This window comes from Caballeronia arvi, from assembly GCF_001544695.2.
Taxonomy (GTDB): Bacteria; Pseudomonadota; Gammaproteobacteria; order Burkholderiales; family Burkholderiaceae; genus Caballeronia; species Caballeronia arvi.
The window spans coordinates 1-115,343 of sequence record NZ_FCOM02000001.1 but is presented as its reverse complement, the minus strand read 5'-3'; the positions used below and the strand labels follow the sequence as shown (position 1 = coordinate 115,343).

General features: G+C 62.6%; 99 protein-coding genes and 2 pseudogenes (1 of these 101 running past the window's edge). 69 read left to right on the top strand and 32 right to left on the bottom strand.

Translation table 11 applies throughout. From position 1 onward, the window contains the following. The 8 genes from amaB to AWB74_RS00470 all read left to right on the top strand — a co-directional run. Positions 1-636, top strand: the final stretch of a protein-coding gene (amaB, locus tag AWB74_RS00505) for an L-piperidine-6-carboxylate dehydrogenase (protein WP_061144831.1). The gene continues 864 nt to the left of window position 1, outside the view; the window shows 636 of its 1,500 coding nt (coding positions 865-1,500); its start codon lies beyond the left edge, outside the window; it ends in the stop codon at positions 634-636. 172 nt (positions 637-808) lie between these two features. Then, on the top strand, positions 809-1,981 hold the full coding sequence (locus AWB74_RS00500) for an NAD(P)/FAD-dependent oxidoreductase (RefSeq protein WP_061144830.1): 1,173 nt from the start codon (positions 809-811) through the stop codon (positions 1,979-1,981). A gap of 260 nt (positions 1,982-2,241) precedes the next feature. Further along, entirely contained in the window at positions 2,242-2,433 is a 192-nt protein-coding gene (locus AWB74_RS00495) for a hypothetical protein (RefSeq protein WP_061144829.1), read from the top strand. 298 nt (positions 2,434-2,731) lie between these two features. After that, the gene (locus AWB74_RS00490) at positions 2,732-3,118 is read left to right on the top strand and encodes a PaaI family thioesterase (protein WP_061144828.1); all 387 of its coding nucleotides are present in this window, start codon (positions 2,732-2,734) and stop codon (positions 3,116-3,118) included. Beyond that, positions 3,118-4,035, top strand: coding sequence for a LysR family transcriptional regulator (locus AWB74_RS00485; RefSeq protein WP_061144827.1), 918 nt, complete (start codon positions 3,118-3,120; stop codon positions 4,033-4,035). The genes AWB74_RS00490 and AWB74_RS00485 overlap by 1 nt, the downstream gene beginning before the upstream one ends. 121 nt (positions 4,036-4,156) lie before the next feature. Then, a complete protein-coding gene (locus tag AWB74_RS00480; RefSeq protein ID WP_061144826.1) occupies positions 4,157-5,350 on the top strand; it encodes a CaiB/BaiF CoA transferase family protein in 1,194 nt (397 codons plus the stop codon). Beyond that, on the top strand, positions 5,347-6,291 hold the full coding sequence (locus AWB74_RS00475; protein ID WP_061144825.1) for a hydroxymethylglutaryl-CoA lyase: 945 nt from the start codon (positions 5,347-5,349) through the stop codon (positions 6,289-6,291). The genes AWB74_RS00480 and AWB74_RS00475 overlap by 4 nt, the downstream gene beginning before the upstream one ends. Before the next feature lie 34 nt (positions 6,292-6,325). Beyond that, complete coding sequence (locus AWB74_RS00470) at positions 6,326-7,663, top strand: MFS transporter (protein ID WP_061144824.1); 1,338 nt, start codon at positions 6,326-6,328, stop codon at positions 7,661-7,663. 208 nt (positions 7,664-7,871) lie between these two features. Here AWB74_RS00470 and AWB74_RS00465 read toward each other — a convergent pair whose 3' ends face one another. Then, complete coding sequence (locus tag AWB74_RS00465) at positions 7,872-9,071, bottom strand: glycosyltransferase family protein (RefSeq protein ID WP_235024449.1); 1,200 nt, start codon at positions 9,069-9,071, stop codon at positions 7,872-7,874. Between the two features lie 254 nt (positions 9,072-9,325). On the opposite strand from AWB74_RS00465, the gene AWB74_RS00460 reads away from it, so the two are divergent. Beyond that, positions 9,326-13,681: a DEAD/DEAH box helicase gene (locus tag AWB74_RS00460; RefSeq protein ID WP_061144822.1), complete on the top strand. Its 4,356-nt coding sequence runs from the start codon at positions 9,326-9,328 to the stop codon at positions 13,679-13,681. 7 nt (positions 13,682-13,688) lie between these two features. On the opposite strand, the gene AWB74_RS00455 is transcribed toward AWB74_RS00460, so the two are convergent. Together AWB74_RS00455 and AWB74_RS00450 are read right to left on the bottom strand one after the other, a co-directional pair. Then, complete coding sequence (locus AWB74_RS00455) at positions 13,689-13,910, bottom strand: hypothetical protein (protein ID WP_061144821.1); 222 nt, start codon at positions 13,908-13,910, stop codon at positions 13,689-13,691. Between the two features lie 62 nt (positions 13,911-13,972). Beyond that, a complete protein-coding gene (locus AWB74_RS00450) occupies positions 13,973-14,257 on the bottom strand; it encodes a hypothetical protein (RefSeq protein ID WP_061144820.1) in 285 nt (94 codons plus the stop codon). Between the two features lie 84 nt (positions 14,258-14,341). Here AWB74_RS00450 and AWB74_RS00445 point away from each other — a divergent pair, with 84 nt between their 5' ends. Then, positions 14,342-16,492, top strand: a complete 2,151-nt coding sequence (locus AWB74_RS00445; protein ID WP_061144819.1) for a serine/threonine protein kinase — start codon at positions 14,342-14,344, stop codon at positions 16,490-16,492. Positions 16,493-16,499: 7 nt separating this feature from the next. Here AWB74_RS00445 and AWB74_RS00440 read toward each other — a convergent pair whose 3' ends face one another. Together AWB74_RS00440 and phaP are read right to left on the bottom strand one after the other, a co-directional pair. Continuing rightward, a complete protein-coding gene (locus AWB74_RS00440; RefSeq protein WP_061144818.1) occupies positions 16,500-17,312 on the bottom strand; it encodes a class I SAM-dependent methyltransferase in 813 nt (270 codons plus the stop codon). Between the two features lie 73 nt (positions 17,313-17,385). Next, positions 17,386-17,808, bottom strand: a complete 423-nt coding sequence (gene phaP, locus AWB74_RS00435) for a phasin family protein (RefSeq protein WP_061144817.1) — start codon at positions 17,806-17,808, stop codon at positions 17,386-17,388. Positions 17,809-18,121: 313 nt separating this feature from the next. Between phaP and AWB74_RS00430 the strand changes: the two genes are divergently transcribed. Then, positions 18,122-18,313, top strand: a complete 192-nt coding sequence (locus tag AWB74_RS00430) for a DUF2964 family protein (protein WP_061123606.1) — start codon at positions 18,122-18,124, stop codon at positions 18,311-18,313. 20 nt (positions 18,314-18,333) lie between these two features. Here the strand turns inward: AWB74_RS00430 and AWB74_RS00425 are convergent, their stop codons facing one another. Continuing rightward, entirely contained in the window at positions 18,334-18,708 is a 375-nt protein-coding gene (locus tag AWB74_RS00425) for a DUF3564 family protein (RefSeq protein WP_061145225.1), read from the bottom strand. A 511-nt stretch (positions 18,709-19,219) separates the two neighbouring features. On the opposite strand from AWB74_RS00425, the gene AWB74_RS00420 reads away from it, so the two are divergent. Further along, positions 19,220-20,206 carry a zinc-dependent alcohol dehydrogenase family protein gene (locus tag AWB74_RS00420; protein ID WP_061144816.1) on the top strand — a complete coding sequence of 329 codons (987 nt, stop codon included), beginning with the start codon at positions 19,220-19,222 and terminating at the stop codon, positions 20,204-20,206. Positions 20,207-20,523: 317 nt separating this feature from the next. Here AWB74_RS00420 and AWB74_RS00415 read toward each other — a convergent pair whose 3' ends face one another. The 4 genes from AWB74_RS00415 to AWB74_RS00400 all read right to left on the bottom strand — a co-directional run bounded on the left by AWB74_RS00415 (position 20,524) and on the right by AWB74_RS00400 (position 23,733). After that, positions 20,524-21,243, bottom strand: coding sequence for a helix-turn-helix domain-containing protein (locus AWB74_RS00415; RefSeq protein WP_061144815.1), 720 nt, complete (start codon positions 21,241-21,243; stop codon positions 20,524-20,526). A gap of 88 nt (positions 21,244-21,331) precedes the next feature. Next, a complete protein-coding gene (locus AWB74_RS00410; protein WP_061144814.1) occupies positions 21,332-22,696 on the bottom strand; it encodes an ATP-binding protein in 1,365 nt (454 codons plus the stop codon). Next, positions 22,693-23,406, bottom strand: coding sequence for a response regulator (locus AWB74_RS00405; RefSeq protein WP_061144813.1), 714 nt, complete (start codon positions 23,404-23,406; stop codon positions 22,693-22,695). The genes AWB74_RS00410 and AWB74_RS00405 overlap by 4 nt, the downstream gene beginning before the upstream one ends. A 12-nt stretch (positions 23,407-23,418) precedes the next feature. After that, the gene (locus AWB74_RS00400; protein WP_061144812.1) at positions 23,419-23,733 is read right to left on the bottom strand and encodes an EF-hand domain-containing protein; all 315 of its coding nucleotides are present in this window, start codon (positions 23,731-23,733) and stop codon (positions 23,419-23,421) included. 259 nt (positions 23,734-23,992) lie between these two features. Here AWB74_RS00400 and AWB74_RS00395 point away from each other — a divergent pair, with 259 nt between their 5' ends. From AWB74_RS00395 to AWB74_RS48565, 4 genes and pseudogenes are all read left to right on the top strand, one after another. After that, positions 23,993-24,340, top strand: coding sequence for a hypothetical protein (locus AWB74_RS00395; RefSeq protein WP_087038719.1), 348 nt, complete (start codon positions 23,993-23,995; stop codon positions 24,338-24,340). Positions 24,341-24,559: 219 nt separating this feature from the next. Further along, positions 24,560-24,841: a DUF3303 domain-containing protein gene (locus AWB74_RS00390; RefSeq protein WP_061144811.1), complete on the top strand. Its 282-nt coding sequence runs from the start codon at positions 24,560-24,562 to the stop codon at positions 24,839-24,841. Between the two features lie 199 nt (positions 24,842-25,040). Beyond that, the gene (locus AWB74_RS00385; protein ID WP_061145223.1) at positions 25,041-25,877 is read left to right on the top strand and encodes a BKACE family enzyme; all 837 of its coding nucleotides are present in this window, start codon (positions 25,041-25,043) and stop codon (positions 25,875-25,877) included. 1,309 nt (positions 25,878-27,186) lie between these two features. Continuing rightward, a pseudogene (locus AWB74_RS48565) lies at positions 27,187-27,762 on the top strand (ESPR-type extended signal peptide-containing protein); the annotation flags it as partial. Here AWB74_RS48565 and AWB74_RS47135 read toward each other — a convergent pair. Further along, a complete protein-coding gene (locus tag AWB74_RS47135) occupies positions 27,750-28,940 on the bottom strand; it encodes a hypothetical protein (RefSeq protein ID WP_235024448.1) in 1,191 nt (396 codons plus the stop codon). The pseudogene AWB74_RS48565 and the gene AWB74_RS47135 overlap by 13 nt on opposite strands. On the opposite strand from AWB74_RS47135, the gene AWB74_RS47130 reads away from it, so the two are divergent. The 7 genes from AWB74_RS47130 (at position 28,894) to AWB74_RS00340 (ending at position 37,499) form a co-directional block, all read left to right on the top strand. Beyond that, positions 28,894-30,999 (top strand): YadA family autotransporter adhesin, encoded by a 2,106-nt coding sequence (locus AWB74_RS47130; RefSeq protein WP_235024447.1) that lies wholly within the window; start codon positions 28,894-28,896, stop codon positions 30,997-30,999. The two genes, AWB74_RS47135 and AWB74_RS47130, sit on opposite strands and share 47 nt — an antisense overlap. Before the next feature lie 162 nt (positions 31,000-31,161). Then, positions 31,162-31,854, top strand: coding sequence for a FadR/GntR family transcriptional regulator (locus AWB74_RS00365; RefSeq protein ID WP_061144806.1), 693 nt, complete (start codon positions 31,162-31,164; stop codon positions 31,852-31,854). A 589-nt stretch (positions 31,855-32,443) separates the two neighbouring features. Continuing rightward, positions 32,444-33,616: an ABC transporter substrate-binding protein gene (locus AWB74_RS00360; RefSeq protein ID WP_061144805.1), complete on the top strand. Its 1,173-nt coding sequence runs from the start codon at positions 32,444-32,446 to the stop codon at positions 33,614-33,616. 80 nt (positions 33,617-33,696) lie between these two features. Next, positions 33,697-34,773 carry an ABC transporter ATP-binding protein gene (locus tag AWB74_RS00355; RefSeq protein WP_061144804.1) on the top strand — a complete coding sequence of 359 codons (1,077 nt, stop codon included), beginning with the start codon at positions 33,697-33,699 and terminating at the stop codon, positions 34,771-34,773. Further along, on the top strand, positions 34,770-35,636 hold the full coding sequence (locus AWB74_RS00350) for an ABC transporter permease (protein ID WP_061144803.1): 867 nt from the start codon (positions 34,770-34,772) through the stop codon (positions 35,634-35,636). The genes AWB74_RS00355 and AWB74_RS00350 overlap by 4 nt, the downstream gene beginning before the upstream one ends. Next, a complete protein-coding gene (locus AWB74_RS00345; RefSeq protein ID WP_061144802.1) occupies positions 35,636-36,538 on the top strand; it encodes an ABC transporter permease in 903 nt (300 codons plus the stop codon). Before AWB74_RS00350 ends, AWB74_RS00345 begins: the two co-directional genes overlap by 1 nt. A 25-nt stretch (positions 36,539-36,563) precedes the next feature. Beyond that, on the top strand, positions 36,564-37,499 hold the full coding sequence (locus tag AWB74_RS00340; RefSeq protein WP_061144801.1) for an aldose epimerase family protein: 936 nt from the start codon (positions 36,564-36,566) through the stop codon (positions 37,497-37,499). Positions 37,500-37,622: 123 nt separating this feature from the next. Here AWB74_RS00340 and AWB74_RS00335 read toward each other — a convergent pair whose 3' ends face one another. Continuing rightward, the gene (locus AWB74_RS00335; protein ID WP_061145222.1) at positions 37,623-38,075 is read right to left on the bottom strand and encodes a response regulator; all 453 of its coding nucleotides are present in this window, start codon (positions 38,073-38,075) and stop codon (positions 37,623-37,625) included. 195 nt (positions 38,076-38,270) lie between these two features. Between AWB74_RS00335 and AWB74_RS00330 the strand changes: the two genes are divergently transcribed. Both AWB74_RS00330 and AWB74_RS00325 read left to right on the top strand, forming a co-directional pair. Continuing rightward, positions 38,271-38,966 carry a response regulator transcription factor gene (locus AWB74_RS00330; protein WP_061115843.1) on the top strand — a complete coding sequence of 232 codons (696 nt, stop codon included), beginning with the start codon at positions 38,271-38,273 and terminating at the stop codon, positions 38,964-38,966. Between the two features lie 159 nt (positions 38,967-39,125). Then, complete coding sequence (locus tag AWB74_RS00325) at positions 39,126-39,647, top strand: hypothetical protein (protein ID WP_061144800.1); 522 nt, start codon at positions 39,126-39,128, stop codon at positions 39,645-39,647. Between the two features lie 22 nt (positions 39,648-39,669). On the opposite strand, the gene AWB74_RS00320 is transcribed toward AWB74_RS00325, so the two are convergent. Then, entirely contained in the window at positions 39,670-40,026 is a 357-nt protein-coding gene (locus AWB74_RS00320; RefSeq protein WP_061144799.1) for a hypothetical protein, read from the bottom strand. 396 nt (positions 40,027-40,422) lie between these two features. Between AWB74_RS00320 and mprF the strand changes: the two genes are divergently transcribed. Beyond that, positions 40,423-43,017: a bifunctional lysylphosphatidylglycerol flippase/synthetase MprF gene (gene mprF, locus AWB74_RS00315; protein ID WP_096032004.1), complete on the top strand. Its 2,595-nt coding sequence runs from the start codon at positions 40,423-40,425 to the stop codon at positions 43,015-43,017. After that, positions 43,014-44,309, top strand: a complete 1,296-nt coding sequence (locus AWB74_RS00310) for a virulence factor family protein (RefSeq protein ID WP_061144797.1) — start codon at positions 43,014-43,016, stop codon at positions 44,307-44,309. The genes mprF and AWB74_RS00310 overlap by 4 nt, the downstream gene beginning before the upstream one ends. 49 nt (positions 44,310-44,358) lie before the next feature. On the opposite strand, the gene AWB74_RS00305 is transcribed toward AWB74_RS00310, so the two are convergent. Together AWB74_RS00305 and AWB74_RS00300 are read right to left on the bottom strand one after the other, a co-directional pair. Next, a complete protein-coding gene (locus AWB74_RS00305; protein WP_087038715.1) occupies positions 44,359-44,673 on the bottom strand; it encodes a helix-turn-helix domain-containing protein in 315 nt (104 codons plus the stop codon). Further along, the gene (locus tag AWB74_RS00300) at positions 44,670-45,014 is read right to left on the bottom strand and encodes a hypothetical protein (protein ID WP_061144796.1); all 345 of its coding nucleotides are present in this window, start codon (positions 45,012-45,014) and stop codon (positions 44,670-44,672) included. The genes AWB74_RS00305 and AWB74_RS00300 overlap by 4 nt, the downstream gene beginning before the upstream one ends. A 126-nt stretch (positions 45,015-45,140) precedes the next feature. On the opposite strand from AWB74_RS00300, the gene AWB74_RS00295 reads away from it, so the two are divergent. Further along, on the top strand, positions 45,141-45,524 hold the full coding sequence (locus AWB74_RS00295) for a VOC family protein (RefSeq protein ID WP_061144795.1): 384 nt from the start codon (positions 45,141-45,143) through the stop codon (positions 45,522-45,524). On the opposite strand, the gene AWB74_RS00290 is transcribed toward AWB74_RS00295, so the two are convergent. Then, positions 45,517-46,026: a DUF1993 domain-containing protein gene (locus tag AWB74_RS00290; protein WP_061144794.1), complete on the bottom strand. Its 510-nt coding sequence runs from the start codon at positions 46,024-46,026 to the stop codon at positions 45,517-45,519. The genes AWB74_RS00295 and AWB74_RS00290 overlap by 8 nt on opposite strands. Before the next feature lie 97 nt (positions 46,027-46,123). Beyond that, complete coding sequence (locus AWB74_RS00285) at positions 46,124-46,327, bottom strand: oxidoreductase-like domain-containing protein (RefSeq protein WP_407642376.1); 204 nt, start codon at positions 46,325-46,327, stop codon at positions 46,124-46,126. Positions 46,328-46,459: 132 nt separating this feature from the next. Here AWB74_RS00285 and AWB74_RS00280 point away from each other — a divergent pair, with 132 nt between their 5' ends. The 3 genes from AWB74_RS00280 (at position 46,460) to AWB74_RS00270 (ending at position 51,801) form a co-directional block, all read left to right on the top strand. After that, positions 46,460-48,946, top strand: a complete 2,487-nt coding sequence (locus AWB74_RS00280) for a penicillin acylase family protein (protein ID WP_061144792.1) — start codon at positions 46,460-46,462, stop codon at positions 48,944-48,946. Between the two features lie 98 nt (positions 48,947-49,044). Beyond that, the gene (locus AWB74_RS00275; protein ID WP_061144791.1) at positions 49,045-50,514 is read left to right on the top strand and encodes a M20 family metallopeptidase; all 1,470 of its coding nucleotides are present in this window, start codon (positions 49,045-49,047) and stop codon (positions 50,512-50,514) included. A 177-nt stretch (positions 50,515-50,691) separates the two neighbouring features. Then, positions 50,692-51,801: a malate/lactate/ureidoglycolate dehydrogenase gene (locus AWB74_RS00270; protein ID WP_061144790.1), complete on the top strand. Its 1,110-nt coding sequence runs from the start codon at positions 50,692-50,694 to the stop codon at positions 51,799-51,801. A 112-nt stretch (positions 51,802-51,913) separates the two neighbouring features. Here AWB74_RS00270 and AWB74_RS00265 read toward each other — a convergent pair whose 3' ends face one another. Both AWB74_RS00265 and AWB74_RS00260 read right to left on the bottom strand, forming a co-directional pair. After that, positions 51,914-52,906, bottom strand: coding sequence for a glycosyl hydrolase (locus AWB74_RS00265; protein ID WP_061144789.1), 993 nt, complete (start codon positions 52,904-52,906; stop codon positions 51,914-51,916). 471 nt (positions 52,907-53,377) lie between these two features. After that, on the bottom strand, positions 53,378-54,274 hold the full coding sequence (locus AWB74_RS00260; protein WP_061144788.1) for an NAD-dependent epimerase/dehydratase family protein: 897 nt from the start codon (positions 54,272-54,274) through the stop codon (positions 53,378-53,380). Positions 54,275-54,386: 112 nt separating this feature from the next. Here AWB74_RS00260 and AWB74_RS00255 point away from each other — a divergent pair, with 112 nt between their 5' ends. Then, positions 54,387-54,779: a RidA family protein gene (locus AWB74_RS00255; RefSeq protein ID WP_061144787.1), complete on the top strand. Its 393-nt coding sequence runs from the start codon at positions 54,387-54,389 to the stop codon at positions 54,777-54,779. Between the two features lie 3 nt (positions 54,780-54,782). Here AWB74_RS00255 and AWB74_RS00250 read toward each other — a convergent pair whose 3' ends face one another. Together AWB74_RS00250 and AWB74_RS00245 are read right to left on the bottom strand one after the other, a co-directional pair. After that, the gene (locus AWB74_RS00250) at positions 54,783-56,486 is read right to left on the bottom strand and encodes an acid phosphatase (protein WP_061145221.1); all 1,704 of its coding nucleotides are present in this window, start codon (positions 56,484-56,486) and stop codon (positions 54,783-54,785) included. Between the two features lie 266 nt (positions 56,487-56,752). Continuing rightward, positions 56,753-57,547, bottom strand: a complete 795-nt coding sequence (locus AWB74_RS00245; RefSeq protein WP_061144786.1) for a sulfite exporter TauE/SafE family protein — start codon at positions 57,545-57,547, stop codon at positions 56,753-56,755. A gap of 177 nt (positions 57,548-57,724) precedes the next feature. Between AWB74_RS00245 and AWB74_RS00240 the strand changes: the two genes are divergently transcribed. After that, positions 57,725-59,974: an amylo-alpha-1,6-glucosidase gene (locus AWB74_RS00240; protein WP_061144785.1), complete on the top strand. Its 2,250-nt coding sequence runs from the start codon at positions 57,725-57,727 to the stop codon at positions 59,972-59,974. A gap of 48 nt (positions 59,975-60,022) precedes the next feature. On the opposite strand, the gene AWB74_RS00235 is transcribed toward AWB74_RS00240, so the two are convergent. Next, entirely contained in the window at positions 60,023-61,204 is a 1,182-nt protein-coding gene (locus tag AWB74_RS00235; protein ID WP_061144784.1) for a 4-hydroxybenzoate 3-monooxygenase, read from the bottom strand. A 193-nt stretch (positions 61,205-61,397) separates the two neighbouring features. Then, on the bottom strand, positions 61,398-62,450 hold the full coding sequence (locus AWB74_RS00230; RefSeq protein WP_061144783.1) for an aldo/keto reductase: 1,053 nt from the start codon (positions 62,448-62,450) through the stop codon (positions 61,398-61,400). A 220-nt stretch (positions 62,451-62,670) separates the two neighbouring features. On the opposite strand from AWB74_RS00230, the gene AWB74_RS00225 reads away from it, so the two are divergent. The 5 genes from AWB74_RS00225 to AWB74_RS00210 all read left to right on the top strand — a co-directional run bounded on the left by AWB74_RS00225 (position 62,671) and on the right by AWB74_RS00210 (position 65,814). Continuing rightward, positions 62,671-63,669 carry an AraC family transcriptional regulator gene (locus AWB74_RS00225; RefSeq protein WP_061144782.1) on the top strand — a complete coding sequence of 333 codons (999 nt, stop codon included), beginning with the start codon at positions 62,671-62,673 and terminating at the stop codon, positions 63,667-63,669. A gap of 166 nt (positions 63,670-63,835) precedes the next feature. Further along, complete coding sequence (locus tag AWB74_RS00220; RefSeq protein ID WP_061144781.1) at positions 63,836-64,216, top strand: COG4315 family predicted lipoprotein; 381 nt, start codon at positions 63,836-63,838, stop codon at positions 64,214-64,216. 101 nt (positions 64,217-64,317) lie between these two features. After that, positions 64,318-64,458 carry a hypothetical protein gene (locus tag AWB74_RS46315; protein ID WP_160110221.1) on the top strand — a complete coding sequence of 47 codons (141 nt, stop codon included), beginning with the start codon at positions 64,318-64,320 and terminating at the stop codon, positions 64,456-64,458. A gap of 46 nt (positions 64,459-64,504) precedes the next feature. Beyond that, positions 64,505-65,026 carry an RNA polymerase sigma factor gene (locus tag AWB74_RS00215; protein ID WP_061144780.1) on the top strand — a complete coding sequence of 174 codons (522 nt, stop codon included), beginning with the start codon at positions 64,505-64,507 and terminating at the stop codon, positions 65,024-65,026. Then, positions 65,023-65,814 carry an anti-sigma factor family protein gene (locus AWB74_RS00210; protein ID WP_061144779.1) on the top strand — a complete coding sequence of 264 codons (792 nt, stop codon included), beginning with the start codon at positions 65,023-65,025 and terminating at the stop codon, positions 65,812-65,814. Before AWB74_RS00215 ends, AWB74_RS00210 begins: the two co-directional genes overlap by 4 nt. A gap of 48 nt (positions 65,815-65,862) precedes the next feature. On the opposite strand, the gene AWB74_RS00205 is transcribed toward AWB74_RS00210, so the two are convergent. After that, entirely contained in the window at positions 65,863-66,081 is a 219-nt protein-coding gene (locus AWB74_RS00205; RefSeq protein ID WP_061145220.1) for a hypothetical protein, read from the bottom strand. Positions 66,082-66,502: 421 nt separating this feature from the next. On the opposite strand from AWB74_RS00205, the gene AWB74_RS00195 reads away from it, so the two are divergent. Next, the gene (locus AWB74_RS00195; protein WP_061144778.1) at positions 66,503-67,027 is read left to right on the top strand and encodes an RrF2 family transcriptional regulator; all 525 of its coding nucleotides are present in this window, start codon (positions 66,503-66,505) and stop codon (positions 67,025-67,027) included. A gap of 1 nt (position 67,028) precedes the next feature. Here the strand turns inward: AWB74_RS00195 and AWB74_RS00190 are convergent, their stop codons facing one another. Next, positions 67,029-67,451, bottom strand: a complete 423-nt coding sequence (locus AWB74_RS00190; protein WP_061145219.1) for a BspC domain-containing protein — start codon at positions 67,449-67,451, stop codon at positions 67,029-67,031. A 231-nt stretch (positions 67,452-67,682) separates the two neighbouring features. On the opposite strand from AWB74_RS00190, the gene AWB74_RS00185 reads away from it, so the two are divergent. From AWB74_RS00185 to AWB74_RS00150, 8 genes and pseudogenes are all read left to right on the top strand, one after another. After that, positions 67,683-68,243, top strand: a complete 561-nt coding sequence (locus AWB74_RS00185; RefSeq protein WP_061144777.1) for a putative glycolipid-binding domain-containing protein — start codon at positions 67,683-67,685, stop codon at positions 68,241-68,243. A gap of 44 nt (positions 68,244-68,287) precedes the next feature. Continuing rightward, the gene (selD, locus tag AWB74_RS00180) at positions 68,288-69,343 is read left to right on the top strand and encodes a selenide, water dikinase SelD (RefSeq protein ID WP_061145218.1); all 1,056 of its coding nucleotides are present in this window, start codon (positions 68,288-68,290) and stop codon (positions 69,341-69,343) included. A 25-nt stretch (positions 69,344-69,368) separates the two neighbouring features. Further along, positions 69,369-70,295 carry a cation diffusion facilitator family transporter gene (locus AWB74_RS00175; RefSeq protein ID WP_061144776.1) on the top strand — a complete coding sequence of 309 codons (927 nt, stop codon included), beginning with the start codon at positions 69,369-69,371 and terminating at the stop codon, positions 70,293-70,295. A gap of 134 nt (positions 70,296-70,429) precedes the next feature. Next, on the top strand, positions 70,430-72,985 hold the full coding sequence (locus AWB74_RS00170; RefSeq protein WP_061144775.1) for a mechanosensitive ion channel family protein: 2,556 nt from the start codon (positions 70,430-70,432) through the stop codon (positions 72,983-72,985). Between the two features lie 115 nt (positions 72,986-73,100). After that, positions 73,101-74,137, top strand: a pseudogene (locus AWB74_RS00165) (purine-nucleoside phosphorylase). Positions 74,138-74,665: 528 nt separating this feature from the next. Then, the gene (gene flhD, locus AWB74_RS00160) at positions 74,666-74,983 is read left to right on the top strand and encodes a flagellar transcriptional regulator FlhD (RefSeq protein WP_061123090.1); all 318 of its coding nucleotides are present in this window, start codon (positions 74,666-74,668) and stop codon (positions 74,981-74,983) included. A gap of 25 nt (positions 74,984-75,008) precedes the next feature. After that, the gene (gene flhC / locus AWB74_RS00155) at positions 75,009-75,671 is read left to right on the top strand and encodes a flagellar transcriptional regulator FlhC (protein WP_061144774.1); all 663 of its coding nucleotides are present in this window, start codon (positions 75,009-75,011) and stop codon (positions 75,669-75,671) included. A 153-nt stretch (positions 75,672-75,824) separates the two neighbouring features. Then, the gene (locus tag AWB74_RS00150) at positions 75,825-78,212 is read left to right on the top strand and encodes a DNA polymerase II (RefSeq protein ID WP_061144773.1); all 2,388 of its coding nucleotides are present in this window, start codon (positions 75,825-75,827) and stop codon (positions 78,210-78,212) included. Between the two features lie 12 nt (positions 78,213-78,224). Here the strand turns inward: AWB74_RS00150 and AWB74_RS00145 are convergent, their stop codons facing one another. Next, complete coding sequence (locus AWB74_RS00145) at positions 78,225-79,226, bottom strand: hypothetical protein (RefSeq protein ID WP_061144772.1); 1,002 nt, start codon at positions 79,224-79,226, stop codon at positions 78,225-78,227. A 268-nt stretch (positions 79,227-79,494) separates the two neighbouring features. Between AWB74_RS00145 and AWB74_RS00140 the strand changes: the two genes are divergently transcribed. The 3 genes from AWB74_RS00140 to AWB74_RS00130 all read left to right on the top strand — a co-directional run bounded on the left by AWB74_RS00140 (position 79,495) and on the right by AWB74_RS00130 (position 81,482). Further along, the gene (locus AWB74_RS00140; RefSeq protein ID WP_061144771.1) at positions 79,495-79,734 is read left to right on the top strand and encodes a hypothetical protein; all 240 of its coding nucleotides are present in this window, start codon (positions 79,495-79,497) and stop codon (positions 79,732-79,734) included. 166 nt (positions 79,735-79,900) lie between these two features. Further along, positions 79,901-80,287 (top strand): DUF3574 domain-containing protein, encoded by a 387-nt coding sequence (locus tag AWB74_RS00135; RefSeq protein WP_235024446.1) that lies wholly within the window; start codon positions 79,901-79,903, stop codon positions 80,285-80,287. A 346-nt stretch (positions 80,288-80,633) separates the two neighbouring features. Then, positions 80,634-81,482 (top strand): glycosyltransferase family 25 protein, encoded by an 849-nt coding sequence (locus tag AWB74_RS00130; RefSeq protein WP_061144770.1) that lies wholly within the window; start codon positions 80,634-80,636, stop codon positions 81,480-81,482. Positions 81,483-81,501: 19 nt separating this feature from the next. Here AWB74_RS00130 and AWB74_RS00125 read toward each other — a convergent pair whose 3' ends face one another. Further along, a complete protein-coding gene (locus AWB74_RS00125) occupies positions 81,502-81,918 on the bottom strand; it encodes an HPF/RaiA family ribosome-associated protein (protein WP_235024445.1) in 417 nt (138 codons plus the stop codon). 95 nt (positions 81,919-82,013) lie between these two features. Next, positions 82,014-82,895, bottom strand: a complete 882-nt coding sequence (locus AWB74_RS00120) for a LysR family transcriptional regulator (protein WP_061144768.1) — start codon at positions 82,893-82,895, stop codon at positions 82,014-82,016. A 127-nt stretch (positions 82,896-83,022) separates the two neighbouring features. On the opposite strand from AWB74_RS00120, the gene AWB74_RS00115 reads away from it, so the two are divergent. Beyond that, on the top strand, positions 83,023-83,817 hold the full coding sequence (locus AWB74_RS00115; protein WP_061144767.1) for a TerC family protein: 795 nt from the start codon (positions 83,023-83,025) through the stop codon (positions 83,815-83,817). 222 nt (positions 83,818-84,039) lie between these two features. Continuing rightward, positions 84,040-85,521: a S8/S53 family peptidase gene (locus AWB74_RS00110; RefSeq protein ID WP_061144766.1), complete on the top strand. Its 1,482-nt coding sequence runs from the start codon at positions 84,040-84,042 to the stop codon at positions 85,519-85,521. Positions 85,522-85,525: 4 nt separating this feature from the next. On the opposite strand, the gene AWB74_RS00105 is transcribed toward AWB74_RS00110, so the two are convergent. After that, positions 85,526-87,136 carry a Na+/H+ antiporter gene (locus tag AWB74_RS00105; protein ID WP_061144765.1) on the bottom strand — a complete coding sequence of 537 codons (1,611 nt, stop codon included), beginning with the start codon at positions 87,134-87,136 and terminating at the stop codon, positions 85,526-85,528. 136 nt (positions 87,137-87,272) lie between these two features. Here AWB74_RS00105 and AWB74_RS00100 point away from each other — a divergent pair, with 136 nt between their 5' ends. From AWB74_RS00100 to dhaK, 4 genes are all read left to right on the top strand, one after another. Then, positions 87,273-87,497, top strand: coding sequence for a hypothetical protein (locus AWB74_RS00100; protein ID WP_061144764.1), 225 nt, complete (start codon positions 87,273-87,275; stop codon positions 87,495-87,497). Between the two features lie 91 nt (positions 87,498-87,588). Next, positions 87,589-89,427 (top strand): glycoside hydrolase family 15 protein, encoded by a 1,839-nt coding sequence (locus AWB74_RS00095; protein ID WP_061144763.1) that lies wholly within the window; start codon positions 87,589-87,591, stop codon positions 89,425-89,427. Between the two features lie 70 nt (positions 89,428-89,497). Next, positions 89,498-90,121, top strand: coding sequence for a dihydroxyacetone kinase subunit DhaL (gene dhaL, locus AWB74_RS00090; protein ID WP_061145216.1), 624 nt, complete (start codon positions 89,498-89,500; stop codon positions 90,119-90,121). Positions 90,122-90,148: 27 nt separating this feature from the next. Continuing rightward, positions 90,149-91,138: a dihydroxyacetone kinase subunit DhaK gene (gene dhaK / locus AWB74_RS00085; RefSeq protein WP_061144762.1), complete on the top strand. Its 990-nt coding sequence runs from the start codon at positions 90,149-90,151 to the stop codon at positions 91,136-91,138. On the opposite strand, the gene AWB74_RS00080 is transcribed toward dhaK, so the two are convergent. Beyond that, positions 91,139-91,582 (bottom strand): MarR family winged helix-turn-helix transcriptional regulator, encoded by a 444-nt coding sequence (locus AWB74_RS00080; protein ID WP_061144761.1) that lies wholly within the window; start codon positions 91,580-91,582, stop codon positions 91,139-91,141. 20 nt (positions 91,583-91,602) lie between these two features. Continuing rightward, positions 91,603-93,498, bottom strand: coding sequence for an FAD-binding monooxygenase (locus AWB74_RS00075; protein WP_061145215.1), 1,896 nt, complete (start codon positions 93,496-93,498; stop codon positions 91,603-91,605). Between the two features lie 342 nt (positions 93,499-93,840). Between AWB74_RS00075 and murJ the strand changes: the two genes are divergently transcribed. The 13 genes from murJ (at position 93,841) to AWB74_RS45465 (ending at position 114,014) form a co-directional block, all read left to right on the top strand. Beyond that, on the top strand, positions 93,841-95,217 hold the full coding sequence (murJ, locus tag AWB74_RS00070; protein WP_061144760.1) for a murein biosynthesis integral membrane protein MurJ: 1,377 nt from the start codon (positions 93,841-93,843) through the stop codon (positions 95,215-95,217). A gap of 252 nt (positions 95,218-95,469) precedes the next feature. Beyond that, positions 95,470-96,606, top strand: a complete 1,137-nt coding sequence (locus AWB74_RS00065; protein ID WP_096032007.1) for a branched-chain amino acid ABC transporter substrate-binding protein — start codon at positions 95,470-95,472, stop codon at positions 96,604-96,606. 955 nt (positions 96,607-97,561) lie between these two features. After that, positions 97,562-98,626 carry a glycosyltransferase family 2 protein gene (locus AWB74_RS00060; protein ID WP_087038711.1) on the top strand — a complete coding sequence of 355 codons (1,065 nt, stop codon included), beginning with the start codon at positions 97,562-97,564 and terminating at the stop codon, positions 98,624-98,626. A gap of 128 nt (positions 98,627-98,754) precedes the next feature. Further along, positions 98,755-100,020 carry a flippase gene (locus AWB74_RS00055; RefSeq protein ID WP_061144759.1) on the top strand — a complete coding sequence of 422 codons (1,266 nt, stop codon included), beginning with the start codon at positions 98,755-98,757 and terminating at the stop codon, positions 100,018-100,020. Continuing rightward, positions 100,010-101,098, top strand: coding sequence for a UDP-galactopyranose mutase (glf, locus tag AWB74_RS00050; RefSeq protein ID WP_061144758.1), 1,089 nt, complete (start codon positions 100,010-100,012; stop codon positions 101,096-101,098). Before AWB74_RS00055 ends, glf begins: the two co-directional genes overlap by 11 nt. Before the next feature lie 638 nt (positions 101,099-101,736). Further along, positions 101,737-103,962, top strand: a complete 2,226-nt coding sequence (locus tag AWB74_RS00045) for a GNVR domain-containing protein (protein ID WP_061145213.1) — start codon at positions 101,737-101,739, stop codon at positions 103,960-103,962. A 54-nt stretch (positions 103,963-104,016) separates the two neighbouring features. Then, a complete protein-coding gene (locus AWB74_RS00040; protein WP_160110220.1) occupies positions 104,017-105,234 on the top strand; it encodes a glycosyltransferase family 4 protein in 1,218 nt (405 codons plus the stop codon). A 12-nt stretch (positions 105,235-105,246) separates the two neighbouring features. Beyond that, complete coding sequence (locus AWB74_RS00035; protein ID WP_061144756.1) at positions 105,247-106,308, top strand: glycosyltransferase family 4 protein; 1,062 nt, start codon at positions 105,247-105,249, stop codon at positions 106,306-106,308. 135 nt (positions 106,309-106,443) lie between these two features. Further along, entirely contained in the window at positions 106,444-107,745 is a 1,302-nt protein-coding gene (locus AWB74_RS00030) for an O-antigen ligase family protein (protein WP_143749129.1), read from the top strand. A 478-nt stretch (positions 107,746-108,223) separates the two neighbouring features. Next, a complete protein-coding gene (locus AWB74_RS00025; RefSeq protein ID WP_407642375.1) occupies positions 108,224-109,747 on the top strand; it encodes a mannose-1-phosphate guanylyltransferase/mannose-6-phosphate isomerase in 1,524 nt (507 codons plus the stop codon). Positions 109,748-110,113: 366 nt separating this feature from the next. Next, the gene (locus AWB74_RS00020; RefSeq protein WP_061144754.1) at positions 110,114-110,977 is read left to right on the top strand and encodes a sugar transferase; all 864 of its coding nucleotides are present in this window, start codon (positions 110,114-110,116) and stop codon (positions 110,975-110,977) included. A gap of 176 nt (positions 110,978-111,153) precedes the next feature. Beyond that, positions 111,154-112,359: a glycosyltransferase family 4 protein gene (locus tag AWB74_RS00015; RefSeq protein WP_061145211.1), complete on the top strand. Its 1,206-nt coding sequence runs from the start codon at positions 111,154-111,156 to the stop codon at positions 112,357-112,359. A 74-nt stretch (positions 112,360-112,433) separates the two neighbouring features. Further along, positions 112,434-114,014, top strand: coding sequence for a hypothetical protein (locus AWB74_RS45465; protein ID WP_143749128.1), 1,581 nt, complete (start codon positions 112,434-112,436; stop codon positions 114,012-114,014). Between the two features lie 372 nt (positions 114,015-114,386). Here AWB74_RS45465 and AWB74_RS00005 read toward each other — a convergent pair. Continuing rightward, positions 114,387-115,343: ISNCY family transposase (locus AWB74_RS00005; RefSeq protein ID WP_061144752.1), on the bottom strand; the 957-nt coding region annotated here is incomplete at its 5' end.

Here is a 115,343-nt window from a genome sequence, read left to right as displayed (position 1 = left end):
CTGCGGCGTCTGTTCGTCCACGACAGCATCTACGATGAAACCGTCGCGCGCCTCAAGGATCTCTACGCGAAAGTGCCCGTCGGCAATCCGCTCGAGCAGGGCGTGCTGATGGGGCCGCTCATCGACGTGCAGTCGTTCGCGCGCATGCAGGACGCGCTCGAGCAGGCGAAGGGCGAGGGCGGCAAGGTGTTCGGCGGCGAGCGCGTCACGGTGAAGGGCCACGAAAACGGCTATTACGTGCGCCCGGCGCTCGTCGAAATGCCGTCGCAAACCGAGGTCGTGCTGAAGGAAACCTTCGCGCCGATTCTCTACGTGATGCGCTATTCCGATTTCGATGAGGCCATCGCCGCCAACAACGCTGCCGCGCATGGCCTGTCGTCGTGCACGTTCACGACCGATCTGCGCGAAGCGGAGCGCTTCCTGTCGGCATCGGGCAGCGACTGCGGCATCGCGAACGTGAACATCGGGCCGAGCGGCGCAGAAATCGGCGGCGCGTTCGGCGGCGAGAAGGAAACCGGCGGCGGCCGCGAATCGGGCTCCGACGCGTGGAAGGCCTACATGCGCCGTGCGACGAACACGATCAACTACTCGTCGGAACTGCCGCTCGCGCAGGGCATCGACTTCAATCTGGACTGACGTTTCTTCCGCCGGCGACGGCTTTACCTGCGCCTGAGCGTTTCTGCGCGCCGATTTGGCATTTCGCGTTTTGCATTACGCATGCGTTTTGGTTTTATGACTTTTGCATGCAACACGCGATGCCCATCGGCGGGCGACGCTGCGGCAACTCGAATCGACGACTGGAGGCGGCGTGGCTTCTCAAGTGGTGATCGTGGGTGGCGGCGTGATCGGCAGCTCGGTCGCGTATTTTCTGCGCGCGTCGGACCCGACCGTGCAGGTCACGGTGATCGAGCGCGATCCGACTTATGCGCGCTCATCGTCGGCGCTGTCGGCGGCGTCGATCCGGCAGCAGTTCTCGACGCCGCTTTCAGTGCGCATGTCGCTCTTCGGCATCGAGTTTCTGCGTTCGATCGGCGAGCGGCTCGAAGTGAACGGCGAGCGCCCGTCGATCGATCTGCATGAAGGCGGCTATCTGTTTCTCGCGACGGCGCAAGGCGAAGCGACGCTGCGCGAGAATCACACGTTGCAGCGCGGGCTGGGCGCCGACATCAGCCTGCTCGATGCCGCACAACTGCGGGCGCGCTTTCCGTGGCTGAACACCGAGGACCTCGCAGCGGGCGCGTTCGGCGAAAGCGGTGAAGGCTGGTTCGACGGCTACGGCCTCGTGCAGGCGTTGCGGCGCAAGGCGCAAGCGCTCGGCGCGCGCTATGTGGCGACGGAAGTCGTCGGCATCGAGCGCGAAGGACGGCGCGCGACGGCCGTGCGCGCGGCGAACGGCGAAACCTATCCGTGCGATGTCGTCGTGAACGCGGCAGGCGCGTGGTCGCGCGGCGTCGCGGCGATGCTCGGCATCGACATTCCGGTGCATGCGCGGCGGCGCAGCATTTTCAACGTATCGTCGCCCGCGAAGCTCGAACGCGCGCCTTTGCTGATCGATCCGAGCGGCGTCTACTTCCGTCCCGAGGGGCGCACCTATATTTGCGGCACGTCGCCATCGGCGGACAACGATCCCGACGATCTGCCGCTCGACGAAGTCGATCACGCGCTCTTCGACGACGTCATCTGGCCGGCGCTCGCGCATCGCGTGCCGGCGTTCGAGGCATTGCGCGTCGAGCACTGCTGGTCCGGTTATTACGAGTACAACGTGCTCGACCAGAACGCGATCATCGGCTGTCATCCGGACGTCGAGAATTGTATTTTCGCCAACGGATTCAGCGGACACGGTTTGCAACAAGGTCCGGCGACGGGCCGCGGCGCGAGTGAACTGATTCTGCTCGGACGCTATGAAACGCTGGATTTATCGCCGCTCGACTGGACGCGCGTGCTGGAAGGACGGCCGATCGTCGAAAAGAATGTCGTATAACTGATAAAAGACCGGCAAATACCGTTTTCCATAATCGATGATTTAAGTCTGCCCGGTCGTGTACCGGGCATTTTTTTCGCTACACGAAGATCAAGCGTATTGAAAACGGTTTGCGGTGCGTTTCGAACGGGCATTCTTAACATCATCGTCACGCAATCGGGCTGCGTCCATCAATGAAATCCACTAGGGCCAGCCGCCCCCGAGAAGCGCATTCTGGGACCATCAAACCTTTTTCGCGCTTTACCGAAAGGAGACATAACATGGAAGCCAATACGAGCGCGCATTTCTATGCCTGGATCGACGATGGCGAAATTCCCCCCGATACGAGCGTGCATGTGTCGCACCGGTCCAGCCAAGTATCTGCGGCACCGGAGTACGTCGCGGAGATTTGCGGACGTTTTGCGAAGACCGAAGAGGAAAAAAATTCTTGCGTGATTCGCGGTTATAACTGACGGAAAATGCAGTGTGTTGCGCGCGTGACACGGATTGTCATAGCGCGCATTAAACGCACACGAAGATGCGCATCGCGCGATTCATGAAACGACCTCATGAACAGCGAAATGCCGATTGGTATTTCATCGGTAATGCGGATATTTGTGTGCGTTGTCAAACAGAAGGCCTCATGTAAATCGGACCCGCCGCGTGCGGGTTTTTTCATGCCTCGCGTGCCTCACGCCACATGACTCCGCTCGGCAGGCCGCTCCCGCCGATGGCACAATCGCTCGCAACGACGCGATATCAGGAGCAAAGGTGGCGAATCTGGATCTCGACAATCCGTTTCTCGAAGCGCTCGGCGCAATCTTCACCGAATGGCGCGCGGGCTATGCGGAATTCATGATGCCGATCCACGCCGGACATCTGAACCGGCAGCGCATCCTGCAAGGCGGCGCGATTGCCACGCTGCTCGACGCGGCCTGCGGCTACGCAGGTCTCTTCACGACGGGCGCGGCGCCCGTGCACGGCTTCACACTCTCGCTGACGGTCAACTACCTCGATCGCGGCATCGGCGACAAGGTCGTCGCGAAGGGCTTTCTCGAACGGCAAGGCCGCTCCGTCTATTTTGCGCGCGGCGAGGCGTGGGTCGACGGCCGCGTGATGATCGCGAGCGCGCAGGGCACCTTCAAGTACGCGCGCTGATGGCCACGCGCAATCTCCTCCGACGTCTCGATCTCACGACGCTGCAACTCTTTCTCGCCGTGTTCGAGGAGGGCACGCTGACGCGCGCGGCGGAGCGCGAGGCGATTGCCGTGTCGGCGGCGAGCAAGCGGCTGCTCGAACTGGAGCAGGCGGTAGGCGCGGTGCTCTTCGAGCGCAAGGCGCGCGGCATGGCCCTGACGCCCGCCGGCGAAACGCTGCTGCATCACGCGCGGCGCGTGATGCGCGATGTCGAGAACATCGGCATCGAGCTCGCGGAGCATGCGAGCGGCGTGCGCGGCTATGTTCGGATGATGGCGAACCTCTCGGCGATCGTCGAATTCCTGCCGGAAGACCTGCGTGCGTTCATCTCCGTGCACGATCAGATCAAGATCGATCTGGAGGAACGGCCGAGCGGCGGCATCGTGGAAGGCGTGGCGGATAGTCTCGTCGATCTCGGCATCTGCTCCGGCGACGCCGACACGCGCGGCCTCGAAAGCGCGCACTATCGCCACGACCGGCTGTGCATCGTGACGCCGGGCGATCACCCGCTCGCGCATCGCGACAGTGTCGCGTTCGCGGACACGCTCGACTTCGATCACATCGGCCTGCATTCGGCGAGCTCCATCAACATGCGCACGCATCTGGCCGCGCGCCAGGCGGGCCGTGCGCTGCGGCTGCGCATCCACGTGCCGGGTTTCGATGCCGTGTGCCGCATGGTGCAGGCGGGCATGGGCGTCGGCGTGCTGCCGCTGCAGGTATTCGAGGCGATGGGCCGTCAGCTCGGGCTCGCCGCCGTGCCGCTCGACGAAGAGTGGGCCGCGCGCAGCCTCGTCATCGTCGTGCGGGATTCGGACGCGCTTTCGCCGGTCAGCCGGCTCCTGTTCGATCATCTGCGGACCATCGAAGCGCGCACTTAGTTTTCGGCATCCCCGCGAGCGTTCGCGTTTGGCGAACGGTGCTTGCCGAAATGCGGTTGGACGTGGCCCAGCGTTCGCCAATAAGCTTGTCTCACAGTACAAATTTCAGGAGACAAGCAACATGAGCGGACCCCTTCAGGGCATTCGCGTCATCGAGATCGGCACCCTCATCGCCGCGCCCTTCGCGGCGCGCATGCTGGCCGAATTCGGCGCGGAAGTCATCAAGATCGAAACGCCCAACGGCGGCGATCCTCTTCGTAAATGGCGCAAGCTCCACGAGGGCACGTCGCTCTGGTGGTATCTCCAGTCACGCAACAAGAAGTCGGTGTGCGTGAACCTCAAGTCGCCCGAAGGCGCGGACGTCATCAAACGGCTGGCTGCGGATGCCGACATCATCATCGAAAACATGCGTCCGGGCGCGCTCGAAAAGCTCGGCCTCGGCTGGGACGTTTTGCATGCAATAAACCCGAAGCTCACGATGGTCCGCATCTCCGGTTACGGACAGACGGGCCCGTACCGCGATCGTCCGGGCTTCGGCGCGATCGGCGAGGCGATGGGCGGCATCCGTTACACGACCGGCGACGCCGAAGGGCTGCCCGCACGCGTCGGCGTCAGTCTCGGAGATTCGCTCGCGTCGCTGCATGGCGTGATCGGCGCGCTGATGTCGGTGCTGCGCGTGAAGACCGGCCAGGGCGACGGCCAGGTGGTCGACGTGTCGCTCGTCGAAAGCGTCTTCAATCTGATGGAAAGTCTCGTCCCCGAATACGACCTGCTCGGCCATGTCCGCGAGCGCAGCGGCGGGGCGCTGCCGGGCATCGCGCCGTCGAATACCTATCGCACGGAAGATGGCGGCTTCGTCGTGATCGCGGGCAATAGCGATCCGATCTACAAGCGCCTCATGCACGTGATCGGCCGCGCCGATCTCGCCGACGATCCCGTGCTCGCGCACAACGACGGCCGCGTGAAGCAGAGCGCGATGCTCGACGAAGCGATCACCGCATGGACCTCGCATCACTCGATGAACGAGGTGCTCGCGACGATGGAGCGTGAGGAAGTGCCCGCGGGCCGTATCTATTCGGTCGCGGACATCGTCGACGATGCGCACTACCAAGCGCGCGACATGCTGCTGCAGGCGGATCTGCCGGGCGGCGCGTCAGTAAAGATGCCGGGCATCGTGCCGAAGCTGTCCGACACGCCGGGCGAAGTGCGCTGGCAAGGTCCGGCACTGGGTGAGCACACGGCGACGGTGCTCGAATCGCTCGGTTTCAATGCGAGCGACGTGGAGCGGCTGCGCGCCGCAGGAGCGGTGCAATGAATTACGAATGCAAAGAACCATTGATCGTTCAGGAAGTCGCGCCGCGCGACGGCCTGCAGATCGAGAAGCAGTGGGTCGAGACCGAAGACAAGATCGCGTTGATCGATGGCCTGTCCGCGTGCGGTTTCACGCGCATCGAGGCGGGCTCGTTCGTGTCGCCGAAAGCGATTCCCGCATTGCGTGACGGCGACGCGGTATTTAACGGCATCCGCCGTTCCCTGCGGACGATCTACGTTGCGCTCGTGCCTAACGTGAAGGGCGCGGAACGTGCGCTCGCCGCGCAGGCCGACGAGCTGAACCTCGTGATGTCCGCGAGTCAGACGCACAACCGCGCGAACATGCGCATGAGCTGCGAGACGTCGCTGGCCGGTTTCGGCGATGTCGTTCAGCTCGTGCGCGGCGACACCGATGTCACGCTGAACGCGACCGTTGCGACGGCGTTCGGTTGTCCGTTCGAAGGACGCATCGATGAGGAGCGCGTCGTGTCGATTGCGCGGACGTATCGCGAGATGGGCATCGCGGGCGTCACGCTCGCCGATACGACCGGCATGGCGAATCCGCGTCAGGTCGCGCGCCTCGTCGCCCGCGTCCTGGAACACGTGCCCGCCGCCGACCTGACGCTGCACTTCCACAATACGCGCGGCCTCGGCCTCGCCAACGTGCTCGCCGCTTACGACGTGGGCGCGCGCCGCTTCGATGCCGCGCTCGGCGGTCTCGGCGGCTGTCCGTTCGCGCCGGGCGCATCGGGAAACATCTGCACCGAAGACCTCGTGAACCTGTGCGACGAGATGGAAATTCCCACGGGCGTGGATCTGCAAAAGCTGATCGTTCTGTCGCGCACGCTGCCCGCGCTCGTCGGACATGAGGTGTCCGGACAAGTGGCGAAGGCGGGACGCAATTGCGATCTGCATCCGGCGCCCGAGTACGTGCGGGCCATCTGAATTCAAAAGACCAAAACTAACATTGGAGACAAACATGAGCGATCTGAGCGTAGGCACGGCCAACGAGCCGAAAGCTTCCGAAAACACCGCGGACATCATTCGCAAAGTGGCCTGGCGGCTCATGCCGCTCATCATGCTGTGTTATCTGTTCGCGTTTTTCGACCGCATCAACATCAGCTTCGCGAAGTTCCAGCTGCAAAGCACGCTGGGATTTTCCGATACCGCTTACGGCCTCGGCGCGAGTCTCTTCGTGATCGGCTACGTGCTCTTCGAAGTGCCGAGCAACATGCTGCTCTACAAGGTCGGCGCGCGCCGCTGGATCGCGCGCATCATGATTTCGTGGGGCATCGCGACCGCACTGATGGTCTTCGTGCAGACGGAGTGGCAGTTCTACGGGCTGCGCTTCATCATCGGCGCGATGGAAGCGGGCTTCGCGCCCGGCGTGCTGTACTACCTGACGCTGTGGTTCCCGGCGAGCTATCGCGGACGCATCACGTCGCTGCTGTTTCTGGCCTCGGCGTTCTCGGGTCTCGTCGGTGCGCCGCTGTCGGGTCTCGTGCTCGGCCATATGAACGGCGTATTCGGTATTGCCGGCTGGCACTGGCTGTTCCTGCTCGGCGGCCTGCCCTGCGTGCTGCTCGGCGTGCTCGTGCTGAAGGTGCTGAAGGATCGCATCGATGACGCCGCATGGCTCACCTCTTCCGAGAAAACCTATCTGAAAAGCCAGATCTCGACGCAGAGCCAGCACACGGACACCGGTCATTCGCTCTTTGGCGCGATCAAGACGCCTGGCTTCCTGATGCTCGGCCTGATCTACTTCCTGATCCAGATCGCGTCGTATGGCCTCAACTTCTGGGCGCCGCACCTGATCCGCGCGGCGGGCACGCAGAACCCGACGATCATCGGTCTCCTGACGGCGGTGCCGTATATCTGCGGCGCGATCTGCATGGTGGTGGTCGGCCGCATGTCGGACCGGTCGGGTGAGCGCCGCAAGTTCGTCGCGATCCTGCTGGTGATGGCAGCGGCGGGCTTCTTCGCGGCCGGTATCTTCGACAAGCAGACGACGCTCCTGATCGCCGCGCTCGGCGTGATGGGCGCAGGCGTGATCGCTTCGATCCCCGCGTTCTGGGCGCTGCCGCCGAAGCTGCTGACGGGCGCGGGTGCGGCGGGCGGGATCGCGTTGATCAATACGCTCGGGCAGTTGGGTGGCATCGTGAGTCCGGTGATGGTGGGCCGCATCCGCGACACGATGGGCAGCACGACGCCCGCACTGTACGCGATCGGCGCGATGAGCCTGATCTGCGCGCTGTTGCTGCTGTTCGGTTTGCCGCAGTCGCTCAGGCAGCGGGATCATTCGGAGCAGAAGGCCTGAGCTTTTCGCGACTTTAGAAGCGCCTGAAAGCGAAAGCGCCCGGCGGAGATTCATCTCCCCGGGCGCTTCTGCATTTTGCATTCATTCGACCAGATGGCGTTTTGCATGCCGAATGCATTTCAACGACGACGATTGCAGCAGACGCGGCGCCAGTTGACAGTCCAATCCAGCCGGTCAAACGCCTTTGAGCAATCCCGCAAGGCTCACGTCATTCCATCGCGGAATGCCTGAGGTCGTAGTCCATCAGCACCGCGCGGTTGTCCTGCCACATGCCGACGTAATGAACCATGAAACTGTCAGGACGCCGGTAGGTCCAGGGCGTATTCAAATCGATGAAACTGCGGATGTGCGTCGCGTCGAACTCGGGCTGCGCCTCGAATGCGCGAATGAAGAAGTGCTGGTCGCCCTTGCTCGCGTACACGTGCGACTTGTCTTCGAGCTGCGCGCACTCGTTCATGACGTCCGAAAACGCATCATAGTTGTGCTGATTGCGCTGAAAACCCATGATGCCTGAATTGAAACTCCATGTTCCCATGTCGCGGGCGAGGACCACTTCACGTTCGTGCGTGAGTGGCTCGAGCCGCTGGTTCATGTCGTTGATGAGCACGTCGGAGTCGATCCAGAACACCCATTGATGATGCGGCATATACTCGCGCAGCAACGCGGCCTTGAACCAGTTCCCGGAGCTTTTCCCGTCGCTCAGTTGCGGTGGAATGTCGCGATGCACATAGAGCGTATAGCCGTGACGCTCGCAGTAGCGCCTGAAATTGGCCTCGGCGATGCGCCCATAACACGCGATGTTCGGCGTGTAGAGCATGACAACCGCGATCGCACGGCCCGGTTGCGACACGCTGTGCGTCGCCGTTTCGCGCACGCCGTTATCGGGCAAGGAGAGGTACGGCAGCCCGCGGGCGTTGCATTCGTTGATGTGCTCGAGAACCGCGGCGCGAAAACGCCGATGCTGCTTTTCGTCGCTGAAGCTCGCGGCGAACGCGTTCCAGGTTGCCCAGACGCTTTCGAGGTTGCTTGCCACGGGCACCACGACCTGTACTTCGTCGACGCGAAACTGAGGCGGACAAGCGTCGAACGCGTGAAGCATGGCGCCTTCGTCGTCCGGTAACACAACGCCGTAGCGGCACTTGCCGACGAGATCCGCGATGTTTCGGCGCACGGATTCCGTATTGCGAAAGATCAGCACGTTCGTCTGCGGAAGGTTCGAGTCGGTGCAAGCGAGGAGCCAGTCCCGGCCCGCCATCAACAGCGGCAATTCCACCGGCCGGAGAATCGCGGTGTTGTCGCTCAGCAGAAGCACGATTTCGTTGGGCGCCGCTTCGTTCAGATAGTGCAGCAGCGTCTCGTACTTATAGACCCAGCGCACCACGCCGTTGCTGCCGGAAAGGTCCGACATGTCGATCTCTACGTGGCGATATCCAAGCGCGCGAGCGTAGTTCCGATGATTGGTGAATGCGCCGGGCGCGCGGTCGAACAGAAGGCTGATGACGATCATAAAAACGAAAGCGAGAAAAGATGACGGCTCGGCGCTCACGGACGGGCCGCGCGAGCGAACCGCTTAGCATCGCTGCCGCGGGTCTCGATTCGCATCGGAGCGCTCTGAAAACCTTGGGAAACACGCCATTTCTCAACCGCCCATAAAATGTCCGAATGACCCGAAAAGCCTTTTCCGCCGATGACGCCCTGCAGGGCTTTCATCCCGCCGTCGCGGGCTGGTTCCGCTCGCGCTTCCCCGCGCCGACCGCCGCGCAGGCGCGCGCGTGGCCGCTCGTGCACGCGCGCCGCTCGACGCTGGTCGCTGCGCCGACGGGCTCGGGCAAGACGCTCACGGCCTTTCTCGCCGCCATCGACGAACTCGTGCGCGATGGCATCGCGCTCGGCGGTGCGCTGCCGGACGAGACGCGCGTCGTCTACGTGTCGCCGCTCAAAGCGCTGTCGAACGACATTCACGTGAATCTCGAGGCGCCGCTCGCGGGCATCGCGCAGACTTTGCGCGAATCCGGCGTGGCCGCGCCGGAAATTCGCGCCGCCGTGCGCACCGGCGACACGACGCAGCAGGAACGCAACGCAGTGAAGAAGCGCCCGCCGCACATTCTCGTGACGACGCCCGAATCGCTCTACGTGCTGCTTTCGTCCGATTCGGGACGCGCGATGCTGTCGACTACGCGCACCGTGATCATCGATGAAATCCATGCGGTCGCGGGCAGCAAGCGCGGCTCGCATCTGAGCCTGTCGCTTGCGCGGCTCGATGCGCTGTGCGAGGACGCGGGCGGGCAGCGCCCGGTGCGCGTCGGTTTATCCGCGACGCAAAAGCCGATCGGGCTGGTCGCGAAGTTTCTCGTCGGAGAAAATGAGCCGTGCGAGATCGTCGATGTCGGCCATGTGCGCGCCCGCGATCTCGCGCTCGACATCCCGCCGATGCCGCTCGAAGCGATCATGTCCAACGATATGTGGGAACGCGTCTACGACCGTCTCGCGGACTTGTCGGCGCAGCATCGCACGACGCTCGTCTTCGTCAACACGCGGCGCATGGCCGAGCGCGCGGCGCGGCATCTGACCGAGCGGCTCGGAAAGGAAGCGGTCGCGGCGCATCACGGCAGCCTCGCGCGCGAGCATCGGCTGGAGGCGGAGCAGCGTCTGAAGCGCGGCGAGCTGCGCGTGCTGATCGCGACCGCGTCGCTGGAGCTGGGCATCGATATCGGCGATGTCGATCTCGTCTGCCAGATCGGTTCGCCCGGCTCGATCGGCGGGTTCCTGCAGCGCGTCGGACGCTCGGGACATCACGTCGGTGGCACACCGAAAGGGCGGCTTTTTCCGACTTCGCGCGACGATCTGATCGAATGCGCCGCGCTGCTCGACTGCGTGCGGCGCGGCGAGCTCGACGCGCTCTCGATCCCGCGGGCGCCGCTCGACGTGCTCGCGCAGCAGATCACCGCCGAAGTGGCGTGTCGCGAGTGGGGCGAGGACGCGCTTTTCGAGCGCATCACGCGCGCGTATCCGTATTCGACGCTCGATCGCCAGCATTACGACGCCGTGCTGCGCACGCTCGCGGAAGGCTATACGGGGCGGCAGGGCGTGCGCGCCGCGTATGTGCATCGCGATGCGGTGTCGCGCACGCTGCGTGGACGGCGCGGCGGCAAGCTGACGGCGGTCACGTCGGGTGGCGCGATCCCCGACAACGCCGATTTCGCCGTGCTGCTCGAACCGCAGGGCTTGCAGATCGGGACGGTGAACGAGGACTTCGCCGTCGAAAGTCTCGCGGGCGATATCTTTCAGCTCGGCAATACGTCGTACCGCATCGTGCGGGTGGAAGGCGGGCGCGTGCGCGTCGAAAACGCGAACGGCCAGCCGCCGAACATTCCGTTCTGGCTCGGCGAGGCGCCTGGCCGCAGCGACGAGCTTTCGCACGCGATATCGCGGTTGCGCGGCGATATCGATGCGCGGCTCGGTGGCAGCGTCGATTCGGCCGTCGCGTGGCTCGCGCAAGAAACCGGCATCGGCGACGAAGCGGCGCGGCAGATCGTCGACTATCTCGCCCGCTCGCGCGCCGCGCTGACCGTGCTGCCAACGCAGGACACGCTCGTCATGGAGCGCTTCTTCGACGAATCCGGCGGCACGCAACTCGTCATTCACGCGCTGTACGGCAGCCGCGTGAATCGCGCGTGGGGTCTCGCGCTGCGCAAGCGCTTTTGCCGCACCTTCAACTTCGAGCTGCAGGCCGCCGCAACCGAGGACGCGATCGTGCTGTCGCTGACGGGCAGCCACAGCTTCGTGCTCGATGAAGTGTGGCGCTATCTGAAACCCGCAACGGCGGAGCACGTGCTGATCCAGGCGCTGCTCGACGCGCCGCTCTTCGGCGTGCGCTGGCGCTGGAACGCGACCAATGCGCTCGCGCTGCCGCGCTACACCGGCGGGCGCAGGGTCGCGCCGCAGTTGCAGCGCATGAAGAGCGACGATTTGCTCGCGGCCGTGTTTCCGGATCAGGTCGCGTGCGCGGAGAACATCGTCGGCGAGCGGGAGGTGCCCGCGCATCCGCTTGTCGAGCAGACCATCGACGATTGCCTGCACGACGCAATGGACAGCGACGCGTGGCTCGCGCTTTTGCGACGCATCGAAACGGGCGATGTGCGGCTCGTCACGCGCGAGTTGCCCGCGCCGTCGCCGCTCGCCGCCGAGATTCTGTCGGCGCGTCCGTATGCCTTTCTCGATGACGCCCCGCTCGAAGAGCGCCGCACCCAGGCCGTGCTCGCGCGCCGCTGGGCCGACCCGCAATCCGCGGACGATCTCGGCGCGCTCGATCCCGACGCGATCGCGAGTGTGCGCGAGGAAGCGTGGCCCGAGGTCACGAGCGCCGATGAAATGCACGAAGCGCTGACCACGCTCGCCTGCATCACGGAAGCCGAAGCGCAGCGCGATCCGCAATGGCTCGCGTGGCTCGATGCGCTCGCGCGCTCGGGCCGCGCGACGCGTCTGCAGATCGCGGAGCACGACGCGCTGTGGACGCCCGTCGAACGGCTCGCGTGCGTGCGCGCGGTCTACGAGCATGCGCCGATGCATCCGCCGCTGCTGCCGCCGCCCGGCTTCGACGACCCTTGGGCGCCCGACGACGCGCTCGTCGAAATCGTGCGCGCGCGGCTGTCGGGCGCGGGGCCGCTCGCCGTGCCGGAGATCGCGCGTCCGCTTGCGCTGCCCGCGTCGGCGATCGCGCTCGCGCTAACGCGGCTCGAAGCGCAGGGCTACGTGATGCGCGGCCGCTTCACGCCGGGCGCGCAGGCCGAGGAATGGTGCGAGCGGCATCTGCTCGCTCGGATTCATCGCTATACCGTGCGGCGGCTGCGGCGCGAGATCGAACCGGTCGAGCGGCAGGACTTCATGCGCTTTCTGCTCGAATGGCAGCGCGTCGCGCCCGATGCGCACGGCGAGGGGCGCGACGCGCTCGGCGCGGTGCTCGAACAGCTCGAGGGTTTCGAGGCGCCGGCGGTCGCGTGGGAGGATGACATCCTGCCCGCGCGCATCGCCGATTATTCCGGCATGTGGCTCGACGAGCTCTGCCGCGCCGGCAAGCTCGTGTGGACGCGTCCCGCCGGACGTTCGCGCGCGTCGGGCGGCCCGGTGCGCGGCACGCCGATCGTGCTGCTGCCGCGCCGTCACCTCGATGCGTGGAACGCGCTGATGGCGCCCGACGAAGCGCCGCAGCTTTCATCGCGCGCCGAACGCGTGTTCGATGCGCTGAAGGCCCACGGCGCGATGTTCTTCGACGAACTTCTCGCCGACGTGCGGCTCTTGCGCACCGAACTGGAAGACGCGCTCGGCGAACTCGTCGCGCTCGGGCTCGTCAACGCCGACAGCTTCGCCGGCCTGCGGGCGCTGCTCGCGCCGGCGGCGAAGCGCAACGCGTTCGCGCGCCGTCCGCGGCGTGGCGGCTTGTTCATCGGCGGAATGGACGATGCCGGCCGCTGGGCGCTCCTGCGCCGCGCGCAGCACGACGATGCCCGCAACGAAGGCGATATCGAGCACGTCGCGCTGACGCTCTTGCGGCGCTATGGCGTCGTGTTCTGGCGTCTGCTGGAGCGCGAGGCTCAATGGCTGCCGCCGTGGCGCGACTTGCTGCGCGTCTATCACCGGCTGGAAGCGCGCGGCGAGATTCGCGGCGGGCGCTTCGTCGCCGGGCTCGCGGGCGAGCAGTTCGCGCTGCCCGAAGCGGTGCCGCTCCTGCGCGACATGCGCAAGCGGCCGAAGGACGGCGCGTTCGTCGCGCTCTCGGCGGTCGATCCGCTCAATCTCGTCGGTACGCTCTTGCCGGGCGAGAAAGTGCCGGCGCTCGCGGGCAATCGTGTGCTGTATCTCGATGGCGTGCCGGTCGGCGCGGTCATCGCGGGGAAGACGCGCTATTTCGGCGATGTCGAAGGCGAAGGCCGCGAGCGTGTGCGTCTCGCGCTGGTGAAGCGCAGCGCGCGTTCGCTCGGAGGTGGAATGGCGGGAGCGGGCGTCGCGCTGCGCAATTAGAGAAGCGTCAGGTCTTCTTGACGATCTTCGTGGTGAACGGCCCGCTCTCTGCGACCGGTACATCCTTCACCGGCACGCCCGGATAATCGACGACACGATTCACGTTCGATGCCGGACGGATGCGAAACGACGGGCGCAGACCATCGCGCGCGCCGCCGACGATCGTGTTCATCGCCTGTCTGTCGAGCTCGACGCTGTCGGCGAGATCCCTGATTTTGATGACGGCCATGAGTGTTCCTCCGTAATGGGGAGTCGACGTGTCCGATGAGTATAGGCAAACTGCGTGGACGCTCATCGGTCGGAAAACGCCAAGGGCGGCAAAAGGCCGAAGCCTTCTGCCGCAAGGACGTTTGCAAATTCCATGCGAGAGCCGTGCCAGGTCCATGCGCAACCGTGGCGGAGCACAGCAACACCTTGATTTGTCGAAGTTTTCAGCAATGCCGGCCACACCGTGCAAACGCCCGCGCCGAATGATCTGCCGCTCATGTACCGACACTCGTCATTGATCTGTCGGTCTCCGAACGACATGTGCGCGATGCCGCTCATGATCGAAAACGCCATTTGCACAAGCGTCATGCGAAGGCTAGTATCGACAGAGCACCGGGGGTTTGTTACGACAAGTGGATTGTCGATCGATTGGAGCCGCGTCGCGTCCCACAGATGACAAGTTTTGCGCAAGCGATTCGAATATATCGGGGCGACGGCGGTTCGCGCGACGAGTTCTTTGCCGGCGTGGACGGCGCATTGGCGACCGAGCAGACGCCGCCGAAGCGGCTCATGGAGATCCTCGACGAGGAACATGCGGCGCGGCCCTTGCCGCCCGACATCTATGCGGCCATCCGGCGGCGCATCGAGCATGCGGCGCGTACGCGTCCCGATGCGGATTCCCCCACGGGCCCCGCCAGCCGCGACGAAACACGCCTGCAGACCACGCCGGGCTTCTCGCCGCCGCCATCGCGCGATCCGAGCAGCGGCACCGGCGGCACTTTCGGCCAGGCGACGCAGGTGATCGTTGACCGCGATCAGCAGATGAAAGGCGTCGGCGACACGCTCAACAGCCGCTTCGTGCTGGAGGAGTGTCTCGGCATCGGCGGCATGGGCACCGTGTACAAGGCGCTCGATCTGCGCAAGCTCGAGGCGTCGGACCGGCGTCCGTATGTCGCGATCAAGGTCCTCAATCTTCAGTTCCGCGGCAATCCGAAATCGCTGATCGCGCTGCAGCGCGAGGCGCGCAAGGCGCAACAGCTCGCGCACCGGAACATCGTCACCGTGTACGACTTCGACCGCGACGGTCAGGTCGTCTATCTGACGATGGAATATCTGTCCGGCCAGCCGCTGTCGCGATTGCTTCGGAACCCGAATTTCAAGGGCATGCCGTTCGCCGAGGTGTTTCCGATCTTCAAGGGCATGGCCAACGCGCTCGCGTACGCGCACGAGCGCGGTTTCGTGCATTGCGACTTCAAGCCCGCCAACGTGTTTTTGACGGACACGTCGGAAGTGAAGGTGATCGATTTCGGCATTTCGCGCGTGATTCAACGTCCTGAAGAAGAATCCGAAGCGACCGTGTTCGATCCAGGCAGCCTCGGCGCGATGACCCCGGCGTATGCGAGCCCGGAAATGATGGAGCATCGCGAGCCCGATCCGCGCGACGATATTTACGCGCTCGCCTGCATCGCGTATGAACTGCTGACGGGCAAGCATCCGTTCGAACGCGTGCCCGCGCTGCAGGCGAAGAGCGCGGGCATGAAGCCGCAGCGCCCGGACAATCTCGGCAACAAGCAGTGGAAAGCGCTGAAGGCCGCGCTCGCCTTCGAACGCGAGGCAAGGACGCCGAGCGTCGCGCAATTCCTCGACGAAATCAGCGAAGAGCACGCCGCGACGCCGGCGGGCGGCAAGGCGAAGAAAAGCGGCGCGCCGAAGTTCGCTATCGGCGCGGCAGTGGTCGCAGCGGCTGCGATCGCGGGCGCGGGCTACTACTTCTACGATCAGTCGAGAGGCGGCGAGGACACCGCGCGCGAGGCGCCGCCTCACGCGTCGGATGGCAGCGCGACGGGCACGGTGACACCGCACGCGCCCGGCGCTCCGCCGGCTTCCGCCGTGGTCGTCACGCCCGCCGTGCCCGCGACGCCCATTCCTCAGCTCACGACGGCGGCCGTCACGCCCGTTCTCGCGAGCGTGCCGTGCTCGGCGCTCGTCGCGTCGGTGCACGATCAGACCGTCGACGTGCAAGGCTTCGTGTCGCAGAAATACGGCCTGTCGCGGCTCAAGGAGGCGCTCGGCCGCGTGCCCGGCGTGAAGACGACGAACTTCGGTGTGCAGCAGGTCGCCGACGACAAATGCGATCTGCTCAAGGTGTTCGGCGCTTACTGGACGGCCAACCGGCAGTCGGGCAGGCCGGCGTCGGTTCACACGCGTTCGCGCGCGACGCGGCTCGTCGAAGGTGATCCGCTGATCGTCGATCTGATGACGCCCGGATTCGATTCCTACGTCAACGTCGATTACTACATGCTCGACGGCAGCGTCGTGCATCTGGTTCCCAATGCGCGCTCGCGGGACAATCAGGCGCCGCCGAACTACACGGCGACCATCGGCACGATGGGCGACTGGGTCGTCGGCAAGCCTTTCGGCTCGGAGATGATCGTGCTGACGGTCGCGCCCGCGCCGCTCTTCGACGCCCCGCGCCCCGACAGCGAAGCGAAAACCGAATATCTGCGCGCCGTCGAAAAGCGTCTGTCCGCGCTCGCGGGCAAGTACGGACGCGACCGCGTGGCCGTCGATATCTTCCAGATCACCACGCAAGCCAAAAAGTAGGCGCAAATCAGGGCTTTGTGGCCGAAGCCAGCACGCACGGCATCGGCACGAGTAGTTCGCCGTGTTGCGAGTACGCCTTCACGGCCGTGCGCACTTCCTGCTCGATCGACGCCAGCGCGGCTTTCGATTGCGCGCGCAGCAGCGCTGCCATACGCACGCCGCCATGCATCAGCCCGTCGAGCGGTGTTTCCGGCAGCACGAGATGCCACGTTTGCTCGACTTCATCGGCGCGCGCGTCGGCAAAGCCCGCTTCCGTCAGCACGCGTACACACTCCTCGGGATCGCTGAAGCGGAAGAAGGGCGGCGAGGGCGGCAGACCGACATCGAGTTTGCCGTGAACCTGAATCGCGTCGAGCACCATGCCGAAGCCGACGGCCCGCTCGGGCGGCGCCCATGCGGTGAACGCGACGCGTCCGCCCCGCCGCAGCACGCGCGCGGCTTCTTCGAGCGCGCGCTCAGGCTCCGGAAAATGCAGCATGCCGAAGCTGATGCCGACCGCGTCGAAGCTCTCGGCGTCGAAGGGCAGATGCTCGGCGCCCGCGATCTGGAACTCGACCTCGGGATGGAGCTGGCGCGCGTGCGCGATCATCGACGCGGAGAAGTCGACGGCCGCCGCGGTCGCGCCGCGCTCGATCGCCGCCGCGGCGAGATTGCCGGGCCCGGCGGCGACATCGAGCATGCGCGTGCCGTTACCGACCTGAAGCGCATCGAGCAGCGCCGGATGCGACTGGACAGTGAGCCTTCCGAAATAATCCTCGTACGACTGGACGACGTGCTCCCAGCCGTCCTTCTCGAACGCCGCGAATTCGTCGAATTGCATGACGCACCTCCGCCCGCCGCTCGCGCGGCCTGGGTCGTTGCCGGAGGCCGGGCCTCGCGAGGCAGACGCGAGGCTAGGTCCTGGGCTTCTCGATAGAAGCTTTCAGCTCGTTCAGCGCGTCTTCCATGCGCTTGCTGACGAGCGCATAGGCTTCGGCCTGAGTCTGCTGGGTCGTGCGCGCGATGTCCTGCATGTCGGCGAGAGCGTTGTGCAGCGCGCGTTGCACGACTTCGTTGGCGTTGAAGGGAGGCTGGGTCGCCGTGTTGGCGAACTGTTTGGCGATGGTTTCCAGGTCGCCCAGGGTCCGGCGCAGGATTTCGAGTTGTTTGTCGCGCAGCGCTTCCATGCCGCCGAACGCGACGCGGTTGGTGGCCGCGAGCGCCTCGACGTCCTTGCGCCGCGATTCCATGATCGCGGTGACGTCGAACCCCGGAAGCTGGTACTGCTGGAACATGGCGGCAAACTGGCTGAACGGATCGCTGAAGTTTTGATTCATCGTGCCTCCCCAGGGTTTTCTCGGTCGAATGCGAGCCACTCTTGCGGGCAAAAAGGCGAGCCTGGCCCGGCCGGCATGGGCCGTGCGCGAAACCATGCCAACGCGCACCCGGCACCTGATACTACCAATATAAGCCGTGGATTTGGGGCAAGGGAAAACACCAGAACGGTCGGTCTTGCCGGGGAGTCCGTGCGGTCACAGTTTGATGCAGGTCAAATCGTGCCGCACCGCGCAAACGACCATTGAAGCATGGCGGCGGCGCCAAGCAGATGACCGCGCAAGCGCCGAGCCGCCCGACGGTCGGGAGAACATCATGATCAGGGGTGAAGGGCGCATCGTAGCGGCTCTGGGCGCCGTGTTCCTCTCGCTGGGCGGCATCCATGCGGCGCTGCGCGGTTTGCTGTTCGACGAGACCGCCGTGATGTACTACGGCGTGCTCGCGATTCTCATCGGGGCTGCGTCGTTCGTCGTGATGCTCACACCGTTGCCGAGCGACGAGCCCTGACGATTCCTGCACTCAAGGCTTCAGCTGTCCTCCTCGTCAGCGAAAACGCTGTGTTCCGCCTTGATCTGTTCGCGGTCGATGCACTGTACGTGCCAGCGTCCGGTAGTCTTTACGCCTGAGCCGTCCGCATACCACAGCACCCGTCCCGCGAGACCTTCGCGCGGGCCGTTCGGCGCATCGAAATCGAGGCGTTCGAGCACGCAGATGGGGTCTTCCACGTGCTGTCCGCAGATCATCGTGCCGTTCGAACCCGAGCGCAGACCGCCCCAGTCCGGAACTTCCACTGCCTGGTGGCCCTCGCGCGACCAGCGGCGTGTTTCCTTGTCGAGCCACAGGATGGCGAACGCAGCCGATTGAGTGCCTTCGAAGCCATCCAGCTTGACCGTGATACGCATGTCATCCTCCATGAAACATTTCGATGGACGAGACGCTCAGCACGTTTGCGCCGGCCATGAGCGTCGTATGAATGGCGGCTTGCGCCGCGCGTATTGTTAGGGCGTTACGGCGCGGCCGGTTGCAGCCGCGATGTCTGGTTCGAACTGCGTGCGGGAGATAAGTTTAATGTCGCCGCATGTAATGGGTTCCATCGCGTTGCGGATCGCGCATGCAGCGATGGGTCTTCGAACCAATCAAGCAAGACGGATGCCGAAAGGCGCTTCGCGCGCGTGTTCGTTTCGTCGTTGCATGTCTGAAGTTTAGTACGACAATCTGACGCTTACGCGACAAGCTACGGAGACATATCGACGCATGTATCCTCGAATTACCGGAGATGGACGCAGTGCATCATTGCTGTTGGACCGCGCTCGTCGGGCGTGCATGGGTGCACCACGGTGGTTTGTCGCGCACCACGGCCTCGCTTCAACGCTGCACCGCAATATCAAGTCTTGTGTACCTGGAGGCATATCGATGCGTGCAATGATCTTCCACGGCGATGCGCCTCGGCTGCAAGCGGTCGATGTGCCGGACCCGTCGCCGCGTGCGGGCGAACTGCTCATCGACGTGCACGCGTGCGGCGTGTGCCGAACCGATCTGCATGTCGTCGACGGCGAGCTCGCGCATCCGAAGCGGCCCGTGATTCCCGGACATGAAATCGTCGGAACGATCGCGCAACTTGGCGCGGGCGTGACCGGCTTTGCGCCCGGCGATCGCGTGGGCGTGCCGTGGCTTGGGTCCACGTGCGGGCATTGCCGTTACTGCGCGTCGGGCCGCGAAAATCTCTGCGATACGCCAGGCTTCACGGGCTATACGATCGATGGCGGCTATGCGGAGCGCGTCGTCGCGGATGCGCGCTACTGCCTGCACCTGCCGCAGCGGTATTCCGACGTGGAAGCGGCGCCGCTGCTGTGCGCGGGACTCATCGGCTATCGCACGCTGGCGATGGCCGGCGACGCGCAACGCATCGGCATCTACGGCTTCGGCGCGGCGGCGCATATCGTCGCGCAGGTTGCGCGGCATCAGGGGCGCGCGGTCTATGCGTTCACACGTCCGGGCGATCTCGCCGCGCAGAGGCTCGCGCTCGATCTGAACGCGCACTGGGCCGGCGGCAGCGACGAAGCGCCGCCCGACGAACTTGACGCCGCGCTCATCTTCGCACCGGCCGGCGCGCTCGTGCCCGCGGCGCTCAAGGCGGTGGCGAAGGGCGGGGCCGTGGTGTGCGGCGGTATTCACATGAGCGACATTCCTTCGTTTCCGTATGACCTGCTGTGGGGCGAGCGGCGCGTCGTGTCGGTCGCGAATCTCACGCGCGAGGATGGGCGCGCGTTCATGCATATTGCGGATGAGTTTCGTCTGGATTTGCGTACGACGTGTTATGCGCTCGATGACGCGAATCGTGCGCTCGCCGACTTGCGGGAAGGAAGGGTCACGGGGGCGGCGGTATTGAGTGTTTCTTAGGTGGAAACTTGAATTCGTGTCGGTTTATTAGCGTTGCCCCTCCCCGGGGCGGGGGTAACTTTCTTTGCTGCTGCAAAGAAAGTCACCAAAGAAAGCAGCTTTTCCCAGCCTAAGCACTTCACGCCGGCCGCGGCACAGGCGATTGGTTGAATGGCCCCCGGAGTAGCAAGTGCCCTCGAAGGTCTTATCGGGCTTGGATCGCGCACGGTCCGTCTCATCGCACCACATGACTTTCTGGCGCAGCCCTTGCATGCTCCGGCCCGCTGCGCGGCCGATGGGCATAGCGGTTGCGGTTGGTGAGGATCTACGAACGTTCGTCAGTGGTGCGCGAGCATCGCCCGGTCGACGATGCGTACCTGCCGGCCGTTGAGCCCGATCGCACCCTCCCGCTGGAGCTTCGAAAGCATACGGCTCACGGTTTCAAGTTCCAGCCCGAGATAGCTGCCGATATCCGCGCGCGTCATCGGTAGGATGAGTTCGGCCGGATGTTCGGCCGGCGACGCAGCCCCCGCTTCCAGCCGCTCCGAGAAATCCAGCAGGAACGCGGCCACGCGCTCGCGCGCGGGCATGGTCCCCAGCATCAGCGCAAGACGCGACGCACGCACGATTTCCGCGCTCATGATCGCAAGCAGTTCGTGCTGCATCGACGCATATTCGCGGCACAAAGGCTCCAGGATGCCGACCGGCATGATCCGCACGACGCTCGGTTCCAGCGCGACCGCGTCGCTCTCGTGGCGGTTCGTGCACACGCCGTCGAGCCCGAGCGTTTCGTTCGCGAAGTGAAAGCCGGTGACTTGCGTGTGCGGGGCGCTGTCGTCGTCGGCACTGGGATACGTCGCCACCGTCTTGAAGCAGCCGCTTTGCACCGTGTACAGGCTGCGCAGCGGCTCGCCCGCACAATACAGCGCGTCGCCGCGTTCGACCGTGCGGGTCGGAAACGGAATGGCGTCGGCGTCCGACAGACGGACATTCAACGTCGGGGCGCCATCGCGCGCCGTGCGCCTGAGCGAAGCGCCAGGGTCGATTGACGGTTCCATGAGGTTTCCTCCTACAGACCAGTATGGGTCACGGATGGAGGAAAAGAAAATCCGTTGCGCGTCCGAAAGCGGAGGCGGGGATCGATCGCTAGTGCGTGGCGTCGCCCGAAAGCGGCAGCACAAGGCACGATTGCGCGCCGCCGCCTTCCCGCGCGCGCAATTCCAGCGTGCCGCCATGCAGCCGCGCGATGCGCTCGACGATCGCGAGCCCGAGGCCCGTGCCCTTCGGCTGGCCCTCGCCGCCGCCGCGCTTGAACGGCTGCTTGAGCGCTTCCGGATCCTGACCGCCGAGCCCCTTGCCGCGATCCGCAATCACGACGCACGCAGTGTTCGCGTTCATGTCGGTCCACGTGCGCACCTCCAGCCCGACGACGCCATACAGCACCGCGTTCTGCATCAGATTCATGAGCATGCGCATCATGCTGATCGGACGAAAAGGGAACGGTTCGATCTCGCCGAGATCAAGCGCGAATTCATGCCCCAGTCCGGCGAAATCCGCGGCCAGGTTCGCGATCAGCGCATTGAGATCGCCGACGACGGGCGTCTCCTTTGCGCCGCTGCCCGCGTAATCCATGAACTGCTGGAGAATCGTGTCGATGGTGTCGAGATAGCCTTCCGCCGATGCCGCGAAGGCCGCGTCCGTCGACGGGACGGAGGACATCGCCATCGCGAGGCGCAGCTTGGTCATCGGGGTGCGGATGTCGTGCGATATGCCCGCGAGCATCAACGCGCGCGTGGCGTCGGCTTCCTTCAGCGCGGCCGTCATGCGATTGAACGCGCCGCTGACCTGCGCGATTTCGGTCGGTCCGTCGGTCGGAAGGACGCCGGGCTCGCCGCCCGCGGAAACGAGCCGCGCGGCATCGGCGAGATGGGCGAGCGGGCGGTTCAGATGGCGCTGGATCACATAGGCCGTCGCGAACGCGAGGGCGCCCAGTCCGAGCGATAGCAGGAGCGCGGTGGCGAGGCCGTCGTCGTGCGCGGCTTCCGGCACCGGCAGCGCGAGCCAGCGCGGCTCGCCCGACAGATGCGCGCGAATCCACAGTCGCTGCTGACCGTCATCGGTCGTGTCGCCGCTTTGCCAGCGCACGAGCATGTCCGGCGGCAGATGACGCCGCAGACTCTCGATGAAAGTTCGCCGCCAATACGATTGATAGAAGCGCAGCCGCGAGTCCGGCGCCGCCGTGCTCGCGCCCGCGGGCAGGTCCGCGCGCAGGTCGAGGCGCGAGAGGACGGTTTGCCTGGCGTCGGGCGGCGTCGTCTCGAGGAGCGTGTCGAGCGCAACGATATAGTTCGCGAAAGCGCCCGCCGCCCGCTCGATCCGCGGCGCCTGGATGAAATGCAGCAGCACCGCGATCGCGCAAACCTGGCTCACCGCGACCAGCGCGACGAGCAGGAGGACGTTGCGCGCGAAGAGCGAGCGCGGCACGACGCGCAGGCCGGACGCCACGCTCATGACTCGATTTCGGCGAGCAGCATGTAGCCGACGCCCCAGACGGTCTTGATGAAGCGCGGCTTGCCCGGATCTTCCTCGACGATCTGCCGCAACCGCAACACCTGCACGTCGATGCTGCGATCGAGCGCGTCGTGATCGCGGCCGCGCGTACGGGCGATGAGGTTGTCGCGGCTCACCGCGCGATTCGGCGACGAGCCGAGCGCGCTCAGCAGTTGCATCTGCGCTGAATGAATCTCGAACGGCTCATCCTTGCGATACAGCTTCTGCTTGCCGAGATCGAGGCGGAAATCGCCGAAGCGAATGATTTGCTGCGTGAGCGTCGGATCGCCCGCGGCGATCTTCTGGCGTCGCAGCAACGCCCGCACGCGCGCGACGAGCTCTTGCGGCAGGAACGGCTTGGCGAGGTAATCGTCGGCGCCGGTTTCGAGGCCGACCACCTTGTCGACGGGATCGCCTTTCGCGGTGAGCATCAGGATCGGCAGCGTCTGGCCTTCCGCGCGCAGACGCTTGCAGACGGAGAGGCCGTCTTCGGGCTCCATCATCCAGTCGAGCACGAGCAGATCGTAAGGCTCGCGCTGAAGGTAGCGGTCGAGCCGCTTGCCGTTCTCGACGACGCGCACCTCGAAACCCTGCGAACTGAGAAAACGCTGCAGCATGTTGCGCAGTTCGGCTTCGTCGTCGAGCACGATGATCTTCGACAAGGTGTCCATGTAGGCTCCGGATCAGCGTTGCGCGGCGTGCTCGTGCATGAAGGCTTCGATCTGCGGCAGGGTCACGAAGCCGTTCTTTTGCGTGTCGATTTCGTCGAAATGCTTCGCGACCATCGGCATGCCGGTGGATGCCTGTTCACGGGTGAGCTTGCCGTCGTGCGTCGTGTTGGCGGTCGCGAAGCGGCTCTGCAACTGGACGAGCGCGCGTTCGACGCGCGGGCTCGCGCCCATCGGCTGGGTTGCGGTTTGCGCGAACGCGGCGCCTGAGGTGACACATGAGGTGACGCACGCCGCGCATGCGGCAAGGATGACGAGGATCTTTCGCATGGCGCTCTCCCTGATTCGATTCGAATGATCGTGAAACGGTGATGCCATTCTATTGAGCCGCGTGGCGAACGCAATCTTGGGGATGCTACGAATCGTGTCGCTGCATTTCATCAACGATGACCGGTGTTTTCGGCGACATCGTTTGAAATAAGTTATGCCTCACGCTGCGCGCGGCGCTTCGCTATCGTTGTCATCGCCGGCCCATGAGCGCTCCACGCTCTGCCGAAATGACCACCTTGCGATGCATGAGGACTTCACCATGAATATTCGTTTGCTCAGCGTTTCCGCCGTTGCCGCCATCAGCCTGACCTGCGCAAAGACCGCGTCGGCCGGAACGAGCGTGCAGGTTTCGTATATGGCACCGGCCGTCGTGTATGCGCCGCCGCGGCCCGTGTATTACTACGCGCCGCCGCCGCGACCGACTTACTACTACATGCCTGCGCGCACCGTCGTGGTCGAGCCGGTCGTCCCGCCCCTGGCGGTTGCCGTTCCGCCGCCTCCGCCGAGGCCGCCTGCTGTCGTCGTTTCCGCTTATGCGGTTGCGCCGGCGGTGCGCGTGACATACGCGCAGCCAGTGCTCGCGGCGCCCATCGTCGTGATGCACTGAACGCCGCCGTCGTCGTGCTCGGCCGATCCGGGCGATGCGCTGGCAAAGAGCATAGTGCATTGCGATCGCTTTGAATGCGTAATGCAATACGCAGAATGCAATCGTTAACGTTGTCCACCGGCTTCTATACTGGATGAACCGTATCGGCCGAAGCGCCGATGCGGCGGCGAGCCCGGCGCGTCGCGCCGCTTCATGGCGTTCCAACAGGAGGATCGAGCCATGCTATTCATCGTCAACTGGACGGCGCAACCCGATGTCGAAAGACAGGCGGCCGAGCGATTCCTGCAAACCCGCGGCGCGCCACCGGACGGCATCCATCTGATCGGACGCTGGCATGCGATTGGCTCCATCTGGGGCATCGCCGTATGCGAATGCGATGATGTCCAGCCGCTCGCGCGCTGGGCGCACGAATGGGCCGACCTGTTCATGTTCGATATCAAGCCCGCGATCACCGACGAACAGGTCGGTCGCATGCTCGCTGAGTTCGCCGAGCGGCAATGAGAGGAAGGCGCGGGGCGATTCGTCGTACGAACGCGATTTTTCGCGCGTCCCGCGCGTTCGCGAGAGGTTAGGGTTTTGGTGGCTTGCAGCGGGAAGGACAATGCCTCAACATTCGAAAATGTACTATCTAGTTCAAATTTGAGTGCCGTTCGCGGTCCCCGCCGTGTTTCCGAAGGATGGCGCCATCAAGGAGCGAAGCGTGACCCAATCCCCTACGAAAGAACCCTGCGTCATATCGGTAGCCATCACCGGCTCGGTGCCGCGCAAGAAAGACAACCCGGCCGTGCCGATCACCATCGCCGAGCAGGTCGAGAGCACGCACGAGGCGTATGAAGCGGGCGCGACGCTCGTCCATCTGCACGTGCGCGACGAAGACGAGCGCTCGAGCTCGGACCGTCATCGCTTTGCGGAATTGCAGGAGGGCATTCGCAAGCACTGCCCGGACATCATCATTCAGTTTTCGACGGGCGGGCGCGGGCGCTCGTTCGAGCAGCGCGGCGCGATGCTGGATCTGAAGCCCGACATGGCGTCGCTCGCGACGGGCTCGGTCAATTTTCCGACGATCGTTTATGAGAATCCGCCCGATTTCGTGCGCTCGCTCGCGCAGACGATGCTCGATCACAACGTCAAGCCCGAGATCGAAATCTTCGATCTGGCGATGCTTTACAGCACCGTCGATCTCGTGAATCAGGGCTTGCTCAAGTCGCCGGTGCACGTGCAGTTCGTGCTCGGTGTGAAGAACGCGTTGCCCGCGCGGCTCGAGATACTCGAATTCGAAGTGGAGCAGTTGAAGAAGAATCTGCCCGATGCGACCTGGACAGCCGCGGGCATCGGCCGTCATCAGCTGGAAGTGAATCACTGGACGCTGCAGTTGGGCGGGCATTGCCGCACCGGGCTCGAGGACAACGTGCGCTGGGACAAGGACACGCTCGCGAAGAGCAACGCGCAACTGGTGAGCCGCGTGGCGTCGCTGTGCGCGGAGTATGGAAGGCCGGTGGCGACGGCGAAGGAAGCGAGGAAGTTGTTGTCGCTTTGAGGTATCGCGATGACTAATCGAGGCGCGCTGGCGGGAAACCGCGGCGCGCCATTTCATTTGTGCGGCGTCGCGTCGCGCTTTCTGGCCAGCTCAGTCCATTCGGCACAGATCTGCTGAACCACGCCACTGAGCAGCGCGAGCTCTGGCGAATCGTCGGCGAGGCGCGTGCTCTCATGATGATCGGCGACACGACGGTCGGGTTGTCCCGCAGGCGATACCGCATTTCGCCGCACAGGAAGCGCTCGACGCTGGCCGGCGCGAGCGCGATGCCGCCGCGAGCGCGATGCCGCCGCGCGCCGCGACGAGCCCGCGCGCCGTCTGCAACTCCTGCACGTCGTGCTCTTCCGTCGGATCGAAATACTTGTTTGACACGGTGTGTGCCGCGAATTGCTCACCTGCTACGCGCGCGATGCGGTGCTCCGTGATGCGGGCATGCGACGACGCCGGCGAACGCACGCGTGACCCCGAACGCGAGATCTCGCTGGTCTGCTACGGCAGCAAGGGCGGACTGGAAGACTGTGTGTTCCGCATCAAGACGGAGCGCCTCAGCGCGTGTCGCATAAACGGAATGCGCGGTACGGCATATGCCGTGAATGAGGTCGCAACGGGTGGGACGAAGGCGCTGACGCGCCGTATCCGGCGTGGCGATGCGCCGGCGAACGCGCGGTAGGTAGTGGTATCAGGGCTTGGCCGACCGGAGGGTGGCGTCGAGTTACATGCATCCCTATGGACCGATCGAGGAGCAGGTGCGGCCGATCTTGCTTTTTGCTTCGGATGATGCATCGTATGTCACCGGCTCGGTGTGGCCGGTGGCGCTTCATCTGGCGCATCAACTGCTCGCAAGATGAAGATCAAAGCGAGCATTCATACGCTCTTGTCACATCCATCTCTCTTCCTGGACGGATTGAGCGCCGTGCCGCGTAAGTCAGCGTCCGTTTGCTGCTTGTCACAAGTTGTATTCGACTTAAAGCAAGCATGATTTGAAGACTACGTTGCAATGGCAATCGTTGTTATCGTTCCAACCTAGTCGTATTCCTAACCGTTATTAATATGGGATTCAAGTTCCAATGAATGTGTTTCGCTATCCGAATCAAAGAAGAGGAATGGATCGTTGCAGATTTTCATTTCTTTAGGAATTTCTGAATGGAAATTCGATCGCGACTCGCGAAGAATGCGCACCTCGAATTGATTTTTCGGACTGTTGTTGCGCACCGTCAACTTCAGAAGTCGCTTCTTGCGAACAACTTTATCGAAAGACAAGCCGTGTGACTGCCATAACAAGAGCGCTAAAAGGGATGAGGTCGTAAGCATGAACGAAGTTTATCGGGTGGTTTGGAATGAAGCGGCAGAAAAGTGGACCGTGGCGTCCGAAAACGCGACTGCCCGAGGTAAAGGAGGCAAGCGGCTGATGACTGTGGTCGCAGCGGTTGTTGCGGCGACGGCAGGAAGCGCCTACGCCGGACCGGCCAATTCGTACGCCGTGGGTCTGATGGGGAATCCCGGGACCGGCACAGGCAGCGAGTGTCTGAGTTCGATCGGAACGGGTCTGCAAACGAGCGCGGCGGCGTGCGACGGGGGAGGCGGATTCGGCGCGGGGATGGTGGCATATGACGCAAACCAAGACTGGGGCGCGTGGTCAGTCTTGCAAGGACCTGATCGCGTCAGCATCGGCGCGGGTGGCAAGGAAATGCTTGCGTTGTCCAGTGGCGGAATTACGATGTCCACTTCCGCCGGAATCAACGCTTATGCATCGATGGTTACGCTCAATGCACCGGTGACGATTAATGGTCAGCTTTCGATGAACGTCCACGGCATCACGGGCGTAACAGCCGGCGCCGTAACGAACATCAGTACGGATGCAGTGAACGGCAGTCAGCTCTTCTCGCTGTCGCGCTCCACGTCGACTAGCGTGTTCTCGTTGTCTACCAGCATCGATTCTGTCTCCACCACGGTGATCTCGATGTCCACGACCGTGGATTCGCTCTCCACGACAGTCGGTTCCTTGTCGACCAGTGTCAATTCGCTTTCCACCAGCGTCGACACCATTTCCACCTCGACGTCGACCGCCGTCGTATCGCTGTCGACCGGTATCAACTCACTGTCGACGTCGACTTCGACCACGGCTGTCTCGCTGTCGACGGGTATCGAATCGCTGTCTGCGTCAACGTCGACGGTGGCGGGCTCCCTCTCGAGCAGCATCGACACCTTGTCGGGCTCGACTTCGACTGCCATTGGCTCGCTGTCGACCGGTATCGACACGCTTTCTGCATCGACATCAACGGTTGTCGGCTCGCTCTCGACCGGCGTTGATGAGCTGTCCGCGTCGACTTCGACCACAGCAGTTTCGCTTTCCACTGGAATCGATTCTTTGTCGAGTTCCACCTCGACCGTGGTCGGTTCGCTCTCCACGGGCATCGAAACGTTGTCGACCTCGACCTCGACTGCAATCGGCTCGCTCTCGACAGGCATCGACACGGTATCGACGTCGACTTCGACTGCGGTCGGCTCGCTGTCAACCGGCATCGAAACGTTGTCGACCTCGACCTCGACTGCAATCGGCTCGCTCTCGACAGGCATCGACACGTTATCGACGTCGACTTCGACGGTCGTCGTGTCGTTGTCCACCAACATCGATACCTTGTCGACTTCCACCTCAACCTCTGTCGCGTCGCTCTCCACAGGCATCGACACGTTGTCGGCGTCGACATCAACCACGGCCGTGTCGTTGTCCACCAACATCGATACCTTGTCGACTTCCACCTCAACCTCTGTCGCATCGCTCTCCACAGGCATCGACACGTTGTCGACGTCGACGTCAACCACGGTCGTGTCGTTGTCGACCAATATCGATTCCTTGTCGACCTCGACGTCGACTGCGGTCGGATCGCTGTCGACCGGTATCGACACGTTGTCCACTTCGACATCGACCGCCGTCAACTCGCTGTCGACCGGAATCGATACCTTGTCAACGTCGGTTTCGACCACGGCGGTGTCGCTTTCCACGAGCATCGACGCATTGTCGGGCTCCACGTCGACCGCCGTCGGCTCTCTATCGACGGGCATCGACACGCTTTCGACGTCGACCTCGACCTCCGTCGCCTCACTGTCGACGGGCGTGACTTCGCTGTCCGTGGCTCTGGACAACACGGTTCAATATGACGATCCCGATCACACGAGCGTGACGTTCGGGAATCCAGGAACACCCGTCACGCTGAAGAATGTCGCTCCCGGAGCGGTGACGGATACCAGTACGGAAGCCATCAACGGCTCACAACTCCACGACACCGCGCAAAGCGCTGCGACGGCGCTGGGCGGCGGCTCGACCGTGAACGAGGACGGCACCATCAAGGCACCGACCTATACATTCGAGGACGGCAAGTCCTTCAACAACGTCGGCGAGGCCCTCACCAATCTCGACGGCCGCGTCACGCAGAACACCTCCGACATCAACACGATCAACACCACGCTCAACGACATCACCACGGGCGGCGGGATCAAGTACTTCCACACAAATTCGACGCTGGATGACTCCGCGGCGACCGGCGCGGATGCTGTGGCGATCGGTGGCGACGCACAAGCCACGGCGGATAACGCGGTCGCACTCGGTTCGAACTCGGTGGCGGACCAGAAGAACACAGTGTCCGTGGGCGCGAAGGGCGCCGAGCGCAGAATCACGAACGTGCAGGCCGGCGTGGACGACACGGACGCCGTCAACGTCTCGCAACTGAACTCGGGTATCTCCACCGGTCTCGCGAACGCGGTGACCTATGACGATGCGAGCCATACGAAGGTCACCCTGCACGCAGCGGATCCGGCCGCGTCCGTGACCATCGACAACGTCGCCAACGGCAAGGTCGACGCGACGAGCCATGAAGCGATCAACGGCTCGCAACTCCACGACACCGCGCAAAGCGCTGCGACGGCGCTGGGCGGCGGCTCGACCGTGAACGAGGACGGCACCATCAAGGCACCGACCTATACGTTCGAGGACGGCAAGTCCTTCAACAACGTCGGCGAGGCCCTCACCAATCTCGACGGCCGCGTCACGCAGAACACCTCCGACATCAACACGATCAACAGCACGCTCAACGACATCACCACGGGCGGCGGGATCAAGTACTTCCACGCCAATTCGGTCCTTCAAGATTCATCGGCGACGGGCGTGAACGCGGTCGCGATTGGCGGCAACGCCTCGGCGACGGCCATCAACTCCGTGGCGTTGGGTACGAACTCGGTGGCGGATCGTCCGAATACGATTTCGGTCGGATCGGATACAGACAAGCGTCAAATCACGAACGTCGCGGCAGGCACGCAGGACACGGACGCAGTGAACGTGTCGCAGCTGAAGCAGGCCGGGCTCATCAATGGCGACGGCATGGCCAACACCGCGGTGACCTATAACACGGGAGCGGACGGCAAAACCGACTATTCGAGCATCACGCTCGGCGACGGCACCAATGCGACGACGATTCACAACGTCGCGGTCGGGGTCGCGGGTTCGGACGCCGTGAACGTGGACCAGATGAACGCCGCGATCGATCGCGTGACGAACATCGCGGAAAGCGGCGGCAATCCGATGTTCGCCGCGCAAGGCGACCGCAACACCGAAGTCGCCAGCGCCACCGGCGCACACGCAGTCGCAATGGGTGCGAACGCGGTCGCGAGTGCGGACAACTCGGTGGCGCTCGGCGCGAACTCGGTGGCCGACCGGGCAAACACTGTGTCGGTCGGCGCGGCGGGTGCGGAGCGTCAGGTCACGAACGTCGCGGCGGGTACCCAAACCACCGACGCCGTGAACGTCGGCCAGCTGAATCTCGCGTCGGCCCAGGCGCAAAGCTATACCGATGCGCGCATTTCCGGCGTCCAGGGACAACTCAACGACGTGGCCGGCAAGGCGTGGGGTGGCATCGCGGCCGCGATGGCGGTGGCTGGCTTGCCGCAACCCACCGCGCCGGGCAAGACGATGGTGGCGGTCGCGGGATCGCGTTTCGCTGGTTCCACAGGCGCGGCGATCGGCGTGTCATACGTGACAAACGATGCACGCTGGGTCATCAAGGCGTCGGGCAATACCAGCAGCTACGGTAGCGTCGGTGTCGTGTTCGGCTCGGGGTATCAGTGGTAATGCGCCGCTGCCCGTCTAGGGCGGGTTGAGTCGCAGGAAAGATCGGTCGGCGTTCGCGTCGACCGATTTTTTTTCGCGCGCGCCCACGCGAAGCGGACAGACCGGCCCGAAAAATCTGCCTTACAATCGGTCTCCACCCTGACAATCACGTCACGCGCGAACATGAACGAGCGTAAGTCCCCCGGGCTCGCCGACCGGATCTATAACGACATTCTCAACAGCATCACGGAAGGCGAGTTCAAGGAGGGCGACCGGCTCCTCACCGAACACGCGCTCGCCGAACGCTTCGCAACGTCGCGTCCGACGGTGCGAGAAGCGCTCGCGAGGCTGCGTGCGGACGGCATCATCGTGACGCGACGGGGCTCGGGGACCATCGTCGGACGCCGCCCCGATCCGGACCTGCGCCGTTTCGCACCGCTCGAGACGCTGTCCGACATTCGACGCTGCTATGAATTTCGCGTGGTGACGGAGGCGGGCGCTGCGGAGCTCGCCGCTCTCAAGGCCAGCGATGAAGACATCCGCGCGATCCAAGACGCCTGGGATCACCTCGAGCGCGTGGTCGAATCGCAGCAGGGCATCGGCGCGAAGGACGATTTTGCATTCCATCTCGCGGTTGCGCGCGCATCGAAGAATCAGTTCTTCATTAGCGTGCTGTCGTTCATAGAGGAACAGATCGAATTCGGCATGAACCTGTCGCGGAATCTGTCGTTCGTGAAAACGCTCGAACGGCAGCGCGTCGTTCAGCGGGAACATCGCGAGGTACTCGATGCCATCCGCGCACGAGATTCTGCGCGCGCGGGTAAGGCAATGAAGTCGCATCTCGAAAACGCGGTCGAGCGCATGTTCGGCAGTTGAGTAGTCGCGCTGCGGTTGTCACACAACCTCGACTAGCATTCGGCATCGCTGTCAAGTTGTTTGACAACTTTGCGCGTTGCCGCTGCCGGATCAAGCGCAAAAAGGCACAGCGCCGTCTATACGGTCGCTGGCCTCATCGATGGCGATACGTTGATCGTGCTGAACTATCCAATCCGCCGCGCCGACTCCGCCGACTCCGCCGACTTCGCTATCTTCGGAGCGTCCGTCGATCAACCCCGTCACCCGGGGAAACCTCCAGGAAACCCAAGGTAAAAGCAGGTTAAACAGCGAGGTAACGCGCGCTCGGGGTATATCCCGAGACGCCTTGCAAACCGCTATCGGCAGAAGAAAAAACCCGTTTGGATTGTTTCGGTAACAGGCCTGCTCACTCCGATTTGCTTGACATCCTATAACCCCGTTCGCTATTTTTCAGCATCCAGCCGCAACGAGGACGCACGCGCACAGACCCGACGAATCAGAACCAGGCATAAATAAGCACAAGCAAGGCCGGCGATCGACAACATCGACAAAGCGACGATACGACCGGACCTCTTCCCGACCACGGTTGCGAGAGAAGTGAGGAGACAAAATGGCTTTCAAGGCAGAACTGTCAGTGAAACTGGCGGCGGTTTGCATCGCCGTTGGTGCGGCATTCGGCATGAGCGCGGCGTGCGCGGCCGATCCGGTATCGATCAACATTGTCGACGTCGCAGGCAATCTGCAACTGACGCAAAAGGGCTTCGAGGCATTCAAGGCTAAGCATCCCGACCTGGTTTCGAGCATCACATTCACGAATGCACCCGCGCCGCAACTGCCGGGCAAGATCAAGGCGATGCAGGCGGCGGGGCGCTCGGACATCGACCTCGTCGTGACCGGCACCGACGCGCTCGCGGCCGGCATCCAGCAAGGTCTCTGGGAAAAGCTGCTGCCCGATCAGTCGAAAGCGCTCCCCGGCGTGCTCGACAAATACGCGCCTGGCCCGCGCAAGATGCAGGACATTGCGCAAGGCTACGGTCTCGAAGTCACCTACATGCCCGCCGGGCCGCTGCTCGAATACAACCCGGCCAAAGTCACCGACGTTCCGAAGACGCCCGATCAACTGCTCGCGTGGTGCAAGGCGCATCCGAACAAGCTGATCTACGCGCGTCCGGCCAACTCCGGCCCAGGCCGCACGTTCCTGATGGGCCTGCCGTACGTGCTCGGCGACAAGGATCCGATGGACCCGATCAACGGCTGGGACAAGACCTGGGCGTTCCTCAAGCAACTCAACGACTGCATTCCGTACTACCCGGGCGGCACCTCGGCTGTGATGAAAGAGCTCGGCGAAGGCACGCGCGACATGACCGTCACCGTGACGGGCTGGGACATCAATCCGCGCGCGCTCGGCATCGTGCCTGCTGAGTTCAAGGTCGGCGCGTTCGACAACATGACCTGGGTCAACGATGCGCACTACATGGTGATCCCGAAGGGCGTGCCGAAGGAAAAGCTCGACGTGCTCTACAAGCTGATGAACTTCATGCTCGAGCCGGCGCAGCAGGCATTGACCTATGACGATGGCTACTTCTATCCCGGCCCCGCGGTGAAGGACGTGCCGCTCTCGATGGCGCCCGCGAAGAGCCAGGAAGTGATCCAGAAGTTTGGCCGGCCCGAGTACGCGAAGCTGCTCGCGGACCGTCCGCACGTCCTGCCGCTCAACGCGCAGGCAATGGTCGCGGCGTTCCAGAAATGGGACCGCGAAATCGGCGCGGCGAAGACCAAGTAAGCAGGTTGGGCTTTGCAATCTGACGGCGACGTTTCTCGCAAGGAGCGTCGCCGCTTGCACAAAATGAGCAGGAAATCGTCATGAAGCACACTTTTGAGCAGTTGCGCCTCGACTCGGTCTCGCGCAGCTTCACCAACGCGGAAGGGCATCAGCTCGCGGCGTTGAAGGGCCTCGATCTGAACATCCAGCGCGGCGAGTTCATCGCGCTGCTGGGGCCGTCGGGCTGTGGCAAGTCGACCGCGCTGAATTGCATCGCCGGATTGCAGCCATTGACGGGCGGCGGCATCTGGCTCGACGACAAGCGCATCGACGTGCTGCCGCCCGAGCGACGCGGCTTCGGCATGGTCTTTCAGAACTACGCGCTCTTTCCGCACATGTCCGTGCTGGATAACGTCGGCTTCGGCCTGAAGATGCGCGGCATGCCGAAGGCCGAAGCGACGAAGCGCGCGAAGGCCGCCTTGCAGCTCGTGCAGCTGATCGGCCACGACGGCAAGCTGCCCGGCCAGTTGTCGGGCGGTCAGCAGCAGCGCGTGGCGATCGCGCGCGCGATCGTCATCGAACCGCCGCTCGTGTTGATGGACGAGCCGCTCTCGAACCTCGACACCAAGCTGCGCATCGAGATGCGCGCCGAAATCCGCCGCATCCACGGCAAGCTGGAGCGCGCGACCATTTACGTGACGCACGATCAGGACGAGGCGCTGTCGATGGCCGATCGCATCGTCGTGATGAAGGAGGGCGTCGTGCAGCAGGTGGCGTCGCCGAAGGAAGTGTATTCGCGGCCGAAGAACCTGCATGTCGCGCGTTTCATGGGCTTTCGCAATGTCGTGCAGGCAACGCTCGAAGGCACGCAGGGCGAGACCGTAGCCGTGAACGCGAACGGCGTGCGCCTCCTCGGCACGCCGATGGAAGGCTTCGACAGCAAGCGCGTTTCCGTCGCGCTGCGTCCTGAAGACATGGAGCGCGCCGCGCCCGGCGCCGATAACGCGTTCGATGCGCACGTCGAGGTCGTCGAATACGGCGGGCGCGATTCGCTCATCATCGTGAACACGGCGTTCGGCAAGCTGTGGGCGCGCATCGCGGGCGAATGCAGCGAAGGCGAGCGCATCACGCTGCGCGTCGCGCCTTCGAAGACGCTCGTCTACGGAGAAGAAAAATGATCGCGCTTCCCGCGCAGCAGCGCGATCCGAAGGGCTGGCTCGTCGCGCCCGCGCTCATCTTCATCATCGCGTTGTTCATTTATCCGTTCGCGTACGGGCTCATGCTGTCGTTCAATCCGATGAACGGCGGCGGCGTCTGGGCGAACTACATCACCTTCTTCACCGATTCGTCGATGTGGCCGACGATCATCGTCACGCTGAAGCTCGCGGTGCCCGCGACGATCATCAACGTGGGCGTGTCGGTGCCGGTTGCCTTCGCGCTGCGGCGCACGTCGCCGTGGCAGAAATTTGTCACGACCCTGCTCGTCGTGCCGGTGACGCTCGGCACGGTGCTGATCGCCGACGGCATGCTGACCTACTTCAGCCCGAACGGCTGGTTTCCGCAGGCGTTGCAGGCCCTGCATCTTTATGGCGATGAAGTGCGCCTCACGCACAACTACTGGGGCGTGCTGATTTCGCTGATCGTGTCGGGCTTTCCGTTTGCGTTTCTGTTGACGCTGTCGTATGTGACCGGCATCGATCCGACGCTCGCCCGCGCCGCTTCGACGCTCGGCGCGAGCCCGTGGCAGCAGTTCCGTCAGATCTATCTGCCGCTTCTGCTGCCCGGTCTCACGATGACCGCGTGCCTTTCGTTCGTGCAGGCGTTCTCGGTGTTTCCGTCGGCGGTGCTGCTCGGCGCGCCGGCCGGCCCGACGCGCGTGATCTCGATCGCCGCATCGGAGGCCGCGTTCGAAAGCTACGATTACGCGCTCGCATCGACCATCGCCATCGTGATGGGCTTCGTGCAACTGCTCGTCGTCGGCGGCATGCTCGGCGCGCGCCGCTTCTTCTACACGGGTCCGGTGACGGGAGGCAAGGGATAATGGCTCTCGATAATCAAACGGCGCCGGTCTGGGCATCGCCCGGCAACAACGCGGGCAAGATCATGAAACAACAGTCGAGCCTGCGCGACAGGCTGTGGAAGTGCTTCGTCTGGGCGACGATGGGCTTCTTTCTCGTCAACGTGCTGCTGCTGATCGCGACCGTCGCCGTGAACTCGGTGGCGACGCGCTGGTTCGGCACGCTCTTGCCGCAGGGCTTCACGCTGCACTGGTACGCGCAGGCATGGAGCGACTTCCAGCTTTCGAGCGTGCTGCTCGTGACGCTCGAAGTGGTGGGCGCGGTGGTGCTGCTGTCGCTCGTGCTCGGCGTGCCGGCGGCGTATGCGCTCGCGCGCGTGCAGTTTCCCGGCAAGCGTTTCGCGATGCTCGTGTTCCTGCTGCCGCTGATGGTGCCGCCCGTGACATACGGCATCCCGATGGCGACGGTCATGTACAAGTTCCATCTCGCGGGCACGCTGACCGGCGTGATTCTCGCGAACCTGGTGCCTGCGTTGCCGTTCGTTATTCTCGTGATGACGCCGTTCATCGAGCAGATCGATCCGAATCTGGAATCGGCCGCACGTATTTTCGGGGCAAACACGTTCCGTTACTTCCGCTACGTGCTGCTGCCGCTGCTCGTGCCGGGCATGCTGGCTGCTGGTTTGCTCGTCCTGGTGCGAACGATCGGCATGTTCGAGCTGACGTTCTTTACCGCCGGGCCGACCACACAGACGCTCGTTGTCGCGCTGTACTACGCGGTCTTCTCGACGGGCGTGCGCGCACCGCAATCCATCGACGCGATGGCGATGATCTACATGGCCATCACGATGGTCTGGGTGCTGATCGCGCTGCAGTTCGTGAGCCCGACGCAACTCGTGTCGCGCGTGAAGGAGCAGAAGCAGTGACGCCTCTCAATACGGACGTCGTGTTGTGACGAAATTCCGCGAAGTCGTCGAGTTGGACGCCGAGCCGCGCCTGTGCATTTCGAGCGGGCCGCATGTCATCGAAATCGCGCCGGCCGCGGGCGGGCGCATTACGCGCTTTGCCACGCGGGGCGAGCGCGGCCTCGCGGACTGGCTCGTGCCCGTGACCATCGCGGGCTGGCCGTGCGATGCCTGGCCGAAAGGCGGCAGCTATCCGCTCGTGCCGTTTTCCAATCGCGTGCGCGATGCGCGTTTTCCGGCGCCGGATGGTTCCATCGTCGAGCTGGCGACGTTTCCCGGGATGGCGCACGCGCTGCACGGCTTCGGCCAGTTCGCGGCGTGGAGCGTCGAGTTGCAGGAGGCGGATTGCGTCGTGTTGCGCTACGTGCACGGCGAGGGCGAACATGGCTGGCCGTGGGCGTTCGAGGCCGTGCAGCTGATCGAGGCGAACGCGCAGGGCGCGCGCATGTCGATGCGCATCGTGAACCGGTCGTCGAGTCCGATGCCGGTCGGCCTGGGTTTTCATCCTTACTTCGGCGCGAGCGAGGCCGAACTTCATGCGACCACGCACTGGCGTCACGAAGCGGAGATCGCGATCGAGCCGACTGACGAAAGTCCCGCGCGTCGGCATGAGCGGGAAACGGAAGGCTGCACGCGCTATCTGAGCGGATGGGACGGGCGCGCGACCTTGCGCTATGCGGACGGCCGCACGCTCGAACTGATAGCCGACGACGCGCTGAGCCATGTCGTCGTGCATTGTCCGGCGGGCGCGGGTTATCTGTGCGTCGAGCCGGTCTCGCATGTGAGCGACGGCTTCAACCTCGCGGCGCGAGGCCGGCCCGGCACGGGCATCGCTGTCATCGATCCAGGTAGTGAAATACGGGCGTCGCTCGTGATGGCAACCGGCGCGAACCCGGCCCGGCGCGACGACGACGACGCCTGACGCGCGCTTCGACACAGGCGCGCTCGCGAACCGCGGGGCAGCGCGACGCATTCGCCGGCAAGCTTCCCCCGACGATGCAGATATCCGTGTTCATGGCGCACCTCCAGTGCGGTTCAGCGCAATTCACCGCGTGAGCGGCATCGAGAAAAATGACTCGACGAGATCGACGATGCGCCACGTCGAGCAAGGCCGGCGGCAGTGGGCGTCGAAGCCGGCTTCCTTGAGCGTTTGCACCGGATCGGCGGGCCACACGTTGCTCATCGCGACGAGCAGGCGCCCGGTCACGTCGGCGTCCATGCGCAGCGTGCGCGAAAAGACGTAGCCGGACTCGTTGTCGAAACTCGTATCGAGAAGCAGCGCCTGCGGCTGCCAGCTATGCACCAGCGCCCGCACGGATTTCAGATCCTGCGAATGGATGACCTGCAAGCCTTTCAGCCGGAGTTGCACGGCGAGCGAATCGCCGATCGACTTGTCCTTGTGGGCGATCAGCACACGGCGCGATGCGTCTCCGCTACGGGCCCGCTTGATACGCCACAACGCGAATTCGCTCTCGTTGTCGGCCAGACGGCTTGACATCTCATCCTCCATGCTCGTATTGGGTTACGTGGTCGATTCGATGCCGCCAGTGTCGGCCGGACGGGCTCATCGGAAAACCCGGCACGGGCAGGGAACGCGGAGAATTTTGGGAGACTGCCGAATGTATCCCTGCGAAAGAGGGGTGGAAGTCAATCGGAGCGCGCGTAATATCGGAACCGTTCTCGGAGCGTCGCAATGGAAAATGGCTATTTCAAAACTGTGTTGCTGGTAGAGGACGAAGGGCTCACCCGGAGCGCCATGAAAAGCCTCATTCTGGCGAACGAGCCCTTGCTCGAAATCGACGAAGCCGATGGTTTCGAGCAGGCGAAAGCCAAGCTTTCCGCCAATACCTACGACCTGATGTTTCTCGACTACCACTTGCGCGGCCAGGCCACGGGCATGGATCTGCTCAACTGGATCCGCGAGGAAGAGCGCGAGATCCAGACGATCATGCTGTCCGCGCAGGACGACCGCGACACCGTGCTCGAGTGCATCAAGAACGGCGCGTGCGGATTCATCTCCAAGGGCAGCGAGCAGGGCGCGGGCGTGTTTCGCGAAGCGCTCAAGACCATCCTGAATGGGCGCGTGTATCTGCCGAACACGGTGCTCGGCAAGGGCGGGCATAGTCCCAAGCCGGTGTCGCCGCACGCGGGCGTGACGGTCGAATCGCTCGATCTGCCGCCGCGCCTGACCGAGACGCTCCGCTATCTGCTGCAGGGACTGTCGAATAAGGCTATCGCGCGCAAGATGAACATCAGCGAAAACACCGCCAAGGAATATTCAAGCGATCTGCTCGCGCGCTTTCACGTCACGCGGCGAACGTTTCTGATCGTCGAAATGGCGCGGCGCGGGATCGAAATGCCGATGAGCAATACGTCGTCGGCGTCCTGAGCACGCGCTTAATCCTCTTTTTCGACGCGGGCGCACCGAAAGGGCGTCCGCGTCGTTGCGTGGGCGGCCTTTTTCGCATCGTTCCGATGAATTCATCCCGGGATGGTAAGGTAGAGCCCGGACTAAATTTGAGATAGGTCAGCGCAGGTGATTCGCAGGATGACGTTCATAAAAATGCAAGGCGCCGGCACGGCAATCGCGGTGACAGCGGCGCTCGTTCTCGGCGCATGCGCGCCGCTTCCACAGCAGACCGACGCCGATGCGGCGGCTGCCGCGTCGGCAGCATCGGCTGCGCGAGCCGCCCAGGCCGCGCCCAGGCCGGCAGCACCGCCCGCGCCGCCGGGCGAACAGCGCATCATGGTCGGCACCGCGAACGGCTACCATCAGATGATCAAGACGACGCCCCCGTCGCAAGTTTGCGATAGCGAAGCCTTTGCCGACGGCGTGCGCTACGGCTACGCGCTGACGTGGAACCGGCTCGTCGGCGAAGAAGTGCGCAACGGCGGCAAGGCGAAGCGCAAGTTCGACGCCTCCGCGGTTCATTCCCAGGACGATCAGTACAAGATCCAGTGGGACGGCAAGGAGCGCGTCAATGCGTGCGCGTCGGACGGCTATCTGATCGGACGCGTCGTCGGGACGCATCTGGCCGGCGTCGACATGCGCGGCAACAAACCGTCCTGAGCGAGGGAAACGGGGTCAGGGGTCAATCGCACGCGTGCGTGGCCGTGACATAGCGGCCCGTGATGGCGACATCGCCGTAGATCGTGTAGCCCGTGCCGTTCGCCGATGCCTGCGCGATCACCAGCACCACCGACTGGCTTGTCAGACCGCCGCTCGGGATGGAGACGGCCTGCGTATCGGTGCTCGGCGCGTATTCGCGCACGCGTCCGGCGATCGGCGTCCATTTTTCCTTCACGCACCGAACGAAATCGTAAGGCTTCAACTGCGACGTGCCGGACCCGACCGGCACGGTCTTGAGCAAGGCGTCGTCCGTCGAAACGCACGCGCTCAACGCGGACGCGCCGATTGCTGCCAACAAGATTGCGATGGTTTTTCTCATAGTTCCGATACCTTTTTTACAGTGACCGCTTAAACTTCTGCTCTTATTCGACGTCCGCAGAGCGCGCGGGCGTCGATCCTAACCGCTCCCCTGACAAACCGTAAAGCCAATTCGACCGGTCGTTCGTGCTAAATCAATCGCCAAAACAGCGCGCCGAGTCTGAACACAAGCTTTCGATTAGTAGTTTTCCCAGTATTGGTCAAGTCGGGTCAACCGTCGCCGTTATATAGGCGTTTCACACGTTAAAGCCTTTTGTATGGCGCGAGCGCGGGCGGCGGGAGCCGATTGTGGCGCTCTCCGACCGCGTGAGTTGCGCGGGTCCCCGATAACCTTGATGTAACGTCGCCATCGACCGTTCGCGGCCGATGCGCAGCGTCAGTCAGTTTGATAGAACGCATGTCTCGCACAAAGTTGCTCGCCCGGCTTCGCGCCATGTCACCCGTCGGACGCCCGTCCGGCGGCGTCGATCTTCAGCGGCTCGCCGCGCCCGTGCTCACGGTCGTGATCTGCGTGCTGCTGCTCGTGGTCTTCCAGCATCTTTCCCGCTCGGTCGATTACAAATCGGTGATCCACTCGCTGCGCGTGATGACGCCGCAAGCCTGGTTCGCCGCGCTGTTCGCGACCGCGCTATCGTTCGCCGCACTGGTCGGGCGCGACGCGGTCGGGCTGCGTCATATCGGCGTGTCGATGCCGCGTTCGCTGCTGTGGGTCGGCGCGACGGTCGGCTCCGCGCTCGGCAACGTGACGGGCTTCGGCGCGCTGACGGGCGGAGCCGTGCGCTGCCGCGTCTACGGCGCAGCCGAGGTCACGCCGGCGCAGGTTGGCCGCCTCACGATCTTCACGAGCGTCACGCTCGCGCTTTCGCTCGCGTTCATGGCCGCCGCCGGCATGCTGTTCGGCGCGGACACGCTCTCGGGCATGATGCACTTGCCGCCCGCCGCATTGCGCGCGACGGGCGCGGCGCTGCTCGCGGTGTTCGCGGCGATGGTCCTCGTCTGCGGCAGTGAGCCGCGCACGCTGCGCTCGCGCTGGAAGTGGCTCGCGTTCACCGTGCCGGCGCGCCGTGATTTCGTCGCGCAGGCCGCGCTCGCCGTCGTCGACGTGCTCGGCGCCGGGCTCGCGCTCTGGGCGCTGCTGCCGAATCCGCAAGTCGGTTTTGGCGAATTCATGACGGTGTTCTCGGCGGCGATGCTGCTCGGCATGATCGGCCATACGCCGGGCGGTGTCGGCGTGTTCGAGGCGGCGATGGTCTTCGCGCTCGGCGGCAGCGCCCAGACGCCGGACGTGCTCGCCGCGCTGCTCGCGTACCGCGCGATCTACTTCGGCCTGCCGTTGATCCTTTCGGCGGGCGTGATGGCGGCATTCGAAGGCCGTGCGCTCAAGGGCCGCTTCGGTTTCCTGCATCCGCGTCACGTTTCGCAGCTCGCGCCGGTGTTTCTCTCGATCGTCACGTTCGCGGCCGGCTCGATGCTCGTCATCTCCGGCGCGACGCCCGCGTTCAAGATGCGCATCGCCCTGTTGCAGACCATCGTTCCGCTGTGGGTGCTGGAAAGCTCGCAACTGCTCGGCTCCGTGTTCGGCGTGCTGCTGCTGTTCGTCGCGCGCGGTCTGATGCGCCGGCTCGATGCCGCCTGGTGGCTCGCGCTGATCCTCGCCGTGACGAATCTCGCGCTGTCGCTGGCAAAGGGGCTCGCGTTCGTCGAAGCGGGCGTGCTGGCGTTTCTCGTCGTGCTGCTCGTCGCGACGCGCGAGCGCTTCAACCGCCGTTCGTCGCTGTTCGCCGAGCGCTTCACGGCGACCTGGCTGATTTCGATCGGCGTCGTGATGGCGCTGGCCGTCTGGATCATGTTCTTCGCGTTCCGCGATGTGCCATACAGCGGCGATCTCTGGTGGCAGTTCGCCTTCGACGAGCGCGCTCCGCGTGCGCTGCGCGCGACGCTTGCCGCGGCAGTGGTGGCGTCGGCGTTCGGCGTCTGGCAATTGTTGCGTCCGGCGGCGGGCCGCTTCGTGAAACCCGCGGCGCAGGATCTCGTCGATGCCGCGCGCATCTTCCGTGCGCAGGAGCGCAGCGACGCGGGCCTCGCGATGATGGGCGACAAGAGCTTCCTCTTTTCCGAGTCGCGCGAAGCCTTCCTGATGTACGCGAAGCACGGCCGCACGTGGGCCGCGCTGCACGATCCGGTCGGCCCGCGCCGTGAGTGGGCGGAACTGATCCGCAAATTCGTCGAGCTCGCGCACGCGCACAATGGCCGCGCGGCGTTCTACCAGGTGCGCGCCGATGCGCTGCCGCTCTATCTCGACGCCGGCCTCACGCTGATGAAGCTCGGCGAGGAAGCTCACGTCGCGCTTGCCGACTTCGATCTGAAGGGTTCGCATCGTTCGCATCTGCGTTATGCGCTCAAGCGCGGCGAGCGCGACGGATTCGACACCGAGGTGATCGGTTCTGCGCGTATCGCCGAAAGCCTGCCTCTGCTGCGCGCGATCTCCGACGACTGGCTGGAAAGCCGCTCGGCGCGCGAGAAGAGCTTCTCGGTCGCGGCCTTCAACGAGGAATATCTCGCGGCGCAGTCGGTGCTGCTGGTGCGCCAGGAGGGCAAGCCGGTCGCGTTCGTGACCTTCATGACGACCGACATGAACACCGAAGCGACCGTCGGCGTGATGCGCCACGTCGCCGATGCATCGCCGTATGCGATGGAGTATCTCTTCACCAAGCTCGCGCTGCATCTGAAGGAAGCGGGGTTCAGGTCGCTGTCGCTGGGCATCGCGCCGCTGTCGGGCATGGAGCCGACGCCGCTCGCATCGCACTGGCATCGACTGGCTGGGCTCGTGTGGCGGTTCGGCGGGCGTTTCTACAACTTCCGCGGCCTGCGCGGATTCAAAAGCAAGTTCCAGCCGCGCTGGGAGCCGCGTTACCTCGCGGCGTCCGGTTCGGTCGGCGTATTTTTCACTTTGGCGGATCTTTCGCTCCTCGCGGGCGGCTGGCGTTCATGAAATTCCTTTGCAAGAAAGCGGCGGCGCTGGCAGCGGCCGCCGTCTGTGGTGTCTTACTGTCCGGCATGGCGCATGCGGCCGAGACGATTTCCGGCGGGCGCTATGGTCAGGTCACGCTGACGAAGCCCGCGGGCGGCATGACGGGCTTCGTCGTGCTGTTTTCGGAGAAAAGCGGCTGGAGCCCGGCCGATCAGCAAGCCGCCGATGCGCTCGCCGCCAAGGGCGCGATGGTCATTGGTGTCGACACGATGAAGTACGCGGCGAAGATCAAGGCCGACAAGACCGAGACGTCGTGTCACAACCTCGTCGGCGACGCGGAGAACATGAGCCATCAGCTCGAACGCACCGTGCAGACGAATCGCTATTACGCGCCGATTCTCGTCGGCACGGGGCAGGGCGCGATTCTCGCGGAGAGCGCGCTGAAGCAGGCGCCGGACAACACCGTCGCGGGCGCGGTATCGCTTGCGGCGGAGCCCATGCTCGACGCGCGTTTCAATCCGTGCGCACCGGATTCGACCATCATCCACGCGAAGGGGCTGCCAGGCTTCTTCGAATACACGGCGGTGCTCGAAACGGGCCGTTCGAAGGCCGATGCGCTCGTCGCGATGACGGCGCCGCATCTGAAAAAAGCCGAACCCGTTTCAGAAAGCGATGTCTCCGATCTGCCGCTGATCGAGCTGCGCGCCGCGCAACCGACGGATCTGCTCGCGATCGTCATTTCCGGCGATGGCGGCTGGCGCGATCTCGACAAGACGATGGCGCTCGCGTTGCAGAAAGATGGCGTATCGGTGGTCGGCATTGATTCGCTGCGTTACTTCTGGAGCGAGAAGACGCCGCAGCAGACCGCCAACGACATCGCCCGCGTGATCCGCGCCTACAACGCGCGCTGGCATACGAGTCACGTGGCGCTCGTCGGCTACTCGTTCGGCGCGGACGTGATGCCATTCGCGTACAACCGCCTGCCGGACGCGGTGCGCGATCAGGTGTCGTATATCTCGCTGATGGGCTTTTCGCCGTCGGCGGATTTTCAGATTCGCGTGACGGGCTGGCTCGGCATGCCCGCGAGCGACAAGGCGCTGAAGGTGCGCCCGGAACTCAACAAGCTGCCGCCGTCGATGGTGCAATGCATCTATGGCGAAAAAGAAGAAGACACGCTGTGTCCGCAACTCACGAAGACGGGCATCGAAGTGGTGAAACTGCCCGGCGATCATCACTTCGGCGGCGATTATGATGCGCTCGCGCGGCGCATTCTCGCGGGGTGGCGGAAGCAGATCGCGGCGCGGCAGGGGTAAGGTCGCGGATCAGGCGCTGACCGCCGAATTTCGGCCGAGCATCAGATGATCAGAGCGCTTCGAGCAAACGAAGCGTCTCAGGATGCTTTTCCACCAGACGGATTAGCACCGCGGCCTGCGCGTTCGGTCTTGCCTTTCCTTGTTCCCAGTTTTGCCAGGTTCGTACGTTGACCCGTAGCCGGTGCGCCATCACTGCTTGGGAAACGTGAGCCGATTCACGAACATTTCGTATTTCTTCCGCGCTCACTTCTACTGGCTCGGGCGCTTCGACGCTGACTTTACGCAGCGTTACTTTGCCTTCTCGCTCGGCAGCCAGCGCATCGAGTCCTTCGCTGAGTTCGGAAAACAGATTTCGCTTCTTCATACGGCACTCCTTCGGCTGACCTCTATATCCAGCAAACTCGATAGCGTCGCGCGCTCGCGGCTGGACAGGTCGCTCATTTCATTTTTGTCGTAAATCGTAAACATCCAGAATTGAGCGCCATCGACCCAGCGGTAGTAAAGGATCCGAAGCCCACTCCGCTTTCCCTTGTTGCGCCTCCTGTCGCCGAAGCGGACTTTCCTCAGACCGCCGGTTCCCTTGATCAGGTCGCCTGCCTCGGGATTTGCTAGCAACTGGAGTTGAAGTTCGCGGTACTCTTCGTCCGTAAGGTAGTCCGAACGGTAACGCTGAAACGGTGGCAGTTCGACGAAAAGCGCTTGCATGGACGGGGGTAAATATACGCAATCTGCGTATATTAAGCAAGCGAGACCAGCCCGCAACGACGTTCACAGAATTTGATTTTCTTGCGCTGAGCTAACATCATCGGACACCCGCCACCGGAGTCCGGCATGTCCCTGATCGATCACCTCGACCACATCGTGCTCACCTGCGTCGACGTGGAAGCGACGAAGCGCTTCTACATCGACGTTCTTCAAATGAAGCTCGAAACCTTCGGTGCAGGCCGCATGGCTTTCCGCTTCGGCAATCAGAAAATCAACCTTCACGTGCGCGGCTCGGAATTCGAGCCGAAGGCGCACTTGCCCGTGCCGGGTGCGCTCGATCTGTGTTTCATCGCGGCCGTACCGCTCGACCGTGTGATCGAGCGGCTCGCGCAGATGAACGTTCCAATCGTCGAAGGCCCGGTCGAGCGCACGGGGGCGACGCACAAGCTTCGCTCCGTATACGTGCGCGACCCGGACTACAACCTCATCGAGATTTCCGAACTCAGTTAAACGGCCCGAGATAATCGCGCTTGCCGATCGGCGCGCCGAGATGGCGCAGAATGTCGTGCGTCGTGACGACGTGGAAATAGAAGTTCGGCAGCCCGAAGCCGAACAGATAATCGTCGCCCGAAAACGACGGCGAAAAGTCCGGAAACTTCAGCGTGACCGTGCGCGTTTCACAACCGGCGAGCGATGCCTTGTCGATGCTTTTCAGAAACGCGATCGTCTTCTCGATGCGCGTCTGCAGCGACGCAAAGCTGTCCTCGTTGTCCTCGAAGCGCGGCGCCTCGATTGCGGCAAGACGCGCGGCCGAGAGCTTCGCCGTGTCGCTCGCGCGCTGGATCTGCGCGACGAGCGGCAGCATGTCGGGCGCAAGACGCGCGTTGATGACATCGTCGTGGGGGAGGCCTTTTTCATCAGCGAAGGCGGCGCCTTTTTTCAGCAGATCCGAGCACACTTCGAGGCCGCGAATGAAGACCGGAATCGACGCGCGATACATCGTGAGAGACATGGAATTGCGCTCCTTGAGTTTGTCGTTTCGATGGCAACAGGGGACACAAGCATAGCGCCGCGCGCTTTCGCCTGCTCGAATCGACGGCGCCCGCCGCTCAGTCCGACCCATGCCGCGCTTCCCACGCGCGCAACGCCGTCTCGTAGCGTTCGAGCGCTTCCTCGTAAAGATCGAAGACGCACGGACTGCAGCCGCTCTGACAGCAATCTTCCGGCAATGGACGCTCGGGCGGCGTCGGGCGCGGGTCGTCGTGATCGGGCATCGGTGTGAGAAAGGCGTGAAAGAGGCATAAGCGGCTCATTGTGCATCGGCTTCGCGAGGCGCGACGTGAGCGGCTAGACTTTGGCGGCGGGCCGCGCCGCGCGCGATGCGATACTGCGCGCGGGGCAATTGTCTGCCCGTCATCACGTCGAAAGGACCGAGGACTCACGCGATGAATCAGCTCGTCAGCCTTGCGATCTCCGGCGCGCTCGCGAGCGCCTTGCTGGCCGCCTGCGCGCTGCCGCCGGAAACATCGGAAACGGCGGGCGGCGCCGGGCAGACGGGCGCGGCGAATCAGTCGAATCCCGGCTCACCGGCCGTCTACAGCGCGGAAATCCGCCGCACGCAGGACGGCATTCCGCACATCCGCGCCGCCGACGTGGGCAGCCTCGGCTTCGGATTCGGCTACGCGCAGGCGCAGGACAACCTGTGCACGCTCGCCGATGGCTTCATCACGTATCGCGGCGAGCGCTCGGCTTATTTCGGACCGGACGCGCGCCCGATGTCGGCAGCGACGTTCGGCCAGCCGCGCAACATCGACGCCGATTTCTTCTTTCGTCTCGTCGGCGATCCGGCGACGGTCGAGCGCTACCGTTCCGCGCAGCCGGCCGATCTGCGCAGCCTGATCGACGGCTTCGCGGGCGGCTATAACCGCTATCTCGCCGATCTCAACGCGGGCCGCTTTCCGGGCGCGCACGCGGCGTGCAGGGGCAAGCCGTGGGTCGGCAAGATCGGCGCTGAGGATATCTATCGGCGCCTGATCGCGGCCAATCTCGCGAGCGGTTCGGCGCGTTTCGTGACGCCGATCGCAACGGCGCATCCGCCGAAACCCGCTGCATCGACGCCGCGCGGCGACAGCAATGAAACGCAAACCGCGCTCGACGCGCTGCGCTTTTCCATCGGCGAGCATCCGGGCATCGGCAGCAACGCACTGGCGTTCGGTGCGCCGATCACGCGCGACAAGCGCAGCATCCTGTTCGGCAATCCGCACTGGTTTTGGCGCGGCCCCGACCGTTTCTATCAGGCACAACTGACGATTCCCGGCCAGATGAACGTCGCGGGCGTGTCGTTTCTGGGCGTGCCGCTGATCGTGCTCGGCTTCAACGAGAACATCGCGTGGACGCACACGGTCTCGAGCGCACGGCGTTTCGGCATCTTTCAGTTGACGCTCGATCCCGCCGATCCGACGCGCTATCTCGTCGATGGCCAGAGCGAAGCGATGACGCCCGTGCCGCTCACGGTGCGCGCCCGCCGCGCCGATGGCAGTATCGACACCGTGTCGCGCACGCTGTATCGCACGCGCTTCGGACCGGTCGTCGATCTGTCCGCGATGGCGCAGGGCCTCGGCTGGAACGCTCAGCGCGCGTATGCGCTCGCCGACGTGAACGTCGACAACACGCGCGTGTTCCAGAACTTCTTCGCGTGGAATCAGGCGCGCTCGCTCGGCGATTTCATGGCGATCCAGAAACGCTACGCGGCGATGCCGTGGGCGAACACGTTCGCGATCGGGCGTGGCGACGAGCGCGTCTGGTTTGCCGACATCGGTCCGATTCCGAACGTGCCCGATGCTCTCGCCGAAGCGTGCACGACGCCGGCAGGCCGCGCGTTCGCCAGCCGCGTGCCCGGCGTGCCGTTCCTCGACGGCTCGAAGAGCGCGTGCGCGTGGCGGGTCGATCCGGCGAGCGTGCAGCCGGGCGCGCTGCCGCTCGATCAGCTGCCGAACACCGTGCGCGGCGATTACGTCGGCAACTTCAACGACAGTTATTGGCTCACCAACGCGAATGCGCCGATGTCGGGCTATCCGCTCGTCGCAGGCGCGACGCGCGTCGAGCAGTCGCTGCGCACGCGCTATGGCCATCTGCTCGCCGCGCGATTGCAGCGCGAGCGCGGCGGCGTCACGCGCGAGGCGCTCGAATCGGCCGTGCTGGAGACGAACTCGATGTCGGAGCGCCTTTTCCGCAAGCCGCTGCTCGACGCGGTCTGCACGGTCAACGAGGCGGGCGGTCCGCTGCACGAGGCCTGCGAGGTATTGCGCAACTGGAACGGCACCGCGGATATCGACGCGCGCGGCGCAAACCTGTGGGACGAGTTCTGGCTGCGCGTGATGCGTATCGCGCCGGAGCGTCTGTACGAGTCGTCATTCGATCCGAACAAGCCGCTTGCGACGCCGGGCGGATTCAACGTCGACAATCCGGCCGTGCTCCAGGACTTGCGCCAGGCGCTCGGCGGCGCGGCGCTTGCGCTGAACCTGAACGGCTTCGCGCTCGATTCTCGGCGCGGCGACATTCTCTACACGACGCGCAACGGCGCGCGCGTGCCGCTCTACGGCGGCTGCGACGAGGCGGGCTACTTCGCGATCGTCTGCGCGCGGCGGCCGCTCGACCGGCAAGGTTATCCGATGGACCCGAGCGGCCAGGGCGACAGCTACGTGCAGGTGGTCACGTTCGGCGAGAACGGCGTCGAAGCCGACACGATGCTTTCGCATTCCGAATCGGACGATCCGGCCTCGCCGCATTCCGGCGACGCGACGCGCGCTTTCGCCGCGAAACGCTGGGCACGCTTTCCGTTCACCGAACAGGCGATCGACTCAGACCCGGCAGTGACGCGCGCCGTCGTGTCTTCGTCGCGCGATCAGGCGGCGAGCGCGCCCGGACGTTAAGCAAACGCGCAAAAAAGGTGCATGCGCGGCGCGCGCCCGGTCGAGCCTGGGACGATTCCCGTCTATGATGGAAGTTTGCTCGAAATGGAACTACGGTCATGACTATCGGCGACAGCACGCAACACGACGAAGCGGTGCGGCTCGATTCCGCCGCGCTGCGGGATTTCGTGGAACGCAAATGGAACGACGAGATCGTGCCCGCCCTGACCGACTACATCGCGATACCCGCAAAAAGCCCGATGTTCGATGCCGACTGGGCGCGCCACGGCTTCATCGAGCGCGTGGTCACGGATGCGGTCGACTGGGTCAAGACGCAGCCGGTGAAAGGCCTGAAGGTCGAGATCGTGCGCTTGCCCGAGCGCACGCCGGTCATCTTTTTCGAAGCGCCCGCCACGCGCTCCGGCAGTACGGAAACGGTCGTGCTGTACGGCCATCTGGACAAGCAGCCGGAATTCGAAGGCTGGCGCAGCGATCTCGGCCCGTGGACGCCGAAGCTCGAAGACGACAAGCTCTACGGACGCGGCGGCGCCGACGACGGCTACGCGACCTACGCCAGCATCACCGCGCTCGCGGCGCTGGATGCGCAGGGCGTCGAGCGGCCGCGCTGCGTCGGTATCATCGAAACGTGCGAGGAATCGGGCAGCTACGATCTCCTGCCTTACATCGACGCGCTGCGCGATCGGCTCGGCGACGTCGGCCTCGTCATCTGCCTCGATTCCGGCGCGGGCAACTACGATCAGCTCTGGCTCACCACGTCGCTACGCGGACTCGTCGCGGGCGATCTCGAAGTGCAGGTTCTGGACGAGGGCATTCACTCGGGCGGTTACGGCGGGATTGCGCCGTCGACGTTCCGCATCATGCGGCAACTGTTCGAGCGCCTCGAAGACTCCAGCACCGGCGATCTGCTGCCGAAGGAATTTCATTGCGCGATCCCGATGATGCGCCGGCGCGAAGCCGAAGCCACCGCGCGCATTCTCGGCGACGACGTCTGGAAGAAGCTGCCGTGGAGTTGCGGCCAGGACGGCGGCAGCGTCTTGCCGACGACGACCGATCCGCGCGAAGCGCTGCTCAATTCCACCTGGCGTCCGTCGCTCACGGTGACGGGCGCGTCCGGCCTACCGCCGCTCGCCGACGCGGGCAACGTGCTCGCGCCGCGCACGGCGTTCAAGCTGTCGCTGCGCCTGCCGCCGCTCATCGACGCGACCGAGGCGGTCACGCGGCTGCAAAGGCTCCTCGAACGGGATGCGCCGTACAACGCCAAGGTCACGTTCAAGCCGGAAGCGGGCGCAGCCACCGGCTGGAATGCGCCTGATCTCGCGCCGTGGCTGGCGACATCGCTGAACGAAGCGTCGAAGCGGCACTTCGGCGCGAATGTTGCGTTCATCGGGCAGGGCGGCACGATTCCGTTGATGAATACGTTGAAGGAAGGCTTCCCGCGCTCGCAGTTCATGGTGTGCGGCGTGCTCGGCCCGAAGTCGAACGCGCATGGTCCGAACGAATTTCTGCATATTCCGTATGGGAAGAAGCTAACGGCTTCCGTCGCGGAAGTGATCGCGGCGGCGCCTTAAGCGCTGCGGATCGATGAATTTCGATGAAGCCCGGGTCGTCCGGGCTTTTTTTCGGCCGTATTCAACGATTTTGTAAAACCAACTGGTAAGGCCAGTTGAACGCCGGTAAAGTGATGGACCCGAGCGCGTCTCAAAAAAATCGAACGCGCGCCATCAACTACGGAGACGAGTGTCGCAATGATTGCATCCCCCACGCCCACCCCTTCAGCCACCGAACAGCGCATCGCTGCCGACACGCTGCACGCCTACGTCCGCGCGATCTGGGAGTCCGCCGGCAGTACGCCGCGCGAAGCGGAACTGGTCGCGGATCACCTGGTGATGTCGAATCTGTCGGGTCACGATTCGCACGGCGTCGGGATGATTCCGCGTTACGTTGCATCGCTCGGCGAGGGACAGCTGAAGCTCAACACGCACGCCGAGATCGTGCGCGACGCCGGCGCGGTGCTGACCGTCGATGGCCGCAAGGGGTTCGGGCAGGTCGTCGCTTACGAGGCGATGGAGCACGGCATCGAGCGCGCGAAGAAGCTCGGTGTATGCGCGGTGGGCTTGCGCAATGCGCATCACATCGGGCGGATCGGCCATTGGGCTGAGCAGTGCGCGAAGGCGGGGCTCGTGTCGTTCCACTTCGTGAACGTGGCGGGCGATCCGCTCGTCGCGCCTTTCGGCGGCATCGACCGGCGCTTCGGCACGAATCCGTTTTGCGCCGCGTATCCGCGCGACGGCAAGAGCCCGCTCGTGCTGGACTTCGCGACCGCCGGGATCGCCTATGGCAAGACGCGCGTCGCGTACAACAAGGGCGTAAAGGTCGCGCCGGGCATGCTGCTCGATCACGAAGGCCAGCCGACCGTCGAGCCGAAGGTGATGCACGAAGAGCCGTTCGGCTCGCTCACCGCGTTCGGTCTGCACAAGGGTTCGGGACTCGCCGCGCTGTGCGAGATTTTCGGCGGGGCGCTGTCGGGCGGCTATACGACGCACGAAGACACCCTGGAGAAGTCGAGCGCGATCATCAACTGCATGACGTCGGTGATCATCGATCCGAACGCATTCGACGCGCCCGCCGCGCAAGCGGAAGCCGAGTCGTTCCTCGAATGGATGAAGGCGTCGCCGCGCGCCGAGGGCGTCGATGCGATCTACGCGCCGGGCGAACCGGAAGAAGCGCGTCGCGCGGACCGCACCGCGAATGGCATCGCGATCGATCCGACCACGTGGAAGCAGATCCGGGATTCCGCGACGAAATCGGGCATGACGGAAGCGACAATCGAGAAATTCGCGAGCGCGCTCAAGTAGGTCGCCGGTGCAACTTTGAGGTTCGTTATTTCCGCTCGTATCGGCGCCGACGGTGCCTGAGCAGGAAATTCGTCCGTCAAAGCGGCATACCCGGTTTTCCCGGGCAGAGAAATCAGTGTACGACGGCGCCTGGATTTCGCTTCAGATAACCTCTGATCGCATCGCTCGCGGCCGTACCGTTGCCATTCGAATCGAATATGCCGAACTCGCCCTGGATGCCGTCTTCGTCGTGCTGATCCAGCAACTCATAAATGAATCCAGCCTGAATATCATATTGGGAAGCGATTGAATTCCATTGTTTCATCGTCGCGATCAACGTATTTCGGACAGCCGTCTTGTCCGTGCCGTAGGTCCCGAACTCGGTGATCCAGATGGGGAGGTGGAACGAGTCGTGCAGCACGCCGATGACGTTCAGCCCGTTGCATCCTGAATTGGTGATATCGCCGCTCGAGTCGTACCAGTGCCAGGCGGTGATATCCCATTTCACGCCATCGGCCCACAATCCTTTGAAAAAGCCGACCTCACAGACGATGCCATCTATCATTCTCTTCGCGGTGGGAGAGCCGGCATTGACGCCATCCAGCAGACCGCGAAGCTTGCCACGCACAAGTGCGTAACGCTCACGGTCGAATTCGGAGAAATCGATCCCGAAGCCATTGGGATCGATCAGCATGCCGTCGCTCTCCTCATTCCCGAGTTCCCATACGGGGATGTCGGTAGCGAAGTTCCGGGCGTAGGCCAATCCCATCGCGTATCCGGTGTTGTAGGACTCCTGTTCGGTCGATCCTGTGGGGGGAAGGAGAATCGGTAGGACCTGCACTCCGACTGCTTTGGCTGCGGCGATGACATTGGCCAGGGCCTGCATCGAATTGGCGTCCGCGGAATACAGGTCAATCCGATAGCTTTTGAATCCGGCGTCAGCGACCAGTTTGAGTTGCTGTTGAATATCGGTGGTGACATAGGATCCGCTGCCGGTCCCCTGCGGATGACCGTTGATGCCCCACATGATCTGGCCCGTCTGAGCAACGGTTTGTGACCATACGTTGAGGGAAAACGCGACCGCCCAGACAAGGACTGCAAGTCTGAGCAGATTGATCGGTTTCATTGCTTGGCTCCGAGTTGGCTTGGCTTGACCGTGAAGAGGCACGAAGATTTCTTGTCGGCGATACGCCATCCAATCGACACCTTCATTTGGACGGGCATCGTCGAGCGGTGTTCAGGCGTTACAGCAGAAGACTTGGAACCTGCGTTGCAAATGAAGCGGCAGGCCAGTTTTGCGGAAGCGAAATGCGCCGGCAAGAAGCGCGTGACGCGCCCAGCGCTGTTCAGCCGGGATGGACGGTGGCTGCCTTGGGCGTGTCTGTTGCCAGAACTCCAAGCGTACCATCTCAGAGGCGCGCGGGGGCGCCCATCTGTCGGACCCGGACGCCTCGGGCAGGCGACATTGCTCGCTAAATCAACCAGATAGAACAAGGCGGCATGAGCAGGAAGCAGCAGGTATCAGCAGCAGAATCCACGAACCTCTACACACGACTAAGCGGCAAATTGGTCAAGCCAGTTGCCGCGTGGTGCGCGATCAGGCGGCCATGTCCTGCGCGATCCATTCGATGACGGACGTGCGCTTCGGCTGCCAGCCGAGCAGTTCGCGGGTGCGTTTGCTGCGCACGCGGCTGTTCGAACCCAGCCCGTACGACGCCATTTCGTAGCCCCATTCCTCGATCGCCTGTTCGAGCGGCCAGTCCTCCGGGCCGCGCAGGCTGAGCGCCTTTGCCATCGCGGCCGTCATGTCGCGAAACTGCGCTTCGCCGCTCTCGACGAAATAGAACGTGCCCGCCGGCGACTTTTCGAGCGCGAGACGGTAGATAGCGACGACATCGTCGATATGCACATTCGACCAGATGTTCAGGCCGCGTCCCACATGCCGCACGATGCCGCTCTTCTTCGCCTGGCGTTCCAGACGCGGCAACTGCACGCTCGCCGTATCCGGCACCGCGCCGTGGCCGTAGATCAGCGTGTTGCAGAGCACGGCGGAGCGCACGCCGCGTTTTGCGGCTTCGAGCACGAGATTGTCGATGGCGACGCGCGGCGCCTTGTCGGGCGTCGGCTCGGGCAAATCGTCCTCGGTGTAGATCTTGTCCGATGCCTCGCCGCCCGACGCGTCGCCGACGATGCTCGACCCGCTCGTATGCAGGAACGGCTTGCCCGAGCCTTCGAGCGCGCCGATCAGCGCTTCGACCGCGCCGCGATGATCGCTGCTCGCCGCGTTGATGACCGCATCGGCCGCGCGCGCTTCGGCGGCGAGAAGCGCGGTGTCGTCCAGACTGCCGATCACCGGTTCGATGTTCAGGCGCTTCAGTGCGTCGGCTTGCTCGTCGCGCCGGATGAGTCCGCGCACGCGATGGCCGTCGCGCGCGAGTCCCGCCGCAATCGATCCGCCGATGAAACCGCCCGCGCCCGTCATGAAGATGTTCATATTGCCGCTCCATTGAGTGTTCAAACTGCGATGAACACAGTATGGGCCGCTTCGACTTTCGCAAAAACGGTGATAGTCTCAAATGAACCTTGACTCGGAATCAATAATCGCGATGCCACCGATCGAAACCATCAACGCTGCCGGCCTGCCGATTCCCGCCGGTCACTACAGCCACGCGACGCGCGCCGGCAACCTCGTATGCGTTTCCGGCCAGTTGCCGATTCGTCCCGACGGCACGCATACGGGCGACCGGCCGTTCGAAGAGCAGGCCGAACAGACGCTCGCCAATCTGCGGACCGTGCTCGAAGCGGCGGGCGCGAGTCTTACGGACTGCATCGAAGTGACGGTGTATCTCGTGGGCGTCGAGCACTGGAAGCTGTTCAACGAGATTTACGCGCGTCACTTCGGCGCGTGGAAGCCGGCGCGCGCCGTCGTGCCGGTCGGCGCGCTGCACTACGGCTATTTGCTGGAAATCTCCGCGCGCGCCTGGATAGAGCGCGCGTAGCCGCTACGCCAGATCCAGCGACTTCGTCAGATCGCCGAGCGGCGCCTCGCCGTTCGCCGCGAACGCGCGATCTCGCGCCGCGACGCCGTCGAGTGGCGCGAGATCGTGCACGCGCGAGATGAAGCGCAGGATCGAGTTCGTGTCGTAGACCGTGTGATCGACATAGCTTTTTTTCGCGAACGGCGAAATCACGAGCGCCGGAATGCGCGAGCCGGGGCCCCAGCGATCGCCCTTCGGCGGCGAGACGTGGTCCCACCAACCGCCGTTTTCGTCGACGGTGACGATCACCACCGTGTTCTGCCACTGCGGCCCGCGCTGGATGTGCTCGATCACGTTGGCGATATGGCGGTCGCCCGAGGCGATGTCCGCATAGCCCGCGTGCATGTTGAGATTGCCCTGTGGCTTGTAGAACGTGACGGCCGGCAGGCGGCCCGCATCGATATCGGCGAGCAGCTTGTTCGTCGATGGATCGTCGCCGATACCTCCGTCGCGCAGATGCCGTTCGCGCGCGGCCGTGCCCGGCGCGAAGCTGGCGAAGTAGTTGAACGGCTGATGGTGGTACTGAAAATCCGGCACGGCGCCGGTGTCGCGATGCTCCAGCGCATACTGCCAGGCGCCCGAATACCACGCCCAGTCCACATTCTTTCCCGACAGGCGATCGCCGATGGTCGCGTACGTCTGCGGCGGCAGCACGAGCACATTCGCCCTGTCCGCGAGACGCGGATCGCCGCCTTGCGAGGGCGGCACGTTGCTCGGCTGGTACGGCGGGAACATGGTGTTGACCGCATAGCCGTCGGCGGTGAGCGCGCCGTCGCGCACGAACTTGGGCGGCCCTTCGAGCGCGGACTTCGGCGAATCCGGCGCGAGCCTGAGGCGCGAGCCAGTGGGATCATCGCCATCCACGACTGCGAGCAGCTTCGCCGCCGGACCGCTCTTTGCATCCGGATAGAAGGGCGCCTGCGCGGAAATCAGGAAGATATGGTTCAGCCACGAGCCGCCGAACGCCGACATGAAGAAGTTGTCGCAGAGCGTGTATTGCTGCGCGAGTCCCCAGAGCCTGAGCGTGTCCGGCGAGCTTCGGTAGTGGCCCATCACGAGGCCGCCCGAGTCGCCCCACGCCGCGAACTGATTGTTGCGGCCCGCGTTGATCTGCATCTGGTTCTGGTAGAAGCGATGCACGAGGTCCCGCGTGATGACGGAATTGGGCAGCGGCGCACCCTGCGCGTCCACGATCTGGAAGGGCGCATTGCGCTGAGCGGCAAGCTGCTGCTCGGTGATCGCATAGCGCTTGCCGCCGACTTCCTGCGCCTGCGGCACGAGCCCGCCCCAGATTTTTGGCAGCGTGGGCATGGGCGTGGCGCCGTCCCGGTCGAGCTGCACATATCGCGATGCCGGCACGGCCGACAGCGGATACTGCACGCCCGGATAGTCGCCGTAGAGATTCGTGAAGCTGCGATTCTCCGCATAGATCACGACGATGTTCCGCACCTGCGCCGCGAGCGTGCGGTCCAGCGCGAGGTCGGCCGCGGTCTTCGGCGTGGACGGCTTTTGATCGAACAGGTTGCACCCGCCGAGCGACAGGCCCGCGATGCCAACGCCCGCCGCGAGGAGCCGCCGCCGCGCGGGGTCCGCGGGTGCGTCGCCGGCTGGGGTGCCGTTATCGTTGCTGGAAGGAAGCTCGTTCTGCGGATGGTCGTGCTCATTCATCGCCTGACTCCTCGTGAACATGTGTCACACGCCCGATGGCGCGCGCCTGCATTATCGACACCGAAAGATGACGCGCCCGTTACCTGCCTGTTGCTCGGCGCCCCGACTTGACCGCCCTGCGACTGACGGGTCAACTGAGCGGCAATGATGCCGCATCGACCGGTTGCGCGAAACCCGGCCGAACGGCATAGGCAAAAATCAAAACGATGTGTGAATCGGCTTATATCTTTTGGCCGACTGGAAACCGCAATGGAGCGTGACTAACATCAACTGAACAGAAGCTTTGCTCCGACGAGAATCAGCGTCGCGGCGAGCACGTGACGCAGCAGCGCTTCGGGCGCTTTGGAAGACAGCATGCTGCCAATTGCAATGCCCGGAATCGAGCCCACGAGGAGAGAGGCGAGCAGGGCCCAGTCGACCGAGCCGAGCATCCAGTGCCCCGCGCCGGCGATCAGCGTCAGCGGCACCGCGTGCGCCACGTCGGAGCCGACGATGCGCACCGTCGCGAGACGCGGATAGAGCAGGAGCAGGACGGTCACGCCAATCGCGCCCGCGCCCACGGACGTGATCGAAACCAGCACGCCGAGTATGGCGCCGGTGACGACCGTCCACGCGGCGGTGCGCACCGGGTGTTCGGGGCGGCCACGGCCCTTCCTGTAGGCGAAGCGCGCGAGCTGCGGGCGGAATACCAGTGAAATGGCGGTGATGAGGAGTGCCGTGCCAAGAATGACCTGGATGAGCCGCGCGGTTCCCGGCGCCGCAATGCCGTGCTGATGCAGGAAGAATATCGTGATTGCCGCGGCCGGCACGCTGCCCGCCGCGAGACGGCCGGTGATGCGCCAGTCGACCGAGCCCTTGATGCCGTGCACGAGCGTGCCGGCGGTTTTGGTCGCGGCGGCGTACAGCAGGTCGGTGCCGACGGCGGTCGCTGGATGAATGCCGAACAGCAGCACGAGCAATGGCGTCATCAACGAGCCGCCACCCACGCCCGTCAGGCCGACCAGCAAACCGACCGCGAAGCCTGAGGCAGAATAAAGTAAGTCGATATGCGGAAATGACATTGCGCGCGGAGAACCCGTCAGGCGTGATTGGGTCGAAAAACCGTCGATGATAGCGGGTAAGCGGCGCACTTGCTGCAGGAAAGCATCGCTCGACCGTGCGATAAGCGCTGTGCAGGGCGCTCGCGCGCGCTTCGAGTGCCTACGAAACACCCTTCAGATTACTTTCAGGAAGTTGCGATGAATACACAGCAACAGACACAGGAGCAGGTGCAGGAACAGATCCAGGAGTCGCAGGCGAGACTGGCGGACGAGGCGTTCATCCCGACCGAGCATGCCAGCATGCCCAGCGAGCGCCAGTTCGTGCTGAAGTCCGGCAACACCTTTGCCGTGTACGACGCGAATGGCGACATCCGCGGCCACGACGACGGACTCTTCGTCAACGACACCCGCGTGCTCTCGGAACTCGTGCTGACCTTCGGCGGCCGCGCGCCATCGCTGCTTTCGGGCAGTGTGTCGAGCGACAACGCCGTGTTCACCGCGCACCTGACGAACCGCCCGCTGCCGCCGATCGGCGGAGCGCGCACGCCCGAAGGCGTGATCCACGTCGAGCGCAAGCGCGTGCTCTCCGGGCATGTGCTGCACGAGAGCATCGTGCTCACGAACTACGGCACGGAACCGTCCACGGTGCCGCTCTCGATTTCCTTCGCGGCGGACTTTCTCGACATGTTCGAGGTGCGCGGCGCGACGCGCGGCAAGCGGGGCACCTTGCGGCCGCCGGTGATCGAAAACGGCGAAGTCGTGCTGCGCTATGTCGGTCTCGACGAAGTGGAGCGCACGGCGCGCATCCAGTTCACGCCCGCGCCGGACGTCCTCTCGCCGACGCGCGCCGATTACGCGCTGCATATCCAGTCGGAAACGGCGATCTCCATGTATCTGTCGGTGACGGCGGTGACGCACGCCCTTTCCGACGCCAGCGAGGAAAGCAAGCGCAATGCGGCGGAAGCGGCGGAGTGCGCCCCCGAATCGGGTCGGCCTGCGATCCGCGAGGCGCTCGTCGAGGCGCATCGCCGCATGCGGGACAGACGCCGCGCGAGCGCCCGCGTACGTTCGAGCAATCCGCTCTTCAGCGAATGGATCGACCGTTCACTCGCGGACCTCGGCTTGCTCACGACCGATCTCGATACCGGCCCGTATCCGTATGCCGGCATCCCGTGGTTTTCGACGGCGTTCGGCCGCGACGCCATCATCACGTCGCTGCAAATGCTCTGGCTGCATCCGACGCTGGCGCGCGGCGTGCTGCGCTTTCTCGCTGCCAATCAGGCGCGCGAGGACTCCGCGTTTCGCGATGCCGAAATCGGCAAGATCATGCACGAGACGCGCAAGAGCGAGATGGCCGCGACGGGCGAAGTGCCGTTCGCGCTGTACTACGGCGGCGTGGACAGCACGCCGCTGTTCATCGTGCTCGCGGGCGCCTATGTCGAGCGCACGGGCGACCGCGAACTGATCGACGAAATCTGGCCGGCGCTGCAACTCGCGGCGCAATGGGTCGCGCGCCATTGCGACAAGAATCCTTACGGCCTGCTCGACTATCAGCGCGCATCGGAGCACGGTCTTGCGAATCAGGGCTGGAAGGACAGTCAGGATTCCGTCTTCCACGCCGACGGCAAATTCCCGATCGGGCCGATCTCGCTCGTCGAAGTTCAGGCGTACGCGTCGACCGCGTTTTCCACGATGGCGCGCCTTGCCCGCGAGCGCGGCGAAGACGAGAGCGCGCGCGACTTCGAGCGGCGCGCGCGTCATATTCGCGAACGCGTCGAGGAAATGTTCTGGATGCCGGAGATGGACTTCTACGGCATCGCGCTCGACGGCAAGGGCGAGCTGTGCCGCGTGTTGTCGTCGAATGCGGGGCATCTGCTTGCGTTCGATCTCGTCGAGCGCAAACGTGGCGAAGCCGTCGCGCGTCAGCTCGAATCCACGCTCTTTCACACCGGCTGGGGCGTGCGCACGCTGGCGGCGAGCCAGCCGCGCTTCAATCCGATGTCGTATCACAACGGCTCCGTGTGGCCGCACGATACGGCGCTGTGCGCGCGCGGCCTCGCGCGTTACGGCGAACGCGGCGCGGCGGTGGGCTTGCTGCAATCGCTGTTCGAAGCAGCCGTCACCTTCGATATGCGGTTGCCCGAGCTTTTCTGCGGATTCACACGTCAGCGCGGCGAGCGCCCCATTGCCTATCCAGTCGCGTGCCTGCCGCAAGCCTGGGCGGCGGGCGCGCCTTTCATGATTCTGGAAGCGTGTCTCGGCATGACCGTCGACGCCCTCAACGACGAAGTGCGGATCGACCGGCCGCAACTGCCGGAGGGCATCGACTGGCTGGAAATCGGCGATCTGCGCCTCGGCGACAAGACCGCGACGGTCACCTTCCGGCGCGTCGGGGGACAGGTAATTCCGTCGGTGGATGGAGACGTGCGGGTCGTCGCGGTGCTTTGATGCGTCGAACGCGCGGCGCCGGTGAAGCGCCGTGCGTTCGACCCAGGCTCAAACCGCCACGCTGCCGACGTAGTTCTCGGCCAGCGCGGTGGCGGCCGCGCGCGATGTCGTCACGTGCTCGAGTTCCGCCACTTGCAGGCGCTGCTCGAACGGCGACGTGTCGTCGAGCTTGTGCAGCATGCGCGTCATCCACCACGAGAAGTGCTCGGCGCGCCACACGCGCTTGAGCGCCGTCTCGGTATAGCCGGCGAGCTTGTCGCCGCGGCCTTCCTTATAGAAGTCGATGAGCGCCGCCGTCAGCACGCGCACGTCCGACACAGCGAGGTTGAGCCCCTTCGCGCCGGTCGGCGGCACGATATGCGCGGCGTCGCCGGCGAGGAACAGCTTGCCGGATTGCATCGGCGTGGAAACGAAGCTGCGCATGCCGACGATGTTCTTCTGGAAGATCTTGCCTTCCGTGATCTGCCAGCCATCGGCGGTATCGACGCGTGCGTGCAGTTCGGCCCAGATGCGGTCGTCGGACCAGGCGTCGACGGTATCCTTCGGATCGCACTGGAAGTACATACGCTGCACGCCCGGCGAGCGCGTGCTGATGAGCGCGAAGCCGCGGTCATGGCGCGCATAGATGAGTTCGTCGGAAGAGGGCGGCGCTTCGACCAGAATGCCGAACCAGCCGAACGGATAAATGCGCTGATAGTCCTGCCGCACCGCCTCGGGAATGCACTGGCGGGAAACGCCCTGCGAACCGTCGCAACCGATGATGAAGTCGCATTCGAGTTCTTCATCGCGGCCTTCATGCTGATATTTGATGCGCGGCTTGCGATCGCTGCCATCGTGAAAGTCGTGCAGCGAGACGTTCGACACGCCGAACTTCAGCGCGCCATTCGCCGCTAGGCGCGCCGCGACGAGATCCTTGATGACTTCGTGCTGCGCGTACACCGTGATCGAATGTCCGGTCAGCTCGGTCAGCGCGATGCGGCGCCGCTGGCCTTCGAACGCGAGTTCGAAGCCGTGATGCAGCGCGCCTTCCGCCTGCATACGCGCGCCGAGGCCGGCCTGATTGAGCGTGTCCATCGTGCCTTGTTCGAGCACGCCGGCGCGAATCGTCGATTCGATATCGTTCTGGCTGCGTGCTTCGAGCACGACCGATTCGATACCGCGCAGATGAAGCAGATGAGAGAGCAGAAGCCCGGCGGGGCCCGCGCCGACGATGCCGACTTGTGTACGCATGATTGTCTCCGTGAGGCAGTGGTGATGTCGTGCGTACAGTGTCGGCAGAGCGGCCTTATGCCGCAACGCGATAGCGAAGATAAGGTCTATCTAATTTCGAGATAAAGGCCCGAAAATGGCCTGAAATGCTCTGAATCGAGGGTAAATCCCTAGGCGAAGCGGGCGGCAGTCGATGCCGCCCGCGTCCTGACACTTACTCCGCGCGCTCTTCTTTCAGCTGATTTCGACGATATTCACCCTGCCGCGTGAGCATCCAGCCGGGGTATTCCGCGGGCAACTGGCTGACTTCATCGAGTGCGGCGAGCTCTTCCGCGTTGAGCTGGACTTTCGTCGCGGCGATGTTGTCGTCCAGTTGCTCGACGCGTTTCGCGCCGATGATCACGCTCGACACGACCTTCTGATGCAGCAGCCACGCCAGCGCGATCTGCGCCACCGAGACACCTTTGGCTTCGGCCACGCGCCGCATCACGTCGACACAGTCGTATGCGCGCTCGACATCGACCGGCGGAAAATCGAACTTGGTGCGGCGGCTGCCTTCTTCCTTGCTTCCATCTCGCGTGTATTTGCCCGACAGCAAGCCGCCCGCGAGCGGACTCCACACCATCAGGCCGACGTTTTCGCTGCGCAGAAGCGGCGCGATCTCGCGTTCCAGATCGCGGCCCGCGATCGTGTAATACGCCTGCAGCGACTCGAAGCGCGCGAGCCCGAGTCGCTCGGAAATGCCAAGCGCCTTCATGATCTGCCACGCGGCCCAGTTCGACACTCCGATATAGCGCACATGCCCGTGTTGCACGAGATTGTCGAGCGCGCGCAGCGTTTCCTCGATCGGCGTCGCCGGATCGAAGCCGTGAATCTGATACAGATCGACGTGATCGAGTTGCAGGCGCTTCAGGCTCGCTTTCACGCCGTCGATGATGTGGTAGCGCGAGGCACCTCGCGAATTCGCGCCCTTCGTGCCGGTTTCGCCGAGAATCTTCGTCGCGACGACCACGTTTTCGCGCGGTACCTTCAGGTTCTTCAACGCTTGGCCCGTGATGACTTCCGACTGGCCGTCGGCGTAGACATCGGCGGTATCGATGAAATTGATGCCCGCATCGAGCGAACGCCCGATCAGCTTGTCCGCGTCCGCCTGCTGCAACTGGCCGATGTTGTCCCAGATTCCGCCCGTCCCGCCGCCGAAGGTCATCGTGCCCAAGCACAGTTCCGAGACGAAAAGACCGGTATTGCCGAATTTCCTGTAGCGCATGGTTGCTCCCGAGTGACGGATAAGGCGCGGCATCGCACGATCGAAGCGACGCAATCCACGCCGGCAATGCAGTATCGTCCCGGCGCGCGACCGGTCCATAGCCTGATCCTGTCCGATCCTTGCCTGTTCCTGCAAACGCGCGGGGCGGCCTCGAGCAATCCCGCGCCCGCGCGAGTAAGCTAGGCGGACTCCCTCTCATCCCGAAAATAGTCCGCGAATCATGGCTCTGAACGACACGCCCGGCCTCGCCGGAAAAGACAGTCACGACCAGCCGAACGAGAGTCGCCACGGCGGCGGGCCCGATGCCTCGCTGGATCAGGCGCGGCTCGATCTCGTCGCGCTGCTCGACCGGTTCACCGCCGGTTGCGAGGGCTCGGTCGAAACGCCGGTGCCGGGGCTGTTCCTGCATCGCATCATGAATCCGGGCGGGCCGAAACACGGCATCCAGACGCCCGCGCTCGCGCTGATCGCACAAGGCAGCAAGCGCCTCATGGTCGGCGACGAGGTCTATATCTACGATCCGATGCACTATCTCGTGTCGTCGGTGGATCTGCCCGTGTGCGGGCAAGTGTCGGTGGCGAGCGAGTCCGAGCCGTATCTCGGCATGCGGCTCGAACTCGATGTCGAGGAAATCACGGCGCTGATCCAGGACGAGCATCTGCCGCCCGCGACGCAGGCCGACGCGTCGCGCGGCCTCTACGTGAACCGCCTCGGCAACACGATGCTCGACGCCGTGCTGCGCCTCCTGCGCCTCGTCGATGCCCCCGAGGACGTGCCGATTCTCGCGCCGCTCGTGAAACGCGAGATTCTCTATCGGCTGCTGATGAACGGCTCGGGCGCGCGCCTGCGGCAGATCGCGCTCCAGGACAGCCAGACGCAGCGCATCGCGAAGGCCATTCAACTCCTGCGCCAGCATTTCGATCAGCCGCTGCGCGTGGAGGACATCGCGCGCGACGTGCACATGAGCGTGTCGTCGCTGCATCATCATTTCAAGGCCGTCACGGCGATGAGCCCGCTGCAGTATCAGAAGCAGTTGCGGTTGCAGGAGGCGCGCCGCCTGATGATGCTCGATATCGTCGATGCCGCCACGGCCGCGCATCGCGTGGGTTACGAGAGCGCGTCGCAGTTCAGCCGCGAGTACAGCCGCCTGTTCGGCGCGCCGCCGCTGCGCGACACCCGCCGCTGGCGCGATGCGACGGCGGCTGCGGCCGGCGCCTGAACAACAATATTTCGATGAACCACTGGCCGAGCGCGCGCGAATGGTCTTGAATGGATTGCCGACAGCCGATGCGAAGGCGCTGCCGCATCGATTTATTTCATCGTCCGCGGAATAGTGCAGCGCTTACGAACGTTCTACGGATACTTCTACAACAAGGAAAGATGAAATGAAGAAGCGCATCCAGATGTTCGCCGCTGCCGCAACGGTCGCCACAGCGTTCGCGTCGCTTGCCTCGTCCGCCTATGCCGCGGCGCCGAAGGAAGCCAACGGCATGTACGTCGATGAAAACGGCATGACGCTCTATACCTTCGACAAGGACACGAAAGGCGGCCCGAGCGCCTGTACCGGCGGCTGCGCGCAGGCGTGGCCGGCCGCGATGGCGAGCGATTCGGACAAGCCGGCCGGCAAATGGACCACGGAATCCGCCGACGGCGGCAAGCAATGGGCCTACGATGGCAAGCGTGTCTATCGCTTCGCGAAGGACACGAAGCCCGGCGACAAAAACGGGGACAACTTCCGCGACGTCTGGCACGTCGTGAAGCCCTGATGTTCTAGGTACGGGCAAGGGACGGAAAAACACGCGCGACGCGGCGGACTTGCGGAATAAACCAGCGAGTCCGCCAGTCTTTCAATCAATGGGTCAGGATCATGAAACGATCGATCGGAGTGACGGCGCTCCTGATCGCGCTCGGCCTCGCATGTGGCGTGGCGGGATGCGCGAGCGGCACGCAAAGTGCGCCGGGATCATCGGGCGCGCCGAGCGCGCCCGCAGGCGGAGGCAGCTACTGATGGCGCGGGCCTGGATCGCCTTGCGCGTGCAAGCGGGCGCACGGCCTTGAGCTTCGAAAGCGATCTGCTCGCCCATCTGCCGCAGTTGCGCCGTTACGCGCGCGCGCTGTCGGGAGACCGCGCCTGGGCTGACGATCTCGTGCAGGACGCGACCGAGCGTGCGCTCAACCGCGCCAAATCGTTCCATGCCGGCACGAACCTGCGCGCGTGGCTGTTCACGATCATGCGCAACTTGTATATCGACCAGTTGCGCGGGCGCCGCGATATCGCCGTCGACGATGAAACCGCGCCCTGGCGGCAGATGGCCGCGCCGCGTGGCGAAGTCGACGGGCTCGTGCTGCGCGACGTGCAGCGCGCGCTTTACTGTCTGCCGGTCGAGCAGCGCGAGGTGATGCTGCTCGTGTGTGTCGAGGAAATGAGTTATCAGGAGGCATCCGTGGTGTTGAACGTGCCGACCGGAACCGTGATGTCGCGCCTCTCGCGGGCGCGGGAGCACATGCGCGTTCTGCTCGGCGAAGAACCGGGCCGCAAGGCGTCGTCGTCACTGAAAGTGGTGAGCCGCTCATGACCAATCAAGACCGTCCACCCGAAGGCGGCGACCGTATGGGGCCGCCGAAGCCCGATCGGGATTTGCAGGCGCTGTCCGCCTTCATCGACGATGAACTGCACGGCGACGAGCGCGACGCCCTGGTCGCGCGCATCGCGGACGATCCCGCGAGCCAGGCGACCGTCAATGCGTATCGCGCGCAGGATAACGCGCTGCGCGCGCTGTTCGCCGATCAGACCGAGCCGCAGGTGGTTCGCCTGCGGCCGAGTCCGCGCGAGCGGTATCTGATCGCAGCGTGTTTTCTGGTCGTCGGCGTCGCGTGCGGATTTCTGATGCACATGCTCCTGCCAGCGCTGGGCGAGAAGCCGCGCTTCGCGGAGCGCGCGGATATCGCATATGCGGTGTACGCCCCCGAGCAGCGGCATGCGGTAGAAGTGGCGGCGTCGCAGCAGGATCATCTGGTCACGTGGCTGTCGAAGCGGCTGAATCGCGCGGTGACGATTCCGTCGCTGACCGAGTACGGGTTTCAGCTCGTCGGCGGACGCCTGTTGCCGGACGAGGAAGGGCCCGCCGCGCAGTTCATGTATCAGAACGCGGCTGGCGAGCGCCTCACGCTCTATATGACGACGGCCACGATCAGGGGTAACGACAACCGGATCAGAACGCTCAAGGATGGTCAGCGCACGACGTTTTACTGGGCGTGGGACCGTGTCGGCTATGCGCTTTCGGGGCAGATCGGTGAGGCGAAGCTACAGGCGATCGCCTATGACACCTGCAAGGAGCTCGGCGGCGACCCTAAGAGCTGGTGAGCCGCAGCGCATGTCATGCGCTGCGGCTCATTTCATGCGCTGCCGGACTTAATAATAACGATGCGGCGCCGGCGTGGCATGGTGATGACGCTCCCACTCGCTGCGCTGCCAGTAGCGATGGCCGTCCCAATAACGATCGCCATGCCAGCCGACCTTCACGTGATGCGGCGCGGGATGATGCACCTCCGCCGAAGCGACGTTCGCGAGGCCCATGCCCAGCGCGGCGGCGAGGGAAGCGATCAGCAGGCTCTTCTTCGTCTTGTTCATCTTGTTCATGATGTTTGCTCCTTGCTCGTGTGCTCAGTCACGTGATGCTCGCAATTGAACTGCGATTCATCGGGTAAGAGTTAGATGTTCTGATTCAGTGCGGTTTCAATCGCGGTAATAGCCGTGATGATGGTAATACCCGCCACCGTCCGGCACGACGATGCAGCCCGATAGCGCGCTGCTCAACAACACGCCCAACGCTGCAAGGATCGCTAGTTTCTTCATTGGTTTCTCCCTGTGAATCCATGGAGACCAATTTAGCGGTTGGCAAAATGACAAGCCGTGTTCGTTTGTAAGCAAACGTGTAGCCTGAAATATTTGCGACGGGCGTCCGTAAAGGCACGACGCGGTGCAACGCGTCCGTTGCACGCTGGCGCGAGACGCGTTATCCTGAACTCCGATTCAGATTGTCGGAGTGAATATGTCTCACATCAGCACGGGCGTGGAGTACGCGCTGCACTGCATGCTTTATCTCGCGGAGCCGCCGCATGGGGTTCGCGAAGCGAGTGTGCGCGATCTCGCCGAACTGCAGGGCGTGCCGGCGGAGTACGTCGCGAAGCTCTTCACGAAGCTTCACAAGGCGGGGCTCGTGGTCGCGACGGAAGGTGCGCGTGGCGGCTTTGCGCTCGCGCGGCCGTCGCGAGAGATCAGCGTGCTGGATGTCGTCGACGCGATCGACGGCGACAAGCCGCTCTTCGATTGCAGGGAGATTCGCGCGCGCTGTGCGGTGTTCGGCGAGGACGCGCCGCCGTGGGCGACGAGCGGCGTATGCGCGGTTCACGCGGTGATGAAGAACGCCGAGAAGCGTATGCGCGAGGCGCTGGCGGCCGATCGAATCTCGGATCTCGCGGACCGCATGCATGCGAAGGCGCCGCGCACGTTCGCGCCGCAGGTCGTCAAGTGGCTCGACGAACGTACGAATCAGCGGCGCGCGGGCAAGAGCTAGTTCAGCGGACGATCTTCGGCTTCATGTTCGGCGTGAGCGATACGCCGACCACGTGACCATCGCGCACGCCGCAGCGGCTATCGACGCGCGTCCACTGTTCCTTGCCGCGCGCCTTCGCGAACGCGCGCATCACGATGACCTTATCGACCGGAATCGGGTTGCCGACACTGAAGATCGCAGTATCGTCGTCGATCTTCGCGGACAGCACGCGCCGGTCCGGCACGATCAGCGTGTCGTACTTCGGCGCGTTCTCGACCCAGCGGTCGAAGGCGGCGACGCATTGCGCGACGGTGTCCGGAACATGCAGCCGCGTCAGATACGAATAATCCTCGGGCAGATCCGGCGTTTCCTGCGCCTGTACGAGCTGAAACATCGACGCTGACAGCGCGAGCGAGAACAGGGCGGGGACAAGAATGTTCTTCATGCGATGAGCGATGAAAGGGCGTTCGGGAAGTTCGGGCAAAGCGCGGATCGCCGGGACACGGATCGCGTAATGGCGCTGTGAGGGCTGCGCGCGCCTGCGCTGGAATGGCGCGGAGTATACCGTGTGACGTTTTGTGACGTCGAGTAAATCGCGCATTCTGAATGCCGATCGAAAGCATTGCGCAGGGCGTTGTATCCTTCGAAGCGGACAAACACGCCGGCGAGGTGCGTGATGAAAGCGGTGCGATGGTCGCAACAGGACGGCACGGGGCTCGAGCATCTGGTTCTGAACGAGACGCCCGATGGCATCGTGATCGAAAGCGCGGTCGTGGGCGAAGATGAAGCGCATGCCTTCGGCCTCGTTTATCGGATCGAATGCGATGCGCGCTGGCAAGTCACGCGTCTCGCGATGAAACTCGCGGGCGGCGCGGCGCTCGATTTGCACCGCAAAGACGGCGACAACGGCGACGCGCACGCATGGAGCGGCGCGAACGGCGAACCGCACGAACTGCTGCGCGGCTGCATCGACGTGGATATCACCGCGACGCCTTTCACCAACACGCTGCCGATCCGCCGTCTGCAACTCGAACGCGGCGAGCGGCGCGTGATCCGCGTCGTCTACGTGCGCGTGCCGGAGTTGAGCGTGAGCGCGGTGGAGCAGGCGTACACGTGCATCGAGCCGAATCATCGCTATCGCTACGAGGGGCTCGATACGGGCTTCACGGCGGATATCACCGTCGATGAAAGCGGGCTCGTGCTCGACTATCCGGGGCTCTACAAGCGAGTCGCATGAGCAACGGCGATAATACGCAGACTCTCGCTCCAACGAATCCCACGATGACCGACACCCCATCACCCCGTCTCACGAGCCTTTCCCACGGCGGCGGCTGCGGCTGCAAGATCGCGCCGGGATTGCTCGCCGATCTGCTCAAACGCACGACGCCGATGCAGGCGTTCCCGAACCTGTTGGTCGGCAACGACACCGCCGACGACGCCGCCGTCTACAAGCTCAATGACGAGCAGGCGATCGTCGCGACGACGGACTTCTTCATGCCGATCGTCGACGATCCATTCGACTTCGGTCGCATCGCCGCGACCAATGCGCTGTCGGACGTCTACGCGATGGGCGGCAAGCCGATCCTCGCACTCGCGCTCGTCGGCATGCCGATCAACGTGCTGCCGCACGAAGTCATCGCGCAAGTGCTGAAGGGCGGCGAAGCGGTGTGCGCGGAAGCCGGCATTCCGGTCGCGGGCGGCCATTCCATCGATTCGGTCGAGCCGATCTACGGGCTCGCGGCGCTCGGCATCGTGCATCCGTCGCGCGTGAAGCGCAACGCGGCCGCACGCGGGGGCGACGTGCTCGTGCTCGGCAAGCCTCTCGGCGTCGGTGTGCTATCGGCGGCGCTGAAGAAAGACAAGCTCGATGCGGCCGGCTATAAGGCGATGATCGACGCGACGACTAAGCTGAACCGCCCGGGCGCGGAACTCGCGCAACTCGACGGCGTCCACGCACTCACCGATGTAACCGGCTTCGGCCTGCTCGGCCACACGCTCGAACTCGCCCGCGGCGCGAAGCTCACCGCGCGCATTCGTTATACGGACCTGCCGTGGCTGCCGCAGGTGCTGGAATTCGTGCGCGCGGGCGTCTACACGGGCGCGTCGGGCCGCAACTGGAGCGCGTACGGTCATGACATTTCGTTGAACGTCGAAGGCAAGCAAGACGATGCGGCCCGCGCCTTGCTGACCGATCCGCAGACTTCGGGCGGCCTGCTCGTGTCGTGCGCGCCCGAATCCGTCGACGACGTGCTCGCGATTTTCCGCGCAGACGGCTTCAACGACGCAGCCGTGATCGGCGAGATGGTCGACGGCGCGAGCCGCGTCGACGTGACCTGACGAACTTAAAAACCAAAACCAAGGCATGAAGGAAGAATCCCCGAAAGCCATTTTCTACGCGCTCGCCGCGAACTTCGGCATCGCCGTCTGCAAGTTCGGGGCGGCCGCTTATACCGGCTCCGGCGCGATGTTCGCCGAAGCCATCCATTCGACGGCGGATTGTGGCAACCAGTTGCTGCTGCTCTTCGGCCTGAAGCGTGCGCAGGCGCCCGCCAACGCGCTGCATCCGCTGGGTTCGGGGCGCGAGATCTACTTCTACGCGCTCATCGTCGCGTTGCTGCTGTTCTTCGTGGGCGGCGCGTTTTCGGTGTACGAGGGCGCGCATCGGCTGCTGCATCACGAGCCGTTGAGCAATCCGATCGTCGCGCTCGTGATTCTCGGCATCTCCGTCGTGCTCGAAGCGTTTTCTCTCGCGGGCGCGATCCGCGAAATCCGCAAGGGCGCGCCGAACAAGACCTTGTGGCGATGGTTCCGCGAGACGCGCGAATCGGAGCTGCTCGTGGTCGCAGGCGAGGACGTCGCAGCGCTGCTCGGCCTCGCGATCGCGTTCGCCGCCGTGCTCATGACCATGCTCACCGGCAATCCCGCCTACGACGCGGCGGGTTCGGTCGGCGTCGGCGTGCTGCTGATGATCATCGCGTTGCTCGTCGCGCGCGAAGTGAAGTCGATGATCGTCGGCGAATCGGCGAGCCCCGAAGTGCGCAAGGCGATCGATGCGCACCTGCGCGCGCGTCCCGAGATCAAGCGCATCATCAGCCTCATCACGCTGCAATGGGGCAAGCACGTGGTCGTCGCGGTGCAGGCCGAAATGATCGACTACGCGAGCGGCCGCGCGATGATCGATGCGATCAACGTGATCGAGGACGATCTGCAGCGTGCATTTCCGCAAGTGCGCTGGGTTTTCTTCGAACCCGATGTCGCGCGCGACCGCGGCGAGCCCGCGATCTCTTAAGAGCAGGAGCGCGGCGTGCTGGCGCCGATGGGATCGTCGGGACCACTTCTGCCGGATCGACCGCATCGCGTTAACATACGTCGTGCGCGTCGTCCGCATCGAGTCCCTGAAATTTCGAGATCTTCATCCGACCCATGCGCAAATTGCTCCTTGCCGTATTGTTCATCGTCGTATCGAGTAGTCTTTCGATCGTTTCGCAGTCCTCCTTCGCCGCAGCCGATCCCGCGCAACACGCGTCGCAGCCCGGCGTCGCGCTGACGCCGCAACAGGCGCGCGATGCGCTCTCGGTGCTCAACGATCCCGCGCGCCGCTCGCAGGTCGCGGACACGCTGCGCGCCATCGCGGCAGCGGGGGCGCTGGCGTCACCGGCGCCCGCGAGCGCGCCGCAGGGCGCATCCACGGCCGCGGCGTCGCCCGCATCGGGCGCGTCAGGCGTGCTTGCGCATTCGCTGACGGCCAACGGCCTCGCGTCGCAGATATCGCGTCAGGCGGGCCACTGGCTCGTGCATTTCGGCGCGGGTATCCGTCATTCCGTCGCCGCGCTGCTCGATTTCGGCTCGGTGGCCGCATGGTGGCGCGACCGTACGTCGAGCGATGAATCACGCGCGCTCATCGGGCATGTCGCGTGGACGGTGCTTGCATCGCTGCTGCCTGCGCTGCTGCTCGAATTCCTCTGCTCGCGTGTTTTGAAGAAGCCGCGCGCGCGGATCGCGGCGCGCGGCGTCGCCGATGCCGAAGTGCAGCAACCCGAGCTCGTCCACGAGGAACGCGCCGCCGAACGCGCGGAAGACGCCGCGGCGAGAAGCGGCGACGAGACCGCCCTGCATCTCGCCGAGCGCAAGGCCGACACCGCGCGCGGCCAGCGTCATGCGGCGCGTCACTGGACGCTGTTGCAACGCCTGCCCAGCGCGCTGCTCTACGGCTTTCTCGCGCTGGTTCCGCTCGTCGTGTTCATCGGCGTGGTGACGGTGCTGATGTCGATATTCATCGACGACAACACGCCCGAAGCGCGCGTCGCGGGCTCGCTCATCGATGTCTATCTGGTCTGCCGCGCCGTCGTGATCGTGAGCGGTTTCTTCGTCGCGCCGCGTGCGCCGGGGCTGCGTCTCATCCAGATGCGCGATGTTCACGCGGCCTATACGCATCGCTGGGTGCGGCGCATCGTGTGCATCGCGGGCGCGGGCATCGCGCTCGCGAACGGTGCGGAGCCGCTCGGCCTGTCCGGCGACGCGCGCATCGCGATCCTGAAGATCGTCCTGCTGGCGGTGCATCTGATGATCGCGTTCGTCATCTTCGAGAGCCGCGTGTCGGTGGCCGAACGCATTCGGGCGAGCGCGCGGACGAATCGTTCGGTGCGGCTCTTCGGCAACTGGGTCGCGGATGTCTGGGCCGGCGTCGCGATTTTCTTCGTGATCGCGCTGTGGTTCGTGTGGGCGCTCGACGTGCAGAACGGCTACCGGACGCTCTTTCATCTGGGCGGCTTGTCGTTGCTCGTGCTCGTCGGCGCGCGCGTGGTGGCGATCGTCGCGTTCGGCGCGCTCGGGCGCGTCTTCCATCAGGACGACGAAGACGACACCTCGGACCATTCGATCGCGCGCCGTCGCGCCTATCGCTATTACCCGGCGTTGCGGCGCGTCGTGCAGGCGATCATTTCCATCGCGATGATCGTCGCGCTGCTCGAAGTGTGGGGCGTCAACATCGTTCATTTCTTCACGTCGGGCGGTGTCGGCAACCGGCTCGCGTCGGCGCTCATCACGATTCTGATCGCGGCCGTGTTCGCGGTACTCGTGTGGGAGGCGGCGAACATCGTCGTCGAGCGGCGTCTCGAACAGTGGACCGCAACCGGCGAACGCCTGCGCGCCGCGCGGCTGCGCACGCTGTTGCCGATGATGCGCACCGGCCTTTTCATCGTGATCGCGATGGTCGTCGTGCTGACGGGACTCTCGCAGATCGGCGTGAACACGGCGCCCTTGCTCGCGAGCGCGAGCATCTTCGGCGTGGCGCTCGGCTTCGGCTCGCAAAAGCTCGTGCAGGATCTCATCACGGGCATCTTCCTGTTGATGGAAAACGCGATGCAGGTCGGCGACTGGGTGACGCTCGCGGGCGTGTCGGGCACGGTCGAATATCTGTCGATTCGCACGGTGCGTCTGCGCGGCGGCGACGGTTCGCTCTATACGGTGCCGTTCAGTTCTGTATCGACGGTGAACAACACGAATCGCGGCATCGGCAACGCGGCGGTGCGCGTGTCGATCGCGCTCGGGCAGGACGTGGATCTCGCAATCTCCACGCTGAAGGAAATCGGCGCGGCATTGCGTGAGAACGAAGCCTTCCGCGATGGCATCCTGTCCGACTTCAGCTTCTGGGGCGTCGATGCCGTCGACGGCTCGACCGTCACGCTCGCCGGTCAGATCCAGTGCCGCGACAGCGCGCGCTGGCCGGTGCAGCGCGAGTTCAACCGGCGCATTCTCAACGAGTTCACGGCGCGCGGCATCGAGATCGCGAATCCGCAGCGCAACTTCGTGATCGTGAACGGCGGCAATCCCGAAGGCGCCCCGGATGCGGACGAGGCGGGCGCGAATCAGCAAGGCGAGCCGTCGAAGGCCGCGCAGCATCCGACGAGCGAGGCGGCGGGCTCGCAGAGCGTCGCGTCGAATGCGCCGCCGCCACGGTCATCGCAAGGCGGAAGCTGATCCTATAATCGTTCGGCCCTGATCGCGCCCTCTGCCGGGCGCGATTTTTTTTGAACGCCGAACGTTACGAGGAGCACGCCCCGCCATGAAAGCCGCCGTATCGCTATCGAAAAGAATGACGAAGGCCTTTGCCGCGATGACACTCGCGGCCAGTCTCGCGGGATGCGCCTCCGCGCCGCGTTCGCCACAGAGCGCAAGCGGCGCGCGCGAAGTCAAGGTGATGATCGTCACGATGTTCGCGCCCGAAGGCAAAGCCTGGCTCGACAGACTCGGCCCGTGGGACGCAATCGACGTAGCGGGGCTGTCGCCGGATTATCCGCAGGTTCATTGCAATCGCGACGACGTGTGCGTCGTCACCACGGGCATGGGTCACACGAACGCGGCGGCGTCGATGATGGCGCTTGCGTTCTCCGACCGCTTCGACTTGCGCAGCACGTATTTTCTGATCGCCGGCATCGCGGGCATCGATCCGGCGCAGGGCACGGTCGGCTCGGCGGCGTGGGCGAAGTATCTCGTCGACTTCGGTCCGCAATGGGAACTCGACGCGCGCGAGAAGCCCGCCAGATGGCCCAGCGGATTCACCGGCATCAACACGAAAAGCCCGAACGAGAAACCGCCGCTCGACTATCGCACCGAAGTCTTCGCCCTCGATGCGACGCTCGCCGACACGGCTTACGCGCTCTCGCGCAACGTCACGCTTTCCGACAGCGATGCCGCCAAAGCCGCGCGCGCCCGCTTTAAGTACTCGCCGGCGAACCAGCCGCCGAAGGTGATCCAGTGCGACACGCTCGCGGGCGATACGTGGTGGTCCGGCAAGTTCATCGGCGAGCGGGCCCGCGCCTGGACGCGCCTCCTGACCGACGGCCGTGGCGTGTACTGCACGACGCAGCAGGAAGACAACGCCACGTACGAGGCGCTCAGGCGGGCGGCGAGCGTGCGCCGGGTGGACGTGTCGCGCGTGGCGGTGCTGCGCGCCGGATCGGATTTCGATCGGCCGTAAAAAGGCAGAGCGCCGTCGACAATCTGCTCAATTACGCCGCGCAAGGCGGCTTTGCGCCGGCCCTCGAAAATCTGTATCGCGCTGGTAATCCATTCGTACAGGAAGTTGTTACACATTGGGGCACGTGGAGAAGCGGTGTCCCGAAAAAGTAACTGCCGGCGTTACAAAGTCGGGTAACTCAGCCCGTAACATCAGCGTAACAAGCGATAGGTAAATATTTCCTGTTACACATTCCATCGGTAAAGCACGTTCGCGCGGCGATTTTCGGCGTTATTTCATCTGATGAATAACGTTAAAAATAGCTGTCGCGACGGTCAACCGACTCCCGGAATCCCCCGTTATTGCTGGCGGACAGCGATTATCCCGATAAAAACGAAGCTGCCCTTTTTAAGCCCGGCAAACGTTAGACGAATCGAAAAAGTCCGGCAAATCAGGTCGAAATCTGCAGACCGAAAAATTTACCGATCGAAAGTGTTGTTTGCAACAAAATATTATTGAGATGTGCTTGCTTTAGTCTCAGACAGTTCTTAGAATCCGTCTCACAGTGGTTGTTACAAGATGTAACGCACTGAAACAAAGATTACGCAGTACGTAGCCGGGCAGAACTAGTCCGGTGAGGCACAAAAAAGATATCGGCTAAAAGCCGGCGGAAATTCGGGGATTTACTGGAAGTTGCAACCATGAACGGTCGCGAAACGCTGGAATCGATCCGGGAAATCAACTTGTCGTACATCATGCTCGCGCAGCGTCTGTTGCGCGAGGACCGCGCCATCGGCATGTTCCGGCTCGGTCTGTCGGCGGAGCTCGCCGATCTGTTGTCGGGCCTCACGCTCGCGCAGGTCGTCAAGCTCGCGTCGTCGGATAACCTGCTTTGCGCTTTCCGCTTCAACGATCACACGATGCTGTCTGCTCTGACGCAACCCGCGAAGAACGCGGACATCGCGCAGACGCATGCAGCCATCCTGCTGGCTGGCCAGCCGGCTGAACAGTTCGCTTAAGGTGACTCAGGTGACGGAGCGAGCCATGCTGAAAAAGAGCCTCACTGAAGACGCCCAGGAAGTGTTCCGCGCCATCGCGCTGATCGAGCTCGGCGCGCGCATGCAGGTGCTGGAGAGCGAACTCACGCTCTCGCGCGACCGCATGATCCGTCTTTATCGCGAAGTGAAGGGCGTATCGCCGCCGAAGGGCATGCTGCCGTTCTCGGCCGACTGGTACATGACGTGGCTCGCCAACATCCACGCATCGCTTTTCTACAACACCTATACGTTCCTCAAGAACGAAGCTGGTTGCTCGCATCTCGATGCGTTGACCAAAGGGTATCGGCTGTATCTCGAGCACTGCAACCATAGCGGCGCCGAGGCGGTACTCGATCTCACGCGGGCCTGGACTCTTGTGCGCTTCTTCGACGCGGGCATGCTGCAGATGACGCCTTGCTGCCGCTGCACCGGGAAGTTTGTCGCACACAAACATGATTTGCAGAACAACGTGGTGTGCGGGGCCTGCCAGCCGCCGTCACGCGCGGGGAAGACCAAGAAAGCGGCGGCCGCGAAACAGGCCAGCAAAGAAGCCGCTCTGGAGGTGGTGATGTCGAAGAACGAAGTGCCGGAGCATGCGGAGCACACGGTACTCGCACACGTAGCGGCGTTACAGTCGCAACGGGCAGGCCTGGTCGCACAGGCCGCTTAGGCGGTAGCGGCGGCCGCCGCCCTCCGGGGACCGTCCGCGAGGATGGTGGACGATCGGCCCGCCGCTACCGCATTTTACTTTTTCCAAGATTCCGAAGCCCGGCGCCGATTCGCGCCGGGCTTTCTCTTTTCTGATGCCCAGTAAAATGCTTCGATGGCACGCGCTTTTCGGGGTATCGGTTTGGCTTTGGCACAACAGGGTTTTCTGCTGACTCGTCACTGGCGCGACACCGCGGCGGGGACGGAAGTCGATTTCTGGCTCGCCACCGGCGACGGCCCGAAGAGGATCCGCATCGCGCTGCAGACGAGCGTCGCGTTCATCCGCGCCGAAGACCGCGCGAAGGCGGAGCCGATCGTCGCCGGCGTGCGAGACGCGTATCTGCGCGAGCTGCCGCTGAAGGATTTCCGGCAGAAGCCGGTGCTCGGGCTGTATTGCCCGCAATATCGCCAGTTGCTCGCGCTCGAAAAGAATCTGCGAAGCGCGGGCGTCAATGTCTTCGAAGCCGATATCCGTCCGCACGAGCGCTATCTGATGGAACGCTTCATCACCGCGCCGGTGTCGTTCGAGGGCGTCGAGCGTGACGGCATCCTCTCCAGCGAACTGAAGCCCGCCCCGGATTACAGGCCGTCGCTGAATGTCGTCTCGCTTGATATCGAAACGAGCGTGAAGGGCGATCTCTATTCGATCGCGCTCGAAGGCTGCGGCGCACGTCAGGTGTTCATGCTCGGGCCGCCGAATGGCGACGCCACCCGAACCGATTTCGCGCTCGATTATTGCGATTCCCGCGCCGACATGCTGCGCCGTTTCAACGCGTGGATCGCGCATCACGATCCCGACGCGATCATCGGCTGGAATGTCGTGCAATTCGATCTGCGCATCCTTCAGCGGCACGCCGACGACTACGGGGTGCCGCTCGCGCTCGGCCGCGACGGCAGTGCCGTCGAATGGCGCGAGCACGGCATGAAGCGCAATCACTGGTTCATCGCGATTGCGGGAAGGCTCGTGATCGACGGCATCGAGGCGCTGCGCTCGGCGACGTGGAATTTTCCGTCGTTCAGCCTGGAATACGTCGCGCAGTCGCTGTTAGGCGTTGGCAAGGCGATCGACAGTCCCTATGCGCGCATGGACGAAATCGAGCGGCGCTTCCGGGAAGACAAGCCCGCGCTCGCGCATTACAACCTGAACGACTGCGAGCTCGTGACGAAAGTCTTCGAGAAAACGGAGCTGCTGTCGTTCCTGCTCGAACGCGCGACCGTGACGGGCCTGCAGGCCGATCGCAGCGGCGGCTCGGTCGCGGCGTTCACGCATCTGTATATGCCGCGGATGCATCGGCTCGGCTATGTGGCGCCGAATCTCGGCGACGTGCCCGAGGAAGCCAGCCCCGGCGGGTTCGTGATGGACTCGCGGCCTGGTCTCTACGATTCCGTGCTCGTGCTCGACTACAAGAGCCTGTATCCGTCGATCATCCGCACGTTTCTCATCGATCCGGCCGGGCTCGCGCAAGGCGTGGCCACGTCCGATGAAACCGCGACCGTGCCCGGCTTTCGCGGCGCGCGCTTTTCACGCGACACGCATTGCCTGCCCGCGATCGTCGCGCAGGTGTGGGAGGCCCGCGAGGCGGCCAAACGCAAGCACAACAAGCCGCTGTCGCAGGCGCTCAAGATCATCATGAACTCGTTTTACGGCGTGCTCGGCTCGAGCGGTTGCCGCTTCTTCGATCCGCGCCTTGCTTCGTCGATCACGATGCGCGGTCACGAGATCATGCATCGCACGCGCGAGCTGATCGAGGCGCGCGGTTACAGCGTCATCTACGGTGACACGGATTCGACCTTCGTCTGGCTGCGCCGCGCGCGCGGGGAAGAAGACGCGGCGCGCATCGGCCGCGCGCTCGTCGCGCATGTGAACGAATACTGGCGCGAGCATCTGCGCGACACATTCGGTCTCGACAGTGCGCTCGAACTGCAGTTCGAAACGCACTTCAAGCGCTTTCTGATGCCGACGATCCGCGGCACGGAAGAGGGCAGCAAAAAGCGCTACGCCGGACTGACCGCGCGCGCAGACGGCAGCGAGGAAATCATCTACAAGGGCCTGGAGACCGTGCGCACCGACTGGACGCCGCTCGCGCAGCGCTTCCAGCAGGAGCTGTATATGCGCGTCTTCAGGGGCGAGGCGTACGAGGACTACGTGCGCGATTACGTCGGACGCACGCGGCGCGGCGAGATGGACGAACTGCTCGTCTATCGCAAGCGGCTGCGGCGCACGCTTGGCGACTATCAGCGCAACGTGCCGCCGCATGTTCGCGCCGCGCGCATCGCCGACGAATACAACGCGCGCGCCGGGCGCCCGCTGCAGTATCAGAACGGCGGCTGGATCAGCTACGTGATGACGACGGCCGGTCCCGAGCCGGTCGAAGCGCGTCATGCGCCGATCGACTACGAGCACTATGTGAGCAAGCAGCTTCAGCCGGTCGCGGACGGCATCCTGCCATTCATGCGTGACGATTTCACCGTGCTGATGTCCGGCCAGAAAGCGCTTTTTTAACGCAAGTTCAGCCTAGAAACGCACGCCGATGCCCGCCTCGATGATGTCCGCGTCGCGATCATAGCGCGTCACCATGCGATTCCACGTCACGCGAACGAGCCAGCGGTTCGTGAAGCGGTAACTCGCCGATATCGACACCAGCCCGGAGAATCGGCCATCGCCGGTGCGGTCCTGCGGGAGGTCGTCGTTTTGCGTGATCGACAGATACGGGCCTGCGCCGACGCCGAGCGTGAGCCGGTCGTCGAAGAAGGCGCGCGTCGCCCAGATCTGCGCGGCGATGCCGTCGCGGCGCGACTGCACATGGCCGCCTTCATGCAGGTACGACGCGGTGAAATCGACGTAATGCCACAGCCCGCGCCGGTACTCGATGCTCTCTGCCAGATTCGATTCCGAGTCGGGGCTGTTCAGGATCGTCGTGCCGAGCATCACCGTGACTTCGTTGCTGGTGACCTTCGTCGTGCGCGACGGCGGCCGCGCGCGCGGACCGGGGCCCTCGGGCGCGTCGAGCTGATAGCCGATGCCGAAGAGCAGCGCGGTCGTATCGGGACCGCCGAACGCCTGCACGCGGTTGAGCTTCATCTCCGCGATCCATCGGTTATCGAAGTAATACGCGGCGCGCAGCGTGAACATGCCGCCCCAGCCGTGCGTGTTCGAATAGTCGTTACCGAGTTGCGCCTGTTTGGTATCGAACCAGCGATACGGTCCCGCGCCCGCCGACAGTTCCAGCCGATCGTTCAAGAGCGGTAGCCGTCCCCAGAACTGCAAGGCCTGCCCGTCGCGGTGGTGATCGGGAAGATGGCCTTCGTTCAGCCACGAGAAACTCCACGCGGCGTACCGGCCGAGCCCCTCGCGGTAGCTCATTTCCCAGGAGTACGTGTTCTGACTGCTGCTTTTGAGCGGGCCGGCGAGTATCGAAAATTCCTGCGCGTGGGTGGCCGTACCCGCGACGCCTAGCGCGCATGTGATGACCCAGGCGGCGGCTCTGCAATGTCGTTCTTGATTGAAGTCTGTCATTACGCGCGCTCGGATTGCTGGGACTTCCGGCAATTTTCGTCGGGCCTGTTCATCGGAGCATACCGGGTCGAGGAAACTCTCGCAGCATGCGAATCATTTCGAAATTGGGTCGCCGCGCGGTGAAACGTTTGCGCGACCGACCGGCTGCCGCCGCAACGGAACAATCGCTCGGCCTACGTTGGCAGCCACTCACACGCGGGGTTACGCGCTTTGCCGACCTTGCGTAGATTGAGGCCATGCCTGTCCGTTCATGCAAGCGAGGTCAGAGGTGGACTCCACTCCTATCGAATATCGAGGCTGCGAGCTCTCGGTCATCGTCCGGCATCTTGCCGGCCAATTTGTCGCGACGCTGCTGGTCGAGCGGCCCGGCGGCGTGCGCCGCGCGATCGGGCCGTTTCGCGCATTCCCGACGGCGCTCGCCGCCGCCAGCTACGCGATCGAATGCGGCAAGGCGGAACTCGACGGCCGCCTCGCCGCGCGCGGGCCGCAGGTCGCGGTGTCGGGCTGAAATTTTCGTCTGACTCACCGCTCGTTCACCGAGACAATCTCGAGTCCGGCGCGACGTCCGAACGAGGCGACGCATAGCAAACAAGAAACACGATCCGGTGCGTCGCTATAACATGGCGTTCTTCGCTCAATCGACGACGCTTATGTTCGGATATCGAACGATCTCCATGCTGGTCATTGCCGTGATGCTGCCGGCTTGCGCGACACTGCTTTCAGATCAATGCGCGACTGGCGAGCAGCGCGTCGTCAGCGATCTCGTCTATTTCGGCACCGGCCGCGCGAAGGGCGCCGTGACGCAGGCGGAATGGGACGACTTTCTGCGCGTGGAGGTCACGCCGCGTTTCGCGCAAGGTTTCAGCGTGTGGCAGGCGAGCGGGCAGTGGCGCGCGGCCGATGGCTCGATCGTGCGCGAGGCATCCTACGTGCTGAGCTTCGTGCATCCCGACGACGCAGCCAGCGATACCGCCATCGGCGAAGTACGCGAACGCTATCGCACGCGTTTCGAGCAGGAGTCGACGATGCGGGTCAGGCAGGCGGCGTGCGTGTCGTTTTAGGACGATTTCCGCTCCGCTGCCATGCGGGCGCGCCCCGCATAAGAAAGAACGTTCGCTTAAACCAATAATTTACAAACGCGCTCGACGGGCCGGGTATGCTACGCCGCCGTTCTTTCGAGCGGATTTCGCCATTTCGCCATGCGGCCTTCTGTGGCGAGCCCCATCCGATGCTCTCCTGTTCGCGACTTGACAAAGGTAGCGAGTGAGCAAGGGCGTGCCCGCGCCCATCCCGCTCGTCGGGAGGCGCGCGGGAACGAGGGTCGAGCAGCAGTCATTTCGAATATTCAGGTTAGTACCGTCATATCCGGAGAGTGACCGACCGGCATGATGGCGTTTTGGAGGACATGTGTTTCTCAACGGTTTTTATATCAATCTCGACAGATCCGCGGAGCGGCGGCAATTCCTGAACGATCAGCTCCACACGCTCGGCCTGGAATCGCGAATACAACGGTTCGCCGCAGTGGACGGCGCCACAGGACCGTTCGATACGCGCCTCGCCAATGCCATCTGGGCATGCCGACGGTCGCACGAGTGCGTGATCGCGCAACCGGACGCCGACACGGCAACAATCGTGCTGGAAGACGATTGCGAGTTGAGCACGCATTTCCCCAAGATTCTCACGGAAGATACGGTGCGATGGTTCGTGGAAAGCGAACCCACCGTCGATATCGTCTGGCTCGATTGCGCCGCCTACTGGTCGAAAGCGCCGCTGTTGCTCGACTGGATGGAGCGGGTGATGAGTCCGCCCGAATCCGGGCTCGTCCGGCCGCATCTGCAGACGCTCGGAATCGTCGATGCCCGGGGCTGCTATTCCTACGCGGCGGCGGCGTACATCGTAACGCCAGCGGGCAAGCGAACGCTCGCGCGCCTGTTCGATTCGGCGCGCGTCTCGCCGGCCATACCCATCGATACGCTCTACAACCACTGGATTTACACAGGCGAACTGAACGCCAAAATATTTGTTCCGTTTCTAGCCACGCCGCGTGTCGCTGTCCGATCGACCATAGATCACGACGTTTCCGAAGTCGACGATATGGACGAGATAGGCTGGGGAAGCGTTCTCCGGCGCGCCCTGTATGCCGACAGCTCCAACGAAGAATTCTCAGGCCTGGATCCGATGGCCTCTTTGCCGCCGAAGTCCATTCAGTACGAACTCGGGATGCGAATGTATGACCGCTTTCGGTGGCGCGACTGAGCGCGCACTCGACGCCGGCTCACGTTCCTGCGACGACCGTCCCCCCCAACGCGCGCATGCGAGGCGCGGGCGTTTCATCGGGCAGCGTCGACGGTGCCGCTTGCCACGCAATACTGCGCGCCCGCACCCGCCGCGCCGGCCTCAACGTCTGACGCCGGCGCACCAGCGAGCGCACCGCGCGGGCAAGCGCGAGATCGATCGCGCCGCGCCAGTCGCGTGCGATCGACGTCGCCACGACTTTGTTCTCGCGATTCACCTGCACCTCCACCTGACAGCGCTTGTCGACGCCACCGCGCGGACCATTGATGTCGGACAGGCTGACGGTCGCCTTCGAAATCAGCCACGCGAGGCGGCGAAAGACGAATTCGCTGCGGGTCTTCGCCAGTTCGTGCATCGCAATGGCTTCGGGGTCGCGGGACTTGAACAGGACTTTCATTGACGCCTCCTCGTTGAACATGAGTTCAGCGTAAGGTGTCTGTGCGGTGCGAAAAAGTAGAAGCAATGGAACACGAACTTCGGAAAAACCGTAGTTCAGTCGGCGGCGCGCGCGAGCACTTGCTGCGTCAGCGGATGATGCCGGCCGCGCCGCGACACGATCGCGTGCACTTCCTCCTTCACGTCGGGCGAGCGGCCGAGCCAGCGCAGGCCGCGCAGCAGCGGCGCATCGCCCGCGCCGAATTCCGCGAGCGGAAACACACCGAGCCCCCGCGCGCCGAACACGGCCATCAGCGCGCTGTCTTCGAATTCGCCGACTATGCGCGGTGCAATGCGTTGCGTTTCCAGCCATCGATCGAGCCGTGCTCTCAGCGACGAATGGCCGGTCGGCAGAAGCATGGGCAGCGAGGCGAGACTCTGCGGAAACTGGTCGATCGCGCTCTTGCGCACGAGGGATGCGGGCCCGTACCAGTCGACCGGCGATGCGATGAGCCGCTCGCTCGTCAGACGCAGATTGTGGTTGTGCGGCGCGGCGTGGCTCGCGAGCACGAGATCGAGCCGATGCAGCGCGAGCTCGCCGAGCAGTTCGTCGGTTTCGCCTTCGTGACACAGCAGACGCAACGACGGATTGCCGAGCACCGGCGCGAGCAGCGCATGCGCGGCGAGCTTGGAAATGCCGTCCGACAGCCCCACCGCGAGACGCGCGAGCGTGCCGCTTGCCGCTTCGCGCACTTCGTCCTGAATGATCTGACCGATCTGAAAGATCTCCTCCGCGCGCGCGAATGCGGCCTGTCCCGCTTCGGTCATCGTGACGCCGCGCCCGGCGGGTTTGAGCAACTGATGACCGAGCGCTTTCTCCAGATCGCGCACCTGCGCGCTGATGGTCTGCACCGCCATGTCGAGCCGCTCGGCCGCGCGCGCGAAACCGCCTTCTTTGACGACGACCCAGAAGTAATGCAGATGTCGATAGTTGAGCATGCGTGCCTTTCGGGATTGGGTAGGTTCGGATAAACCGAAGTTTCGTTTCGATTATCGCTGATTTTTACGAGATCGCTATCGGACGATCATGGCGCGAAACGTCCGGTCAATCCAACTTTCCCCGCTCATGGAATATCTTCTTTCGCTTGCCGCCGATCCTGCCGTCTGGGCCGCGCTCGTCACGCTGATCGTGATGGAAGTCGTGCTCGGCATCGACAATCTCGTGTTCATTTCCATTCTCAGCAACAAGTTGCCCGTCGCGCAACGTGCGCGCACGCAGCGCCTCGGCATCATGCTCGCGCTCGTGATGCGGCTGGCGCTGCTCGGCACCGTCGCATGGATCGCGCAACTGACCGCGCCGGTGTTCTCCGTGTTCGATCACGCGTTCTCGTGGCGCGACCTCATCCTGCTCGCGGGCGGTCTGTTCCTCGTCTGGAAGGCGACCAGCGAAATGCATCATCACGTGAGAAAGGATCACGACGAAGCGCCCGGTGTCGCGTCGGGCGTGGCCAGCCTGACGGCGTGGTCCGCGATCGGCCAGATTCTGCTGCTCGACCTCGTGTTCTCCGTCGACAGCATCATCACCGCGGTCGGCATGACGGAGCATCTGCCGATCATGTTCATCGCCGTGATCTTCGCCGTCGCGACGATGCTGTTCGCCGCGCAGCCGCTGTCGCGCTTCATCGAGCGCAATCCGACGGTCGTGACGCTCGCGCTCTCGTTCCTGCTCGTGATCGCGATGACGCTGATCGCCGAAGGTTTCGGAACGCACGTGCCGAAGGGCTACATCTATGCGGCGATGGGCTTCGCGGGATTCGTCGAAGGGTTGAATCTGCTGGCCCGCAGTGCCAAGGGCAAGCGCGAGGGCAAGGTGCAGACGGAGGCGCAACGGACCGCCGCGACATCGCCTCGAACAAGCTGACGAATCTCGCCGCGCACAAGATTTGAAACGAGCATTCGCGAAATCGTGCTCACTGTGCGCTGCCCGGCAATCCGCGCGATTGGAACGGGAATTCGCCTTGCTTATCTCCGGTCAAGTGACTAGGGTAGCGATAGCGAACGAGCATTCTTTCGGGTCCCGAAATATCTGCTGAAAGATGCGCAGCGCTGTCACAGCGATCAATCGTCGTCGGAATACACAAAGATGAGCCCGAATTGGGAGATCGGCACGGCGAGCGAAGGGTTCGAGCCCATCGCGCCGCACGCGCTCGCATCCGTCGCGCGGATCGATCCGTATATCGTGTGGGCCAACGCGACGCAGTATCGCGATCTCGGCGGCATGCCGCACGGCCGCATTCCGATCGCCATCGAAATGAAGCAGGGCGGCGACACCGCGCAGCAATTCGCGCGCGCGATCGAGCGCAACGGCTGGCAGGACTGGATCTGGATGTCGGCGCTCTATCGCGACCCGCCGCCGGCCCTCGAAGCCACGCGCTTTTGCACCGCCCACGTCACGCGTGAGTTCTATGCGCGCCTGGGCACGGATCTCGCCGGTAAATTCGAGCGTTTCACGGAAGCTCTGGCGATCACGTCGCATGCCGACGGGCGCCTGGACCGCGTTCCGGCTGGCCACGCCGCCACGCGCGCCGGTGCGGGCAACTCGATCGTCGGCGTATGCGATGAAGACGTCACGTTCACGCATCGGCGCTTTTCCGAGGACGCAGCCGGAACGCGCACGCGCTTTCTGTGCTTCTGGAACCAGAACGACGCCGCCGATACGGCCGCGACCCTCGGCTACGGCAGCGAGCTGCTCAAACATCAGATGGACGCGCTGCTGAGCGGCGCGCGCCTCTCCGTCGAGGCCGCGCAGGCGGAGGGCGGCGGGCGCGTCTTCGCCTTTGCAAACGATGGACCGGCGGTCGCGTCGCATGGTGGCGACGACGCCGATCGACGAGACGGTCACGAAGCGCCGTTGCCGATGATCGGAGTGCAGCTCAAAAAACGCTGCCGCGCGATGCGCGACGCCTTCGGTCCGTGCCTCGACGCCGAAGTGCTCGATGGCGTCCGCTATATCGTGCAGCGCGCGCAGGAAATCGGCGGCGCGGCGTGCCATGCGCTCGTCAGCGTGAGCGCGGGAAATGCGGCCTGGCAGCAGGACGGCAGCTCGCTCATCGAAAGCGCGCTCGACGAATTGATGGATACGGGAGCCTGCTCCGTCGTGCTGCCATCCGGCAACATCGACATGGCGCGCTGCCGCGGCACGCTGACGATCGAACAGCGCGCCGCGGCGGAACTGCGCTGGCCGGTGCGCGCAAATGCGTCGTCGCCGAGTCTCGCGGAAATCTGGTTCGCCAGCAACGACGGCACGCCGAGCATCGACGTTCAGATCGTGCCGCCCGGCGGCGTCGCGAGCGCGTGGCTCACGCTCGGCGATATCGGCACCTACACGCGCGGCGGCGAAGCGATCTGCACCGTGGTGCATCTGGGCCGCGGCGCGCGCGGCAACGGCCACATGATCCTGATCGCGCTTGCGCCGACGTCCGCGCGCAGCGGCTTGCGGCGCGCGGCGGCGGGCGAGTGGCTCATTCGCCTGCGAAACAACGCGCGCTCTGGCGTGACGGCCTATGCGTGGATGCAGTGCGACGAATCATCGGACGAGACGCCGCTCGTCGCGCCATCGCGCTGAAAAATCAGCCGCGCGAATGCATCGCCATGATTTCCTGCAGATCGAGGTCGTGCTCCAGCGAATGCAGCAGCTCGTCGTGAATCTGGCCGGCGCGGTGCATGCGCAGTAGCTCCGCGCGCCCGGCGGCGATCGCGGCGAGCACGACATCGTAGTGCGCATGGCGCGCGTCGGTCGGGAAGTTTTCCATGTCCTCGAAGCGCTTGGTGAGCCCCGCCCGATACGTGTATTGCTCGAGCAGGCGCGGGTGAATCACGTTGCCGTCGGCGTCGCGCACGAGCGGCTGGATCGCGGCCAGTTGCGCGTCTTCCATGCGCGCCCAGGCCTGCGGCTCGCTGAGATGGCGCGCCGAGCGCTCGTGTCCGGCCGCGAGCGAAAGCCACCCGATCAGCGGGCCGATCGTCGCGCCCTGCAGCAGCACCGTGACGAGAATCACCGCGAAGCCCGCGAACACGATGAGATCGCGGCCCGGCATCGCCTCGGGCAAAGACAGCGCGACCGCGAGCGTCACCACGCCGCGCATGCCGGCCCAGCTCACGACGGTCGCCGCACGCCAGTCGGGGACGGCGGCGCTGGCTTCTTCGCCGTGCGCGCGCTTGCGGCCGGTGACGGTCCACGCGATCCACTTCACGCTTTCGGTGCCGAATACCCAGACGAAGCGGGAGAGTATGACGACGGCGATCACCGCGGCCGTCGCCGGGCCGAGCAGCGAAAATGCGTCGCCGACGCCGCCCAGACGCACGACGATGCCGCGCAGCGATAGCCCGATCAGCACGAATACGAGCGCCTCCAGCACGAACACGACGACCTGCCAGAACGCGGTGCCGCGCATGCGCTGCGCCGCCGTGAACACTTCGTGCTGATGCCAGCCGACGACCATGCCGCACGTGACCGTCGCGATGACGCTCGACACGCCGAGTTCTTCGCCCGCGATATAGCTGACCCACGACGTGAGCATCGACGTGGTGATGACGAGGTAATCGTCCTCGAGCGCGCGCATGACTTTCACGGCGATGAAGCCCGCCACGATCCCGACGACGATGCCGCCGATCGCGAGCCCAGCGAAACTCGCGACGGCGCGCGGCGCGCTGAACACGCCGCTCAGCGCCGCCACCAGCGCGAAGCGGAAGAGCACGAGACCGGCTGCATCGTTGAGCAGGCTTTCGCCTTCGAGCAGCACCATCAGACGGCGCGGCAGCGCGACGCGCTCGAGCACCGCCTTGGCCGCCACCGCATCGGGCGGCGAGACGACCGCGCCGAGCGCGAAGCATGCGGCCCACGGCAGCGCCGGCACGACGAGATGCACCGCGACGCCGACGACGAGCGTCGTGAAGGCCACCGCGCCGATCGCGAGCAACAGGATGCCGCTCAGATTGCGCTTGAAATCGTCCCAGACGAAGAAATACGCGCCGTACATCAGGAGCGGCGGCAGGAACACGACGAGCACGAGCTCCGGATCGAGTTCGAAATGCGGCAAGCCCGGCACGAACGCCATCGCGACGCCGCCGACGAGCAGCGCGGCCGCGGGCGGCAGGCGCACGCGCCTGGCGAGCACTTCGAGCGCGATGATGGCGATGAGCGAGACGAGCACCAGATTGAATGCCGTGGCGGCGTGCATGAATTGTCCTCGGGTTGGAGTGGTTTCTTGTAGTGCAATGCGCGGCGGCCCACGCAGGCGCGGCCCCGCGCGCTGCTACCATCGGCGCGGGTCCGGCCCGCGAGCCGGGGGTCATCGTATCCGAAAGGGAGTGAAAATGAGACGAAAGTCGTCGGGCGTCGCGGTGGCGGCGGTGCTGGTGGGCGTCGCCGTGGCGGCCGTGGTCTATATCGCGAGCTTCGGAGCATCGCGCCACGCCGATGCGCCCGTGCCAACGACCTCGACATTCGCCGCGCAGGACGGCGCCGCGAGCGCGGCCGCCTTCGGCGATGCGCCGAGAGAGCATGTCCGGACGGCAGGCGAGCAGACCGCAGCCCAGTGACGCGTCCTGTCCCGAATCTGTCATTCCCGACAGGAATATGACTTGCTGCCCGCTTGACATTGCCTTATAGGCGCGTCGGGAGCACATCGCGATGGGACATCATCCCGGGCAGATTCCACACGCTGCATTGCCCGTCGACGGGCGCGGCATGATCGGCAACATGAAGACGGCGGCGCTCGTGTCGCTTTGCGGCGCGATCGATTTCATGTGCTTTCCGCGCATCGACTCGCCGACGCTCTTCGCCGCGCTGCTCGATCCCGAGCGAGGCGGCGCATTCTCGATCACGCCGCGCGAGCCGCATGCGAACGTCAAGCAGATGTATCTGCCCGAGACGAATGTGCTGCTCACGCGCTTCATGACCGGCGACGGCGTCTGCGAACTGCTCGATCTGATGCCGGTCGCGTCGGACACGAACCGTGCCGGTGACGTGCCCAATTGCGTGTTGCGCATCGTGCGGCTGGTGTACGGGCGCATGACGCTCGACGTGCGCTGCGATCCGCGCTTCGATTACGCCCGCGCGAAACACACGGCGCGCGCCGTTGCGAAGGGCGTCGAGTTCGTCCCTGCCGATGGCGCGCCGCCGTTGCGTCTCTTCGCGAACGTGCCGCTTGCCATCGAAGATGAAGGCGTGCGCGCCACGCTGGATCTCGTGCAAGGCGATTGCGCGTGCTTCGTGCTCGGCGAAGGTGACGGTCTCGCCGACATCGGCGCGAATCACGATGCGATCCTCGAGCAGACGATCGGTTACTGGAAGGCATGGTCGTCGCGTTCGACGTATCGCGGGCGCTATCGCGAAGTCGTGCTGCGCTCGGCGCTGACGCTGAAGCTCCTGAGTTCGGAGGAATTCGGCGCGATCGTCGCGGCGCCGACCTTCGGCCTGCCCGAGACGCAGGATGGCTCGCGCCGCTGGGATTATCGCTTCACGTGGATACGCGACGCCGCGTTCTCCGTGTACGCGCTGCTGCGCCTCGGTTACACCGGCGAGGCGGAGCGCTTCATGAAGTGGATCGCCGAGCGCAGCCGCGATTGCAGCGCGCACGGCCAGTTGCGTGTGATGTATTCCGTCGACGGCGCCGACGCGCTCGCCGAAGCCGAGCTGACGAGTCTCGTGGGCGAAGTGCCGGGACGCGTCGTCGTCGGCAACGAGGCGCGCGAGCAGATCCAGCTCGATGTCTACGGCGCGCTGCTCGACTCGGTCTATCTCTACAACAAGTACGGCGCGGCCATCTCCTACGACGGCTGGCGGCACGTGACGCGCACGGTCGATTACGTCGTCGAACACTGGCGCGAGGCCGACAACGGCATCTGGGAATTCCGCAACGGAACGCGCGCGCTGCTGCACTCGCGGCTGATGTGCTGGGTGACGGTCGATCGCGCGTTGCGTCTCGCCGAGAAGCGCTCGCTGCCCGCGCCGCTCGCGAGCTGGTTCAGCACGCGCGACGAGATTCATCGCGACATTCACGAGCAATTCTGGAACGACGACTTGCAAAGCTTCGTGCAGACGCCCGGTTCCGCGACGCTCGACGCCGCCGCGCTGATGATGCCGCTCGTGCGCTTCATCGGCCCGAAAGATCCGCGCTGGATCGGCACGCTCGATGCGATCGGCCGCGAGTTGCGCGTCGATCCGCTGATTTTCCGCTATACGCGCGGCTCGACGCTCGACGGTCTGCCCGGCATGGAAGGCGGTTTCTCCGCGTGCTCGTTCTGGTATGCGGAGGCGCTGGCCCACGCGGGGCGCGTCGATGAAGGGCGGCTCGTCTTCGAGAAGATGCTGGCGTACGCGAATCATGTCGGCCTCTTCTCGGAAGAAGTGGCGACGAACGGTCAGGCGCTCGGCAATTTTCCGCAGGCGCTGACGCATCTCGCGCTCATCAGCGCGGCGTATCAGCTCGACCGCGACCTCGACCGCGTGCACGTGCCCTGGACCTGAGCGCGCTCACGCGGCGCGTCGCGACGCTGTATCCTTGCTGCTCACTCTCGCGTGAATGGAGGATCGGCGCATGAACGGCAAGACGGTCATGGCGTGCATCGATGCGGCGCACGCGTCGCTCAAGGAACATGCCGACGAGATCGCGTCGCTCGATCAGGCAATCGGCGACGGCGATCACATCATCAACCTGCTACGCGGCATGGACGCGCTCGTTGCCATGCGCGTGGCGATCGAAGCCGAAGCGTTCGCGCCCGCGCTCAGGCTCGCGGCGACGAAAGTGCTGTCGACGGTCGGCGGCTCGTCGGGGCCGCTCTTCTTTTCGATGCTCACGGGCATGGCGAAAGCCTCATCGGACGATGCGGGCGTCAGAGCGTTCGCGCAGGCATTCGCGGCGGGCGTGGAAGCGGTCGGCCAGCGCGGCAAGACCGGCGCGGGCAGCAAGACGATGATGGACGTGCTGATTCCCGTCGCCGGACATTTCACCGCAATCGCCGATGCTGGCGCGTCGAAACAGGACGTGCTCGAAGCACTGCCGCGCGTCGCCGAAGAGAACATGCTCGCCACGCGCGACATGCTCGCGACGAAAGGGCGCGCATCGTTTCTCGGCGAACGCTCGCGCGGGCATATCGATCCGGGCGCGCGTTCGAGCCAGCTCATGATCGCGGCGGTCTGCGCGCGTCTCGCGCAGGGCTGAGCCTCGACATAACAAGGAGCAGGGGACATGAAGAAGTTCATCAATCGCGTCGACGATTACCTGAGCGAAAGCCTCGCGGGTTTCGCCGCCGCGCATGCCGATCTCGTCACGCTGAATGTCGAGCCGTTGTACATCGTGCGCAAGACGCTCAAGCCGGGCAAGGTGGCGATCATTTCGGGCGGCGGTTCGGGCCACGAGCCGCTGCATGGCGGCTTCGTCGGCTACGGCATGCTCGATGCCGCGTGTCCCGGCCAGGTGTTCACGTCGCCGACGCCCGATCAGATGATGGCCGCCGCCGAGGCCGCCGACACGGGCGCGGGCGTACTGTTCATCGTGAAGAACTATTCAGGCGATCTGATGAACTTCGAGATGGCATCCGAGTTATGCGAGATGCCGAACGCATCGGTGCTCGTCGACGACGACGTCGCCGTTGAAAACTCCAGCTTCACGACGGGCAGGCGCGGCGTCGCGGGCACGGTCATCGTCGAGAAACTCGTCGGCAGCTTCGCGGAAACGGGCGCCGATTTGCAGGCGTGCAGGGCGTTCGGTGAAAGGGTCGTGGCGCGCATTGCGTCGATGGGCGTCGCGTTTTCGAGCTGCACGGTGCCCGCCGCGGGCAAGCCGACCTTCGCGCTCGGTGACGACGAAATCGAAATCGGCGTCGGCATTCACGGCGAGCCGGGACGCAGGCGCGCGAAGTTCGAAACGGCCAACGCGATCGCCGATGAACTGCTCACGGCGATGGTCGACGATCTGAAGCCGGCCGCCGATGCGCCTTTGCTGTTGCTCGTCAACGGGCTCGGCGGCACGCCGTTATCGGAGCTTTATCTGCTCTATCATGCGGCGCGTTCGTGGCTCGCCGGACGCGGCCTGAGCATCGCGCGTTCGCACGTGGGCGCGCTGACGACATCGCTGGAAATGGCGGGCGCGTCGCTCACGCTCTGCACGCTCGACGACGAGATGATGCGCCACTGGGACAGTCCCGTGCATACGGCGGGTCTGCGCTGGGGCATGTGATCAATCGGCGCGCTCCGGCAACAGCGCGGCCAGCAACCGCCGAAGTTCGGCGGTGTCGCGCGGCGTCAGCCTCGCCGTGAGAATGCGTTCGACTTCCTCGACCCGCGGACGCAAGGCCGCAAGCTGCTTCTTGCCGGCCGGGGTGAGGAAGAGCACATAGCTGCGCTTGTCGACGGGATCGTCGGACCGTTCGATCAAGCCATTGCGAACCATGCGCGCAACGAGATCGGCGATGGTCGAACGGTCCACGTCGAGTTCATCGCCGAGTTGCCGCTGATTGACGCCGGGCGCTCTTTGCAGGATCTCGAGCGCCGCGTACTGGACGCTCGTGATCTCGGCGGAGACTTCGCTGAGCCATACCGCCACGTGGCGCTGCTGCGCGCGGCGCACGAGGCTGCCCGTGAATTTCGCAAGCGCTTCGGGTACTTCGTTTCTAGTCGGCAATTTCGCGGTGTCGGTATAAGTCAGTGCGCATGGAAGATCGGCTTGAAGAAGGCGGCCAGTTCTTCGTACGCATCGAGTGGAAGAACATGCGCGACATACTGATCCGGACGGACCACGACGAGCACGCCCCGTTCGCGATCGATGCCACGCTCGTCGAAGATATCAGTCGCTGCATCGCTCGTAAATGCCTTCTCATAGTCGACGAGACCGAAACGTCCCTTGCGCGGCAGCAGAAGCGCAGGGATATCTTCGAGCCGGACTTCGCGATGAGGCTCCTGGAGCACCGCACGCACATCGAGCACGCTGTCGATGTCCGCATCCTTCGGTGTGACGAGCCGCAAGATGGAGTCGGGCGATGATTCGAGATGCTCGCACCATGCGTTGAGCGCACTGCGATTCGCGTCCGCGAAAGCGTACAGACGCCAGCGGCCGTCCGCGCGCGCCGCGTGGCCGAGATGCATCGGCTTGGCATCCGCGAGGCGCACGACGGGCGACGAATGAAAGCGCGTGCCGATCACAAAACCCTTGGCGAGGGGCTGATGCGTCGCTTCGCCCGTCAGCATGGCCGGACGGTAGCGCGTCGCGACGCCCGCCGTGTAGCGGCCCGCGCGCACGAAGTAAGCCTGAAGCTCGGCGGGATCGACGCCGCCTGCTTCGGGACGGTTCGGGTCCTTCGGCGGGGCGGCCATCATCGTGGACCATTCCTTGTCGAAATCGATCAACTCCTGCGCGATCGGCTGACGCTCGTCGGAATAAGTGCGCAACAAGGCGGCGTCGCTGCGTCCCTGCAATACCGCACCGAGCTTCCAGCCGAGATTGAAGCCGTCCTGCATCGATACGTTCATGCCCTGGCCGGCTTTCGCGCTATGCGTATGGCACGCGTCGCCGGCGATGAACACGCGAGGCTCGCGCGACGTGCCATCGGCGGTGAGGGCATCGTCGAAACGGTCGGTAAGACGTTGTCCCACTTCATAGACCGAGAACCATGCGACTTCTTTCACATCGAGCGAATAGGGATGCAGAATCCGTTGCGCCGTCTCGATGATGTGATCGACCGAAGTCTGCTTGAGGCCGTCGCGATTCTCGGGCGAGACCTCGCCGAGATCGACATAGAAGCGCACGAGATAGCCGCCTTCGCGCGGAATGATGAGCAGATTGCCCTTGCTCGCGGACTGAATCGCCGCCTTAAGCCGGATATCGGGGAAGTCGGTGACGGCGAGCGCATCCATGACGCCCCACGCGTGGTTGGCGGCATCGCCGCGCAGCGTTTGCCCGATGGCGGTACGCACGCGACTGCGCGAGCCGTCGCAACCGACGACATAGCGCGCACGCACGGTCACTTGCTCGTCGAGTCGCGCGGCATCGGTGCGGCGCATCGTGACGCGTACCGGATAGTCGCCGTCATCGTCGCGTTGGACGTCGATGACTTCGAGATCGTAGTCCGGTTCGAGACGCTGCGCGGAGCGGTGCATGACACCGAGCAAATAGTCCTGCACGCGCGCCTGATTGACGATGACATGCGGGAACTCCGACATGCCTGTTTCGGTATCCTGAACACGTCCGGTTCGTTTGATGGCGCCGCGATCCTGCGCGTCGGGCCGCCAGAACACGGTTTCATTGACCCAATACGCTTCGCGCATCAGGCGGTCGCTGAGCCCGAACGCATTGAACATCTCGACCGTGCGGCACGCGACGCCATCGGCCTGTCCCATCAGCAACGGTCCCGCGCGGCGCTCGATGATGCGCGTGTTGATCCCTTCAAATTGCGATAGCTGCGCCGCGAGAACGAGTCCGGCAGGACCGCTTCCGACGATGAGCACGTCCACCGTATCGGGCATTTCGGTGCGGGGCGCGCCCTCGGCGGCGGGCTCGATCGTCGGATCGCCAACTCGGAAACCATTGAGATGAAACTGCATGATGTCTTCCTCCATTCGATGCATGTCAGTGTGATTGGAAATATACTCCGTACACCAACCATTTCCAAGAATTTAATGGGAGAGTGATGTTTACCCCTAGTTTCAGGCGTTCTACCGTGGAGGTTGTCGTATCAAATGATGTAAGGGAACGTAAGAATGCGTTACAACCTGCGGCCAGCCCGTGTGATAAAAAGCTTGTCGCAGCGGCTGCCTTTATCGCTTCCGGGGAGTGAAGCAGTGGCAGGCCATCCCGCTGGCTTCCGAGTCGTCCAACTATAAACAGACGCCTTCTGGCGTCCATTCTTTTCGGCGAAAAGCTGCAGTGTCGGAGGCACAAGAAAAATGCTGACCCCAGCGGTCGAATCGGTAAGACGGCGCTTGGCGGGCGTTCATCAGGATCACAAACGGATTGCAAGAAGCGCGGTCGTCCTGCTCGCTTTCGTTCTGGCCGGAAAATGCATAGGCGCGTCGAAGGAAATGGCGATCGCCTATCGATATGGGATCAGCGGAGTCGTCGATGCCTATCAGCTTGCGCTGACGCTCGTCACCTGGCTTCCGACGATGATCACGAACCAGTTGAGCGTCCTGCTCGTTCCCGCGCTCGTCGCATTACGGAAAGACAAATCGGAGCAGAACGGATTTCTCGGCGAGCTGGAAGGCATGGGGCTCGTCATAGGGCTTGTATCGTGTCTGCTGCTGTTTCTCTTCTGGCCGTATATGGCCGAGCTCGTCGCAAAGAATCTCGCCGGGTCGACGCGCGAAACCGTCCGGCAGATGATCTTCGGAATGGCGCCGGCCGGCATATTGACGTTCACGATCTGTATCTCGTCGTCGCGGCTTCAGGCTTCGGGACGGCATATCAATACCTTGCTTGAGTGCGTGCCGGCCATCGGTCTGCTGGTTTTCGTGCTGTCCGCCCACAATGACGAGTCGATCATGCCGCTCGTGCTGGGCACGTCGATCGGCTTCGTGATTCAAAGTTTGTGGCTGAGAAGGCTGGCGCGGCGCGCGGATGCGTTGCCCGCCGTTCCGAGCCTTTCGACGCGTGCGCGCCAATGGCCGAACACGGTGCGGTCGATGGGCACACTCATGATCGGGTCGGTCGCCGCGGGCCTGTGGCTCCCGGTGGATCAGTATTTCATGGCGCAGCAGGGCGATGGCGCCATCGCCACGCTCGGCTACGCGAACCGCCTGCTTTCACTGCTCCTCAGCATGGGCGCGCTCGCGATCAGCCGCGCGACGTTGCCTATTCTCTCGGAGATCCTCTTTCAAGGCGACCACGGCCGCGCGCGCAACACCGCGCTGAAATGGTCGGGCGTCATGTTGACGGTCGGACTGGCCGGCGCGTGCATCGCATATGCGCTCGCGCCGTATGTTATCCGGCTGCTGTTTCAGAAGGGCGCTTTCACGGCGGATGACACCATCGCTGTCACGAACCTGTTTCGCTTTGGGCTCGTGCAGGTGCCGTTCTATTTCGGCATGTGCGTGCTGGTTCAGTTGTTCGCCAGCGAGACGCGCTATCGGACCATCTCCGTCATCTCGGTTCTGGGCTTTGGCGTCAAGATTCTGGGCAACGTCGTGCTGGCTCGCCTCTATGGCGCCCAGGGCGTGTTGCTTGCCACCGGCGTCGGCGCTGCGAGCGTGCTCGCTTGCTACGTCTTCGGGACGCGGTACGTTCTGACCGCCGCGCGCGCAAGCCAGAGCGACTCGGTCGATTGACGGGTTTCGGCTTGCATGCGGCCGACTTGTCGGAAGTAGGCGCCTAATTCAGCGGGAGGTCACTCGTTTCGATGTCGTCGGCGGGGCAGCGTGCGCGACTCGAATGAACTACTTATTTTTTAGCCGGGGAATTGACGATATAGTGGGCCGAATCGCGAGCTTTGCGAACCAATGTTCAGCCGATGCCTGATTTCGTACGGGCATCACGATGCCGTTTTCAACGTAAAACATTCCTCTGAACAGGTGCCCGTCATGAAAGCGTTCGTTTCCTTCCTCGCGGCATCCGCGCTCTGCATCGTCCCGGTGATAGTCAGCGCACAGCAAACCGTTCACATTGGCGTTTCAGCGCCGCTCACCGGCCTTGGCGCCGCAAACGGCAAGGATATTGAAAACGGCGTGCGCCTGGCTGTGGAGGAGGCGAACGCGCAACAGATCAAGATCCAGGGACAGCCGGTCAAATTCGAACTCGCATCCGTCGATGATCAGGGCGACCCGCGCATCGGCGTTCAGGTAGCGCAGAAGCTCGTCGACGATGGCGTCGTGGCCGTGGTCGGCTATTACAACTCGGGCGTTGCGCTTCCCTCGTCGCCGATCTTTGCGCGCGCGGGCATTCCGCTCATCGATCCGGCGGCGACGAATCCGGCCATCACCCGGCAGGGCTTGAACAACGTGTTCCGCATCATCGCGACCGATACGCAGAACTCGGGCAATGCTGGCACGTATGCCGTGAAGGTCACGAAAGCGAAGCGGATCGCGGTGATGGACGATCGGACAGCCTTCGGACAGGGCGCGGTCGAAGAGTTCAAGAAGGCCGTGAAAGCGGCCGGTGGCCAGGTCGTGGCCGAGGAATATACGACCGATAAAGCCGTCGAGTTCAACGCGCAATTGACGAACATAAAGGCGGCCAACGCCGACCTTCTGTACTTCGGCGGACTCGATGGCCAGGCAGGGCTGATCGTCAAGCGCATGAAGCAACTTGGCATTCGCGCGCAGTTCGTCGGAAGCGGCGGAATCGCCGATAGCGTGTTCATCAGTTCGGCGGGAAATGCAGCCGAAGGCGCGATGGCATGGGAATACGGCCGGCCCGTCGATTCATTGCCCGAAGGCCGCGCGTTCGCGGAAAAATTCAAGAAGCGGTTTGGCGCGGAGACGTTGACGTACGCGCCGTTCGCCTACGACTGCGCCTGGCTCGCCATCACCGCGATGAAGCAGGCAAACTCCGTCAAGCCCGCCACGTTCATGCAGACGCTCCGGACGATGAAATATGACGGCATAACCGGGCATATTTCGTTCGACAAATACGGAGACCTTAATAATCCGACGTCGACGCTTTATCAGGTCAAGTCGATGAAATGGCAGCCGGTGACGACCATTGGGGCGGAGAAGTAATAGAACAGTGCTGAGTGACCGGAAGAGCTTCGCGCGAAGGGCCGTTCGAATGACGGCCTTGCCGGAAGGATGTTGTCTGTCCGGTTGTTTCGCCAACTGCTTCCTGGTCTGCGAGAGTCCCCGCACCTACTGACGCAAGCTTCCGCTCTTCTCGTACAGGCACAGTCTCAGCGTCGAAGCCCGCAGGTCGTTCGCTGCGCGATCTCAATCAATCGTCACCACGTTGCTGGAACCGCCGGCGTGCGGATCTGCTGCGGTCATCGCCTTTGATGAATCGCATCATGATTCGCCCCGGTATCTGTCTTTTCAATCACGTCAATCTGTCGGTGTCCTTAAGGTAATCTGTTTTCAGCGAGGACGACATTCGTAATGGCGACCATGAAACTACCTGACGCGATATCCGTTCTTACAGCGGCCTGTCGCGAAACCCGTCATATCGAAGGTCTTGGCAACCGGCACTGGCGGATGAGGGCAACTAGCGCTTCGTTATCGGCGAACGGAGTCGACTTGATTGGTCGTATCAATAACCATCTCAATCGTCTGAATGGGGAAGGTTGGCAGAATTGACCAAGGTGTTGGCACGATATTTCTCTCTCATGAAGTATGCTGTCGCTATGGATCGGCGATGTGGTCGATAGGTTTCGAAGACTGCATCGAATGCGATTCACCGCACCTGACGACGCCGGGTCAAAGGATGCCGCTCGATCATTCCGCAAAGGAAATAGCCGCATAGCCATCAGTTCGGAATACGAAATACGAAATACGAGTTTAAGGTACTGGGCCGCGTGGCCTGGCTGCAAGGACAGGCGTCAGAAGACGAAGCTTTGTTCAAGTGCTACAACAATCGCGCGCAAGCTACCCCCGAGGTGACATTGATCGGCCGACTCGCGCAGTGTCGCTATTACAACATGGACCAGGTTGTCGGCGCGGCGCGTAGAGCCGCAGAGGAGGTCGTATGAGGGACGAACCCAAAGTCGCGGCTATCGTTGTCTCCTTTAACAGGAGAGTCTTGCTTCAAGAATGCGTCGAAGGTCTTCTCAACCAGACGAGACCGGTCGACGAAATTTTTGTCATCGATAATGGCAGCAATGACGGCTCGCGCGAGTACCTCGCTTCGATCGAAGCTAAATACGACAACATCACTGCGGTGTTTTCCGCGCAAAATCTCGGCGGTGCAGGTGGGTTTTCGACAGGCCTGATTACTGCCTTCGAGAAGGGTTTTGACTGGTACTGGCTGATGGACGACGACGCAGAACCGATGAGTGATGCGCTGGAAAAGCTGATGTCGTCGGAGCATGCCACGCGCGAGGACGTCGTCGCGATGTGCGGGGCCGTGTGCAGTATCGACGGACAAACACAGTTCTGGCATCAGGGTACTTACGACGAGCGGATGTACCTTGTTGCGCCAACAAGTGAAAATCACGCAACACAGTCGTTCAGGATTGACTTTATGTCGTTCGTCGGCGCTTGCATTAGACACGAGGCTGTCCGACGGGTCGGATTTCCTTTGAAAGAGTATTTCGTCTGGCATGACGACGTCGAATATACCACCCGCCTTTCGCGAATCGGCGAGGTGCGCTGCGTGACCGCGTCGCGCATGGTTCACAAGGATAGTGAAACTCGCGATCTTCCTCGTCATAGCCTGTCATTCCGCGATTGGTACGACAGCAGGAAGATGCCCGCTGCCGCGCAGTGGAAGCATGCGTGCGGACTGCGCAACTACGTCGATATGATTTTCCGCCATCGGGGGCGCGCCCCACTCTGGGCCGCTTCCATGTTCGGAAGAAGGCTCGTGCGGATCATCATTTTTGGTGATCGCAACCCCAAAGTCTTTCGGCTCTATCTGCGTTACTTTCAACAGGCGTTAGGGTTTGCACGATTTGAGACGGTCCTTCCATCGGATTGGAAGAACCAGCTCAACGATACGGAATCAAATCGCACGTCCGCGCGGAAGCAGCGTCGGGAAGCAGTGAGACAAGAGTCTTCTATAGAAGCAGTGTCAGACCGTGATGGTGCATGACATATCTATCCATGAAGCGCCACACCCGTTCTCGAGGAAATTTCGGGCCGGCGCTTCCTACTGAGGACGAGCATGACTGCATCATCGGCCTGATCTGCGCAGGCGAGGTATCGACACCGGGATGAGTAATGGCGAGTCCACTCCGACGAAACATCGTTGCGCTGTCAATTCTGCAAGTAGCCAATATGCTGCTGCCGCTCGCAACGATTCCGTATCTGCTGCGCGTCCTTCGCCCGGAAAATTTCGGCGCGTACATTTTCGCGCAGGCCATAGTTGGTTATCTCGTCTTGCTGACCGAGTACGGCTTTAACTGGTCATCCACTGCCCAGGTTGCACGGGCCCAAAGTGACCGGTACGACGTATCGAGGATCTTTTGGGCCACACAAGGGGCGAAGGCGCTAATCGCCGTGGTTGGCCTCGCAATCCTGCTCCTAGCCGCTTTCTGCGTACCACGATTGCGCGAAATGCTGCCGGTTTTGCTGGCCACTTATCCGCTCGTCATCGGTACCGTGCTGTTTCCACAGTGGCTTTTTCAGGGCCTGGAGCAGATGACGTTTACCACCGTTTCTTTCTTGAGCGCGCGACTGCTCCTGCTACCTCTAACGTTCTTCCTGGTGCGCTCGCCGGCCGACACGTGGATCGCCTCCTTCATAAACTCGATGAGCGTGGTGGTTGCCGGAGTCGTCGCATCGATCCTGATCGCGAAGAACCGACTGATTCTCCCGTTGATGCCGAGCAGGGCGGACATCGTCGAGGCGCTTCGCGAAGGCTGGCACACGTTCATCTCCACGGCCGCGATCAGTCTATACACGACCACTAATAGCGTGCTGCTTGGATTTATCGCGGGAGACGTCGCTGTTGGTTACTTTGGCGTAGCCGACAAGATTCGGAACGTCGCCCAAGCACCACTCGGACCGATCGCCAACGCGATTTACCCGCGCGTGTCGGCGCTCTTTGCCGAAGACTCTGAGAAGGCGTTCGTATTGGTGCGCAAGATGCTTTACTTGCTGGGCTCAACCATGTTGCTGGCTTCGGTCGCGCTCTGGGTCGGCGCCGATTGGATCGTTCGCATTGGGATGGGCGCAGGATACGAACCAGCGGTGATTGTCCTTAAGTGGATGGCCCTCTTGCCGCTGCTGATCTGTCTGAGCAATGTACTCGGCGTTCAGGTGATGCTGCCGCTCGGCATGAAAAAGAAAGTCAGCGAGATCCTTATCGTCTCGGGCTTGTTCAACCTTGCCCTGCTTGTGCCGCTTGCATCCGCCTACGGCGCTCAGGGTGCGGCAATGTCAGCGCTTGCCACCGAATTTCTCGTTACGACCTTGATGGCGCTCTACCTGGCCAAATGCAAGATTCCGGCTTTTTATCCGAGGATGCGCAGAGATGAAATATGACTTCCTTATAGTAGGCGCCGGATTTGCAGGCGCAGTCTGTGCGGAGCGCTTGGCGGCGAGCGGAAAGCGCGTTCTCGTCGTAGACAAGCGAAACCATATTGGCGGCAATGCATTTGATCGTAAAGACGAGAATGGCGTGCTGGTCCATCCGTATGGCCCGCATATCTTTCATACGAACAGCAAACGGATATTCGAGTATCTGTCCTGTTTTACAGATTGGCGCTTCTACGAGCATCGTGTTAAGGCATATGTAGATGGGGATCTCTATCCCATGCCAATCAATCGCACGACGATCAACAAGCTTTACGGCCTTGACCTGAGCGAGCAGGACGTTATCGCATTCCTCGAATCCGTACGTGAAGAGCGGGGGACCATCACGACGAGCGAGGACCTGGTGCTCAACAACGTCGGCCACGATCTATGCAACAAGTTTTTCCGTGGCTACACGCGCAAGCAATGGGGACTCGATCTGTCCGAGCTGTCGGCCGGTGTCGCTGCGCGAATCCCGACGCGTTCGAACGACGACGATCGGTACTTCACCGACACTTTTCAGTTCATGCCGGCTCAAGGCTACTCTGCGATGTTCGAGAAGATGCTCGACAGTTCAAATATCGAAGTGCGTCTGTCGACCGATTACAACGAGATGAAGGCAATTATCGAATACGGTCATCTTGTGTACACTGGACCAATAGACGCCTATTTCGGTTACTGCTTCGGCAAGCTTCCGTACCGCAGCCTGGACTTTCAACATCAGCATCTGAGCGACGTTGAGCACTTTCAGCCGACGGGCACGATAAATTATCCGAACGATCAAGAATACACGAGAATTACGGAATTCAAGTACCTCACCGGGCAACAACATCCGGGAACTTCGATTGTGAAGGAATATCCTCGAGCTGAAGGCGAACCGTACTACCCGATCCCGCGCAAGGAAAACGAGGCCTTGTTCATGCGCTACAGCGCCCTGGCGGAGGAAACTGCCGATGCGACTTTCGTAGGCAGGCTGGCACAGTACCGCTACTACAACATGGACCAGGTCGTTGGCGCGGCGCTCAAAGCTGCCGAAGGTCTCATCTAGGAAGAGCAAAGCAGCACGCGCATGGCGTCGCCTGATCCGCTGTGGAGAGTGGATTGCTCCGATTAATAACAGCCTCGGTCGTATGAATCGGGAAGCTTGGCAGATTTGACCAAGCTGTTGGCACGATAACTTTCTTCGATGACGTATGCTGTCGCTATGGATAGACTACGCGGTCGACTGGTCTCGACGGATGCATAGAATGCGATTCGCTGCGCGCGCCATAGATCGCGGTAACCCTTGCTATCTGCCGAGTTCGATCCGCGCAACGGCGCCGCATACGAGAGAGGTCTTCCATAGGCTGCTGGCCGAGCGTTCTCCTGGGACGAATCTCGAAGATCTGCCGAGACTTCTCAACTCGCAAGATCTGCCCATCGGATCCTGCTCAGGTTGGGCGCTTCGTTATTCTTCGCGTGAGATCGTGTGCTCTTAGTATGATTCGCATACCTAATATGTCTAAACGATGCATATTTCAATATTCTGCGGACAGTCATTGGGGGTGGAAGATGCGGAACACCACGGTTCCTGAGCATGCGGCGGCCGGAGGATGCAAGAGCATAAGCCTCGTAGCCCACATTCAGCCATGCCGCCGGGTGGTTCCACCGGCGCGTCTTTGATTGACGTATGCGATGGGGCAGAGCATGAACCGACAAGCCACAGCTTCCGAAGGCTTCAACGTGCACGAAGATGCGCCTTCGCACCTGACGGTGTATCTAGACGCGATCTACGACAGCAGATGGCTCATTTTCATCATCGCTGCGTCTGTACTATTAATCGGCACAGGCTATGCGTTTCTTTCAAAACCTGTCTACCGCGCGGATATCCTCGTCCAGCTTCAGGAAAGTGATCCAAATCCGCCAAAAAACGTTCTGAAAGACCTCTCGTCGATGTTCGATGTAAAGACTGACGCTGCCGGAGAGTCGGAGGTGCTGGGCTCCAGGTTCGTCGTGACGCAAGCAGTGGATAAGTTTCATTTCTTCATCGACGCATCGCCACGCTATTTCCCTGTTGTCGGGCACCTCATAGCTGACCGATCGGACAGTCTTTCGACCCCTGGCCCTTGGGGATACGTCTGGGGAGAGGAGCACATTGAGGTATCAGTGTTCGATCTGCCGCCCCGTTTTTACGGTCGAGCGTTCATACTGACAAAGATTAACGAAACAGAGTACGACATCGCCTATCGCGACATCAACATTCGCGGCACGATTGGACAGACGCTGCATGCAACCACCCCATACGGGCAGGTCGATTTACGCGTCGACAGAATCGAGGCCGAACCCGGCGCAACGTTCAACGTGACGCGATTCTCGCGCACTCGAACGATCGAAGACGTGCGGAACAGCCTCAAGATCACTGATAAAGGAAAGGACTCCGACGTCATCAAAGCATCACTTGATGGGCCCGATCCGGTCATGACCTCGGAGATTTTGAATGCAGTTGGCAACGCATACGTTCAACAGAACATACAGCGAAAGTCCGAGGAGGCTGCTCGCGCGATAGCATTTCTTGAATTCCAGTTGCCAGAATTGAAGAAGCAAATGGAGGCCGCTGAAGACCGATTCAACGACTTTCGGGCGAGCCGCGGTACGATCAACCTGAGTGAAGAGGCTGCCGGTTTGCTGAGGCGAACGGTGCATGCCCAAACGCGACGCGAGGAACTCGAGCAAAAGCGTAAGGACCTGCTTACTCTCTATACGGAATCGCATCCCGCCGTGCGCTCAATCGATGCGCAACTGCAAACTGCGCAGAATGAATTGAACAAAATCGCGGAGCGTGCGCGGGCATTGCCACCACTCGAGCAGAACCTGTTTCGGTTGCAAAGAGATGTCCAGGTGAACACCGAGCTTTATACGGCCCTCCTGAACACCCTGGAGCAATTGCGGCTGGTCAAGGCGGGTAAGGTTGGTAACGCGAGACTTGTGGATGCGGCAGCGGTACCGGAGCGGCCAATCTGGCCCAAGCGCACACCGGTCATTCTCTTTTCATTGTTGGTCGGACTGTTTTTCGGAATTGCAGTCGCACTGATTCGCCGACAGCTTTTCGACGCTGTGAACGACCCTAACGAGATCGAGGAGACGATCGGATTGCCGGTCTATGCAAGCGTACCGTACAGTAGACAGGAGGCACGGCTCGCTCGCAAGAATCGATCTGTACCGTCGCACAGTGTGATCCTCGCCAACGCAGCGCATACCGATCCTGCGATTGAAAGCTTGCGCGGATTCCGCACGGCGTTGGAATTTGCCTTGCACGACGCACCCAATAACATCGTGCTTATAAGCGGCCCGACGTCGGGCATCGGCAAATCATTCATTGCTTTGAACCTTGCGGCCGTCCTTGGAGCGTCAGGCAAACGCGTCCTGCTCGTCGACGCGGATCTGTACAGGGGCCACTTGCATAGCCATATCGGGGTCAACCGCGGACCGGGGTTTTCTGACCTGATCCGGGGAATGCGTGAGCCGAACGAGGTCATTCGACGGAATGCGTTGGACGGCGTCGACTTCATTTCCGCAGGGACGAGTGTGCCAAATGTAAGCGATCTGCTTTCCGGACAAAAGCTCGAGGCGGCATTGAAACGGTTGAGTGCCGCGTACGACATTGTGTTGTGTGACGCGCCACCAGTCCTTCCAGCTCCCGCCGCCGCGCAACTGGCAAATTCGGCAGGCACGACGTTTCTCGTTGCACGACAAGGCGTGACAGGGATAGGCGAATTACGTGAGGCAGTCCGGAAGCTGGAACGAGCCGGGTCATCCGTTCGGGGCGTCGTTGTAAACAGCCTGCAGCTAAGGCCCGGACGGTGCAGCTATGGGTACGGAAGATATCGGTACGCCGCTGACACCTATGAGCTCGATCCACGTATGCAGGATTGATGGAATCGAGCTGTGATGAGGGTCGATGATCGGGATGCCCAACCGGGAAAAGTTATGAAGATCGCATTCGTAAGTGGCTTGTATCCCCCTGCGATAATGGGCGGGGCGGAGATCGTGCTGCAAACGATAGTGGAGGGTGTTCGGGAGGAAGGGCATGAGGTGGTCGTGCTTACCACCAAGGAAGGAGGCGACCACGTTCGGGAGGTCGTGAACGGAGTTCGCGTCATACGAGTGCCCATTCAGAATATTTATTGGCACGGCTTGCGAGACCGTCCAGGGCCTCTGAAGAGGGCGGTCTGGCATTCGGTAGATTCCCTGAATGTCCGAATGGTTTCGATTGCGAAGGACATCTTGATGCAAGAGCGCCCGGATACGATCAATGTGCACAAGATTGACGGGTGGTCCGCGGGCATCCTGGGCGTCGGACAATCGCTTGGTATTCCCACGGTCCAGGTTCTTCACAGTTGGGATTTCATGTGCCCGAACGCCAACATGTTCAGGAAAGGACGAATGTGCGCAAGTCGGTGTCTGAGCTGCAGGATTCTGCGAATTCCACACAGGTCGATTTCGAACAACGCGGATGCCGTCGTGGGAATTAGTCAGTTCATGCTCGATCAGCACGTGTCAGAGGGCTATTTTGAAAGGACGAAGCATCGCGTGGTGATTCATAACGCACGAGACCTGCCTTCGGCAAAAAACGTCCCGCCTCGATCCCCGACCCGCGGCTTACCGAAGAAAACTATTCTTGCTTTTGTAGGGACAATCAACCAGGGAAAAGGAATCGAGCTTTTAATGAACGAGTTCTTATCCATCGGCAACCCGGATGCTGAACTTTGGATCGCCGGAAAGGGACAATCGCAGTACGAAGCAACTCTCAAGTCCCGGTACGCAAGTCCACAGATAAAATTCTTGGGCTACGTTGAACAAGCTGAGCTGTTTCCACATATTGATGTCCTCATCGTTCCCACGCTGTTTCACGAGAACTTCGCGACGGTCGTATTGGAAGCGTTCGCCTTTGGCGTACCGGTCGTGGGGTCGCGGAGGGGGGGGACGCCCGAAATGATTCGGGATGGAGTGAACGGAAAATTGTTCGAGCCAAATAATGAAGGCGAACTCGCAACGATATTGTCGGATCTGCTGCAAAATAGGGACGAGCTGGAGTCGCTAGGACGTGAAGCGAAGGCGTCTGCAGACGAATATTCGGATGTAAGACGATGGGTGAATGAGTACATCCGACTCAATCAAGATCTCGCCGCGATACACGAGAGTTGAAATGGGTGACGCATGGACCAGATCATTTTTGATGCACGATGGATGGGAATGGGCGGCATCGGACGGTTTGCGGCAGAGATATCAGAGGGCGTAGGCCTGCCGCACGCGGAGCTCGTGGGCAACCCTGCGTCACCATTCGACTGGCTATACCTGAGTGTCAAACTCGCCTCAAGGAGAAGCGATGTTTTTTTCTCCCCAGGATATAACTATCCGCTGTTCTATCGCGGAAAGGGCTTGCTCGTCGTACACGATCTGATTCATGTCGATGTTCCCAGCACCTATAGAACGTTGAAGAGAATATATTGCAAGACCATTCTTGCATCGGCGTGCCGCCGGGCCAGCGCAGTCCTGACGGTCTCCGAATTTACCAAGGAACGAGTGGCTGAGTTCACCGGAATTTGTCCTCAGAAGATAGTGGTGGTTGGAAATGGGGTTTCGGATGCATTTTCGCACGCGGGCCCACGCTTTCAGCTTGGCAACGGAACGAGCTACCTTCTCGGGATATCAAACGGAAAGATACATAAAAATAATAGGAACGTGATAGCTGGATTCATGAAGGCAAATCTTGGCAGCAAAGTGAAATTATTGTTCGTTGGATCGCCATCGAAGGAAGTCTCATCTTATACGGCCAGCCTCGGGATTGAGGATCGGGTCAGGTTTATGGGGCGAGTGTCGGAGGATGAACTTGCGTCTTTGTATCGAGGAGCCCTGGCACTGGTATTTCCTTCGTTGTACGAGGGATTTGGTTTGCCTATTGTCGAAAGCATGGCGTGCGGCACGCCAGTCATCACCTCAAATTGCACAGCAATGCCCGAAGTGGCGGGCGAGGCCGCGATCTTGGTCGACCCCCGCTCCGAAGACGAGATAGGAATGGCAATCGGTCGTGTCTCTCGAGACTCTGAGTTGCGACGGTCGATGTCCGATACGGGAATAGAGCGAGCTCGAATTTTCAAATGGGGCGACGTGACCAAAAAGGTCGAGGCAGCACTGATGGAACTGAATCTTCCCCGAGATCGGAAGCGCGGCGCTCGTGACGGCAGAGTGAGTATGCCAGAAGACGGCAACTGTGCCTGAATCCAGGGGAAAAACGGCATGATCATCCTACAGGCCAAAGCAGATTCGCGAGCATCGCTTCGCGCAGCATTGAGTGGACTGGCGTGACAATGGGCTGGTCTGGGACAAATAACGTCCGCAGGGTGGGGGTGTCCGTTGAATAAGCGTCTCGTGCCTGCCTTTCTGATCGTTTCGGTCATGCAACTGACCGACATCAAATTTTTTAGTGTAAAGGTCGGTGATATATTTTCGCTCGCTCTGATCGCCCTCTATCTCATAGATGTTAGGTCGTATAAGGTGAATAGGCTCTATTCGAGGCTCGTTCTTGCCTTCACCGTGTGCATGGGTTTGTCCGTCGTGTCGCTGAAATACACCGATCTTTACGTGATCGCGGGATCGGACTCGATCCTTAAGAATCCAGGGATCCTGAGCCTTTCGCGCTATGTTCAATATATCGGCTGTGTGTTTTTTGCTCTTTATGTCAGCAGATTGCAGCGATTTCAAAGGCCGCATCAATTACTCGGACTTCTTTCCGCAATCGACATGTGGATGCTGATCTGGTGTGGCTTTTTTTTGCTCTGCTGGATGGCAACTTACGCAGGCGTCGAAACGCCCTTTACCTACGCCGACCACCGCCTTCGCGGCGGATACGTAGAGGGCGGTCCATTCGGGCTTTTCGTGTGCTTTTATTTTCTCGTGCGGTATGCGACCCTTGGTTGGTCTTGGCCGTGGGCAATACTCCTGGGAGGTCTGCTCGTAGCATCACAGGCTAAGGCGGCGGTTGCCTTTTTGATCATTGGCTTCATGGCATCGACGTGGTATTCCGCCTCTGCCAGCAAAGCATTGAAACGGCTCACGATCGCGCCGGTTGTCATCGCTATGGCGGTCATCATCGGTAATGCCACCTTCGGTCTCGGTGACAGACTATTGGGATACTGGAATGACTATTCCGACATCGAGAGTGCCATTGCGGCGCGCTCGGATGATCAAAGTTTAGTAATGGGGCGAATTGCAGCCATGTATATTGCCCCAAATATGTTCGCCGACCATCCAATGATCGGCGTGGGGTTTGGCAACTACTCGCTTGCAAGGAATAATCCGACATACCGTGGTCCGCTGCCACCCGTGAACGAATGGGATCTTTCTGGCTTGGGCGGTTTAGTGAACTTCGCGCTGGAATCGGGAATCGTGGGGCTCGTATTGTTCTTCTGGCCATTTACGCTCTTCTACCTAAGCGCATCAAAGCCGGCCCGCTACATGATTGCTCTATTCATGCTTGCTATGGTTTTCGGAGTCCAACTCTATTTTCAATACATCTGGCTAGCGCTGGCCATTGCAACTTCTCTTCCACTCGCAGCGTGGAATCGCAGGATTCGAAGCGCTAGGCATGCGAACGTGGCGCTCCCGCCGCGCGCAGTCACCTCGGCGAATATTCGACCTCGGCGCCACCAGCCTTGACTTCGAGTTCTGCGCACAGGGGTAGATGTGCCGTACGAGTATGCTGAGTCCGGGAAAACAAGACCGTGATCGAATTCACATCGACATTCAGGCCGACCACGCAGAGCGATGGCACAGCGTGCGTGACTAGCCTGGTTGGCAGGATTGTCCATGGTGTTGGCGAGAACTCGTCCGGCGTGTGAACTATGCTAGGAACCGTTGACAGACTGACTTTCTCAACTGTCGTCAGCATATGATGCAGCAACCAATTTTCAGGAAGGCCTCTGGGAGAAATCGGGGCGCTCGAAGCGAATGCGCAGTCGGTGAAAGTTATGGAGTCACGAGATTGTTCGCTCCGCGAGACAGCGTGCTTTGACTGGGCCGCTGCCAATGATCCTGACCACATCAAGCGATTTCGGTTGCAATGCTGAATGGCCTCGCAGCCAAAGCGGTGAATTTGAGAATCTAAGTCATTTCATCACGTAATTAGGAGCGCAAAATGCTACAGTCAGCGGCTCCGGCCTATGCGACGGCGGACGCAACTGAGTACCTGATGCCGGTATCCGTGGGGCAATCGTGCCGTCGGCTCGTTCCGGTTATCCTTGCCGGCGGATCTGGGACGCGGCTGTGGCCGCTTTCGCGCGGGCATTTCCCAAAGCAGTTGATCGGAGTGGTGGCAGCCAATTCGCTACTTCAGTCGACCGTCACGCGAATGAAGGGCTTCACGGGCGACTTCGATGTCGATGCGGAACCAATCATCGTTTGTGGAGAAGAGCATCGTTTCGCGACGGAGGAGCACATGCGCTCGTGTGGCGTCGTCGCGACCATCATCGGAGAACCGGCGCGTCGCGACACGGCGCCCGCGCTTACGCTCGCTGCGCTCGAGCTGCTGAAAGACGGGCACGACGCGATCATGGTCGCAATGCCCGCAGATCATTCCATCGCCGACGTTCATGCGCTCCATCAGGCAATTTGCGTGGCTGCCGGATACGCTCAACGTGGCATGATCGCGACGCTTGGCATTCCGCCTACGCGTGCCGAGACTGCCTTCGGCTATATCTGCATCGGCGATGCGCTTGATGACGGTGCACACCGCATTGAACGTTTTGTCGAAAGACCTGCTGCTGAAGTCGCTGCGCATTACGTAGCGTCTGGCATGTATTGGTGGAACAGCGGGATCTTCGTTTTGCGCGCGAGCACTTGGCTCGATGCACTCGCCCGAGCCAACCCCGAGATGCACGGGGCGTGCGTCGCTGCCCTCGAGGAAGGCCAACGCGAGGCGAAGTTTGTCCGACCCTGTCCGTCCGCGTTCGCCCGCGTTTCATCCGACTCTATCGATTATGCCGTGATGGAGCACATAGGCAGAGAGGGTTCACTGTGCGACGGTGCCGTCGTTCCTCTTGTCGCCGGATGGTCGGACCTCGGTTCGTGGGATGCGGTCTGGGAGGCGATGGATAAGGACCCATGCGGCAACGTGGCAAGCGGACGCGTCATCTTCGAGGGGGCGACCTCGAGTTACGCACGGTCCGAGGGTGGTCGCCTTGTCGCGTGCGTCGGCACCACAAACGTAATCGTCGTCGAAACCGATGACGCAGTACTCGTTGCGGACCGCTCACATTCGCAGGACATCAAGGGACTGGTCGCACGAATTCATGAGCAGAATGCGCCAGAGGCCGAAACGCACCGTAAGGTGCATCGGCCGTGGGGATTCTATGACTCGATCGCGCATGGCGAGCGCTTTCAGGTGAAACGTATCGTGGTCTCGCCCGGCGCGCGCCTGTCCTTGCAAATGCATCATCATCGAGCAGAGCATTGGATCATCGTATGCGGCACGGCGCTCGTGACTCGCGGAGAACAGCAATTCTTGTTATCAGAAAACGAGTCGACGTTCATTCCACTCGGAGTACGGCATCGTCTCGAGAATCCCGGCAAGGTGCCGCTTGAGTTGATTGAGGTTCAATCCGGCGCCTATCTGGGCGAAGACGATATCGTTCGCTTCGAAGACGCTTATGGTCGAACCTGACACTTCCACAGACTAATCGAGAGCAGAGCGTTCGGCATGCGCGATCCTCAGGAGTTACTGTCGGCGACTCAGCGTCGGCACAAAGGCCTGCCGGCGCGGCGGTGAGGTTGCATTTCCTGGACGGCAACATCACCGAGCCCAGCAGTTGCAAAGGCATTGATTGCTTTGACGGTGGCCCTGTCGCTCGCGCCGTTTCCGTGTGCGGCGCGCACAACATGCGTGGGGCGCTTCGTATCCCGTTCCGTGCTCGCGTACATGGGTCAAGCCGGCCAATTTGCATTGATCTCGGCGCTACGCGCTTTCATTCCTGATTTCGAGTACGGAAAACTGATGTAATCGTCGAGTCACTTTGAACCGGAGACAGCAATGGCCTTAGTCGACAAGGCGTGGAAATCCGTGTCAAACGAAGTAGAGTCGCTTGATGTCTACCAAGAGAGCCGCTCGCACGCACACCCGTTGCGATCGACCGATCGGGGATCGTGCGGGTCGCTCATGAACGACTCGCCTGAGTACGCCGGAGCGAAAGAGTCGACGCTATCGGAGCTTTCCACGCCGGAAGCCGCAACTCAGGCCACTTCGTTCGAGACAAACGCCTCCTCAAATGGACGGCTGCAGCTTGCGGCCAGCGAAGTCGCCAAGCGGACCATCGATATTGTCGGATCTTCGACGTTACTCGTTCTGCTCTGTCCCGTCCTTCTGGCCATAGGCGTCGTCGTATTGAGCGATGGTGGTAACGCGATCTTCGGTCACCCACGTATCGGAAGAGACGGCCGGACGTTTCGGTGCCTGAAGTTTCGCTCCATGGTTAAGGATGCGGACACGGTGCTCGCAGACCTGCTCGCAAAAGACCCTAAAGCTCGAGACGAATGGAATCGTGACTTCAAGCTCAAAAACGATATCCGAATCACGCCTATCGGACGGATTCTGCGGCGCACGAGTCTTGATGAGCTTCCGCAACTCTGGAACGTGCTTCGCGGTGACATGAGTCTGGTCGGTCCGCGTCCCATTGTGGAAAAGGAGCTCCCGAGGTACGGCGTCGATGCGCGCTTCTACTTGATGGTCAAACCGGGCATGACAGGATTGTGGCAGGTTAGTGGAAGAAATGATCTCGACTACGCGACGAGAGTCTCTCTCGATGTTTCTTACGTGCGAGAACGCTCGGTCTTGCTCGACTTATCTATTCTTCTACGAACCTTCAAAGTCGTTTTTGAGAAGGACGGAGCGTACTGAAGGCGCTCCGTTCGTTGTCGCGTGAAAGCGCATACCGTATAGCCTGGGACTTGCCTTCTGCCAATGGTGCTGACTGGAGGCGAGCGGAATTTGAGTCGCATCACAAAATATGCTTGTCGGGCGCGTGGTCGCGCGTTCATGTCCGTGCCGGATACGCCGCCAAAAAGGGGAAGAAGATGAAAGTTGCGATTGTCCATGAGTGGCTTGTCACACTGGGTGGTTCGGAAAGAGTCCTTCAACAGATCATTGAGTGTTTCCCGCAGGCAGATATCTTTACGCTGGTTGACTATCTTGAAGATCGCTCGTGGCTTCATGGCAAACAGGTGAACACATCATTCATTCAGAAGCTGCCGTTTTCGCGGACGCACTATCGAGCATATCTTCCGCTGATGCCGCTGGCGATCGAGCAGTTTGATTTGTCGCGTTACGATCTGGTCATTTCCAGTTCTCATGCAGTCGCAAAAGGCGTACTGACCGGGCCGGACCAGCTGCATATCAGCTACATTCACTCCCCGATACGATATGCATGGGATCTTCAGCACCAATACCTGAGGGAGTCGGGACTTAGTGTGGGGATCAGATCGGTACTGGCGCGGATGCTTCTACACTACATCCGCGTCTGGGATGCGCGCTCGGCAAATAGCGTTGACCATTTGATATCCAATTCACGCTTCATCGCTCGGAGGGTCAGGAAGATCTATGGGCGCGATGCCACCGTCATCTATCCACCAGTTGATGTAAGCGGACTGACCTTGCGTACCGATAAGAGCGACTTCTATCTGACGGCCTCCCGCCTGGTGCCGTACAAGCGGATAGATCTCCTCGTCGAGGCTTTTTCGAAAACGCCCGAGCGACGCTTGATCGTGATTGGCGACGGTCCGGAAATGAAGAGGGTGAAAGCGGTCTGCGGACCTAATGTACAGTTGCTTGGCTACCAGCCATTCGAGGTTTTGCGCGACCACTTACAGAGAGCACGTGCCTTCGTCTTTGCAGCGGAAGAGGATTTTGGAATTTCGGTCGTCGAGGCGCAAGCATGCGGGACGCCGGTCATTGCTTTCGGAAAAGGTGGTGCACTGGAGTCCGTAGTAGGTTTTCCGAAGCAGCACCCGACCGGAGTCTTCTTCCGAGAGCAGACTCCGGAATCCATTCTGGAAGCGGTCAAGTGCTTCGAAAACAACGCTCATCTCTTTGAGCCTGCGTCCTGTCGAAGGAAAGCCGAGCGATTTTCCAGCGAGATCTTCAAGGCATCGTTTCGCGCGTTCGTTGAGATGCGCCTGGCGTGTTTTCGCCTCGATTTATTGGACGCCGAACAGTCTGCGCGAACCGACAGCGCCGGCGCCATTCCAGAACTGCCGCACGAAGCGAGTACAACCGGCAGCTAGGAGGCTTCAAATTTCAGCGATTCATAACTCAATACTGCGAACGGGCATGAACAATGAGCGGATTAAGAAGACGCATGCTCACGCGGATCGGAAATAGCGTACTCGCCGGGATGTCACTCGTCGCACTTCGCGCAAACGCTACGAGCGTAGTCTCATCCGAGGCACCCAAAAATGGACGCAAAACGGTATCGCTGCTGGACTACTATGCGAACGGAGTATCGGGCGCCTTTGTTGACCGCACCGGTACAATCGACAGCACGCGAGGAATTCAAAAGTTCTTCAATGATTGTGGCAAGAGTGGCGAGATCGCCACTATGCCGGCCGGGCGATATAAGATAAGTGGGCCACTGACCTATTCCGGAGCGGGCGGAATTTTGATGGAATCGGCAGGCTACGGCGACGACATCACCGGCGATTGCGGCATCTTTCCGGTCGGATCCAACTATACAGCACTTACCGTCTCGGGCTCTCCGCACATATTCGACGTTACTCTCGGCGGTGGCGGGCAGAATCTTGACGGAATTTTGTTCAAGAACCCGCAAATGGCCAAAATTGGCAAGACACGTGTCTATAACTTCAATGGGGCTGGCGTACGAATCGATCGATGCTGGGACTGCCTTTTCGAAACCATCAGTGTCGAGTTATGTGGAAATGCCGGCAACTACGCGTTCTCAATGAACGATGCGGGCGATACCTGCAATATGTCGCATATCTTGCGCCTTCAGGTTGAACAGGCTCAGTATCGTGCGATATTTATCAGCCCAAATTCGTTGTCCTGCGTTATCGATAATATTCATTCGGAACGAGCCAAGACGGGCCCTGCACATCCTACGTGGGTTCTTGGCGGGAACCGTTGTCGCTATAACGGCGTACGTCTTCACGCGCTTGTCCCGACAACTGCTTCCGCTACATTTGACGGTGCTAATACGACTTTTGCGAACGTTTCGACTGAGGGTGCGGTGGCGGTGAGAGCGCAAGGCTACAACGGCACGTCGATCACTTTCGATACACCGTCGGTTGAAGGATCTTTTGGCGTCGTTCCAGACCAGGTTGGAATAATCACGATTGTCGGTGGTTCTATTGCCAACTTCAATTCGAACGCATATAGCTTTCGCGTTTTTGGAACAAGGATTTCCAGTCTCACGGTCGCATATTCGAACAGTGATCCGGAACAGATGCAGTTTTTCGGATGCAGTGTTGGAACACTCCGGAGCGTGTCGACGACGGCGGCCGCCAGCTTCACTGGATGCACGATATCAGAAAGCGGCTCGTATCTTGCCGATATAACTATTTTCAATAATTGTTCGGTAACGTCGACGAGGCCGATTGTCATCGCCCATAGTCAGAAAGTCATCGGGAATAATTCGAATTTCTCGGCCGGCGGGTCGGGCTTTTCCGTGGCTGGTAACGGCTGTATCATTTCTCGCGGCTCAACATGGAACGGTGCAATGTCGTTCACTGGGCAATGTGCCTCTTTATTCGATGAAACAAGTTCGGTGAGTGGAGCAGTGAAAGGCTTTTCCGCTCCGTCGGCCCTGACATGGATCAAAGGTGCAAGAACGAGGAATATCGCGCCGGCCGTGGGCTCGCCGAAAGGATGGGTCTGCGTCGTCGCAGGCATTCCTGGCACATGGATATCAGAAGGAAATCTTTGAGAAGGGAGTCAAGCCGATGTTGGAGCGGCGCGTGCCTGATACCAGACCGGCCGGCCCACATGCCTCATAGCGCCCGGCATAGTCGGCTGATCTGGCACACACAATTCAACAGCCGCCTCGATGACTGTGATCCATCTCAGTTCCGCCCATGCTTGTCGTGATCAGTCCATTGCTCGCCATCGAAGCCTCCGTCGCCGCGAAACCCGCGACCGATCAGCATACGTGGCATCAAAGCGGACATTTCAAAACTTTGGCCATAAACGGACATTACTAAAGAGCCCTGACACACAGTGTCACGGCCAGATTGAAATGTCGGGGTATGAGCTTTTTAGAAATGTCGGGTTTTGCGTCTTTAAATCCCTCTTTAAAAGCTCATTTCCCCACCGCGGCTGCCCGCGTTTCGGCGGTACTCAGCACCGCCGCATTAAGCTGTTGTTGCGTCAATTCTCGCTGCGTTCGCGTGCTCACCTTGCGCTCTTTGGGCCGCGGCGCGAGCCCCTGGTTCGTGCGCGAGGGCATACCTGAAGCGCAGCGATCATCGCGCTGCGCCTGCAACACCTGGGCGACCTGCAACGCGTGCCCCAGGCGTTTGTTGTCGACCACGGCGCCCTGATCGATCTCGGAGAGCCGATCGTATTGCCGATAGGCGAGGGCCGCGCCATTGACCCGGATCTCGATGCGTCCGTCCGGATATTCGAACACGTCCAGATACTGGTGAATCAGTGCGCGATTCTCCGGCGTGTCGTCGAGCATGTAGATCACCCGGTCATACTGCACCGTCAACACCTTGGTGACACGGCGCGGCACTCGTGAAGTGAGAATCAGGTCGAGCGATTCATCCGCGCGCAACGGTCGATGCGCATCGAACGTGCTCCTCGGTGTCTTGCCGAAGCGGCCATTGAAGTCGGCGACGAAGTGGGGCGCATACGCATTGGCGGCTTCCTGGGTGTCGATGCCGCGCAGCCGTAGCTCCTTCACCAAGCGGTCCTGCAGCGTCAGATTGGCCCGCTCGACGCGTCCCTTGGCCTGGCTGCTGTTGGCACACCAGGTATCGATGTTGAGCTCGTACAAGGCTCGCCCGAACTGCGTGACGCCCTTGCCAGCAGTCTCGGCATGCCCATTGCAATGAAACACCGCCGCCTTGTCGCTATACAGCGCCACCGGCTTGCCATGCGCTTCGAGATACTTGCGCATGGCCTCGAAGTAGCTGAACGTGGATTCGGTCGCCGTGAAGTGCAAGGTCATCAGACGGCCGGTTGCATCGTCGATGAACACGAGCAGCGTGCATGGCGGGGCGCGGTCCTCGAACCAGCGATGCTCGCTGCCATC

Excerpts from the sequence above, each read along its gene's own strand:
- AWB74_RS00495 (WP_061144829.1), top strand. The coding sequence starts at position 2,242 with ATGGAAGCCAATACGAGCGCGCATTTCTATGCCTGGATCGACGATGGC.
- AWB74_RS00485 (WP_061144827.1), top strand. The coding sequence starts at position 3,118 with ATGGCCACGCGCAATCTCCTCCGACGTCTCGATCTCACGACGCTGCAA.
- AWB74_RS00480 (WP_061144826.1), top strand. The coding sequence starts at position 4,157 with ATGAGCGGACCCCTTCAGGGCATTCGCGTCATCGAGATCGGCACCCTC.
- AWB74_RS00475 (WP_061144825.1), top strand. The coding sequence starts at position 5,347 with ATGAATTACGAATGCAAAGAACCATTGATCGTTCAGGAAGTCGCGCCG.
- AWB74_RS00470 (WP_061144824.1), top strand. The coding sequence starts at position 6,326 with ATGAGCGATCTGAGCGTAGGCACGGCCAACGAGCCGAAAGCTTCCGAA.
- AWB74_RS00465 (WP_235024449.1), bottom strand. The coding sequence starts at position 9,071 with ATGTCGGACCTTTCCGGCAGCAACGGCGTGGTGCGCTGGGTCTATAAG.
- AWB74_RS00460 (WP_061144822.1), top strand. The coding sequence starts at position 9,326 with ATGACCCGAAAAGCCTTTTCCGCCGATGACGCCCTGCAGGGCTTTCAT.
- AWB74_RS00455 (WP_061144821.1), bottom strand. The coding sequence starts at position 13,910 with ATGGCCGTCATCAAAATCAGGGATCTCGCCGACAGCGTCGAGCTCGAC.
- AWB74_RS00450 (WP_061144820.1), bottom strand. The coding sequence starts at position 14,257 with ATGACGCTTGTGCAAATGGCGTTTTCGATCATGAGCGGCATCGCGCAC.
- AWB74_RS00445 (WP_061144819.1), top strand. The coding sequence starts at position 14,342 with ATGACAAGTTTTGCGCAAGCGATTCGAATATATCGGGGCGACGGCGGT.
- AWB74_RS00440 (WP_061144818.1), bottom strand. The coding sequence starts at position 17,312 with ATGCAATTCGACGAATTCGCGGCGTTCGAGAAGGACGGCTGGGAGCAC.
- phaP (WP_061144817.1), bottom strand. The coding sequence starts at position 17,808 with ATGAATCAAAACTTCAGCGATCCGTTCAGCCAGTTTGCCGCCATGTTC.
- AWB74_RS00430 (WP_061123606.1), top strand. The coding sequence starts at position 18,122 with ATGATCAGGGGTGAAGGGCGCATCGTAGCGGCTCTGGGCGCCGTGTTC.
- AWB74_RS00425 (WP_061145225.1), bottom strand. The coding sequence starts at position 18,708 with ATGCGTATCACGGTCAAGCTGGATGGCTTCGAAGGCACTCAATCGGCT.
- AWB74_RS00420 (WP_061144816.1), top strand. The coding sequence starts at position 19,220 with ATGCGTGCAATGATCTTCCACGGCGATGCGCCTCGGCTGCAAGCGGTC.
- AWB74_RS00415 (WP_061144815.1), bottom strand. The coding sequence starts at position 21,243 with ATGGAACCGTCAATCGACCCTGGCGCTTCGCTCAGGCGCACGGCGCGC.
- AWB74_RS00410 (WP_061144814.1), bottom strand. The coding sequence starts at position 22,696 with ATGAGCGTGGCGTCCGGCCTGCGCGTCGTGCCGCGCTCGCTCTTCGCG.
- AWB74_RS00405 (WP_061144813.1), bottom strand. The coding sequence starts at position 23,406 with ATGGACACCTTGTCGAAGATCATCGTGCTCGACGACGAAGCCGAACTG.
- AWB74_RS00400 (WP_061144812.1), bottom strand. The coding sequence starts at position 23,733 with ATGCGAAAGATCCTCGTCATCCTTGCCGCATGCGCGGCGTGCGTCACC.
- AWB74_RS00395 (WP_087038719.1), top strand. The coding sequence starts at position 23,993 with ATGAATATTCGTTTGCTCAGCGTTTCCGCCGTTGCCGCCATCAGCCTG.
- AWB74_RS00390 (WP_061144811.1), top strand. The coding sequence starts at position 24,560 with ATGCTATTCATCGTCAACTGGACGGCGCAACCCGATGTCGAAAGACAG.
- AWB74_RS47135 (WP_235024448.1), bottom strand. The coding sequence starts at position 28,940 with ATGCCCGTCGATAGAGAGCCGACGGCGGTCGACGTGGAGCCCGACAAT.
- AWB74_RS00365 (WP_061144806.1), top strand. The coding sequence starts at position 31,162 with ATGAACGAGCGTAAGTCCCCCGGGCTCGCCGACCGGATCTATAACGAC.
- AWB74_RS00360 (WP_061144805.1), top strand. The coding sequence starts at position 32,444 with ATGGCTTTCAAGGCAGAACTGTCAGTGAAACTGGCGGCGGTTTGCATC.
- AWB74_RS00355 (WP_061144804.1), top strand. The coding sequence starts at position 33,697 with ATGAAGCACACTTTTGAGCAGTTGCGCCTCGACTCGGTCTCGCGCAGC.
- AWB74_RS00350 (WP_061144803.1), top strand. The coding sequence starts at position 34,770 with ATGATCGCGCTTCCCGCGCAGCAGCGCGATCCGAAGGGCTGGCTCGTC.
- AWB74_RS00345 (WP_061144802.1), top strand. The coding sequence starts at position 35,636 with ATGGCTCTCGATAATCAAACGGCGCCGGTCTGGGCATCGCCCGGCAAC.
- AWB74_RS00335 (WP_061145222.1), bottom strand. The coding sequence starts at position 38,075 with ATGTCAAGCCGTCTGGCCGACAACGAGAGCGAATTCGCGTTGTGGCGT.
- AWB74_RS00330 (WP_061115843.1), top strand. The coding sequence starts at position 38,271 with ATGGAAAATGGCTATTTCAAAACTGTGTTGCTGGTAGAGGACGAAGGG.
- AWB74_RS00325 (WP_061144800.1), top strand. The coding sequence starts at position 39,126 with ATGACGTTCATAAAAATGCAAGGCGCCGGCACGGCAATCGCGGTGACA.
- AWB74_RS00320 (WP_061144799.1), bottom strand. The coding sequence starts at position 40,026 with ATGAGAAAAACCATCGCAATCTTGTTGGCAGCAATCGGCGCGTCCGCG.
- mprF (WP_096032004.1), top strand. The coding sequence starts at position 40,423 with ATGTCTCGCACAAAGTTGCTCGCCCGGCTTCGCGCCATGTCACCCGTC.
- AWB74_RS00310 (WP_061144797.1), top strand. The coding sequence starts at position 43,014 with ATGAAATTCCTTTGCAAGAAAGCGGCGGCGCTGGCAGCGGCCGCCGTC.
- AWB74_RS00305 (WP_087038715.1), bottom strand. The coding sequence starts at position 44,673 with ATGAAGAAGCGAAATCTGTTTTCCGAACTCAGCGAAGGACTCGATGCG.
- AWB74_RS00300 (WP_061144796.1), bottom strand. The coding sequence starts at position 45,014 with ATGCAAGCGCTTTTCGTCGAACTGCCACCGTTTCAGCGTTACCGTTCG.
- AWB74_RS00295 (WP_061144795.1), top strand. The coding sequence starts at position 45,141 with ATGTCCCTGATCGATCACCTCGACCACATCGTGCTCACCTGCGTCGAC.
- AWB74_RS00290 (WP_061144794.1), bottom strand. The coding sequence starts at position 46,026 with ATGTCTCTCACGATGTATCGCGCGTCGATTCCGGTCTTCATTCGCGGC.
- AWB74_RS00285 (WP_407642376.1), bottom strand. The coding sequence starts at position 46,327 with ATGAGCCGCTTATGCCTCTTTCACGCCTTTCTCACACCGATGCCCGAT.
- AWB74_RS00280 (WP_061144792.1), top strand. The coding sequence starts at position 46,460 with ATGAATCAGCTCGTCAGCCTTGCGATCTCCGGCGCGCTCGCGAGCGCC.
- AWB74_RS00275 (WP_061144791.1), top strand. The coding sequence starts at position 49,045 with ATGACTATCGGCGACAGCACGCAACACGACGAAGCGGTGCGGCTCGAT.
- AWB74_RS00270 (WP_061144790.1), top strand. The coding sequence starts at position 50,692 with ATGATTGCATCCCCCACGCCCACCCCTTCAGCCACCGAACAGCGCATC.
- AWB74_RS00265 (WP_061144789.1), bottom strand. The coding sequence starts at position 52,906 with ATGAAACCGATCAATCTGCTCAGACTTGCAGTCCTTGTCTGGGCGGTC.
- AWB74_RS00260 (WP_061144788.1), bottom strand. The coding sequence starts at position 54,274 with ATGAACATCTTCATGACGGGCGCGGGCGGTTTCATCGGCGGATCGATT.
- AWB74_RS00255 (WP_061144787.1), top strand. The coding sequence starts at position 54,387 with ATGCCACCGATCGAAACCATCAACGCTGCCGGCCTGCCGATTCCCGCC.
- AWB74_RS00250 (WP_061145221.1), bottom strand. The coding sequence starts at position 56,486 with ATGAATGAGCACGACCATCCGCAGAACGAGCTTCCTTCCAGCAACGAT.
- AWB74_RS00245 (WP_061144786.1), bottom strand. The coding sequence starts at position 57,547 with ATGTCATTTCCGCATATCGACTTACTTTATTCTGCCTCAGGCTTCGCG.
- AWB74_RS00240 (WP_061144785.1), top strand. The coding sequence starts at position 57,725 with ATGAATACACAGCAACAGACACAGGAGCAGGTGCAGGAACAGATCCAG.
- AWB74_RS00235 (WP_061144784.1), bottom strand. The coding sequence starts at position 61,204 with ATGCGTACACAAGTCGGCATCGTCGGCGCGGGCCCCGCCGGGCTTCTG.
- AWB74_RS00230 (WP_061144783.1), bottom strand. The coding sequence starts at position 62,450 with ATGCGCTACAGGAAATTCGGCAATACCGGTCTTTTCGTCTCGGAACTG.
- AWB74_RS00225 (WP_061144782.1), top strand. The coding sequence starts at position 62,671 with ATGGCTCTGAACGACACGCCCGGCCTCGCCGGAAAAGACAGTCACGAC.
- AWB74_RS00220 (WP_061144781.1), top strand. The coding sequence starts at position 63,836 with ATGAAGAAGCGCATCCAGATGTTCGCCGCTGCCGCAACGGTCGCCACA.
- AWB74_RS46315 (WP_160110221.1), top strand. The coding sequence starts at position 64,318 with ATGAAACGATCGATCGGAGTGACGGCGCTCCTGATCGCGCTCGGCCTC.
- AWB74_RS00210 (WP_061144779.1), top strand. The coding sequence starts at position 65,023 with ATGACCAATCAAGACCGTCCACCCGAAGGCGGCGACCGTATGGGGCCG.
- AWB74_RS00205 (WP_061145220.1), bottom strand. The coding sequence starts at position 66,081 with ATGAACAAGACGAAGAAGAGCCTGCTGATCGCTTCCCTCGCCGCCGCG.
- AWB74_RS00195 (WP_061144778.1), top strand. The coding sequence starts at position 66,503 with ATGTCTCACATCAGCACGGGCGTGGAGTACGCGCTGCACTGCATGCTT.
- AWB74_RS00190 (WP_061145219.1), bottom strand. The coding sequence starts at position 67,451 with ATGAAGAACATTCTTGTCCCCGCCCTGTTCTCGCTCGCGCTGTCAGCG.
- AWB74_RS00185 (WP_061144777.1), top strand. The coding sequence starts at position 67,683 with ATGAAAGCGGTGCGATGGTCGCAACAGGACGGCACGGGGCTCGAGCAT.
- selD (WP_061145218.1), top strand. The coding sequence starts at position 68,288 with ATGACCGACACCCCATCACCCCGTCTCACGAGCCTTTCCCACGGCGGC.
- AWB74_RS00175 (WP_061144776.1), top strand. The coding sequence starts at position 69,369 with ATGAAGGAAGAATCCCCGAAAGCCATTTTCTACGCGCTCGCCGCGAAC.
- AWB74_RS00170 (WP_061144775.1), top strand. The coding sequence starts at position 70,430 with ATGCGCAAATTGCTCCTTGCCGTATTGTTCATCGTCGTATCGAGTAGT.
- flhD (WP_061123090.1), top strand. The coding sequence starts at position 74,666 with ATGAACGGTCGCGAAACGCTGGAATCGATCCGGGAAATCAACTTGTCG.
- flhC (WP_061144774.1), top strand. The coding sequence starts at position 75,009 with ATGCTGAAAAAGAGCCTCACTGAAGACGCCCAGGAAGTGTTCCGCGCC.
- AWB74_RS00150 (WP_061144773.1), top strand. The coding sequence starts at position 75,825 with ATGGCACGCGCTTTTCGGGGTATCGGTTTGGCTTTGGCACAACAGGGT.
- AWB74_RS00145 (WP_061144772.1), bottom strand. The coding sequence starts at position 79,226 with ATGACAGACTTCAATCAAGAACGACATTGCAGAGCCGCCGCCTGGGTC.
- AWB74_RS00135 (WP_235024446.1), top strand. The coding sequence starts at position 79,901 with ATGCTGGTCATTGCCGTGATGCTGCCGGCTTGCGCGACACTGCTTTCA.
- AWB74_RS00125 (WP_235024445.1), bottom strand. The coding sequence starts at position 81,918 with ATGAAAGTCCTGTTCAAGTCCCGCGACCCCGAAGCCATTGCGATGCAC.
- AWB74_RS00120 (WP_061144768.1), bottom strand. The coding sequence starts at position 82,895 with ATGCTCAACTATCGACATCTGCATTACTTCTGGGTCGTCGTCAAAGAA.
- AWB74_RS00115 (WP_061144767.1), top strand. The coding sequence starts at position 83,023 with ATGGAATATCTTCTTTCGCTTGCCGCCGATCCTGCCGTCTGGGCCGCG.
- AWB74_RS00110 (WP_061144766.1), top strand. The coding sequence starts at position 84,040 with ATGAGCCCGAATTGGGAGATCGGCACGGCGAGCGAAGGGTTCGAGCCC.
- AWB74_RS00105 (WP_061144765.1), bottom strand. The coding sequence starts at position 87,136 with ATGCACGCCGCCACGGCATTCAATCTGGTGCTCGTCTCGCTCATCGCC.
- AWB74_RS00100 (WP_061144764.1), top strand. The coding sequence starts at position 87,273 with ATGAGACGAAAGTCGTCGGGCGTCGCGGTGGCGGCGGTGCTGGTGGGC.
- AWB74_RS00095 (WP_061144763.1), top strand. The coding sequence starts at position 87,589 with ATGGGACATCATCCCGGGCAGATTCCACACGCTGCATTGCCCGTCGAC.
- dhaL (WP_061145216.1), top strand. The coding sequence starts at position 89,498 with ATGAACGGCAAGACGGTCATGGCGTGCATCGATGCGGCGCACGCGTCG.
- dhaK (WP_061144762.1), top strand. The coding sequence starts at position 90,149 with ATGAAGAAGTTCATCAATCGCGTCGACGATTACCTGAGCGAAAGCCTC.
- AWB74_RS00075 (WP_061145215.1), bottom strand. The coding sequence starts at position 93,498 with ATGCAGTTTCATCTCAATGGTTTCCGAGTTGGCGATCCGACGATCGAG.
- murJ (WP_061144760.1), top strand. The coding sequence starts at position 93,841 with ATGCTGACCCCAGCGGTCGAATCGGTAAGACGGCGCTTGGCGGGCGTT.
- AWB74_RS00065 (WP_096032007.1), top strand. The coding sequence starts at position 95,470 with ATGAAAGCGTTCGTTTCCTTCCTCGCGGCATCCGCGCTCTGCATCGTC.
- AWB74_RS00060 (WP_087038711.1), top strand. The coding sequence starts at position 97,562 with ATGAGGGACGAACCCAAAGTCGCGGCTATCGTTGTCTCCTTTAACAGG.
- AWB74_RS00055 (WP_061144759.1), top strand. The coding sequence starts at position 98,755 with ATGGCGAGTCCACTCCGACGAAACATCGTTGCGCTGTCAATTCTGCAA.
- glf (WP_061144758.1), top strand. The coding sequence starts at position 100,010 with ATGAAATATGACTTCCTTATAGTAGGCGCCGGATTTGCAGGCGCAGTC.
- AWB74_RS00045 (WP_061145213.1), top strand. The coding sequence starts at position 101,737 with ATGAACCGACAAGCCACAGCTTCCGAAGGCTTCAACGTGCACGAAGAT.
- AWB74_RS00040 (WP_160110220.1), top strand. The coding sequence starts at position 104,017 with ATGAAGATCGCATTCGTAAGTGGCTTGTATCCCCCTGCGATAATGGGC.
- AWB74_RS00035 (WP_061144756.1), top strand. The coding sequence starts at position 105,247 with ATGGACCAGATCATTTTTGATGCACGATGGATGGGAATGGGCGGCATC.
- AWB74_RS00025 (WP_407642375.1), top strand. The coding sequence starts at position 108,224 with ATGCTACAGTCAGCGGCTCCGGCCTATGCGACGGCGGACGCAACTGAG.
- AWB74_RS00020 (WP_061144754.1), top strand. The coding sequence starts at position 110,114 with ATGGCCTTAGTCGACAAGGCGTGGAAATCCGTGTCAAACGAAGTAGAG.
- AWB74_RS00015 (WP_061145211.1), top strand. The coding sequence starts at position 111,154 with ATGAAAGTTGCGATTGTCCATGAGTGGCTTGTCACACTGGGTGGTTCG.
- AWB74_RS45465 (WP_143749128.1), top strand. The coding sequence starts at position 112,434 with ATGCTCACGCGGATCGGAAATAGCGTACTCGCCGGGATGTCACTCGTC.